The sequence below is a fragment of the Wenxinia marina DSM 24838 genome (assembly GCF_000379485.1).
In the GTDB taxonomy this organism is placed as follows: Bacteria; Pseudomonadota; Alphaproteobacteria; order Rhodobacterales; family Rhodobacteraceae; genus Wenxinia; species Wenxinia marina.
Genome location: NZ_KB902310.1, coordinates 1 through 110,479, shown reverse-complemented (window position 1 = coordinate 110,479; position 110,479 = coordinate 1). Strand labels below are relative to the sequence as shown.

Below are 110,479 nucleotides of genomic sequence, written 5' to 3'. Positions count from 1 at the left end.
CGCTGACGCGGCTGATTCCGGGCGGGTGCTTTTCAGATGGCGTTCGGCCCGATCCGGGGCGACGGCCGGGCGCTCCGCCCGGCCTGATCGTAGCCCCTGACGAGAAACCCCTTGCCGCCTACCAGTTGTCCCGGAACCACCGCACCGCGCGGCGCAGCGAGCGCGACGGGTACCGCTCCGCCGGCACCTCGAAGTCCCACCACTCGTCCTGCGGGTTCGCGGCGAAGAGGCACAGCCCCACCGCCCCCGCGAACGCGGCGCCGGTGGCCGCCTGCGGCAGGCCCTGCACCCGCAGCGGCCGGCCGAGGCGCACCTGCTGGCCGAGGATGCGGCTCGCCAGTCCGTCGAGCCCCGGGATCTGCGAGCCGCCGCCCGTCAGCACGATCTGCTGCGAGGGCAGGCTCTCGAAGCCGGCGGCGTCGAGACGCGCGCGGACCTCCTCGAGGATCTCCTCCACTCGCGGGCGCATGATGCCGATAAGCTCGGCCCGGCTGACGGTGCGGCGATCCTTCTCCCAGTCGCCGGAATCCGCGCCGATCTCGATCATCTCGCGGTCGTCCATGCCGGTCGCGACGACGCCGCCGTAGAAGGTCTTGATCCGCTCGGCGACCGCCAGAGGCACCTGCAGGCCCATCGAGATGTCGCCGGTGACGTGGTCGCCGCCCATCCGCACGCTGTCGGCGAAGATCATGTGCTTGCGCATGAAGATCGAGATGCCGGTCGCGCCGCCGCCCATGTCGATGCAGGCGGCGCCCAGCTCCTGCTCGTCCTCCACGAGGGACGAGATGCCGGACACGTAGGCCGACGAGGCAAGCCCCGCGAGCTCCAGGTCGCAGCGCTTGATGCAGTAGAGCAGGTTCTGCACCGCCGTCTCGTCCACCGTCAGCAGGTGCAGGTCGGTCGTCAGGCGGTTGCCGATCTGGCCCCGCGGGTCGGACAGGCCGGAGCGGTGGTCGAGGGCGAAGTTCACCGGCTGGGCGTGCAGCACCTCGCGCCCGCCGCCGAAGTCCGGCACGTCGCAGGCGGCCAGCACGCGGCCGATGTCGCTGTCGGTCACGACCTGCCCTTCCACGTCCACCGCCCCGTCGAGGCCGTAGCTGCGCGGCCGCGCGCCGGAGAGGCACGCGATCACGTGGTCGACCCGGACGTTCGCCATCTTCTGCGCGGCCTGCAGCGCGGTGCGGATCGCGCGCTCGGTCTCCTGCATGGCGTCGATCTCGCCGAAGCGGACGCCGCGCGACCGGGTGGTCGCCGCGCCGATCACCCGGAACTGGCTCTGCCCGGCCATCGCGCCGACGCCGTCCTCGCGCAGGACCTCGGGCCCGTCGAACCGCAGCACGAGGCACGCGATCTTCGACGTGCCGACGTCGAGGATCGCGACGACGCCCCGCTGCATCGCGGCGCGCCGCATGTTCCGCATCGCTCTCTGGCTCTGGTAGAGGTCCCGCATCGCCCGTATCCGCCTGCCTTTTGTTTTTGTTGGCCTTGTCTTCTTGTCGTCGTGTCGCGTCTCTTACCGCTCGTCCGACGCCCGCAGCGCGTCGGCCGCCATCGGCCCCGCCCGCACCGTGATCCGCTGCTGGTTGCGCAGGTCGATGACGCTGATGTCCCGCTCCAGGAACGGCTGCGCGTCGTCGAGGGCGATCAGCCGCTCCAGCGCCGCCACGGGGTTCTCCTCCGGCAGCAGCACGCGCTGGTCGCGGTCGAGCATCAGATCCCAGCGCCGCTCGCCCATCCGGACGAGGCCGCGCACCCGCTCGGCCAGCGGCGCCGCCGCCTCGATCAGCGCCATCCCCTCGGCCGTCGCCGCCCGCGCGCCGTCCCCGGCGAGGAGCGGCAGGTCCGGCCGGTCGGTGCGCGAGACGATCATGCCGGTCATCACGCCCTCGGCGTCCAGCAGGCGCAGCCCGTCGATGTGGCGCCAGATCGCGACCGGCTGGCGCTGGTTCACCTCGATCGACAGCGTGCCGCCGGGCCGCACCCGCACGACCGCGTCCTTCACCGCGGTGAGGTCGGTGACGCCGGCGCGGATCGCCTCGAGGTCGAGGTCGAAGGACGAGACCGGGAAGGTCACGTCGAGATCGCCGAGCGTGGTCGAGATCGCGGCGGCCAGCGCGATGTCGGCGCCGTCGATGTCGAGGCCCGTGACCATGAATTCCGGCCGGCTCTCCATCTGGTCGCGCACCGCGGCGATCCGGTCGGTCACCAGCGCCCGGTTCGCCTCGTTCGCGAACCACAGGCCGGCGCCGAAGACGACGACGAAGGCCGGCAGGCCGACCCGCACCGTGGCCCGGAACAGCGGCGTCAGCATCAGCCGCTGGTAGCGATAGCCCCAGCGGCTGGGCGCCGGATCGCGCGGGCCCGGGACGGGGTCGGGCCGGCGCCGGAAGGACAGGGCCGGGAACGGCAGGCTCAGCGATCGCACGACGCGTCCTCCACCAGCCAGCGGCAGAGCGCCGGAAAGTCCATGCCCGCCGCCAGCGCCTGCTCCGGCGCGAGGGAGGTGGGCGTCATGCCGGGCTGGGTGTTCGTCTCCAGCACGACCAGCCCGGCGTATCCCTGCGCCTCGTCCCAGCGGAAATCCGTACGGCTGAGGCCGCGGCAGCCCAGCGCCCGGTGCGCCCGCAGCGCGTAGTCGAGGCAGGCGTTGGCGATCTCCTCGGGCAGTTCGGCGGGGCAGACGTGGCGGCTGCCGCCCACGGTGTACTTGGCCGAGTAGTCGTACCAGCCGTCGGTGAGGATGTCGGTCACGGCAAGCGCCCGGTCGCCCAGCACCGCCACGGTCAGCTCGCGCCCCGGCGCGAACGCCTCGACCATCACCACCCCCGGCATCTGCGGGCCGAGGACGGGCGGCCGGTTCGACCCCGCCGCGACGATGTAGACGCCGACCGAGGATCCTTCGTTGAAGGGCTTCACCACGTAGGGCGGCGCCATCACGTGATCGGCCTCGACCTCCTCTCGCGGGGCGAGGATGCTCTCGACCACCGGCAGGCCCTCGCGGCGGTAGACCGCCTTGGTCTTCTCCTTGTCCATCGCGAGGGCGGAGGCGAGGACGCCGGAATGGGTGTAGGGGATGCGCAGCCATTCCAGCAGCCCCTGGACGCAGCCATCCTCGCCCCAGCGGCCGTGCAGCGCGTTGAAGACGACGTCGGGACGCGCCTCGGCCAGGCGATCCGGCAGGTCGACGCCGGCGTCGATCTCCACCGTCTCGAAGCCGGCGGTGCGCAGCGCCTTGGCGCACTCCGTCCCGGACGAGAGCGACACCTCGCGCTCGGCCGACGGACCGCCTTTCAGCACAACGATTCTGGGGCCTGCCCCGCCCGACATGGTCAACCTGCCTCACCGCCCGCGGACGTCTTCGCGTCCGTCGTGGACTCCGATCCCGGGTTCTTGCCGTCGCCCCGGCCTGTCGAGGCGCCGCCCGGCTATCGGAAGGAAATTACGCGAGCGGTTCGCCCACCCGCATGATTTCCCATTCTAGCGTTATGCCGGAGTCCGCGTAAACCTTTTTCCGGACCTCCTCGCCCAGACCTTCGAGGTCGGCGGCCGTTGCGCCACCGGCGTTGGTCAGGAAATTGGCGTGCATCTCGTTCATCACCGCCCCGCCGCGCCGGGCGCCGCGCATCCCGGCATCCTCGATCACCTTCCACGCCTTAAGCTCGTGCGTGTCGTCGGCGCGGCCGGTGGAGGAGAAGCCGGCCGGATTGCGGAAGGTGGAGCCGGCGGTGCGGTCCTTCGTCGGCTGCGTCTCGTCCCGCTTCCGCAGCTGCGCCTCCATCCGGGCGGCCAGATCTTCGGGATCGCCGGATGGGGCGGCGAAGGTCGCCTCGACGACGACCGCGTCCTCGGGCAGGTCGCTCTGGCGATAGCGCAAGGCCAAGGCGTCGGCCGGCAGCGTTTCGACCGTGCCGTTGCGGCGGACGAGGCGCACGCTCTCCAGCACGTCGGCGACGTAGGTGCCGTAGCAGCCGGCGTTCATCCGCACCGCGCCGCCGATGGCCCCGGGGATGGTGCGCAAAAAGGTCAGATCCCGCCCCTGCTCCGCCGCCCGCCGCGCCACATGCGCGTCGAGCGCGGCGGCGCCGGCGATCACCCGGCCCTCCTCCACCCGGATGCCGTTGAAGCCGCGGCCGAGCCTTATGACCACGCCGCGGATCCCGCCGTCGCGGACGATGAGGTTGGAGCCGACGCCCATCGGGAACAGCGGCATTTCCGCCGGCAGCGCGGCGAGGAACGCGGCGAGGTCGTCCTCGTCCGCCGGCTGGACCAGCCACTCGGCCGGGCCGCCGACGCGCATCCAGGTGAGGTCGGCCAGCGGCCGGTCGGGGGTGGCGGTGCCGCGCAGGGGAGGAAGATCGCTCATGGCCCTGTCCTGTCCGCTCGGCCGCGCCGGCGCAAGAGGGCGTGGCCGCCGGGGGCCGTCCACCGCTCGGGACAGCGCCTCCCGCTCACCGGAACCGCATCCGCTCCGCCCTGCGGCGGCGGCGCCAGCCCAGCGCGCCGCCGACGATCAGCCCGAAGAAGACCGGCAGGCAGATCATCCAGGCGAACCCGGCAAGGCCCATCCCGTCCCATCCGGGCTGCAGGCTGCCCCACCAGAGCGCCGCGACGAAGACGAGCAGATCGACGACGAGCGCCGCGCCGAGGACGACGAGCGCCCGGCGCCGCGCGACGAGGGCGCCGCCGGTCAGCCCGAGGGCGAGGGCGAGGATCGGAAGGATGTAGGTCATGCCCGATCAGTCGCAGCGCCGCCGGCCCGGGTCAACGCGGCCGCGCGCGACGATTGCGACGGTGTCACTCGCCGGGAACGCTCTCGGCGCGGTCCGGCGACAGGCCGCGGCGGACCCAGCGGGCGAGGTGCACCAGCGGCCAGCGCAGCACGCTTGCCCCCGCCGCGAGGACCAGGAGGCCGAGTACCGGCCCGCTCGTCGCCGTGACCCAGCCCAGGATCGGGATGCCGACCGCGATCAGGAAATAGGCCCGGCGCCAGTGATGGTCGTTCGACGGGATCAGCGCCAGGACGTGCGCCAGCACGAACCACAGGCACGCCGCCATCAGCGGCGCGTTCATCGCGGCAGCTCCGGCCGTTGCCCGCGCGCCCGCGCGATCAGATAGCCCAGCGGCCTGCGAAACATCGACAGGAAGGCTGCCACGGCGAGTCCTCCGATCCACCACCCATGGGCGACAGATAGCCAGATCAGCAGGATCGGCGCAACCAGAAGGAGAACGCTTCCGGGGATCATCTGCCTGCGGACGGGCAGCAGCGCCGTGACGGTCCCGAGGATGGCCCACAGGCAGGCGAGGAACAGGGGGAGCGACATGGGGACAATCACCTTCGCCGCCCCTCATTGTCGCGGATTACGGCGGAATCGAGGCAGGGGCCGCGCGCCTGCCCTGTCCGTCAACCCTGCAGACGCTCCGGCAGGGCGTTCGCCCAGGCGCTGATCGTCCCCGCGCCGAGGCAGACCACGAGGTCGCCCGGCTTGGCCTGCTCGCGCACCAGCCGTTCCAGATCGTCCTCGGACGTCACCGCGCGGGCGTGCCGGTGGCCGTGGCGGATCAGCCCGGCGACGAGGTCGTCGCGGCTGGCGCCCGGGATCGGGTCTTCGCCCGCGGCGTAGACCTCGGCGATGCCCACCACGTCCGCCTCGTTGAAGCAGGCGCAGAAATCGTCGAACAGGCTGGAGAGGCGCGAGTAGCGGTGCGGCTGGTGCACCGCGATCACGCGGCCCTGCCCGTCCACCGCCTGCCGCGCGGCCTTGAGCACCGCGGCGATCTCGACCGGATGATGGCCGTAATCGTCGATGATGGTGACGCCGTTCACCTCGCCCACACGGGTGAACCGCCGGTTCACGCCGCCGAACCGCGCCAGCGCCTCGCGGATCACGTCCGCCGGCACGCCGAGGTGCCGCGCCACCGCGACGGCGGCGAGCGCATTGCTAACGTTGTGGTCGCCCGGCATCGGCAGGGTGCAGCCCTCGATCAGCGTGCCGTCGCCCTGGCAGGCGATATCGAAGTGCGCGATCCCCTTGGCGTAGCGCAGGTTCACCGCCCGCACGTCCGCCTGCGCGTTGAAGCCGAAGGTGACGACGCGGCGGTCGGTCACGCGGCCGACCAGCGCCTGCACCTCGGGGTGGTCGGTGCAGCAGACGGCGAGACCGTAGAACGGAATGTTGGAGACGAAGTCGAGGAAGCCCTGGCGCAGCCTCTCGATGGAGCCCCAATGCTCCATGTGCTCGGGGTCGATGTTGGTGACGATGGCGATCGTCGCCGGCAGGCGGTTGAAGGTGCCGTCGCTCTCGTCCGCCTCCACCACCATCCAGGTCCCCTGCCCCATCCGGGCGTTGGAGCCGTAGGCGTGGATGATGCCGCCGTTCACCACCGTGGGGTCGATCCCGCCGGCGTCCAGCAGCGTCGCCACCAGCGTCGTCGTCGTGGTCTTGCCGTGGGTCCCGGCGACCGCGACGTTGGACTTCAGGCGCATCAGCTCGGCCAGCATCTCGGCCCGGCGCACGACCGGCAGGCCGCGGCGCCGCGCCTCGTCCAGCTCGGGGTTGCCTTTCTTGATCGCGGACGAGATCACGACGACCTCGGCGCCCTCCAGGTTCTCCGCCGTCTGGCCGACATGGACGCGGGCGCCCATCGCGGCGAGGCGGTCGGTGATCTTCGACGCCTTCAGGTCCGAGCCCTGGACATCGTAGCCGAGGTTCAGCAGCACCTCGGCGATGCCCGACATGCCGATCCCGCCGATCCCGACGAAGTGGATCGGCCCGATATCGAGGGGAAGCATCGTCGCGTTCATCAGCCGCGGATTTCCGTCCATCATTGGTCCGTCTCCTGTCTATCGCCGCCGGCGAGGCCTTCGACAAGGCCGGCCAGCCGTTCCGCCGCATCGGGAATCCCGAGGGATCGTGCCGCGCGGGCCATCTGCGCCGCGCCGTCCGGGTCGCCGAGGATGTCGGCGATCACCCCGGACAGGGGCACCACGTCGAACCGGGCCTCGGGCATCAGCACCGCCGCGCCGGCCTCGACCATGGCGCGGGCGTTGGCCGTCTGCTCGTCCCGGATCGCGGACGCAAGGGGGACCAGGATCGCCGGCCGCCCGATGACTGTCAGATCTGCAACGGTCGACGCGCCGGACCGCGCGATCACCAGCTGCGCCTCGGCGATCCGCCGCGGCATGTCGTGAAAGAACGGCTGCACGTCCGCCTGGACCAGCTGCTCGTCGTAGTAGGTCGCCACCCGCTCCACGTCCTCGGGCCGGGCCTGGTGGCTGACCCGCAGGCGCACGCGCAGCTCGCGCGGCAGCTCGGCGATGGCGGGCGGCACGACGTCGGACAGGACGCGCGCCGCCTGGCTGCCCCCGGTCACGAGGATCTCCATCGGGTAGTCGCCGGGCGGGATGTAGCTGGCGCCCTCCTTGTCGCGGATGGCCGAGCGGACGGGGTTGCCGGTGTGGACCCCCTCGACGCCGTCCGGCAGCTCGGTCGGCCAGGTGCCGCAGGCGACGGCGTCCACGCGCTTGGCGAACAGCTGGTTCACCCGGCCGAGGACGCCGTTCTGCTCGTGGATCATGCGCGGCACCTTCAGCAGCGTCGCCGCCGCCAGGGCCGGGATCGCCGGATAGCCGCCGAAGCCGACGACCGCCGCGGGCCGGTCGCCGCGCATCCGCCGCACCGCCTGCAGCACGCCGCCCGCGATCCGCGGGCCCACCGCCGCCTTGGCGAGGATCCCGCCCCGCGCGAAGGTGGCCGAGGACATCACCTCGACCGCCACCGCCTCCGGAAAGCCGGACGTGTAGCGCGCGCCCCGCGCGTCGGTAGACAGCGCGACCCGCCAGCCCCGGGCCAGCATCGTCTCGGCCAGCGCCTGGGCCGGGAACATGTGTCCGCCGGTGCCGCCGGCCGCGATGACGAGGAGCGGCGCGCTCATGCGGCGCCTCCGCCCTGTCCATTGCATGTCTTCAAATACGCATCGCGACCGCGCCGCCCGCGCGCCGCCGCGGCTTGACGCGCCCGCATCCGGCCGCGCCCTGCGCTGGCCCGGCTCACCGGCCCCGCCGCCCCAGGATGTCGCCGATCTCGCCCTGCGGGCGGGTCCGGGTGAAGGCCAGCAGCATGCCGACGGCGATGCCGCCCGCGATCACCGACGAGCCGCCGTAGCTGACGAACGGCAGGGTCATCCCCTTGGCCGGCAGCAGGCGCACCGCCACGCCCATGTTGATCATCGCCTGCACGCCGAAGGCGCAGGCGAGGCCGGTCCCGGCGAGGCGGATGAACGGATCGCGCTCGCGCATCAGCCGCAGGAGCGAGCGCACAACGATCATCGCGTAGAGGGCGATGATCACGGCGACGCAGATCAGCCCGTATTCCTCGGCCGCGACGGCGATGATGAAGTCGGTATGCGCGTCCGGCAGCGACCACTTCACCTGCCCCTCGCCGACGCCGACGCCGAAGAACCCGCCCTCGCGGATCGCGTTGGTGGCGTAGCCCAGCTGCGTCGTGGGATCGACGTCGGGCGACAGGAAGCCGTCGATGCGGCGGGCGAAGTGTTCGGAATTCTCGTAGGCGACGGTGCCGACGAAGACGACGACCCCGGCGAGGATCATCAGCAGCAGCATCGGCGCCCCGGCGACGAAGTACATCACGCCCCAGGAGAACAGCACCAGCGCGGCCTGCCCGAAGTCCGGCTGAAGCGCCAGCAGCGCGACGAGTATGACCGTCAGCCCGAACGACCAGGTCTTGCCCGGCGGGCCGCCCACCTCCTGGCTGGCGGCCATCAGCCACGCGGCGACGACGACGAAGCCGGGCTTGAGGAACTCCGACGGCTGGAACGAGGCGAAGCCGAGCGAGTACCAGCGCACCGCCCCCTTGCCGAAATCGGTGCCGAGGACCGGCAGCATCGCCAGCGCCGCGAACGAGGCGAGAAAGCCGAGGACGGCAAGGCGGCGCACCAGCACCGGGCTCATCATCGAGACGATCAGCATGATCGCGAGCGCGACGCCGCCGAAGAACGCCTGCCGGCTGACGTAGTAGAACGGGTCGAGGCCGTTGCGCGAGGCGAGCGGCGGCGAGGCGGCCAGCCCCAGCAGCAGCCCGATCGCGAACAGCATCAGGATGCAGGACATCGTCCACTTGTCGACCGTCCGCCACCACCGGGGGAGGACCGGATCGCCGGACGCAAGGGGGGCGACCCCGTGCACCATCTCGGTCATGTCTGGTACCGCTCGTTTGCCACTGACGCCCGGGTTGTCCCCGGATCTGGCCCGAGTCTAACGCGTCGTCACCGGCCGCGCCAGCCCCGCGTTGGGGTGCCGCGCGGCGGCGGTGCGCCGTGCGGCACCTCCCCGGTCACTCGACCGAGACGTTCAGCGTGAACGGCGCCATCGGCGCGCTCTCGTCCATCTGGCCGACGATGACGCGGGTCTGCGTCGGCGTCACCGGCGAGATGCCGAGATGCATCTGCATCGCCAGCTCCTCCTCGGTCATCTCCTCCTCCACCAGCGTCTCCTCCTCCTCCGCCAGCGTCACCGTCAGCGCGGTGTCGTCCGGGAAGGTGATGAGGAAGCAGGCCGCCTCGCTGCCCGAGGCCATGCCTTCCAGCTGCGCCTCGGCGGTCCCGGCCGGCAGGGTCGTCTCCTGGCAGACGAGGTCGTCCGCGGTCACGGAAATCCCGTCGGTCGCCTCCTGGGCGAAGGCGGGACCGGACAGGCTCGCCGCGACGAGCGCGGCAATGGACAGTCGTTGGGGTCGGAACATGGGGTCACCTCGGAAGGATACGGTTGAGGAAGCAGCTAGCGCCGCCACGTCCCCGCGCCCGTGGATCGGCGGAAAAGCGCCCCGCCCACGCAGCGCCCCTTCAGCCGTTGCCCGGCGGCTCGAACCGCACGGTCAGCGTGAACGGCGTCATCGGCGCCCGCATCAGGGGCGCGACGTTCACCTGCAGGGGGTTCGGGCGGCCGGGATAATCGCCGAGGAACATCCGCTGATCCATCGCGTCCCATTGCCCCGGCATGGCATGGACCATGCCCGGACCTTCCACATCGATCGAGATGTTCTGGCCTGGTGGGACGACGAGCAGGAAGCAGGCCGTGACCTCGCTCGACGCCTCGCCCGTGACCTGGCCGGAGGTGAATCCTTCGGGAAACTGCAGCGTCCGGCACTCCTGCGCCGCGGCGGGCGTGGCGAAGAGGGCGAGCAAGGACAGGACGGTGAGGCGCATCGGCAGGCTCCTTTGCTTGAGGATCGCGAGGCTAGCAGCCGACTGCCCCGACGTCACCCTTCAACGGAGCCGGGACGTCACCGCCCGGACGAAATCCTCGCCCCGCTTCTCGAAGTTGTCGTACTGGTCGAAGCTCGCCGCCGCCGGGGCCAGCAGCACCGTCTCGCCGGGCTGCGCCTCCGCCATCGCCTGCGCCACCGCGGCGTCCATCGTGGTGCAGACCTCGGCGTCGATGCCGTCCAGCCGCCGGGCGAACGCCTCGGCCTCGCGGCCGATCACGTAGGCCCGGGCGACCGACGCCTGCGCCGCCGGCAGCAGCGCGTCCAGCCCGCCCTCCTTCTCCAGCCCGCCGCAGATCCAGCGGATGCGCGGGAATGCCTTCAGCGCCATCACCGCGGCGTCCACGTTCGTCGCCTTGCTGTCGTTGACGTAAGCGACGCCACCCGCTTCGGCGATCAGCTGGCTGCGGTGCGGCAGGCCGGGATAGGAATTCAGCCCCGGCTCGATCTCCCGCGGCCCCAGCCCCAGCGCCCGCGCCGCGGCCCACGCGGCGCAGGCGTTCTGGTGGTTGTGGCTGCCCGGCAGCCCCTTCACCCCGCGCAGGTCGACCGACGCGACCTGCCGGCCGTGCCGCCACTCCGCCAGCCATCCCTTGCGCGCGACGACCGACCACGCCGCGTCCTCCAGCCTGCGCGACACCGACACCCGGATCACCCGCGCGTCCGCCGGCCCCTCGGACAGCTGCCCGGCGAGGAACAGGCCCTCCACCTCGTCCACGCCCACCACCGCGCGGTCCGGCCCGCCCTCGGCGAACAGCCGGCGCTTGGCGGCGAAGTAGCCGCCCGGCCCGCCGTGCCGGTCGAGGTGGTCGGGCGAGAGGTTGGTGAAGATCGCAACGTCCGGCGTCAGCGCCCGCGCCAGTTCGGTCTGGTAGGACGACAGCTCCAGCACGATCACCTCGCCGTCCCGCGCGGGGTCGAGGTCGAACACCCCGCGCCCGATGTTCCCGGCCAGCTGCGCCGGGCGCCCCGCCTCGGTCAGGACGTGGTGGATCAGCGCCGACGTGGTGGACTTGCCGTTGGAGCCGGTGACGGCGACCACCCGCGGCACCGTGTCGAACTCCCCGAACGCGGCAGAGCCGAACGAGCGGAAGAACAGGCCGATGTCGTTGTCGACCGGAATCCCCCGCTCCAGCGCCGCCGCGATGGCGGGGTGCGGGCGGGGATGGAGGTGCGGGATGCCGGGGGAGGTGACGAGGCAGGCGACGCCGTGCAGCGCGCCCTGCCGCGACAGATCCCGCAGCTCGATCCCCTCGGCCTCCGCCGCCTCGCGGGCGGGCACGCTGTCGTCCCACGCCACCGGATACGCCCCGCCGGCCTTCAGCGCCCGCGCCGTCGCCCGGCCCGACCGGCCGAGGCCGAGCAGCGCCACGGTCTGCCCCTCGAACCCGCTCACTGGAATCATCGCCGTCCGCTCCCGTCCATGTGCGCGGCCGCAGTTGTCCCGCTTCCGCCCCCGGTTTCAAGCCGCCCGCGGCGGCAGCCGGGGCGACCGCTTGCCCCGCCCCGCCCACCCGGCATAGTGCAGGGCATCCAGAGGGAGGGCGCCACCTTGGCCGACACGTCGCACGACACCACGCGCGAGGCGCTTCGCCAGGCGGCGCTCGACTACCACCGCCACCCGCGGCCCGGAAAGCTCGAGATCCGCGCGACCAAGCCGCTCGCCAACGGCCGCGACCTCGCCCGCGCCTACTCTCCCGGCGTCGCCGAGGCGTGCCTCGAGATCAAGGCCGACCCCGACACCGCCCGCGACTACACGTCCCGCGGCAACCTCGTCGCCGTCGTCACCAACGGCACCGCCGTCCTCGGCCTCGGCAATATCGGCGCGCTGGCCTCCAAGCCGGTGATGGAGGGCAAGGCGGTCCTGTTCAAGAAGTTCGCCGGCATCGACTGCTTCGACATCGAATTGGCCGAGTCCGACCCCGAGCGCCTCGCCGACCTCGTCTGCGCCCTGGAGCCGACCTTCGGCGCGATCAACCTCGAGGACATCAAGGCGCCCGACTGCTTCATCGTCGAGAAGCTCTGCCGCGAGCGGATGAACATCCCCGTGTTCCACGACGACCAGCACGGCACGGCCATCGTCGTCGGCGCCGCCGCGACCAACGCGCTGCGGGTCGCCGGCAAGGACTGGGCCGACATCAAGGTCGTCTCCACCGGCGGCGGCGCGGCCGGCATCGCCTGCCTCGACATGCTGCTGACGCTGGGGGTGCGGCGCGAGAACGTGTTCCTGTGCGACCTGCACGGGCTGGTCCACCAGGGCCGGGCCGAGGACATGACGCCGCAGAAGGCGGCCTACGCGCAAGGGACCGAGCCGAAGGCGCTGATCGACGTGATCGAGGGCGCCGACCTCTTCCTCGGCCTCTCCGGCCCCGGCGTCCTGACGGCCGAGATGGCGGCCCGGATGGCCCCCCGGCCGATCATCTTCGCCCTCGCCAACCCCAACCCCGAGATCATGCCGGACGAGGCCCGCGCCGCGCAGCCAGACGCGATCATCGCCACCGGGCGCAGCGACTATCCCAACCAGGTCAACAACGTCCTGTGCTTTCCCTTCATCTTCCGCGGCGCGCTGGATGCCGGCGCGACCACGATCAACGAGGAGATGAAGGTCGCCTGCGTCGAGGGCATCGCCGCCCTCGCCCGCGCCACCACCAGCGCCGAGGCCGCCGCCGCCTACAAGGGCGAGCAGATGACCTTCGGCGCCGACTACCTGATCCCCAAGCCGTTCGACCCCCGCCTCATGGGGGTCGTCGCCACCGCCGTCGCCCGCGCCGCGATGGAGACCGGCGTCGCCACCCGCCCGATTGAGGACCTCAAGGCCTACAAGGAAAAGCTGGACGGCCAGGTCTTCCGCTCCGCCCTCATCATGCGCCCGGTCTTCGACGCCGCCCGCTCGGCCGAGCGGCGGATCGTCTTCGCGGAAGGCGAGGACGAGCGCGTGCTGCGCGCCGCCCAGGCGATGATGGAGGAGACGACCGACAGCCCGATCCTGATCGGCCGCCCCGAGGTGATCGCCACCCGGTGCGAGCGGGCGGGCCTCAAAATCCGCCCCGGCACCGATTTCCAGCTGGTGAACCCCGAGGACGATCCGCGCTACCGCGAATACTGGTCGACCTACCACCACATCATGGCCCGCCGCGGCGTCACCCCCGACCTTGCCCGCGCGATCATGCGCACCAACACCACGGCCATCGCGGCGGTGATGGTCCACCGGGACGAGGCCGAATCGATGATCTGCGGCACGTTCGGCCAGTATCTGTGGCACCTGAACTACGTCGACGCCGTGCTCGGCACCGGAGGGCTGCACCCGGTCGGCGCCCTCAGCCTGATGATCCACGAGGAGGGCCCCCTCTTCATCGCCGACACCCAGATCCACCCCGAGCCGACGCCGCAGCAGATCGCCGAGACGGTGATCGGCGCCGCCCGCCACGTCCGCCGCTTCGGGCTGGAGCCGCAGATCGCGCTGTGCTCGCACTCGCAGTTCGGCAACCTCGAGCACGGTACCGGCCGGCGCATGCGCGAGGCGCTGGCGATCCTCGACGCCGCCCCCCGCGACTTCACCTACGAGGGCGAGATGCACGTCGACGCCGCCCTCGACGAGGAACTGCGCGAGCGCATCTTCCCCGGCTCGCGCCTCAAGGGCGCCGCCAACGCGCTGATCTTCGCCAACACCGACGCGGCCTCGGGCGTGCGCAACATCCTCAAGATGCGCGGCGGCGGGCTGGAGGTCGGGCCGATCCTGATGGGCATGGGCAACCGCGCCCACATCGTGACGCCCTCGATCACCGCCCGCGGCCTGCTCAACATCAGCGCCCTCGCCGGCACCCCGGTCGCGCATTACGGGTGAGTGGCGGCGCCGAGGCGGCCCGACGCAAGAGGAGCCCGGCGCCGCCCCCCGGGTGTCCCCGTCCCGGGCCTGACCCGGGACCCCGCCCGGCGTGTCCCCGCCGTCAGCGCAAACGGCCGCCCGCCCGCCGTCACGCGTCCAGGAACGCCCGCACCGCCGCCTCGAACTCCCGCGGCCTGTCGGCGTGCAGCCAGTGCCCGGCCCCGGGAATCTTCGCGAACCGCGCGCTCGGGAACAGCGCCTTGATCCGCTCCCGGTGCTCGGGCCGGACGTAGTCCGACTCCGCCCCCGACAGGAACAGCACCGGCCCCTGAAACGAGCCCGTCACTTCGGGAAAGCCCACGATCCCCGGCATCTCGGCCGCCAGAACGTCGAGATTCGGCCGCCAGCGCCGCGCCTTCAGATCCAGCGACTGCAGCAGGAACGCCGACCCGCCCGGGTCTTCCACACCCATCTGCGCCGCCGCCTCCGACCGGCTCTCCACGGTGGCGAGGTCCACCCGCCGCATCGCGTCGATGTTCTGCTGCTGCGTGTGGGTGTAGGCCACCGGCGCGATGTCCGCGACGACCAGCCGACGCACCTTGCCCGGGTGCGCCAAGGCCAGGCACATCGCCGCCTTGCCGCCCATCGAGTGGCCCACCACGTCCCACGTTCCGTCGATCGAGTCGGCAAGATCGCCGCCCATGTCGGGGTAGGACTGGCTGTCCGCCCAGTCGCTGTCGCCGTGATTGCGCATGTCCACCGCGATCACCGGCCCCCGGTTCGACAGCCGCCTGGCGATCACGCCCCAGTTCCGCGCCGACCCCAGCAGCCCGTGCGCGATCAGGACAGGCACCGCGCCACCTTCGCTGTCGTACTCCACCCGGTTCAGCCGCATCCCGCCTCCTTCGCCGCCCATTGAGAAGGCCGGACCCCACCGATAGTGTCCCGCCGCATGGACGCGGGCAAGATCACGGGCTGGGCCGAGGACCTGAGGGCGCTGATCGAGGAGCGTCTGCGCCTGCGTGCGCCCGACCTGACCCGCGCGCTCGCCCGCGCCGGCCGCCGCCTGCCCCGCAAGGTCCGCCGCGCGGCGGCACAGGTCGACGAGGCCGCCCGCCTGACGCAGCATCCGAAGCTGTCGCGCCAGATCGACCTCGCCGGCGTCGAGGCCGCGCACGGGCTTGCCGCCGCGCACCTCAGGGCGATCGACCCGAAGGCCGAGCGCCGCCGCCGCATTCTCGACTGGCTCGCGCTGATCGCGCTGAATCTCCTCCTCATCGGCATCGCCCTCGTCGCCTGGCTGCGCTGGCGGGGCCTCGTCTGATGGACAACGCCGCCCTCGCCGAGGCCGTCCGCCGGGGCGAGCGCCGGGCGCTGGCCCGCGCCATCACGCTGGTCGAGAGCGGCCGCGCCGACCACCGTGCCGCCGCCACCGACCTCCTCGCCCGCCTCGCCGACCCGTCCCGGCAGGCTCTCCGCGTCGGCCTCTCCGGCACCCCCGGCGTCGGCAAGTCCACCTTCATCGACGCGCTCGGCCTGCACCTCACCGCGCAGGGGCTCAAGGTCGCCGTCCTCGCCGTCGACCCCTCCTCCGCCCGCTCCGGCGGCTCGATCCTCGGCGACAAGACCCGGATGGAGCGCCTGTCCCGCGATCCCGCCGCGTTCATCCGCCCCTCCCCCGCCGCATCCCAGCTCGGCGGCGTCGCCCGCCGCACCCGCGAGGCGGTGAGCCTGTGCGAGGCCGCCGGCTTCGACGTGGTGCTGGTCGAGACGGTGGGCGTCGGCCAGTCCGAGACGATGGTGGCGCAGCTGGTGGACGTCTTCGTCCTCCTCCTCGCCCCGGCGGGCGGGGACGAGCTGCAGGGCGTGAAGCGCGGCATCATGGAGAGCGCCGACATCCTCCTCGTGAACAAGGCGGACGGCGACCTAGCGGCCGAGGCACGGCGCACCGCCGCCGACTATGCCGGCGCCCTGCGCCTCCTGCGCAAACGGCCGCAGGACCCGGACGGCTACCCCCTCGCCCTCACCGTCTCCGCCGCCACCGGCGCCGGCATCGACATCGCCTGGGACGCCGTCACCCGCCTAGCGGACCTGCGCCGCGCCGCCGGCATCCTGAACCGCACCCGCGCCGAGCAGGCCCGCCACTGGTTCGCCGAGGAGCTGCGGGCCGAGATGCTCACTCTCCTGACGCGCGATCCGGACCTGAAGGCGCGCCTCGCCCGACTCGAAGAGGACGTGGCAGCGGGCCGAACCACCCCCGCCGCCGCCGCGGCCGAGGCGCTCCGCCCCCTCGCCGCCACGCCGCCCCCGGGCCTTGACGCCTCCCCGGAATCCCCCTAAAGCCCGCGGACCGAATTGCAGGCCCTGCGGGTGCGGGGCCTTTCCAGTTTCGGGCCCCCGCGCCCGACCGAAGACAGATGAAGAGGCCCCAAATGTCGCGCCGCTGCGAACTGACCGGAAAAGGCCCGATGACGGGCAACAACGTGAGCCACGCCAACAACAAGACCCGCCGCCGGTTCCTGCCGAACCTGCAGGACGTGACGCTGCAGTCCGACACGCTCGGCCGCACCTTCAAGTTCCGCATCTCCTCGGCCGCCCTGCGCTCGGTCGACCACCGCGGCGGGCTCGACGCCTACCTCGCGCGGGCCAAGGACGACGAGCTGTCGCCGGCCGCGCAGAAGGTGAAGAAGGAAATCGCGAAGGCCGCCGCCGAGGCCTGAGCCTCCCCGCCACCGACGCATCGAGACGAGGCCCGGGTCCCACGCCCGGGCCTTCGTCGTTTCAGACGGGCAGCCCGGCCACGCCCCGATCCCCGCCGCCATCGGCTCGCGGTCCCGTTCGGCCCGCCGCCGCCTGCGCCGCGCCCCCTCCGGCCCGCCGAGATCGCCCCGCCGCGCCCGGGACCACCCACGTCCCGCACGGCCCCTTCCCGCCCCTGACCCGGCGCGCGCGGCCGCGCTCGCGCAGCCCCTTCCCCCTCTCATCGAGCCATAAATATCCCCAGGGGGAGTCCGCGCCAGCGGACGGGGGCGGGACGCCCCCCCAAGACAAGGGAACGCGCCGCGAGGCGCTCCGCCGGATCCGCCGGCCCTTCCACCCGCTCCCCGCCGCCGTTACATCCGCCCCCATGGCGCAGGACTTCTTCCACGAGGGCGAGCTGGTCGCGGTCCTGACGACCCAGCCGCTGGACCGCCTGCTCGACTACCGCGCGCCCGAGGGCGGCTGCTGGCTGGGCGCGTTTCTGGAGGTCCCCCTCGGCCCCCGCCGCGTGCTCGGCGTCGTCTGGGGACCCGGCCGCGGCGATTTCGACCCCGGCAAGGTCCGCCCCGCCACCCGCGTGCTGGAGGCCGCGCCGCTGCGCGAGGAGATGCGCCTCTTCCTCGGCCGGGCGGCCGACTACACGCTCACCCCGATGCCGGCGATGCTGCGCCTCGCGACCCGCGCCCCCGACCTCGGCGCGCCGCCCGCCGCCCGCCGCGTCTACCGCCTGGGCGAGCGCGCGCCCGACCGGATGACCGACGCCCGGGCCAAGGTCATCGCCGTGCTGGAGGAGTTCGGCGGCGCCGCCTTCCAGCTGGGCGAGCTGGCCGAGATGGCCGGCGTCGGCACCGCCGTCGTGAAGGGCCTCGCGAAACAGGGCGCCGTCGTCGAGGAGGAAGCGCCCCGCGACGCGCCCTACCCGCCGCTGGACCCCGACATCCCGGGCAAGCCGCTGACCGAGGCGCAGGCGGGCGCGGCCGAGACGCTGAAACGGGGCCTCCGCGCCGGCAGCTACGGCGCGACGCTGCTGCGCGGCGTCACCGGCTCCGGCAAGACCGAGGTGTACCTCGAAGCCGTCGCCGAATGCCTGCGCCTGAACCGCCAGGCCCTCGTCCTCCTGCCCGAGATCGCGCTCACCGGCGAGTTCCTCGAGCGGGTCGAGGCGCGCTTCGGCGCCCGCCCCGCCGAATGGCACTCCGGCATCACCCAGACCGAGCGGCGGCGCGCCTGGCACATGGTGGCGAGCGGGGACGCGCGGCTCGTGGTCGGCGCCCGCTCCGCCCTGTTCCTGCCGTTCCGCGAGCTCGGCCTCATCGTCGTGGATGAGGAGCACGACACGTCCTACAAGCAGGACGAGGGCGTCCTCTACAATGCCCGCGACATGGCCGTGCTGCGCGCCTCGATCAACGGTGCGCAGGTGATCCTCGCCTCCGCCACGCCGTCGCTGGAAAGCTGGGCCAACGCCGAGGCCGGCAAGTACGCGCGCCTCGACCTCACCGACCGGTTCGGCCCGGCGGAGCTGCCGACGATGCGTGCCCTCGACATGCGGGTGGAGGACCTGCCGCCGGGCCGCTGGATCGGCGGCACGCTGTCCCGGGCCGTCGAGGAGCGGATCGGCCGTGGCGAGCAGGCGCTGCTCTTCCTCAACCGCCGCGGCTACGCCCCCGTCACGATCTGCCGCGCCTGCGGCCACCAGATCGGCTGCCCGAACTGCGACGCCCGCCTCGTCGAGCACCGCTTCCTGCGCCGCCTGATGTGCCACCAGTGCGGCGAGACCCGGCCGATCCCCGAGGCCTGTCCCGAGTGCAAGGTCGAGGGCAAGCTCGCCCCGGTCGGTCCCGGCGTCGAACGGCTGGCCGAGGAGGCGGCGGCGCGCTTTCCGGACGCCCGGATCGCGGTCCTGTCCTCCGACCTCTACGGCTCCGCGAGGGCGCTCAAGGCGCACGTGGCGCAGATCGCCGAGGGCGGCGCCGACATCGTCATCGGCACCCAGCTGGTGGCGAAGGGCCACAACTTCCCGCTCCTGACGCTGGTGGGCGTGATCGACGCCGACCTCGGCCTCCAGGGCTCGGATCTGCGCGCCGCCGAGCGGACGTTCCAGCTGATGCGCCAGGTCGCCGGCCGCGCCGGCCGGGGCGAGGCGAAGGGCGAGGCGATGCTGCAGACCTACCAGCCCGAGCATCCGGTGATCCGCGCGATCCTCTCCGGCGACGAGGAGGGCTTCTGGCGCGCCGAGGCCGAGGAGCGCCGCGCCGCGGGCGTGCCGCCCTACGGCCGGATGGCCGGGATCGTCCTGTCCTCGCCCAACGCGGCCGAGGTGTTCGACCTCGGCGCCGCGCTCGCCCGCGCGGACCGCCCGCTGCGCCGGATCGGCGCCCAGGTCTTCGGCCCCGCGCCCGCGCCCATCGCCCGCGTCCGCGGCCGTCACCGCGTGCGCCTGCTGGTGAAGGCCGCCAAGAGCGCCCCGATCCAGGCCGCCCTCGCCGAATGGGTCGCGCAGGTGAAGGTGCCGCCGAACGTCCGCCTCGCAATCGACATCGACCCGCAGAGTTTCCTGTAGCGGCGCGACGGCCGATCGGGTGCCGGGACCCTGCCGGGGAGCCGGTCCGGACCGGCCCGCCGCGAGCGGCGGCCCGGACGGCGCGGCCATCCGCCGCCTGCTGCCGGGGCCCCGCGCCCTTCCCCGCCCGCCCCGGCCGGCCTATCAAGGGCAAAAGGAGGCTCCCATGAACGAGACCCGCCCCATCGCCGCCCCGATCGGCCACGGCCCCGACCTCGGCCCCTTCGACTGGTCCGACCCGTTCCGGCTGGAGGACCGTTTGACCGAGGACGAGCGGATGCTGCGCGACGCCGCCCGCGAGTTCGCGCAAGGGCGCCTGCAGCCCCGCGTCACCGACGCCTACCGCGAGGAGACGACGGACCCCGAGATCTTTCCGATGATGGGCGAGGCCGGCCTTCTCGGCGCGACCATCCCCGAGGAGTACGGCGGCCTCGGCGCCGGCTACGTCACCTACGGCCTGATCGCCCGCGAGATCGAGCGCGTCGATTCAGGCTACCGCTCCATGATGTCGGTGCAGTCTTCGCTCGTCATGTACCCGATCCACGCCTACGGCAGCGACGCCCAGCGGGCGAAGTACCTGCCCGGCCTCGCCACCGGCGAACTGATCGGCTGCTTCGGCCTGACCGAGCCCGACGCCGGCAGCGATCCCGGCGGCATGAAGACGACGGCGAAGAAGACCGACGGCGGCTACGTCCTGAACGGCTCCAAGACCTGGATCTCCAACGCGCCCATCGCCGACGTCTTCGTCGTCTGGGCGAAGTCCGAGGCGCACGACGGCAAGGTCCGCGGCTTCGTCCTCGACAAGGGGACGAAGGGCCTGAGCGCGCCGAAGATCACCGGCAAGCTGTCCCTGCGCGCCTCCGTCACCGGCGAGATCGTCCTGAAGGACGTCGAGGTCGGCGAGGAGGCCCTGCTGCCCGGCGTTTCGGGGATGAAGGGGCCGTTCGGCTGCCTCAACCGCGCCCGCTACGGCATCGCCTGGGGCACGATGGGCGCGGCGGAGGCGTGCTGGCACGCCGCGCGCCAGTACGGGCTCGACCGGCGCCAGTTCGGCCGCCCGCTCGCCCAGACGCAGCTGTTCCAGAAGAAGCTGGCCGACATGCAGACCGAGATCGCGCTGGGCCTGAATGCCGCCTTCACCGTCGGCCGGATGATGGAGGACGGCACCGCGGCGCCGGAAACGATCAGTCTCATCAAACGGAACAATTGCGGAAAAGCCTTGGAAATAGCCCGGATGGCCCGCGACATGCATGGCGGCAACGGCATCTCTGAAGACTTCCAAGTCATCAGACACATGATTAACCTCGAAACGGTGAACACCTACGAAGGCACGCACGACGTGCACGCCCTCATTCTGGGGCGCGCACAGACGGGATTGCAGGCCTTCGTCTGAGGTTCGCGACACACGTCACCCGGGGGGGTGCGAAGGCGATGCTGGATGACGGACCGACCCTCGAGGTCGATCTGCGGGGCTTGTCCCCCGACGAGTGGCGTGCGCGTCTCGACGCGATCGGCGACGAGCACGGCTACTTCCTGCCCATCGGGGCGGATCATTCGGCGTTGTTCATCGACGCCGGACCCAAGCTGCTGGTCACGTTCGAGGAGGCGTCGGCGATCCGCCGCGCCCCCGGCGCCCGGCCCCGCGGGTTCGAGATGGCGGCCCGCGAAGGCTGGTCGCTGCTCGCCTTCATCGCCGACGGGCCGACATGGTTCCGCTCGGACGCGATGACGTGGTTCGTCGACCGGCAGGTCGACGACGGCTTCTTCGAGGATTTCGACAGCGTCCTGTTCCACGGCTCGGGCATGGGCGGATACGCCGCAGGCGCCTACTCGGTCGCCGCGCCCGGCTGCCGCGTCCTGCTGCACCGCCCCGTCGCGACGCTTGAGCCGGCAGTCGCCGGCTGGGACCGGCGCGACCTGGGCGCCCGGCGGCTCGACTTCACGACGCGCTACGGCTTCGCGCCCGAGATGGTGGATGCCGCCCTCGCCGCCTGGGTGGTCCACGACCCGCTGCACGCGCCCGACGCGATGCATGCCGCCCTGTTCCGGCGGCCGAACGTCACGCTTCTCCGCGCCCCGCTCGCCGGCGCGCGGCTGGAGCAAATGCTGGAACTGATGGACGCGACCCCGCGCCTGCTGTCCGCCGCGATGGACGGGACCCTCGACCGGGCGGAGTGGGGCCGCATCTGGCGCGGCCGGCGCGAGATCGTGCCCTACGCCCGCCTGCTGCTGCGCCGCGCAGAAGGCGCGGGGCGCGAGGATCTGTCCCGGCGGATCTGCCGCTACGGCCTGCAGACCTCGGACGCCGCGCTCTACGCGCCGCGGGCGCGCGAGCTGGGTCTCGCGGTGGAGCCCCAGCCCGCGGCCTGAGATCACTTCGTCATCGGCTCGAGCGCGACCGCGCTGGTCGAATTGAGCGTATCGCGGTCGAACTGGTTCGACCGGATATAGGCGGTCCCGATCGCCGGCAGATAGATGTAGACGAGGTCGAGCCCGCCATCGGCGCCCCAGTCGTACCGCAGGTCGACCTGCACCGCCTCGTAGTCGCAACCCGACAAGGTGACGTCCGGATGAGCCGAGAAGGTGGCGGTCGTCACCTCGTTCCGGCTGCCGCCTGCCTCGAAGATGTTCACGGTCGGGCCGGTCCAGCTGACCCCCGGATAGGGCTCGGGCAGACGGGTCACGTCGGACTCGAACTCGATGTCGAGCCGGGTGCCGGGGATGGCGTTGCCCATCGCGTCGATCTCGTGCTCGGAGGTGAAGTAGACGCCCTTCCACGCGCGGAACAGGATCGGGTTCGACCCGTCGGAATAATTCTCGGTCACGTCGAGAAAGCCGTCGTTCGTACGCTTGAACGTGGTGTAGTCGCCGTTCTCGAACCGGACCTGAAGACCGCGGGTCAGGTCGGCCGAGGTGTAGCACTGCGCCGCAGCGGAGGCGGCGAAGGCGACCGCGGCGACGGCGGACGCGGAAATGACGCGGATGAATGACATGGAATGAACCCCTCCCCGGGCTCGATAATCTGCATCGGACGTGGCGGCATCTTGCCGGTGACGCGGGCGCCTGACCAGCCCCCGCAACGGCCTGGAGCGGCGATCAGTCGATGCTGCCGCGCGTATCCATCGCCCGCCGGACCGCGGCGACGAGGCGGGTGGCGAAATAGCCGAGGACCGCGCCGAAGGTGAGGCCGACGAGCGCCTCGCTGTCGAAGATCTCGGCGATCAGCGCCGCGGCCAGCAGCGCCGCCATGAAGGAGACCAGCCGGACCTCGTTCGGCTCTACCGGGATCTCTTTCGCGACGCCCCGCGCGAGCGGCCGGGCCACCGGCTCGTCGAGGTGCGGCGTGACGAACCCCGCGATCAGCCCCAGAATGAATGCGAACATGGTCTTAGCTCCCCGTGCCTGTCCCGTACGGTCCTTATCCCCGGAGGGTCCCGCCCGATCAAGAACCCGCTGGAGGCGTAGTCACGCGCCGGCGAGCACGCGGTCGCTATGCCATGCCGGCCGGCCCAACACAGAGCTACCCGCCCCGGCCCCGAGCCGGGTCCCCGCTCGTGGAGGCGCGCCGGTCCGGCACGGCACAGCCGGACGAGCCCTCGCGCGCCCGCCGGGAAGCAGCCGCTCGAGACGTCCGCTCGGTCCCCCGCCGGGCGCCGAGCCGCGGCTCGGCAAGACCGGGCTCGGGGCCGGGACGGACAGGCCGCACGCTCCTTCCTCTGGCCCTCGCCCCTGCCGTTGTGTAAGCGGCAAAAGATGCCCGCCACCGCGCCCACCCGCCTGACGATCCGCCGGCCCGACGACTGGCACCTGCACCTGCGCGACGGGGCGGTTCTGCAGGCCGTCCTGCCGGAAACGGCGCGCGACTTCGCCCGCGCCATCGTCATGCCGAACCTCGTGCCGCCGGTCGTGACCGGCGCCGACGCGGCGGCCTACCGCGACCGCATCCGCGCCGCCCTGCCGCCGGGCGCGGACTTCACGCCGCTGATGACGCTGTACCTCACCGACGACACCGACCCCGAGGACGTCGCCCGCGCCCATGCCGCAGGCATCGCGACGGCGGTGAAGCTGTACCCGGCCGGCGCCACCACGAACTCCGCCTCCGGCGTGACCGACATCGAGAAGGTGCGCCCGGTCCTCGACCGGATGGCCGAGATCGGCATGCCGCTGTGCATCCACGGCGAGGTCACGGACCCGTCCGTCGACATCTTCGACCGCGAGGCCGTCTTCATCGACAAGGTGCTGAAGCCGCTGCGCAAGAAGGTGCCGGACCTCAGGATCGTGATGGAGCACGTGACGACGAGCCACGCCGTCGACTACGTCCGCGACACGCCGGCCCGGCTGGCCGCGACGATCACCACGCACCACCTCATCATCAACCGCAACGCGATCCTCGCGGGCGGGATCCGGCCGCACTACTACTGCCTGCCGGTGGCGAAGCGCGAGCGGCACCGCGTTGCGCTGGTCGAGGCGGCGGTCTCGGGCGACCGGCGGTTCTTCCTCGGCACCGACAGCGCGCCGCACGTGGATTCGCGCAAGCTGATGGAATGCGGCTGCGCCGGCATCTTCACCGCGACCAACACGCTGTCCTGCCTCGCCGAGGTGTTCGAGGCGGCGGGGCGTCTGGACGATCTGGAGGCCTTCACCTCGCTGAACGGCCCCCGCTACTACGGCCTGCCGCCGAACGAGGCGACGGTGACGCTGGTCCGCGAGGACGCGCCCGTCACCTACCCCGGCGCCATCGAGACCGCCGACGGGCCGGTCACCGTCTTCGACCCCGGCTTTCCGCTGCACTGGCGGGTGGAGCGGTGAGGCGCCCCGTCCCGAGCGGAGGGCGCGCGGCGGCCGGTCGCTGGAGTATTTGCCTGCAAGATAGGGGAGCAGCCGGATGATCCCGACGTCGTTTCCGCCCAGGGACGAGATCGCGCGCCTCAGCGCCCGGATGCTGCTGGAGGTCGGCGCGGTCGATTTCAACGCGGCCGAGCCCTTTACCCACGCCTCGGGAAAGAAGGCCCCCACCTACGTCGACTGCCGGCGCCTGATCTCCTACCCGCGCATCCGCTCCACTCTGATGGACTTCCTGACCGTCACGGTGATGCGCGAGGCCGGTTTCGAGGCCTTCACCAACATCGCCGGCGGCGAGACCGCGGGCATTCCCTTCGCCGCCTTCGTGGCCGAACGGATGGCCCTGCCGATGACCTACGTCCGCAAGAAGCCCAAGGGCTACGGCCGCAACGCGCGGATCGAGGGGCGGATGAGCGAGGGCGACCGGGTGCTGCTGGTCGAGGACCTGACGACCGACGGCGGCTCCAAGGTCTCCTTCGTCAACGCCATCCGCGAGACCGGCGCCACCTGCGGCCACACCGCGGTGATCTTCTTCTACGGCATCTACGAGGGCGTCGAGGAGGCGCTCGCGGCCGAGGGCGTGCGCCTGCACCACCTGTGCACCTGGTGGGACGTGCTGGCGGAGGCGCGCGCGACCGCGGCGTTTGACGGCGCGACCCTCGACGGCGTCGAGGCGTTCCTCCGCGACCCGGCCGGCTGGCAGGCCGCCCACGCCTGACCCCGCGCCTTGCGCCGGCTCCGGTAGCGGGCCAGTCTGCCCGCGAATGCGGGGCCGAAGGGACGGACGATGACGAACGACGGGACCGGGGCGCCCCATGTGGTCGCGAGCGAGGCCGCGCTGCGGGCCCTGTACCCTGAAGTCTCCGGGCTGGCGAAGCTGAAGTCGTTGCCCGCGCTCGACGTCCATTCCCGCGCCTTCCTCGCCCGCTCGCCATTCCTGATCCTCGGCACGCAAGGCCCCTCGGGCCGCGCCGACGTCAGCCCGCGCGGCGACGCGCCCGGATTCGTCCTGGTGCTGGACGACCGGACGCTCGCGATCCCGGACCGGCCGGGCAACAACCGGCTCGACTCCCTGAGCAACATCGTCGCCGACCCGTCGGTCGGCCTGCTCTGCCTGATCCCCGGCTACGAGGAGACGCTGCGGATCAACGGCCGGGCGCACCTGTCGACCGACCCGGATCTGCTGGAGCGGATGGCGGTGAACGGGCGGCTGCCGCGACTGGCGGTGGTGGTGCGCATCGAAGAGGTTTTCCTGCACTGCGCCAAGGCATTCCGCCGCTCGCGGCTGTGGGACCCCGAGGCGCGGCAGGACCGGTCCGAGATGCCGAGCCTGTCGAAGATGATCCTCGACCAGACGACCGGTGCGCCGGACGGCGAGGAGATGGCCAGGCTCGATGCCGGGCTCGAGGAGGCCTACGCCAGGTCGATGTACTGAGACCGGCCAACCAGATGTTGACGCGGCCGGCCCCCACATCGCAGGATGTGGGCGACAGTCGCGGCCGGGCAGGTTATCCACACGGGTGTCCCCGACAACATACAATTTGCCCGGCTCGCCGCGGCTCGGGTAACAGGACCGTCACAGGCACCAACATCGAGTCGGGCAGCAGGCGCAGCCGCGCCCCAGGAGGGAGCCCGGGCGAGCGGCGGGCGACGCGCCATGTCCGACCGCCACCGGGACAGGAGCAAGAGCGGGCATGAACGATCTGGCCATCTTCAACGCGACGGGGACCGAGGCGGCGACCGCCGACCGGATGCCGCAATCGGTCGAGGCCGAGCAGCAGCTGCTCGGCGCCATCCTGACCAACAACGACGTCTACGACCGGGTCTCGATGCTGCTGAAGCCGCATCATTTCTACGAGCCGGTCCATTCCCGCATCTACGAGATCGCCGGCCAGCGCATCGCCAAGAACGCGCTCGCCTCGCCGGTGACGCTGAAGGCGTTCCTCGAGGACGACGAGGGGCTGCAATCGCTGGGCGGGCCGGCCTACCTGGTGCGGCTGGCGGGGGCCGCGATCTCGGCCTTCGCGGCGCGAGACTACGCGCAGATGATCTACGACTTCGCGATCCGGCGCGAGCTGATCGCGCTCGGCCAGGACATCAGCGCCAAGGCGGCCAAGGTCGACGTCGCCTCCGAGCCGAAGGAGCAGATTGTCGAGGCCGAGCAGGCCCTCTACAAGCTGGCCGAGCAGGGGCAGAGCGAGAGCGGCTTCCAGTCGTTCCTACAGGCGACGATCCAGGCGGTGCAGGTCGCGAACGCCGCCTACCAGCGCGACGGCGGCCTCGCCGGCGTGTCCACCGGCCTGACCGACCTCGACAAGAAGCTGGGCGGCCTGCACCGGTCGGACCTGCTGATCCTCGCGGGGCGCCCCTCGATGGGCAAGACGTCGCTGGCGACCAACATCGCCTTCAACATCGCCAAGGCCTACAAGCGCGGGCAGCTGCCCGACGGGACCGAAGGCGCGGTGAACGGCGGCGTCGTCGGGTTCTATTCGCTGGAGATGAGCGCCGAGCAGTTGGCCGCCCGTATCCTCTCCGAGGCGTCGGAGGTGCCGTCCGAGCAGATCCGCCGCGGCGACATGACCGAGGCCGAATTCCGCCGCTTCGTCGAGGCGGCGAAGGCGCTGGAATCGTGCCCGCTCTACATCGACGACACGCCGGCCCTGCCGATCAGCCAGCTCGCCGCGCGCGCGCGCCGGCTGAAGCGGACCCACGGTCTGGACGCGCTTTTCGTGGACTACCTGCAGCTGGTCCGCGGCGCCGGCCGGTCGGAGAACCGGGTGAACGAGATCTCGGAGATCACCCAGGGGCTCAAGGCGATCGCCAAGGAGCTGGACATCCCCGTCGTCGCGCTGTCCCAGCTCAGCCGCCAGGTGGAGAGCCGCGAGGACAAGCGGCCGCAGCTGTCGGACCTGCGCGAATCGGGCTCGATCGAGCAGGACGCGGACGTGGTGATGTTCGTGTTCCGCGAGGAATACTACAAGGAGCGCGAGAAGCCGGGCGAGCACGAGCTCGACAAGATGGCCGCCTGGCAGGAGGAGATGGAGCGCCTGCACGGCAAGGCCGAGGTGGTCATCGGCAAGCAGCGCCACGGGCCGATCGGCACGGTCGACCTGTCCTTCGAGGGGCGGTTCACGCGCTTCGGCAACCTGGTGAAGCCGTGGCAGACGGGCGAGGAGTCGTTCTGATCCTTCGGGCGGGTGCGGCCCGCCGCCTCCCGGCGGCGACCCGCGGGGGGCGCTGCCCCCCGGGTCCGCCGGGGCGGACCTCCCCCCGGGATATTTGTGGCTCGATGAGAGGGAGGGACGCGGGCGCGTGATCACCGGCGTGAACCACGTGACGCTGGCCGTTGCGGATCTCGACCGGTCGCTCGGCTTCTGGCAGGGCGTGCTCGGTGGGCGGGTGCGGGCGCGCTGGGCGCGCGGGGCGTATCTCGAGCTGGGGACGCTCTGGCTGTGCCTCGCGGTGGGGCCCGTCTCCGCGCGGGAGGATTACACGCATCTCGCCCTGTCCTGTGCGCCCGGGCATTTCGACAGGCTCGCCGAGCGGCTCCGGGCGGCAGCGCCGGAATGGCAGGAGAACCGCTCCGAAGGGGCGTCGGTCTACGTCCTCGACCCCGACGGGCACCGGGTGGAGCTGCATGCGGGCGACCTGGAGAGCCGGCTCGCCCATTATCGCGCCCATCCGGAGACGGGCGTCACCGTCACCTGACGGCTCGCGCGATCCTGAATGGACAGGGCCGCACCCCCTGCCCCAGGCTTCGTCCATGCGCGCGCTCGCCCTCTGCCTCGCCCTTCTCGCCGGCCCCGCCGCCGCGCAGCAGGAGGAGGTCGACGTCGAACTCCTCCTTCTCGTCGACGTCTCGCGCTCGATGTCGGCGTCCGAGCTGGACCTGCAGCGGCGCGGCTATGCCGAGGCGCTGACCTCGGAGCCGGTGGTCCGCGCCATCGTCGGGGGCATGACGGGCCGGATCGCCGTCGCCTACGTCGAGTGGGCCGGCGCGGGACTGCAGCGCATCGTCGTGGACTGGACGCTGGTGGAGGGCCCGGACGAGCTGGAGGCCATCGCCGACGCCCTGCGGGCCGGACGCGCCTACACCCAGAGCCGGACCTCCATCTCGGGCGCCCTGCGGTTCGGATCGGCCTACCTCGACGGCAACGGCTTCGCCGGCCTTCGGCGGGTCATCGACATCTCGGGCGACGGGCCGAACAACCAGGGCGCGCCGGTGACCGAAGCGCGGGACGCGGCGGTGGCGGACGGCATCGTCGTGAACGGCCTGCCGCTGATGACCCGCGAGCCGGAGGGCGCGGCCTGGCGGATCGACGACCTCGACGTCTACTACGCCGAATGCGTGATCGGCGGCCCCGGCGCCTTCGTCCTGGCGGTCACGGACTGGCCGGACTTCGCCGCCGCGGTGGGCCGCAAGCTGGTGCTGGAACTGGCCGGACGGACGCCCGAGGCGGCGGTGGTCCCGGCCCAGGGCGCCGCGCCCTACGACTGCCTGATCGGCGAGCGGCTGTGGCAGCAGAACCGCTGGTGGGGCGCACCCTGAGATTGCCACGCTCGCCGGCCACCCCTACGCTCATATCGGGCGGGAGGAACGATACATGCGGCTTGGTCGGATCATCTTCATGCTGGCCCTCTTGGCGACGCACCACGCGTCGGCGCAGTCTCTACTCGGCCGCGGCACCGGGTTCGTCCTGAACGACGGAGGCTGGGTGCTCACCAACGCCCACGTCGTCGACGGCTGCGACAGCGTCGCGTTCGCCGGACTGGGCTCGGCGCTGGAGGTGGTACCGGACACCGTCTCGGACCTCGCCGCCCTGCGCTTCGCCGCCGCGCCGGCGGCGCCGCTCGCCCTGCGCGATGCGCCGCCGCGGCTGGCGGAGCCGGTTCACGCCCTCGGCTATCCGCTCACCGACGTGCTGTCGACGGCAATCCGGGTGACCAGCGGCACGGTGAACGCGCGCGAGGGGATGAACGGCGACCGAAGGTTCTTCCAGTTCTCGGCCCCGGTGCAGCCCGGCAATTCCGGCGGGCCGCTGATCGACGCCGAGGGCGCCGTCGTGGGCGTGGTGACCGCTCGATACCTGGGCGACAACGCTCAGAACATCAACTTCGCGCTGGCGATGTCGGAGGTGCGTGCCTTCCTCGACCATGCGGGCATCGACTACGACCGGGCGGAGGCCGGTGCCCCGGCCGATCCGGGACTGGTGGATCGGATCGCGGAGTCGACCCTGCTGCTGGACTGCCTGGGCGCCGCGCCGCCGCTGGCGATCGCCCGGGCGCCCACCCCGGCCCCTGCCCCGGTCGTCACGGCGCCGGTGGCCCAGATGATGCGGGCGCCGGGCTTCGACGTCCTCGGATTCGACTACCGCCACCACGGGGACAGCACGCTCGCCGCGTGCGAGGCGGAATGCCGGGCCGACAGTCAGTGCGCCGCCTATACCTTCAACACCTCGAACGGCTACTGCTTCCTCAAGTCGGACGCCGCCATCCTGATGGCGAACGACGCGGCGGTCGGGGGCTATCTGCCGGCCTACGAGGGGTCGCTGGTGCGCGCCACGCTGAGGGTCTTGGGCAACTCCGACTCGCCCGGCGGGGACTATTCGCGCCTCGACGGTCTCGACTCACCCGCTGCTATCTCGCCTGCGAGATCGACCGCCGCTGCCGCGCCTTCGCCTTCGTCCGGGCCGGAGGCGCATGCTGGCTGAAGGATCGCGTCGGGCAGATCGTGGATCGGCCGGGCGTGGAATTGGGAGTCCGCTAGGCCGCCTCGTGCTTCGTGGCGGAGCGGTGGCCGTCGTCCTCTTCGTCGTCGTCGTCGATGCCGGAGAGGAAGATGCCGAGCGCGTTCATCTTGGGCACGTGGTCCGCGAAGACGCGGATCGCGATCAGGGTCGGCACGGCGATGAACATGCCGATGAAGGACCAGGCCCAGCCCCAGAAGGCGACCGAGACGAAGACGACGACGGGGTTGAGCTTCAGCGAGCGGCCCACGGCGTAGGGCGTGACGAACTGGCCCTCCAGCGAGGTGAGGCCGAGATAGAGGCCGGCGGCGAGGACCGCCTGGCCGATCGTCTCCATCGAGACGATGCCGAGGAAGAAGGTCAGCGCCACGCCGGCGATCGCCCCGAGGTAGGGGATGAAGTTCAGCGCGAAGGCGCCGACGCCGAACAGCAGCGGGTTCGGCATGCCCGCCCACCACAGCGCCGCGCCCACGCAGACGCCGAGGCCGGCATTGATGACGGTGATCGTCAGGAAGTAGCGGCTCAGCTTCTTCTCGATGTCGAAGGCGATGCCGAGCGCGCGGCGCTTGTCCGAGAAGCGCGGCGAGGCCTCGACGATCTTGCGGTAGAACATGTCGCCCGAGGCGGTCAGGAAGAACAGCAGCGCGAGCGTGAAGACCACCTGGCCCACGACGGCGGGAGCCGTCGTGGCAAGTCGGGACAGGATTCCCGGGCCCTGGGTCACCACGACGGTCTGCGTCTGTTCGCCCTTCACGTCGTCCTCGTCGGCGCCGGCCATGGACTGGACGTCCTCGGTCGCCTCGGCGACGGCCTCGATCGCCTCGTTGACGCCGCGCAGCTTGCTTTCGACCTCGCGGGCGATCGTCTCGGAATGACGCGCGTACTCCTGCACCGGACCGGACAGGGCATAGGCGAGCGCCACGACGCCGAAGAGCAGGCCGGCGACGACCACCGCCGCGGTGACGACGGACGGGATGCCGCGCTTTGCCAGCGCCCGGCGGATCGGCGAGACGGTGATCGACAGCAGGAACGCCAGGAACACCGGCATCAGGAAACTGCGGGCGATCACGATCACGCCGAAGATGGCGAGGATCGCGAGGATCAGCATGGGGATGGACCCCGGGCTGCGGCGCGGGCGGGGCTTGGGGGCTGCGGGTTCGGCGGTGTCTGAGGCTGGCATTTCTCGCGAACGCGTGAGGTGGCCGGCGGTTGCATCTGACGTGACGCCGAGCGCCGGAGAGACTCGCATTGCTCTGCCGATCGCGTAAGTTCGTCAAGAACGCCGGTGGGGCGGGAGGGAACGGATGAGCGAGGACGGCCTCAGCCGGACCGAGGCGCGGGGCCTTCGGCAGGCGCGCGAGATCGAGGGGCACCTCGGCTGGCTCGATTCCATCACCGGGGCGGCCCTGGCCGTGCTGGCCGTCGCGTCGGGCATCTACACCTATCTCGGCGTGTCGTCGCTCCTCGACGATACCGGTGCGCTGTCGGTCTTCGCGGCGATGGCCTACTCGGTCGCCGTGTCGGTCGGAATCTTCGTCTTCTGGTCCTACATGATGCGCCTTCTGCCGGCGATGCGGTCGATGGCGTCGGTCCTCGGCCTTCTGGCCTCGATGGCGCTGGGCTCGGTGGCGATCATCGCGATGTCGTCCTGGCTGAACGCGGCCGCGCTCGCCGGGGCGGCGGCGGTGGAGCAGCATCTCGCCACCACGGTGCAGAACTACCAGCAGGCGCTGGAGCGGGCCAACACCATCGCCGTCTCGGCGCAGGGCCTGCAGCGCGACGTGGCCCGCGTGCGGTCCAGCTTCACCGACCTGGCCGAGCAGGAGGCGTCGGGGGATCTCTCGGGCTTCGCCGGGCGCGGCGCCGTGTTCCGCCTGCTGCGGCAGAAGGCGGACGAACTGGCCGCGCTCGAGGCGCAGATCGCCGCGCAGGAGCCGGCCGTCGCCGCCGCCTTCGCCGACGGCAACGCGATCCTCAGTCGGATGCGCGCCCTGACGGTGGAGCCGGGGCCGGTCGAGGCCCGCTCCGTCACCTTCAGCGAAGAGGCGGTGCGCCTCGCCAACGTCATCACCCAGCTGCGGCAGCTGTCGGTCGCGCCGCTGGTGGTTCGGGCGGCTCAGGACCTGTCGGCCTCGGTCGTCCTGCCGCAGCTCGACGGGACCAGCGCGGACACCCGCGCCGGGCAGCAGGCGACCATCGACAGCGTCCTCGGCGTCCTCGTCCAGCGGGCCGAGACGCTGCGCCTCGCGGCCGAGCAGGTGATGGCGATGGAGGCGCCGGTCGAGACGATCTACACGCCGATCTCCACCGCCGACGCGGTGATCCTCTATGCCGGCAACTTCATCCCCTCCTGGGCGGGGGCGATCGCGATCGACCTGCTGCCGGCGGTCCTCGTCTTCATCGTCATGGTGGCGCAGGCCGCGGTGCGCGCGGGGCGCGAGCCGGCGGCGGCCGAGGACCAGATGACGCTGGCCGAGTTGCGGGCCGCCCTGCACGCCATGCGCGACGTCGAACTCGCGCTGAACCGCGTCGAGGAGGCGGACGACGAGGGCGACGCGCGGCGGGCCGCGCCGCGGCCGGGCGGCGTGACGGTTGTCTCGCGGGGGCCGGCGGAATGAGCGGGCACGACATGATCACGGGCACCGGCGGCGCGGGGGGCCACAGCGAGAACGAGATCTCGATCGCCGCCTCGCCCCAGAAGGTCTTCGAGGCGCTGACGACCCCCGACCTCGCCCTGCGCTGGCTGCCTCCGCCGCCGATGACCTGCGAGATGCACGCCTTCGACGCCCGCCCCGGCGGCGCCATCCACTACGTGCTGACGATGCCGCCCGAGCGCGCGGACGAGGCCAAGACGCCGGCTGGCGACGTCTGCCGGGGCCGCTTCGTCGAGGTCGAGCCGCCGTCGCGGCTGGTCGAGGTCTTCACCTTCGACGGCGACGATCCCGGCCTGCGCGGCGAGATGGAGGTGGAGATCACGCTGGAGGAGACGACCTTCGGCACGCGCCTGCGGGCGGTCTGCCGCAACATCCCGCCGGCCATCGACCCCGTCGCCAACCGGCACGGCTGGGACCACAGCCTTCACCAGCTGCGGGAGTTGGTGGAGGGATGAGGTGGCGCCGCAGGCGCGCCGCCGGCGCCAGCAGCGCGGCCGGGACGGACGCCGAGGCGGCGCCGGAGCCGCGCCAGGCCAGCGGCGAGACGCGCAAGTGGCTCTACGCCATCCTCGGCGTGCAGGTCATGTTCGCGCTGATCCTGTTCGGCTCGGACCTTGCCCGCGTCCTGCCGCTGGCGCTGTCCCCCTCGTCCGCCCCCTCCCTCACCCAGCCGGCCCGGCCCGGCGATCAGACCCGCCGCTATTCCCCCGCCCGCATCTCCCCGCGGGAGGCGCCGCCGGGGTCGCGCCCGCTGCCCGCGACCGACACGATGCCGACCCGCCTCCTCGCCGAGTTCACGACGTGGCAGGACGCCCCCGCCCTCGTCCTGACCGGCCAGATCGCCCCCGGAGACGCCGCGCGCCTCGCCGAGGAGCTGACGCTGGAGCCGCCGCTTCGCGTCTTCCTGAACTCGCCCGGCGGATCGGTGGCGGACGCGCTGGCGATCGGGGACTGGCTGCGCGAGGCGGGCGTCGACACCGCGATGACGCAAAGCGACATCTGCCTCTCCGCCTGTCCCTACATCCTTGCCGCCGGGACCGAGCGGACGGTCGAGGAAGGTGCCTGGGTCGGCGTGCACCAGCATTATTTCGACGAGAACACCGCCCTGCCCGCCTTCCTCGCCGTGTCGGACATCCAGCGCGGCCAGGGCGAGGTGATGGCCTACCTGATCGAGATGGGCGTCGATCCGGGCCTGATGCAGCCGGCCCTGATGACGCCGCCGGAGGAGATCTACCTCCTGCTGCCGGAGGAACTGGACCGCTACGACCTCGTCACCACGCCCGACGACCTGCCCGAGGCGCCGGACGTGCCGGACGACGCCACCTAATCGCAGGACCAGAAGCCCCGGTAGCCCACCGTAGGCACGTCCTGCAGCGCAAAGACCAGCTCCGCGTCGGAGCGCCAGTCGGCGTCCGCGCCGAGCGGCGTCACGGTCATCGACACCCCGTCCGCCGCGAAGGCCAGATCGCCCTGCCCCTCCAGCGGCACCAGCACGCCGTTCAGCAGCATCGCCGCCGCCGTCCCGTCCACACCGGCCCAGAGGATGGGGTCGGTCTCGGGGCTGCGGTTGAAGGTGCAGGCGGGCCGGTCATCGCCTCGGCGGCCTGCGATGCGGTCAGCGACGCGGGGTCGAGCCGCGCCGGCAGCATGTTCGAGTGGGCCGCATCGACGCCGCCCACCTGCGGCTCGGGGTCCTGATATACTTCGGCCGCCCGATCCTCGGGCACATGAGCCACGAGGTAGCGCATCTCGGCGATCTCGCGCCGCTGTGCGCCGATGATCTCGTCCGCCAGCTTGCGGACCCGAGCGTCCTCGATCCCCGCCCGCTCGGACGTCATGACCGCGATCGAATGGTGCGGGATCATCGCCCGCATGTAGCTGATGCCCGACACCGTGACCTGGCTGCGCACCAGCCACAGCGACAGCGCGAAGACGGTCACCGCGCCGACGAAGATCGCGGCGTTCGCCGCGCGGTTCGTGTACATCCCCGGCATGTAGGCCAGCATGATGACCGCCATGACGGCACCCATCAGGATCGCCGTGCAGACCCGCGTCTCGGAGAAGGACACATGCTCCCAGGCGTAGGTGTTGAGGTACATCAGGACGAACATCACCAGGGTCGAGGTAAGGATCATCAGTCCGAAGCGGATGTAGGACATGGGGTGCGCCTCTCTCCTTGGTAGGGAAGGCCAACCGGGGCGGCGCGTCCCGGGTCCCGGGCGCGGCCGGGAGCGTACGGACTTGCCCGCCTCCCCCGCCCCTGCCAGAAGGGGCGCCATGGCCAGCGGGCAGCTCACCATCGACCTCTCGGCAATCGCCGCCAACTGGCAGGCGCTCGACGCCCTGACCGCGTGCGAGACCGGCGCGGTGGTCAAGGCCGACGGCTACGGCCTCGGCGCCGACCGGGTGGCGCGGACGCTGGCGCATGCCGGCTGCCGACGGTTCTTCGTGGCGATGGCCTCCGAAGGCGCGAAGGTGCGCCAGGCGGTGGGCCCGGGCCCCGAGATCGGCGTCTTTTCCGGCCACATGCGCGGCGACACCGACATGATCGGCGATCTGATGCTGACGCCGATGCTGAACTCGCTCGACCAGCTCACCCGGCACTTCGAGGCGCTGCCGGGCCACCCGTTCGGCATCCAGCTGGACACCGGCATGAACCGGCTGGGAATGGAGTGGGACGAATGGGTCGCGGTGGCCGAGATCGCCCTGCAGCAGCGCCCGATCCTGCTGATGAGCCACCTCGCCTGCGCGGACGAGCCCGACCACCCGATGAACGCCTACCAGCTCGACCTCTTCCGGCAGATGACCGACGGCCTCGGCGTGCCGCGCTCGCTGGCCGCGACGGGCGGCATCCAGCTGGGCGCCGACTACCAGTTCGACCTGACCCGCCCCGGCGTCGGCCTTTACGGCGGCCTGCCGTTCGACGGCGCGCACCCCGTCGTCCGCCTCGATCTGCCCGTCGTGCAGGTGCGCGAGCTCGGTGAGGGTGAGGTCGTGGGCTACGGCAATTCCTGGCAGGCGGCGCGCCCCTCCCGGATCGCCACCGTCGCCGCCGGCTACGCCGACGGCCTGCCCCGCGCGCTGCAGGGCGGACTGCGCCTGTGGCACGGCCGGACGCCCTGCCCGGCGGTGGGGCGGATCTCGATGGACCTGATCACAGTCGACATCACCGACCTGCCCGAGATCCCGGAGACGCTCGCGGTGCTGGACGAGCACCAGCGCGTCGACGATCTCGCCGCCGCCTGCGGCACGATCGGCTACGAGGTGCTGACCTCCCTCGGCGCCCGCTACGAGCGGCGCTACACGGGGTGAGCGCGCGGCCCGCCCCAGCGCCCGTCCGCGGCCGCGCCGCCCCCGCTCCCGCCCCCGCCCCCGATCCCGGCTCTCAGCCGGTCATCCACGGCCGCGCCGACGGCCCGATCTGCGCGCGAGCCTGAGATGGATTTCCTGCGCCCCGACCCGGTCCTGCTCGTCTTCTTCGCCGTGAAGCAGACCGCGTGGCTGCCGTTCGTGCTGGTCCTGGCGCTGGTCCGCGTCGCCTTCGCCCGCCGCGCCGCGCGCTGGCTGGCGCTGCTGGCGGCAGTCATCGCCACCCTCGGCATCGCGGTGCAGATCGTCCCCGGCTGGCTGAACGTCTACGACAGCCCGCTGGTGGCCTGGGGCAGCCGCTGGCGCAACGCCTGGGGCGGCCTCCTCGCCCTCGCCTCGGCCTCGCTGCCGCTGCTGCTGTCCAGCTACGCAACCGGCCGCCGCTTCTGGGGCATCGACGTCCTGCACATCCTCGCCCTCCTCGCCCTGCTCGGCCTCTGGGCCTACAGCCTCTACGGCTGAGCCCGCGCCCCTTCCGCGATTCGGCGGAGGGTCAAGGACGCGCGTCAGCGCGCCGGCGACAGCCGGGTATCCTTGACGCTCCGGCGAATCGCATCACGCTGACGGGAGGCGCGTTCAGGGGCACACCTGCCCCTGAACCGCTTCCCAAGCAAAGGCGCAACCATCCGCCACGCCCGACGCCATCGGCAGGAGCCCCCACGACGGGACGGCGGGCGGGGCGATGCGCGCAGCGCGAGCGCCGGACGCCGGCCCCATTGCCCGCGCCCCCCGCATCGGCGATGTAGCGCGCCATGGCCAGGGATGCCCTCTACGTCTGCCAGTCCTGCGGCGCGACCCACGGCAAGTGGTCCGGCCGCTGCGACGCCTGTGGCGAGTGGAACACGATCCGCGAGGAGGCGCCCCTCGCCCCCGGCCCCGCCGGCAAACGGCAGGCCCGCGGCGCCGCGCTGGACCTCACCGACCTCGGCAGCGCCGAGCCCGAGCCGCCGCGCACGAGGGCCGGCGTCGAGGAGCTGGACCGCGTCCTCGGCGGCGGCCTCGTCAAGGCCTCCGCCCTCCTCGTCGGCGGCGATCCCGGCATCGGCAAGTCGACGCTGCTGCTGCAGGCCTCCGCTCGCTTCGCGCGACAGGGGCTGAAGGTGATCTACGTCACCGGCGAGGAATCGGTCGGGCAGGTGCAGATGCGGGCCCGCCGCCTCGGGCTCGAAGGCAGCCCCGTCATGCTCGCCGCCGAAACGTCGCTGGGCCGCATCCTGGCCACGCTCGAGGCCGAGCAGCCGGACCTCGCCATCATCGACTCGATCCAGACCATGTGGTCCGACAGCGTCGACGCCGCCCCCGGCTCGGTCTCCCAGGTCCGCGCCGCCGCGCACGAGCTGACCCAGGCGGCCAAGCGGCGCGGCATCTCGGTCGTCATGGTCGGCCACGTCACCAAGGAGGGCGCCCTCGCCGGCCCTCGGGTGGTCGAGCACATGGTCGACTGCGTCCTCTACTTCGAGGGCGATCGCGGCGGCTCCTGGCGGATCCTGCGCGCCCACAAGAACCGCTTCGGCCCGGCGGACGAGATCGGCGTCTTCGAGATGACCGGCAAGGGCCTGATCGAGGTGCGCAACCCCTCGGCCCTGTTCCTGGGCGAGCGCGGCGCGCCGGTGCCGGGCGCCGCCGTCTTCGCCGGGATCGAGGGCACGCGCCCGATCCTGTGCGAGATCCAGGCCCTCGTCGCCCCCGCCCCCGGCGGCAGCCCGCGGCGCAGCGTCGTCGGCTGGGACGGCTCGCGCCTGGCGATGATCCTGGCCGTCCTCGAGGCCCGGGCCGGCCTGTCCTTCGCCGGGACGGACGTCTACCTCAACGTCGCCGGCGGCCTGCGGGTGACCGAACCCGCAGCCGACCTCGCCGTCGCCGCGGCGCTCGTCTCCGCGCGCGAGGACGCGGCCCTGCCACAGGAGTGTGTCATTTTCGGCGAACTTGCCCTGTCCGGTGGAGTCCGTGACGTCGCGCAGACGGAGAATCGCTTGAAGGAAGCAGCCAAACTTGGTTTCTCCACGGCCATCCTGCCCGCCCGGACGCGGCGGGGCGCGTCCCACGGGCTGGCGCTCAGGGAGGTCCGGGACGTGCCGGGCTTCGTGACGGACACCTTCGGGGACGCAACCCCGGGACGAGGATAGAGGGCAGATGGAAGGCTTCACCCTGATCGACGGCGCGGTCGCGCTCATCATCGTGGTTTCCGCGCTGCTCGCCTATTCGCGCGGCTTCGTGCGCGAGGCGCTGGCGATCGCCGGCTGGATCGGCGCCACCATCCTCGCCTTCATCTTCGCCGACCAGGTGCAGCCGCTGATCAACCAGCTGCCGGTCGTGGGCGACTTCATCGGCGACTCGTGCGAATTGTCGATCATCGCCGCCTTCGCCGCGGTCTTCGCCGTGGCGCTGGTGATCTTCTCGATCTTCACGCCGCTCTTCTCGGGCGTGATCCAGCGCTCCGCCCTCGGCGGCGTCGACCAGGGCCTCGGCTTCCTGTTCGGCGTGCTGCGGGGCATCCTCCTCGTCGCGGTCGGCTTCTTCGTCTACGACACGGTCCTTGCCGCGCAGTCGATCGACATGGTCGAGAACAGCCGCTCGGCCGCGATCTTCGCCGACTGGACCGGCCAGATCGAGAACCAGCGCCCCGAAGAGGCGTTGGGCTGGATCACCCGTCAGTACGAGCAGCTGGTCGGCGAGTGCGGCGCCCCGGTCGAGGCCGCCACCCCCGTCGCCCCCGGGGCCGCACCGGACGCCGACGCCGGCAACTGAGGAGAGACGCCGATGCGCCGCGCAATCTACGCCCTTCTCGGCTTCGTCCTGCTCTTCGGCATCTATCCGTTCCTCGCGCCGCTGGCCGGGACGCTCGCCAGCGACGGCTGGACTGCCGCGACGGCGGCGCTGGCCGGCGGCATCCTGCTGATGGTGCTGGCCGGCCTCACCCTGCTGATGGCGGCGGCGCGCGGCCCCAAGGGCGTGCCGCGCGACCCCGACGCCGCGCGCGTCCTCGGCCCCCAGGGCCGGCGCGGCAGCTGATCCGGCGCCGCATCGCCGCACCGCGGCACCTTCTCGTGATCCTTTCGTGACACTCCGGACCCGAGCGACTATGTCAGGCGCGACCTCCCCGGAATCGGAGCTGCCCCGTTGTCCGACCCGCGTCCGTCCCGCACCGCCCCCCTGCCAGACGTCGCCCTGCCCGCCCATCCCTTCGACCGCGAGGCGTGGGACCCCGACGGAGACAAGCTGCGCGAGGAATGCGGCGTCTTCGGCGTCATCGGCGTCGCGGACGCGGCCAGCTTCGTCGCCCTCGGCCTGCACGCCCTGCAGCACCGCGGGCAGGAGGCGGGCGGCATCGTCACCCACGATGCCGGGACCGGCTTCCACTCCGACCGGCGCATGGGCTACGTGCGCGACAACTTCACCTCGCCCGAGGTGATCGCGGGCCTGCCCGGTTCGCTCGGGATCGGGCACGTCCGCTACTCCACCGCCGGCCACAAGGGCCAGACGGCGATCCGCGACGTGCAGCCGTTCTTCGGCGAGTTCTCGATGGGCGGCGCGGCGGTGGCCCACAACGGCAACATCACCAACGCCAACGCGCTCCGGAAGGAGCTGATCGCCCGCGGCTCGATCTTCCAGTCCTCGTCCGACACCGAGTGCATCATCCACCTGATGGCCCGCTCGATGGGCGCCACCATCCCCGACCGCATGGAAGAGGCGCTGCGCAAGGTCGAGGGCGCGTTCAGCGTGGTGGCGATGACCCGGACGAAGCTGATCGGCGTGCGCGATCCCCTGGGCGTGCGCCCCCTGGTCCTCGGCCGGATCGACACCGGCGGCGGCGCGCCCGGCTGGGCGCTGGCGTCCGAGACCTGCGCGCTGGACATCATCGGCGCCACGTATCTGCGCGAGATCGCCCCCGGCGAGATGGTCGTGATCTCGGACGAGGGCGTCGAGAGCCACTTCCCCTTCCGCCAGAAGCGCCAGCGCTTCTGCATCTTCGAGCACGTCTATTTCAGCCGCCCCGATTCCATCCAGGGCGGCCGCTCGGTCTACGAGACGCGCGAGGCGATCGGGGTGGAACTGGCGAAGGAAGCCCCGGTCGAGGCCGATCTCGTCTGCCCGGTCCCCGACAGCGGCACGCCCGCCGCCATCGGCTATGCCCGGCAGTCCGGCATCCCCTACGGCATGGGCATCGTGCGCAACCAGTACATGGGCCGCACCTTCATCGAACCGACCGAGCAGATCCGCAACATGGGCGTCCGGCTGAAGCTGAACGTCAACCGCGCGCTGATCCGCGGCAAGCGGGTGATCCTCGTCGACGACAGCGTGGTGCGCGGCACCACCTCCCGCAAGATCAAGGAGATGATCCTCGACGCCGGCGCGGCCGAGGTGCATTTCCGCATCGCCAGCCCGCCGACCGCCTGGCCCTGCTTCTACGGCGTCGACACGCCCGAGCGGTCCAAGCTGCTGGCCGCGACGATGTCCGAGGACGAGATGCGCGACCATCTCGGCGTGGACAGCTTGCGCTTCATCTCCCTCGACGGCCTCTACCGCGCCGTGGGCGAGGCCGGCGGCCGCGACCCCGCCCGCCCCGCCTACTGCGACGCCTGCTTCTCGGGCGACTACCCCGTCGCCCCGTCGGACATGATCGACCGGGGCTTCGAACTCCGCGCCGCCGAGTAGCGCCCCCGTCCGCGATTCGGCGGAGGGTCAAGGACGCCGCAGGCGCCGGCGAAGCCGGGTATCCTTGACGCTCCGGCGAATCGCGAGAACCATCGATGAGGCGCGTTCAGGGCAGACCTGCCCCTGAACCGCCTCCCCAGCACGATCCCGACCTCTCCCCACTTCCCGACCTCACCACCTTGTCACCGAGACGGGACGGCGGGCGGGGCGATGCGCGGCCGCAGGCCTGCGCGAGCGCCGGACGCCGGCAGAAACCCGCCACGCGACATGCGCGCCCCTTCCATGCCGCGGTGCGGCGTCATACGTCCCGCGCCGCTGACGGGCACGGCACCCGCAACGCCGGCCCGCAAGGAGGCTTACCCATGACCGAGACCACGACCCCCGAGACCGCCGCGGCGGCCTCTCACGAAGGTATCCTGCCGATGGACGAGACCGCGCTGATCGGCGTGTTCCTCGGCCAGACGCCGACCGCGCTCCTGCGCCTCTCCGACGGCCAGATCGTGAAGGTCGGCGTCGGCACCCGCGTCGGCGAGGCCGAGATCGTCGCGATCGACGAGAGCGGCCTGCAGCTGGACGAGGGCGGCCGCGCCACCGCGCTGACCCTGCCGGGCTGAGCGCTCCGCCTTGCCCTCGCCCGCGGGGCGCGGATATGGGAAGGCAATGAAGGACGCCCGCCACATGCCCGACTTCGACGCGTGCCCGCCGTCCCGCGCGCCGGCGACGGATCCGGGGACGGCGGGGGCGTGAGCTTTCCGGCCAACGTCTTCGTTCTCAACACCGGGCGCTGCGGCTCGATGACGCTGGCGCGCGCCTGCGGGCACCTGTCGAACTGGACCGCGGCGCACGAGAGCCGGACGCACCTGACGGGTGCCGCCCGGCTCGCCTACCCGGACCGGCACATCGAGATCGACAACCGGCTCAGCTGGTTCCTCGGACGGCTCGACGCGGCCTTCGGCAACGACGCCGCCTACGTCCACCTGACCCGCGACCCCGAGGCGGTGGCCGAGAGCTTCGCCGCCCGCGCCCGCCAGGGCATCCTGCGGGCCTACCGGACCGACATCCTCGCCCGCTCGCGCCGACGGGCGACGGGCCGGCCGCTGATCGACGAGTGCCGCGACTACGTCGACACGGTCACGCAGAACATCCGCCACTTCCTCAAGGACAAGTCCCACGTCATGCCGATGCGGCTCGAGACGCTGGCGGCGGATTTCGACGCCTTCCTCGGCTGGACCGGTGCGGCGGGCGACCTCGCCGCCGCCCGCGCCGAGATCGCGGTCGTCCACAACGCCACGGAGCCCCGCGCATGACGCTTCCCGCCCTCATCACCGGCGCCTCCCGCGGTCTCGGCGCCGCCTTCGCCGAGACGCTTGCCGGCGACCGCCCGGTGATCGCCGTGGCCCGCACGCAAGGGGCGCTGGAAGAGCTCGACGACCGCATCAAGCCCGCCGGCGGCGAGGCGGTGCTGGCGCCGATGGACGTCACCAACGACGGCGCGATGCAGACCCTGTGCCGGACGATCCACGACCGCTGGGGCGGGCTTTCGCTGTGGCTGCACTGCGCGATCTACGCGGCGCCCCTCTCCCCCGCCGACCACGTGGCGGAGAAGGAGATGGACCGCTCGCTCGCCACCAACGTCGCCGCGACCGCGCGGCTGATCCGCTACGTCTCGCCCCTGCTGAAGGAGGGCGGCCGGGCGGTGTTCTTCGACGACCCGCGCGGCGGCGAGAAGTTCTTCGCCGCCTACGGCGCCACCAAGCGCGCCCAGATCGGCCTCGCCGAGCACTGGCGCGCCGAGTCGATGCGCGTCGGGCCGACCGTCCTGATCCTGCGCCCCCGTCCCATGGCCACCGCCGTCCGCGCCCGCTTCCATCCCGGCGAGGACCGCACCGCACTGGCGGACCCGCGGGAGGAGGCCGCCCGCCTGCTGGCGGAGATCACCGGCTGACGTCCCGCCGGTGCCCGGCCCCGACCGGCAGTTAGGCGGCCGGACCCAGCCCAAACGACACGCCCCGGCCCTGAGCCGGGGCCTCGCCGGGATCCAGCGCCCGGCTGCGCGAGGCCCAGCTCGAGGCCGGGGCGAGCGCCACCCTTCCCGTAGCCTCCGCCCTTCCCTTCCGCTAGCGTGCCGCCTGCCGCAACGGAAGGACCACCTATGCGACTGCTCATCACCGGCGCCACCGGCAAGGTCGGGCACCACGTCCTGGACGCGCTCGCCATCGACCCGCGCTACCGCGGGGCCGCAATCCGCGCCCTGGTTCACAGCCGCCCCCTCGATCGGCCGGGGATCGAGACCGTCACCGGCTCGCTCTCCGACGCGGCCGGCGTGGCGCGGGCGATGGAGGGGGTGACCCATGTCCTGCATATGGCGGCGGTCAAGGAATCCCCCGACCTCGCCATGGAGGTCGGCGTGAAGGGCATGTTCCACCTTCTCGAGGCGTTCCGCCACGAGGGCGCGCCGGGCCGGTTCCTCCTCCTCGGCGGCGACTGCAGCGTCGGACACATGTTCCACGCCTATCCCGGCCCGATCACCGAGGACAGCCCGCGCCGCGCCTACCCGGGTTGCTACGCCCTGACCAAGGTGCTCGAGGAGGTGATGCTGGAGCAGGCGCGGATCCAGTACGGCCTCGACACCTGCTGCCTGCGGGCGCCCTGGATCGTGGAGAAGGACGACTTCCGCCACGCGCTGTCCTTCACCGACCAGTTCGGCGGCCCGGCGTGGGAGGAGGTGATGGACGCGGACGCCCTCGCCGCGGCGCGGGCGCGGCCGTCGGTGCCGGTCCTCCTCGACCATCAGGGCGCGCCGCTGAAGCGCAACTTCGTCCACGTCTCGGACCTCGTCGCCGCGATCCTGACGGCGCTCGTCCATCCCGCGGCGGAAGGCGAGCTGTTCAACATCGCGATGGACGAGCCGGTGGACTACGCCGCGGTCGGCGACATCCTGGCAGAGCAGAACTTCGTCCCGGTGGAGGTCCGGGGCCCCTGGCACTCCAACTGGCTGTCGAACGCCAAGGCGCGGCTGCGCCTCGGCTGGCGGCCGCGGGTGGACCTGCGGGAGATGATCGAACGCGCCTTCGCCTACGAGCGGGCGGCGGACGATCCGCGCAAGGTCTGGTATCCCGGCTGAAGCGCCCCCTCGACATCTGCGAGCGTGACCCTCCGGCCACGGCCCGGGCCGGCCGGTGCGCGGCCCTTCCGTCCGGCGGCGCCCCGGCTTAGGAAGAACCGTGGGCCGAGGGGGCGAGATGCGCATACTCATCACCAACGACGACGGGATCAACGCCCCCGGCCTCGAGGTGATGGAGAGGATCGCGGCCGAGGTCGCGGGCCCCGGCGGCGAGGTCTGGACCGTCGCCCCGGCGTTCGAGCAGTCGGGCGTCGCCCACGCCATCAGCTACACCCACCCCACCATGATCGCCGAGCTGGCCCCGCGCCGCTGGGTCGCCGAGGGCAGCCCAGCGGACTGCGTCCTCGCCGCCGTGGGCGACATCATGGCGGACGCGCTGCCCGACCTCGTCCTGTCGGGCGTGAACCGGGGCAACAACGCCGGCGAGAACGTCCTCTATTCCGGCACCGTGGGCGGCGCGATGGAGGCGGCGCTCAAGGGCCTGCCCGCCATTGCGCTGTCGCAGTACTACGGCCCCGGCAACTCGGCCCTCGACGACCCGTTCGAGGCCGCGGCCGCGCATGGGGCGGCCGTGGTCCGGGACATCCTCGCCGCCGGCCTCGCCGCCGACGGCCCCTACGGCATCTTCTACAACGTCAACTTCCCGCCCGTCCGCGCCGCCGAGGTCGCCGGCCGGCGCGTCGCCCCGCAGGGCGCGCGGGCCGGCGGCGGCATGCAGACCGAGCCGCACATGTCGCCCTCGGGCCGACGATTCCTCTGGGTCAGGAGCGGCCGGCAGGATGTGACCGCGGGCGAGGACAGCGACGTCACCGCCGCGCTCGACCGCTATATCGCGGTCACGCCGATGCGCTGCGACCTGACCGCCCACGACCTTCTCGCCCCGCTGGCCGAGAGGCTGACGTGACCGACGAGGCCGAGCGCAAGATGCAGTTCCTCTACGCGCTGCGCTCGCGCGGGGTGACGGACGCGCGCGTCCTGTCGGCGATGGAGAAGATCGACCGCCGGGCCTTCGTGAAGGGCCTCTTCGCCGAGCGCGCCTACGAGGACATGCCGCTGCCGATCGCCTGCGGCCAGACGATCAGCCAGCCGTCCATCGTGGGGCTGATGACCCAGGCGCTGCAGATCAATCCGCGGGACAAGGTCCTCGAGGTCGGCACCGGCGCGGGCTACCAGGCGGTGATCCTCGCGCAGCTGGCGCGGCGGGTCTACACGCTGGACCGCTACCGCCGCCTCGTCGTGGCCGCCCGCGCGGTGATCGAGGAGTTGGGTATCCCCAACGTGACGGCGATCACCGCCGACGGCAGCTTCGGCCTGCCCGAGCAGGCACCGTTCGACCGTATCCTCGTGACCGCGGCGGCCGAGGACGCGCCGTCGCCTCTCTTGGCCCAGCTGCGCGTCGGGGGTATCATGGTGCTGCCGGTGGGCCAGTCCGACGCGGTGCAGAGCCTGATCCGCGTGACCCGTCACGAGACGGGGTACGAGTACGAGGAGCTGCGCGCCGTCCGGTTCGTGCCCCTGGTCGAGGGCGTGGGCGAGGACTGACCCCGCGCGGGAACGGACGACAGACAGGCCGGCGCCAAGACCGGCCGACAGGCGAGTGGTGACATCGATGCGGCAACTTCCGGCCTTCGGCCCCCGGATTACCCTTGGTACGGCGCGGCTGGCGATCCCGCTCGCGGCGCTGACCCTGTCGGCCTGCAACGGCGGTCCCATGGACCTCGACCTGCGGTCGCGCGCGGACGGGTTCACCACCGCGACCGCGGCGGCCGAGGCGGCGAACCGGCCGCGGCCGGACGAACGCGGCGTCATCACCTACCCGAACTACCAGGTCGTCGTCGCCCGCCGCGACGACACCGTCACCTCCATCGCCGGCCGGCTCGGCCTCGATCCCCAGCGGGTGGCCGAATACAACGGCGTGCAGCCGGACACGGTGCTGCGCCGGGACGAGATCATCGCCCTGCCCGACCGGGTGCCCGGCGCCGTCACGCCGGTCGCGGCGCCCGCCCCGGCGACCGCCCCCACCGCCGCGCCGGCGGTCAACGTGACCGAACTCGCCTCGGCCGCGATCGACCGCGCCGCACCGGCGCAGCCGGCGGCCGCCGCGCCCGCCGCCTCGGGGCAGCCCTTCGCGCCGCCCGCGGGGGCCGAGCCGATCCGCCACCAGGTCCAGCGCGGCGAGACCGCCTACATCCTCGCGCGGCGGTACGGCGTCCCGGTGCGCACCATCGCCGAATGGAACGGCCTCGGCCCGGACCTCGCGATCCGCGAGGGGCAGCAACTGCTGATTCCCCGTGGCGGCACCCCGGCGGCCGACCTGCCGGTCGAGGTGGCCCAGCCCGAGCCCGGCGCCGGATCGGTCACGCCGGTCCCGCCCTCGGCCGTGGTCCCGCTGCCGGACGAACGGGTGGAACCCGCCGCCGCGCCCGCCCCCTCCGGCACCGCGACGACCCCCGCGCCCGCCGCCGAGCCGCCGGCGCCTGCCGTCCCCTCTCCCGATCTCGGCGCGCAGCAGACCGAGACGCGCGAGGCGCAGATGGTGATGCCGGCCGCCGGCTCGATCATCCGCGACTACGCCGCCGGGCGGAACGAGGGCATCGACATCGGCGCGTCGGCCGGAGCGCCGGTCCGGGCCGCCGATGCCGGCACGGTCGCCGCGATCACCACCAACACCGAGGGGATCGACATCGTCGTGATCCGTCACGACGGCGACCTGCTGACGGTCTACACCCACCTCGACAACCTGAGCGTCGCCCGCGGCGACCGCGTCAGCCGCGGCCAGCAGATCGGCGCGGTGCGGGCGGGCAACCCGGCCTTCCTCCACTTCGAGGTGCGCCGCGGAATGGAGAGCCGCGACCCGACCGAGTACCTGCCCTGATGCGTCGCACCGCGTTCCCTCCCGCCGGCCGGGATCTGCCGTCCCGGTGAGCGAGTCTCCGCGCCTGGAGGTCCATGGCCTCGTCCGGTCCTTCGCCGGGCGGCGCGTCGTGGACGACGTGTCGCTGCAGGTCCCGGCCGGGCAGGTGACGTGCCTTCTCGGCCCCTCCGGCTGCGGCAAGTCCACGACGCTGCGGATGATCGCCGGCGTCGAGACGCCGGAGGCCGGCGAGATCCGCGCCGACGGCCGCGTCCTGCACGGCGCGGACGGGCACGTCCCGCCGGAAGGCCGCGGCATCGGCCTGATGTTCCAGGATTTCGCGCTGTTCCCCCACCTCGACGTCGCCCGCAACGTCGGCTTCGGCCTCGCCGGCGGCCGGTCCGAGGTGGCGGCGCGGGTGGACGAGATGCTCGCCCGCGTCGGCATGACCCGCTTCGCGGCGAAGTATCCGCACGAACTGTCGGGGGGAGAGCAGCAGCGCGTCGCGCTGGCGCGCGCGCTGGCGCCGCGGCCGCGGATCATGCTGATGGACGAGCCCTTCTCGGGCCTCGACGAGCGCCTGCGCGACGGCATCCGGGACGAGACGCTGGCGGTGCTGAAGGAGGCCGGCGCCGCCGTCGTCCTCGTCACCCACGAGCCGGCCGAGGCGATGCGCATGGCCGACGAGATCGCGTTGATGCGCGACGGCCGGATCGTCCAGCGCGGCGCGCCCTACAACATCTACAACGCCCCCGTGGACCGCGAGGCGGCGGCGTTCTTCAGCGACATCAACGTGATCCGCGGCACCGTGCGCGGTGCGCTGACCGAGACGCCGTTCGGCCAGTTCCTCGCCCCCGGCGTGCCCGACGGCACCGAGGTCGAGATCGTCATCAGGCCCCAGCACCTGCGGATCGACTTCGACCGCCAGGGCCGCGGCCCCAACCCCACCGCCATCGAGGGCACCCCCGCCCGCGGCGTGGTGGAGCGGGCACGGTTCATGGGCTCTGTCAGCCTGGTGGAGTTCCGCATGGAGTTCGACGGCTCGATCCTGAAGGCCGAGGTGCCGTCGGTGTTCCTGCCGCGCGTGGGCACGCCGCTGTGGCTGATGATCCGCCGCGACCGGTGCTTCGTGTTCCCGGTGCGGCGGTAGCCGGGTCCGCCCCCGCCGGTGCCGTTGCAGCGGCGGACGGCCGGTGCCCGGGCCTTCCGCGCGGCCCGTAGACGCAAGGGCATCCCGTCCCGGGCTCGACCCGGGACCTCGCCGGCCCCGGCGGCGCCCTCTCTCCGCGAGGCCCAAGGGCGAGCTCGGGGGTGGGGATCCCGCGGACACTCTCACGCCGGCCGCGACAGGTACGCCTCCAGCCCCTTGTCCGCCTCCTCCGCGAACAGCCGCGGCAGCGGCGCCAGCGCCTCGACCCGATGCAGCGGCACCTCCGTGAAATCCCCCGCCGTCTCGCTCCACGCGATCAGCGCCCAGAGGCCGCCCCAGTAGTCGAGCCGGAGCGGCCGCACCTCGGCCGTCTCCCCGTCCAGCGTCACCCGCAGCACCTGCCGCGCCCGAATCGCGGCCCGTGCCGGGGCGAGGTGCGGCAGGGCGCCCGCCTCGCGGGCCAGCGGCGCCGCCCCCAGGCCCCGCGCCTCGGCCCCCTCGGCGCCGATCCGCGCCAGCAGACCCGACGCCGCTGCGCCCAGCTCTCCCCCGGTATCGGCGAGCGAGGCGAGGGCAGTCGACAGCGCCTCCATCTCCAGCGCCGTCAGGTGCATCGCCGGCAGCGCCACCTCGGCCGTCGCGACGTAGCCGAGGCCGCGGACGCCGGCGACCGGCAGCCCGGCCGCCGTCAGCCGCTCCATGTCGCGCCAGATCGTCCGCTCGCTGACGCCGAGCCGCCGGGCGAGGTCGGCGGCGCGCCACAGGCGTCCGTCGCGCATGAGGCGCAGGATCGCCTCGCGGCGGGCGGCGGTGTCGGACCGGCTGGCCATGCCGGAGCCTATCACGGCGCTCCTGTCCGATAAATGGCAGTTGGCCTTCCACATTCCGAAATCGCCTCCCGACGCCTCCGCGGGCGGCCCGGACGCCCGATCCGCCCTTTCGCCCCGCCCCCCGCGTCGGCTATCACCGTCCCGACCCGGCGCCCCGCGCCACGTGAAGCCGTCCGAAAGGGAGCCAAGGACATGCTGAACAACATCGGCCTTCCCGGCCTTCTCCTCATCGCCGTCGTGGTGCTGGTCCTGTTCGGCCGCGGCAAGATTTCGTCGCTGATGGGCGAGGTCGGCAAGGGCATCACCGCCTTCAAGCGCGGCGTCGAGGACGGCAAGAACGAGATCGAGGAAGCGTCGGCGACCAACGCCCGCGACGTCACCCCCGAGGAACAGCGCGACCGCGCCTGACGCCGTCCCCGCGAGGCAATCATGTTCGACCTCGGCTGGAGCGAGCTGCTCCTGATCGGCATCGTGGCCCTGATCGTCGTCGGGCCCAAGGACCTGCCCGGCCTGTTCCGCACGGCCGGCCAGTTCATGGGCAAGGCGCGCGGCATGGCGCGCGAGTTCACCCGCGCGATGGAGGCGGCGGCCGACGAGTCGGGCGTCAAGGACGTGCAGAAGACGCTGCGCGCGGCGGCCAACCCGAAATCCTTCGGCGTGCAGAAGCTGCGCGAGGCGAGCGACTTCTCCTCCGGGCTGAAGCCCGGCGGCGCCACCGAGCGGATGACCAAGGAGCGGGCCGAGGCGTCGGCCAAGATCCGCGACAACGCCGCCCGCGTCGCCGCCGAACGCCGCGCCCGCGAGGCCGAGGCGGCGCAGCCCGATCCCGGCCCCGCGACGGCGGACGGACCGGTGGTCGACCCGGCGGCCCCCGCCCCGGACAGCGCGCCCGCGCCGCAGCCCGCGTCCGAGGAGACGACGAAGTCGGGTAGCCAGCCGTGAGCACCGTGCAGGACGACATCGAGGACAGCTCGGCCCCGCTGATCGAGCATCTGGCCGAGCTTCGGACCCGGCTGATCTACTCCCTGCTCGCCTTCGTGGTGGGGATGGTGATCTGCTTCACCGTCTGGAACCCGATCTTCGACTTCCTGACCCGTCCGCTCTGCCAGGCGCTGGCCGAGGAGGGGCGCGAGGATTGCGGCCTGATCCTGATCGCGCTGCAGGAAGGCTTCTTCGTCGCGATCAACATCTCGCTTCTGGGCGGGCTGGTCCTGTCGTTCCCGATCATCTCCTACCAGATGTGGCGTTTCGTGGCGCCGGGGCTGTACCGGCAGGAGAAGAACGCGTTCCTGCCGTTCCTGATCGCCTCGCCGGTGATGTTCTTTCTCGGCGCGGCGTTCGCCTACTACGTCATCACGCCGCTGGCCTTCGACTTCTTCCTGGGCTTCCAGCAGCCGGGCAGTCTCCTGGAGGGCCCCGAGGCCGAGACGGCCGTGGCGGGCATCGCCTTCCAGGGATCGGCGCAGGCCTACCTGGGTCTCACGATCAAGTTCATCGTCGCCTTCGGCCTGTGCTTCCAGCTGCCTGTCCTGCTGACGCTCATGGGCAAGGCGGGGCTGGTCAGCGCCGCGGGCCTGCGGTCGGTGCGCAAGTACGCCGTCGTCGGCATCCTCGTCGTCGCCGCCCTCGCGACGCCGCCCGACATCATCAGCCAGGTGATCCTCTTCACCGTCGTCTACGGCCTCTACGAGGTGTCGATCTTCCTGGTCGCCCGGGTAGAGCGCAAGCGCGAGGCCGAGCTGCGCGAACAGGGCCTGTGGGTCGACGACGAGGAAGAAGCGGACCTCGCCGAGGACGAGCCGCGTACGTGAGCGAGCCGCTCGAGAGGATTGCCGCCGCGCTCGAGCGGATGAGCCCGCCCGAAGGGGCGGCGCCGGACTTCACCTCGGCCCCCGCCTTCGTCTGGCACCCCGAGCCGGACCGGCTGGCTCCGGTGCGGCGCGTGAACCGGATCGACGTCGACCTCCTCGTCGGCGTCGATCGGGCGCGGGACACGCTGCTCGCCAACACCCGCCGCTTCGCCGAGGGGCTGCCCGCGAACAACGCCCTCCTCTGGGGGGCGCGGGGAATGGGAAAGTCCAGTCTCGTCAAGGCGGTGCACGGCGCGGTGAATGTCGAGCACGAAGAGCTGAAGATCATCGAGATCCAGCGCGAGGATCTCGCCAGCATCGGCCGCTGCCTCGCCCTGCTGCGGCCGGCGCCGCAGCGCTTCGTCCTGTTCTGCGACGACCTGTCGTTCAGTCACGACGACGCGCACTACAAGAGCCTCAAGGCCGTCCTCGACGGCGGGATCGAGGGGCGGCCGGACAACGTCATCCTCTACGCCACCTCGAACCGGCGGCACCTGATGCCGCGGGACATGATCGAGAACGAACGCTCCACCGCGATCTCGCCGAGCGAGGCGGTGGAGGAGAAGGTCTCGCTCTCCGACCGGTTCGGCCTGTGGCTGGGCTTCCACCCGTGCGACCAGGACGACTACCTCGCGATGATCCGCGGCTACTGCGACGCCTACGGCGTCGACGTGGGCGAGGAGGAGATGCGGGCCGAGGCGATCGAGTGGCAGGCCACCCGCGGCGCCCGGTCGGGGCGCGTCGCGTGGCAGTTCTTCACCGACCTCGCGGGGCGCAAGGGCGTCCGGCTGGGCTGACCGGCTGGCAGCCGGCCGGGCGGGTGCCGGCTCAGTCCAGCGCCTCCACCGGCCGCCAGGGATGGAGGGGCCGCCATCCGCCCTGGTCCCCTTCGGCCATCCAGACGCAGCCGCCGCGCGGCTGGTCCTCGGCCCGGGCGATCGGCCGCCCCGAGACGTGGCACCACAGGAGCGTGCCGACGGCGCCGTGACCGACGAACAGAAGGTCGCCCCCTGCCCCGTGCCGCGCCAGCGCGGCGACCATGCGGGCCTGCGCGTCCACCGCCCGCTCCCACCCGTTCGCGCTGTCCTGCGGATGCGCGAACAACAGGTCGGCCTGCCGCTCGTGCTCGGCCGCGGGCAGGTAGCCGGTGGAGGAGCGGTCGATCTCGCCGGTCTCCGGATCGGTCACGAACGGCCGGCCGAGCGCCGCCGCAGTCTCCTGCGCCTTGCGCTCGGGGCTGGCGACGATCCTCACGCCGTCGCCGGGCCAGCCCAGGGCCACCAGCGGCGCGAGCCGCGCCCGACCGGGCGCGGTCAGGGACCAGTCGGGCACCGGCACCGCCGGGTCGATCACTACCTCGGGGTGGCTGAAATAGATCAGCCTCACAGCGTGACGTTCGTGGCGCCGCCGTCGATCAGGATGTTCTGGGCGACGATGAAGCCGGAATGCTCCGAGCAGAGAAAGGCGCACATCGCGCCGAACTCCGCCGCGCTGCCGTAGCGGCGGGCGGGAATCGTCTGCATCCGCTTCTCGCGGGCCTCGTTGATCGGGATGCCCTCGGATTCCGAGACGCCCTTGTCGAGCGAATCCGCACGGTCGGTGGCGTGGATGCCGGGCAGCATGTTGTTGATGCACACGCCGTGCGGCGCGACCTGCCGTGCCGTCCCGGCGACATAGCCGGTCAGCCCCGCGCGGGCCGAGTTCGACAGGCCGAGGACCGGCACCGGCGCCTTCACCGACTGCGATGTGATGTTCACGACCCGGCCCCAGCCCCGGTCGATCATCCCCGGCAGGCACGCCTTCATCAGCGCGATGGGCGTCAGCATGTTGGCGTCGAGGGCGCGGATGAAATCATCCCGGTCCCAGTCCGACCACATGCCGGGCGGCGGGCCGCCGGCGTTGGTGACCAGGATGTCGATGTCGCCCGCCGCGTCCAGCACCCGCTTGCGGCCGTCCTCGGTCGTGATGTCGGCGGCGACCGCCGTCACGTCGACACCGCGGGTCCGCAGCGACTCGGCCGCCTCCATCAGCGGGCCTTCGGTCCGGGCGTTGATCGTCAGCGCCACACCGGCGTCCGCCAGCGCCTCGGCGCAGCCGCGGCCCAGCCCCTTCGACGCCGCCGTGACCAGCGCGCGCCGGCCCTTGATCCCGAGGTCCATCCGTCGTCTCCTTTCCGTCCATGCCGAACTCAGGCCGCATTCAGGAGTCATCCCGGGGCCCATGACCGATCCGAGCGAGACACTGGCCGAACAGGCCTTCGCAGTCCATCCCGGCGAGGACGTGGTCGTCACCGAAGGCGTCGCCCTGGGCGAACCCGTCTCGTTCGCGGACGAGCTGGTGATGGACGACGTCTACCAGCTGCGGGCGGACTCGCCGACGGGCACGCTGGTTCTGAGGGGGACCGAGGCGCCGGGCTGCTTGGTGATCGCCGCGGCCTCGAAACGGGGAGAGCCGGGGCGGATCGTCCATCTCGATTCCTGCCTGACCTTCATGGCCCGCGACGGCTCCACCCTCGAGGCGCTCGTGCTGGTCGAGGTGGAGGATGGCGCGGTCGCGGACATCCACCTCCTGCCGCTGGCGCCGCTGACCGAGAAGCACGACTACCGTCTGGTCGGCATCGACCGCGGCGCCGCGACGACGCGGATGGCCGAGATCGCCTGCGGCTCCTTCACCCGGGGCACCCGCATTGCGCTCGCCTCGGGCGAGCTGCGGCCGGTGGAGGAGTTGCGGGCGGGCGACCGCATCCTCACCCGCGACGACGGGGCGCAGCCGGTGCGGTGGGTCGGGCAGCAGACCCTGCGCGCGGTGGGCGAGTTCGCGCCCGTGGTCATCGCCGCCGGCGCCCTGCACAACGAAGGCGACCTGGTGGTCGCACCGGATCACCGGATATTCGTCTGGCAGCGCGAGGACCGGCTGGGCGCCGGCCGCTCCGAAGTCCTCGTGAAGGCGCGGCACCTCGTGAACGGGACCAGCGTGTACCAGCGGACGGGCGGGTTCGTGGATTACTTCCAGCTGCTCTTCGACGAGCACCAGATCGTTTATGCCGAGGGAATCGCGGCCGAGAGCCTGCTGGTCGATCCCCGCACGCGCGTCGCTCTGCCCCCTGAGTCCCAACGCGCGCACCGCTTTCGCGCGCACATGGGCTACGAGGTGGCGGAACAGCTGCTGTCGAGAGGGGACGCGGCGGCGCTCCTGCGGAGGGCGTCGGCCAGTTAGGCGCAGACGGGTAAGAAACCCATCCTGCGCAGACAGGGGCGCGGACCCTCCGCCGCGGCCTATTTCCGCAGCGCCTCGATCAGCTCGTCCTTCGTCATGTCCGACCGCCCCTCGATGTCGAGCTCCTGCGCCCGCCCGTAGAGGTCGTCCTTCGACCATTCCTCGTAGGACGGCGCCTTGCCGCCCTTTTGGCCGGGATGCTGGTCGGGGTTGGCCTGCGCGTTGGCGATGCGGGCGGCCTTCTCCTTGGGCATGCCGTCGTCGCGCATCGACTCGTAGGCCTCGTCGTTCTTGATCTGCGGACCGTGGTTCTTGGCCATGGCTCTCACCTCCGGGCTGTGACGTCCGGAAAACGTCCCGGCCGGGCGCATGTTCCCCGCGCACCCGGCCCGTCGCTTCGGAAGAGGTTAGTCGGCGACGACGAGAATCGAGGAGTCGAGGCTGTCGGTGCCGACGCCGACGACCCCGTCGCCGGACATGACGACGCTGCGCGGGTCGGGATTCCCGAAGAACACGCCCTCGACCGTCTGGTTGAATCGGTAGCTGTCGCCGCCGGCGACGAGGACCCCGGTGACGAGGTTGTCGCTTCCCAGACCCCGGGCCATTCCGGGCCCCCGCGGGACAGAGACGATGGCGCCTGGGCCGACCGTCAGGTTGCCCGCGGCCGGGATGACGGGGCCGGCCGCGCCGGTGTCGTCGGTGTCGGCCGCGAAGAGGAAGTCGGTCATCACCCCGCTGACGGTCGACGTCGCGAAGTCGGCGCGGATCTCGGCCGATCCCGCGAAGGCCGGCTCGCGCGCGCCGTCATTCATCGTGATCAGCGCCGGTCCCTCGAAGACCGCCGCGCCGGTGTCCGGCCGGTTCGACGCGAAGGTCGGCATGCCGAGGGAGGCAGGATCGGCCATGTCGGCGGCCTGCCGGACGGCCGCGTCGAAGGCTTCGCCGGGGGTCGGCGGGGTCGGTGCGTCCGAGGAGCCGCTGCTGCCGCAGGCCGCAAGGGCGAGGACGGAGGAAAGAAGGAGAGAACCGCGCAACATCATGACCATCCGTTGAGAATCAGGGACAGGTCGTTCATCTGCGTAAGGGTCGGCGCATGATCCGCGCACCTGCCGCGATGCAGCCGGCCGCGAATGTCGAGGCCTGCGTCCATTCCGCCACGTGCCGGCGAGGGCGCGGCCGCGATTGCGCCCCGCCGCGCCCCCTCTTATGTCCGCACCCATGAGCCAGACCGCCGCCCCGACCAACCGCCCCGCCCTGCCGCTCGAGATCGCGCGCCGCCGGACCTTCGCGATCATCAGTCACCCGGACGCGGGCAAGACCACGCTGACCGAGAAGTTCCTGCTGTTCGGCGGCGCGATCCAGATGGCCGGCCAGGTCCGCGCCAAGGGCGAGGCGCGGCGCACCCGGTCGGACTTCATGCAGATGGAGAAGGACCGCGGCATCTCGGTCTCGGCCTCCGCCATGTCGTTCGACTTCAAGGGCGCGGGCAACACCTTCCGCTTCAACCTCGTGGACACGCCCGGCCACTCGGACTTCTCCGAGGACACCTACCGCACGCTGACCGCCGTGGACGCCGCCGTGATGGTGATCGACGGCGCCAAGGGGGTGGAGAGCCAGACGCAGAAGCTGTTCGAGGTCTGCCGCCTGCGCGACCTGCCGATCCTGACCTTCTGCAACAAGATGGACCGCGAGAGCCGGGACACGTTCGAGATCATCGACGAGATCCAGGAGAACCTCGCCATCGACGTGACGCCCGCCAGCTGGCCGATCGGCGTCGGGCGCGACTTCCTCGGCTGCTACGACCTGCTGCACGACCGGCTGGAGCTGATGGACCGCGCCGACCGCAACCGCGTGGCCGAGACGGTACGGATCGCCGGGCTGGACGATCCGAAGATGGAGCAGCACGTGCCGCCCGCTCTGCTGGAGAAGCTGCGCGAGGAGGTCGAGATGGCGCGCGAGCTCCTGCCGCCCCTCGACCCCGCCCGGGTGCTGGAGGGGACGATGACGCCGATCTGGTTCGGCAGCGCGATCAACTCCTTCGGCGTGAAGGAGCTGATGGAGGGGATCGGCGCCTACGCCCCCGAGCCGCAGCCCCAATCGGCCGAGCCGCGGCAGATCGCGCCCGAGGAGGAGACGGTCGCCGGCTTCGTCTTCAAGGTGCAGGCCAACATGGACCCCAAGCACCGCGACCGCGTCGCCTTCGTGCGGCTGGCCTCCGGCCATTTCGAGCGCGGGATGAAGCTGACCCACGTCCGCGCCAAGAAGCAGCTTGCCGTGACGAATCCCGTCCTCTTCCTCGCCGCCGACCGCGAGCTGGCGGAGGAGGCGTGGGCCGGCGACATCATCGGCATCCCGAACCACGGCCAGCTGCGCATCGGCGACACCCTGACCGAGGGCGAGGCGATCCGCGTCACCGGCATACCGTCCTTCGCGCCCGAGCTGCTGCAGACGGCTCGCGCGGGGGACCCGATGAAGGCCAAGCACCTGGAGAAGGCGCTGATGCAGTTCGCCGAGGAGGGCGCGGCGAAGGTATTCAAGCCCGCCATCGGCTCGGGCTTCGTGGTCGGCGTCGTGGGGCAGCTGCAGTTCGAGGTGCTGGCGAGCCGGATCGAGCTGGAATACGGCCTGCCGGTCCGGCTGGAGCCCTCGCAGTTCAAGTCGGCCCGCTGGGTTGCCGGGCCGAAGGACAAGGTCGAAGCCTTCGCCGCCGCCAACAAGCAGCACATCGCCCACGACAACGACGGCGACCTCGTCTACCTCACGCGCCTGCAATGGGACATCGACCGGATCGAGCGCGACCATCCCGAGATCCGCCTGACGGCGACGAAGGAGATGATGACGTGAGTTCGATCCCGCGCGAGCTGGTCGCCGAGGCAACGCAGCTGCCGCCCCATGCCCTGCCCGACGGAGACTTGCCGATGGCGCGGTTCGCCGAGCGGCACGCGGAGTTCGTCGCCGCCGCGGCAAGGGACGAGGGCGCGGGGCATGCCGAATTCTGGACCTGGCTCGTCATGGAGGAGCTGGTGCGCGAACGCCCCGCGCAGGCGCTGGAGGCGATCCGCGCCGTGCTGGCGCTGCTGACCACGCCGGAGGAGGTGGCGTCGCTGGCGGCCGGACCGCTGGAGGACCTGCTGACGCACCACGGGGTCGTGGCGCTGGACGCGATGGAGGCCGACGCCACCCCGCGCCTGCGCTACGCGCTCACCGGCGTGTGGAAGGGCGACCTGCCGAAGGATGTCTGGCACCGGGTGGAGGCCCTGCGAGCCGGGTCGCCGGAGCTGGACGAAGGCGCGCCGCTGCCGGCGGCGTGACGCGGCGGGCGTGGGGCCCCGACCCCGTCCGATCTGAAAGAACCCGCCCCGGCCTTGAGCCGGGGCCCCGCGGGAACGGAGTGCCACATTTGCGTCGAGGTCCCGGGGCAGGCCCGGGACGGGCGTTCGATAAGGCGCCGCATCGCTTGCTCCGGCGAGCGGGGTCGCCCGAACTGGACCCGGGCAGACGCCGCCCTCCCTTGCGCCCCCGCCCCGGCCTTGAGCCGGGGCCCCGATGAAACGGAGCGGCGCGGTCGATCGAGGTCCCGGGACAGGCCCGGGACGGGCGTTCGATAAGGCGCCGCATCGCCTTGCTCCGGCGAGCGGGGTCGCCCGAACTGGACCCGGGCAGACGCCGCCCTCCCTTGCGCCCCCGCCCCGGCCTTGAGCCGGGGCCCCGATGAAACGGAGCGGCGCGGTCAATCGAGGTCCCGGGGCAGGCCCGGGACGGGCGTTCGATAGGGCGCCGCATCGCCCTGGTCCTGCGAGCGGGGTCGTCCGAACTGAAACCGGCTGAAACGCCGCCCCCACTTGCGCTCCCGCCCCGGCCTTGAGCCGGGGCCCCGATGAAACGGAGCGGCTCGGTCGATCGAGGTCCCGGGGCAGGCCCGGGACGGGCCTTCGATGAGGCGCCGCATCGCCTTGGTCCTGCGAGCGGGGTCGTCCGAACTGGACCCGGCTGAAACGCCGCCCACCCTTGTGTCCCCGCCCCGGCCTTGAGCCGGGGCCCCGATGAAACGGAGCGGCTCGGTCGATCGGGGTCCCGGGGCAGGCCCGGGACGGGCATTCCAGGGGCCGAGGGCCCTAGTACGGCAGCCCCACGTAGTTCCGCGCCATCGCCTCCTGCGCGGCGCGGTCGTCGCGCAGGAACGCGAGCTCCGCCTGCTGCATGCGGCGGTCGAAGGCGCTCTGCCCCGGGAAGTGGTGCAGCAGCGTCGTCATCCACCAGGAAAAGCGCTCGGCCTTCCAGACGCGCAGCAGCGCCTGTGCGGAATAGCCTTCGATCCCGGCATCGTCGCCGTCCCGGTAGTGCCGCACCAGCGCGTGATACAGGTAGTGCACGTCCGACGCCGCGGTGTTCAGCCCCTTTGCCCCGGTGGGCGGGACGATGTGGGCGGCGTCGCCGCACAGGAACAGGCGGCCCCAGCGCATCGGCTCGCAGACGAAGGACCGGAGCGGCGCGATCGACTTCTCGATCGACGGGCCGGTCACCAGCCGCTCGGCGACGGGCGCGGGGATGCGGCGGCGCAGCTCGTCCCAGAAGGCGTCGTCGGACCAGTTCTCGACCCGGTCCTCCATCGGCACCTGCACGTAGTAGCGCGACAGATGCGCGTTGCGCATCGAGCAGAGGGCGAAGCCGCTGTCGGAGGTGGCGTAGATCAGCTCGTCATGGACCGGCGGCGTCTCGCTGAGGATGCCGAGCCAGCCGAACGGATAGACCTTCTCGAACTCCCGCCGCTTCTCCTCGGGGATCGCCTTGCGCGACACGCCGTGGAAGCCGTCGCAGCCGGCGACGAAGTCGCAATCGATCCGCACTTCGCCGGCCGGCGTGCGAAGCGTGACGTAGGGCGCCTCGCCGTCCGCGTCGTGGATCGTCACATCCTCGGCCTCGTAGAGGATCGCCCCGCCCGCCGCCTCGCGCGCGGCGTAGAGGTCGCGGGTCACCTCGGTCTGGCCATAGACCACCACCGTCCGCCCCGTCAGCTCGCGAAAGTCGACGCGGATCTCCTCGTCGCCGGTGGAGATGACCGTGCCATCGTGGACGTAGCCCTCGGCGTCCAGCCGGTCCGCGACGCCCGCCTCGCGCATCAGGTCGACGAGGCCGCTCTCCAGCACGCCGGCGCGGATGCGCGACAGGACGTAGTCCTTCGTCTTGCGCTCCAGCACGACGCTGTCGATCCCCTGCCGGTGCAGGAGCTGGGACAGCAGAAGGCCCGACGGGCCGCCGCCGATGATGCAGACCTGCGTGCGCATGGAAGGGCCCCCCTTGTTTCCCCGGAAACTAAATGCCCCGGCCGCGGCCCCATGTCCACATGGCGCGGCGCGGCGCCGCATTCTCCGGGCCCGCCCGCCCCTTAACTATGCTAAGGGAAGCGGAAGGGGAGCGGACGACATGCTCGCAGGCTACAGCGCGGAAATCCTGGCGCGGGTGCAGTTCGCCTTCACCGTGTCGTTCCACATCATCTTTCCCGCCTTCTCGATCGGGCTGGCCAGCTTCCTCGCCGTCCTCAACGCGCTGTGGCTGCGAACGAGGGACCGGACCTACCTGCACCTGTTCGACTACTGGAAGAAGATCTTCGCCGTCGCCTTCGGCATGGGCGTCGTCTCGGGCCTCGTCATGTCCTACCAGTTCGGCACCAACTGGTCGGTCTTCTCGGACCGGGCGGGGCCGGTGATCGGCCCGCTCATGGCCTACGAGGTGCTGTCGGCCTTCTTCCTCGAGGCCGGGTTCCTCGGCATCATGCTGTTCGGCCGCACGCGGGTCGGCGACGGGCTGCACATGGTCGCGACCGCGATGGTGGCGTTCGGCACGCTGGCGTCGGCCACGTGGATCCTGGCGGTGAATTCGTGGATGCACACGCCCGCGGGCTACGCGATCAACGAGGTCGGGCAGTTCGTGCCTCAGGACTGGTGGGCGATCATCTTCAACCCGTCCTTCCCCTACCGCCTCGTCCACATGGTCCTCGCCGCGTACCTCACGACCGCCTTCGTGGTGGGCGCGGTGGGGGCGCTGCACCTGATCCGCAACCGCACGGACGGCGAGGCGCGGCGGATGTTCTCGATGGCGATGTGGATGGCGGCGCTGGTGACCCCCTTGCAGATCGTCGCGGGCGACATGCACGGGCTGAACACGCTGGAGCATCAGCCGCAGAAGGTGATGGCGATGGAGGGCCACTACGACAGCCACCCGGACGGCGCGCCGCTGATCCTCTTCGGCATCCCCAACCCCGAGGAGAAGCGCATCGACTACGCCGTCGAGATCCCGGGCCTCTCCTCGCTGATCCTCGAACATTCCTGGGACGCCCCCCTCGCCGGGCTCGACACGATCCCGGACGACGAGGAGCCGCCGGTCACCATCGTCTTCTTCTCGTTCCGCGTCATGGTGGGCCTCGGCTTCCTGATGCTGGGCGTCGGCGCGTGGAGCCTGCTGAGCCGCTGGCGCGGCCGCCTCTATGACGACCGCCTGCTGCACCGGGTCGCGGTGGCGATGGGGCCGGCCGGATTCGTCGCCGTCCTCGCCGGCTGGATCACGACCGAGGTGGGGCGGCAGCCCTACACCGTCTACGGCCTGATGCGGACGTCCGAGTCGCTGTCGCCGATCGACGCGCCGGCGGTCGGCGCCTCGCTCGCGGCATTCGTCATCGTCTACTTCTTCGTCTTCGGGGCCGGCACGCTGTTCATCCTGCGGATGATGAACAAGCCTGCCGCCACGGCGAAGCTGGGCCTGCGGGACGGGCCGATCCGGACCGCCGGCATCACGCCGGGACCGACGGAAGAGCGGCTCGACGCGCCGCAGGAGGGTTGAGGACATGGAGCACGAGCTTCTCGCCTTCATCTGGGCCGGGCTGATCGCCTTCGCCGTGCTGGTCTACGTGATCCTGGACGGGTTCGACCTCGGCCTCGGCATCCTCTTCCCCTTCGCAGAGGACGACCGCGAGCGGGACGTGATGATGAACTCCGTCGCGCCGGTCTGGGACGGCAACGAGACGTGGCTGATCCTCGGCGGCGGGGGCCTCTTCGCGGTGTTCCCGCTGGCCTACGCCGTGGTCATGCCGGCGCTCTACATGCCGATCCTGCTCATGCTCCTCGGCCTCGTCTTTCGTGGCGTGGCGTTCGAGTACCGCTGGCGGGCGCCGGTCCACCGGCGGCACATCTGGGACGCGGCGTTCTTCGGCGGCTCGCTGGTGGCGACGCTGTGCCAGGGCATCGCGCTGGGGGCGCTGGTGCGCGGGATCGAGATCGAGGGCCGCGGCTACGCGGGCGGCTGGTGGGATTGGCTGTCGTGGTTCTCGGTCCTGACCGGAGTGGCGCTGGTGACGGGCTACGCCCTCCTCGGCGCGACGTGGCTGGTGATGAAGACGGACGGCCCGCTGAACGACCGGATGCGGCGCTATGCCTGGCCGCTGGCGGTCGGGACGCTCGGCTTCATCGGCCTCGTCAGCCTCGCCACGCCGTTCCAGGAGCCGGAGTATTTCCGCCGCTGGTTCTCGCTCCCCGGGAGCCTGTTCACGGTGCTGGTGCCCGTGCTGCTTCTCGGCTGCGCGCTGGCGCTGTTCCGGGGGCTGTCGGGCGGGCGGGACGGGACGCCGTTCCTGGCGTCGCTGGGGCTATTCGTGATCAGCTTCATCGGGATCGGGATCAGCTTCTATCCGATGATCGTCCCGCCCTCGCTCACCATCGAGGAGGCGGCGGCGCCCGAATCCTCGCTGTGGTTCGCGCTGGTCGGGGCGGCGGTCCTGATCCCCATCATCCTCGCCTACACCGCCTACGCCTACTGGGTGTTCCGCGGCAAGGTGGACCCCGAGGAGGGCTACCATTGAGGACGGGTGTCCGGCGCGTCCTGTGGTTCGCGGCGATCTGGGCCGCGAGCGTGGCGGCGCTGGGACTGGTGGCGCTGGCGATCCGGGCGGCGCTGCCGGGGTGAACTCCCTTGCCTCGCGCGCCTCATGTATACATTCTGCCCCCATGGACCCCGCCCACGGCAGCACCCAGACCCAGCGCGCGGCCTACGCGCTGCGCCGGCGCATCGTCTCCGGCGAGCTGCCGGGAGGCACCCGGCTGACGGAGGTGGCGCTGGCCGACGATCTCGCCATCTCGCGCACGCCGGTGCGCGAGGCGATGTCGCGGCTGGCCGAGGAGGGGCTGCTCGTCCGCGCCCGCGGCGGCGGATTCGAGGTGCGGTCCTTCACCCTGCGCGATGCGCTCGACGCGGTGGAGCTGCGCGGCGTGCTGGAGGGCACCGCCGCCCGCCGCGCGGCAGAGCGCGGGGCGCCGGAGGACGAGCTGGCGCGGCTGCGCGACGGGCTCGCCCGGATCGACGCCGCGTTCGCCGACGGCATGACCGCGCAGACATTCGGCATCTACAGCGAACAGAACCACGCCTTCCACGAGGCGCTGGGCCGCCTCGCAGGCAGCGACGTCATCGCCCGCGAACTCGCCCGCGTCCGCTCCCTGCCCTTCGCCTCGCCCTCGGCCTTCGTGTTCCGCACCGGCGACCGCGCGACCGAGGCGCGCTCCCTCATCGTCGGGCAGGCGCAGCACTGGGCGCTGGTGAGCGCGATCGCCGGGCGCGAGGGCACGCGCGCCGAGGCGATCGCACGCGAGCATGCGCAGATCGCCCGCGGCAACCTCGAGGCGGCGCTGGACGCCGGCTGGCAGCCCGGCGCGCCGCTGCCGGGCATGGCGATGATCGTCGGCTGACGGCTGCCGATTGCGCCTTGCGCAATCCGCCTCCCGCCCTATGAATGTATACATTCACCCCAAGGGAGGAGACGACGAGCGATGGCCCCCACAAGCCTTCAGGACAAGATCGACGCGCACGGCAACACCGTCGAGATGCTGCGCAATTCGCAGATCGGGATGTACGTGTACCCGGTCGTGGCGCCCGAATTCCAGAACTGGCGCAACGAGCAGGCCGCCTGGCGCGAGAGCGCGGTGCTGTTCGACCAGTCGCACCACATGGACGAGCTGATCGTCGAGGGTCCGCAGGCGACCGAGTTCCTCAGCTACCACGGCATCAACAGCTTCTCGAACTTCGAGCTGAACCGGGCGAAGCACTTCGTGCCCGTCACCCCCGCCGGCCACGTGATCGGCGACCACATCATCTTTCGCGAGAGCGAGCAGAAGTACATCCTCGTCGGCCGCGCGCCGACGTCGAACTGGCTGATGTTCTGCGCCGCCTGGGGCAAGTGGAACGTGCGCATCCGCCACGACCCCCGCTCCCCCAGCCGTCCCGAGGGCGAGCGCGTCCTGCGCGAGCACTACCGCTACCAGATCCAGGGGCCGGAAGCGCCGAAGATCTTCGAAAAGATGAACGGCGGCCCGATCCCGGACATCAAGTTCTTCCACGTCGACTGGATCAACGTCGGCTCCAAGAAGGTGCAGGCGCTGCGCCACGGCATGTCCGGCGCGCCGGGCCTGGAGATCTGGGGCCCCTACGCCGACAAGCACTACGTCCACAGCGTCATCATGCAGGCGGCCAAGGATGCCGGCGTGAACCTCGTCCAGTGCGGCAGCCGCGCCTACTCGACCAACACGCTGGAATCGGGCTGGATTCCCTCGCCGCTGCCCGGCATCTACACCGGCGACGGCATGCTCGCCGACTACCGCCAGTGGCTGGGCGCCGACAGCTACGAGGCTGCGGGCGCGATCGGCGGCTCCTACGTCAGCGAGAACATCGAGGACTACTACGTCAACCCGTTCGAGCTGGGCTACGACTTCTACATCGGCTGGAAGAAGGACGACTTCGTCGGCAAGGCCGCGCTGGAGAAGATCAAGGCCGAGGGCGCCAAGCGCAAGAAGGTCACCTTCGAGTGGAACCGCGACGATGTCCTCAAGGTCATCGCCTCCGGCTTCGAGAAGGGCACGCCGTTCAAGTGGATCGACTTCCCGCAGCCGAACTACGCCTCGTCCTCCGCCGACCGGGTGGAGACCGAGGACGGCACGATGGTCGGCATGTCGATGTTCAACGGCTATTCCTGGAACGAGCGCTGCATGCTGTCCCTCGGCGTGGTCGATACCTCGGTCAACGAGGGCGACGTCCTGACGATGAAGTGGGGCGAGCCCGAGACCACCAAGAAGACCTCGACCGAGCCGCACGAGCAGACGACGATCCGCGTGCGCGTGTCGCCGACGCCCTACGCGGCCGAGGCGCGGACCAGCTACGCCGACAGCTGGCGCACCCGCCGCTGAGGTCGCCATAGCCCGGGCTTATGGCCCGGGCCGCACAAATGAATTGAACGGCAGGCCCTTCGGGGCCTACCGTCACCAGCAATGTCCGGCAACGACCGGGCGCCCACGGGAGGAAATTGTCATGACACCGATGCTCCGCCGCCTGGCGGCGACCGCGACCGCTGCCGCCCTTCTGGCCGGCCCCGCGATGGCCGAGACGCTGAAGCTGGCCCACTGGGTGCCGCCGCAGCACGTCCTCACCTCGTCCACGATCGAGCCGCTGCAGGCGGCCGTCGAAGGCTCCGGCCTCGAGATCGAGGTCTATCCCGGCGGCGAGCTGGGCGCCGGCCCGCTGGAGCAGTACATCCGCGCCGTGCAGGGCGTCGCCGACATCACCTGGGGCCTGCAGGGCTATACTTCCTCGCAGTTCCCGCGGACCATGCTGTCCGAGCTGCCGGGCGCCCTGCCCGAGGGGATGAACGGCTACGACCTGATCTGGAACGCCTACGAGGCGGGCCAGCTGGCCGACGAGTTCCCGGGCACCGTGCCGCTGGCGCTGTGGCTGTCCGAGCCGAACATCTTCATCATGAAGGACATCGACGTCCGCACGCCCGAGGACCTGCAGGGCCTGAAGATCCGCGTCTCCGGCTCGGCCGCCGCCGCCACGATCGAGGCGCTGGGCGCGACGCCGGTGCAGATGCCCGCGGGCGAGATCTACAACGCGCTGCAGACCGGGCTGATCGACGGCGTCGTCACCGGCGCCTCGGCCGTCGCGGACTTCCGCCTCGACGAGGTGGCGAACAGCTACACCATCGGCGCGCCGCTGGGCCGCATCAGCTTCTACCTCGTGATGAACGAGGCGCGGTACAACGCGCTTCCCGAGGCCGAGCGGACCGCGCTCGACTCCATCGCCGGCCGCGCGCTGTCGCAGAGCGCCGAGGAAGGCTGGAACGCCCGCGCGCTGGAGACGCTCGACGCGCTCGAGGCGACCGGCGACAACGACGTCTACTACCTGTCCGACGAGGAGGCCGCGGCCTTCGGCGAACTGACCCTGCCGGTGACCGAGCAGATCGTCGGTTCGGTCGATGAAGGGCAGATGGTCCTCGACACGATGCAGGGCATGTAAGTGCTCGCACGGCTCGACCGTGTGGCGGAGAGGCTGATCGCCCTCTCCGCCCTCATCGGCACGCTCGGGCTCATCGTCGAGGTGATCGTGATCCTGATCGACGTGACGGGGCGCTACTTCGGCGCCCCGCTCCGCGGTGCGCAGGACCTCTCGACCATGACGCTCGTCCTCATCGTGTTCGGCGGCATGGCGCTGTGCGACCGCGTCGGCGGGCACATCTCGGTCGATATCCTGGAGCGGTCGTTCCCCGCCTGGCTGAACCGGGCCGGCGACGTGTTCTCGGCGCTGCTGGGGGCGGCCGTGTTCCTCGGGATCGCCTGGACGATGTGGGACAGCGCGGCCCTCAGTCGGATGCTCAACCTGTCGACGAACATCATCCGCCTGCCGAAGGCCTGGTTCCAGTATGCGGTCATCGTGATGTCGCTGATCACCGCCCTCGGCATGCTGATCCGCGCCGCCTCTCTCATCGCCGGCCGCGGCTGGCCCGGCCGCCACGGACTGGAGGACGACCCGCTGTGACCCCCTTCGCGCTCGGCCTCTGGGGCATGGCGGCCTTGTTCCTGCTGCTCGCGTTCCGGGTGCCGGTGGCCCTGTCGATGTTCGCCGTCGGCTTCGTCGGTCAGTCGCTGCTGAACTCGCCGGCCGCAGCCCTGTCGAACCTCGCCGCGGACAGCTTCACCCTCGCCTCGATGGGCGAGCTGGTGGTGGTGCCGCTCTTCATCCTGATGGGCAACGTCGCGACCGAGACGGGCATGTCCCGCCGCCTCTACGACGCCGCCTACGCGCTGATCGGCCGGGTCCGCGGCGGCCTTGCCTCGGCGACCGTCATCGGCTGCGGCGGCTTCGCGGCCCTGTCGGGCTCGTCCGTTGCCTCCGCCCTGACGATGGGCAAGGTCAGCCTCGCGCAGATGGACCGGTTCGGCTACGACCCCCGCCTCAGCACCGGGGTCGTCGCCGCGGGCGGCACGCTCGGCATCCTGATCCCGCCCTCCACCGGCTTCGTCATCTACGCCATCCTCGCGCAGGAGAGCATCGGCCGCCTGTTCCTCGCCGGCGTGCTGCCGGGCCTGCTGCTCCTGACGATGTTCTGCCTGACCGTCTGGGTGCAGTGCCGCCTCAACCCCGCCCTCGGCCCCGCCGGCCCGGAGACGACCTGGGCCGAGAAGCGGCGCGCGATCTTCGGCGCCGCGCCGATCGTGGGCATCATCCTGCTGACCATCGGCGGCATCTACGGCGGCTTCTTCTCGCCGGTCGAGGCGTCGGCGGTCGGCGCCGGCTTCGTCATCATCCTCGGCCTGATCAGCCGCACCCTCAGCCTGCGCGCCTTCTGGGAAGCGACGAAGTCGTCGGTCGTCACCACCGCGACCGTCATGCTGATCCTGATCGGCGCCTACATGCTGATCCCGTTCCTCGCGCTCAGCCGCATCCCGACCGAGCTGGGGATGTTCCTCGCCGGGCTGGACCTGCCGACCGTCGGCATCCTCCTGCTGATGCTGGCCGCATACCTCGTAATGGGGTGCTTCCTCGAAGGCTTCGCGATGCTCGTCCTGTCGATGCCGATCTTCTTTCCGATCGTGCAGCAGCTGGGCATCGACCCGATCTGGTTCGGCGTCCTCGTCGTGCTGACGCTGGAGATGGGGCTGATATCGCCACCCGTGGGGGTGAACGTCTTCATCGTGAAGTCGGTCGCGCCGAAGGTGCCGCTGGGCACCATCTTCCGCGGAGTCGCGCCGTTCTGGCTGGCGATGCTGCTGACGCTGCTGATCCTCGTCGCCTTCCCGGCAATCACGCTGATCCTGCCCAACTCCATGATCGGATAGGAGACCTCCCATGCCCTCCCTGTCGGACAAGCTCGCCGGGTACCCCTCGGCGGTGACGATGCTGCGCACCGCGCCCACGGGCCGCTACCAGTTCCCCATCGCGCCCGAGTTCTCCACCTGGATCGAGGAGGTGCGCGCCTGGCGCGAGGCGGCGGTGCTGTTCGACCAGTCGGTGCACATGACCGACCTCTACGTCTCCGGCCCCGACACGATCCGGCTGATCTCGGATCTGGGGATCAACTCCTTCAAGGGCTTCGGCCGCAACAAGGCCAAGCAGATCGTCTGCTGCACCGAGGACGGTTTCCTCGTCGGCGACGCGATCCTCTTCGGGCTGGAAGACGACGCGGTCAACATCGTCGGCCGCCCCTGCGTGCCGAACTGGGTGCAGTTTCACGCCGAGACCGGCGACTACGACGTGACGGTGGAGCGGGACGAGCGGCGGCTGGACGCGCCGGACGCGGCGCGGAAGACCTATCGGTTCGAAGTGCAGGGCCCCGCCGCGATGGCGGTGCTGGAGGCGGCGAACGAGGGCGGGCCGCTCGTCACGAAGTTCTTCAACATGGGCGAGATCACCATCGCCGGCCGCACCGCGCGGACGCTCGCCCACGGCATGGGCGGGGCGCAGGGGCTGGAGATCTGGGGTCCCGCCGAGGACGGCCCCGCGGTGCGCGAGGCGCTGCTGGGGGCCGGCCGCGCCCACGGCCTGCGGCCGGCCGGCGGGCGGGCCTACTCGACGGCGAACACCGAGTCGGGCTGGATCAGCTCTCCTTTGCCGGCGGTCTATTCAGGCGGGTCGACCGCGGCCTACCGCGACTGGCTGACCGACCGCAGCTTCGAGGCGGCGTGCTCGCTGGGCGGGTCATTCCTGTCGGACGACATCGCGGACTACTACATGACGCCGTGGGACCTGGAGTACGACCGGGTGATGAAGTTCGACCACGACTTCACCGGCCGCGCCGCGCTGGAGGCGATGGCGGCGGACCAGCCGAGGCGGCACAAGGTGACGCTGGTCTGGGACGAGGAGAGCGTGCTGGAGGTGGTGCGCGGCGCGATGCGCGACGGGCTGGCGCCGAAGTTCCTGGAATGGCCGACGGCGCATTACGCCACGCACCCCTACGACGAGGTCCGGGACGGCGACCGGCTGGTCGGCCTGTCCACCTCCGCCTCCTACTCGGCCAACGAACGGGCGTGGCTGTCGCTGGCGACGGTCGAGGCGGCACAGGCGGAGCCGGGGACGCGGCTGACCCTGGTCTGGGGCGAGCCGGAGGGCGGCGGCACCCGCCCGGCGGTGGAGCCGCACCGGCAGGTGGAGATCGGCGTGACGGTCCAGCCCTGGCCGATCCACGAGGCGTCGCGGCGGGAGTACCGGCGGCAGAGGTGAGGGCGGAGGGCCTTCGGGGGGACCTGCCCCGGGGGGCCTGCGGATACGGTGCGCCCCCGCCCCACGAGGCCCCGGCTCAAGGCCGGGGCGCGAAGTTCTGACCACGCCGCCGATCGGCTCAAGGCCGGGGGCGCGAAGTTCTGACCACCGCCGCCGTTCGCAAGCCCGCCCCGGGCTCGACCCGGGGCCTCGCGGGCCCGGCGCCCTGCCGATCATCGGGCCCCCGGCTCGGGGCCGGGGCGGGTCAGTAGAACCGGCGTCGGCTTCTCCCGTCCGGATCAGCCGCTGGCCGCACCACGGCCGCGCGCTGCCCTCTTTCGCGCCGAGTGGCGGGGGGCTGAGCTACCGGACTCGCGGTGGTGGGTTTCACCCACCCTAGGCCGCCGGCTCAAGGCCGGGGCGCGAAGTTCTGACCACGGCCGCCGTTCGCAAACCCGCCCCGGGCTCGACCCGGGGCCTCTTGGGCCCGGCGCCCTGCCGATCATCGGCCCCCGGCTCGGGCCGGGGCGGGTCGGTGGAACCGGCGTCGGCTTCTCCGGCCCGAAACAGCCGCTGGCCCCCCAGCAGGACGCTGCCCTCCGTCGCGCCGAGGGGTGGGGGGCTGAGCCACCGGGATCGCGTCTGTGGGTTTCACCCACCCGACGCCGCCGTCGCAGGGGCCCCTGTCAGTAGTGGTTGCCCTCGCTCTGGAACGACGAGACATCGTCCGCCGCTCCGGCCTTGCCCGCGGCGGCCCAGAGCAGCCCGCGCTTGAGCATTTCGAACGCCGGCCCGTCCTCGATCACCGACGCCTTGTGACCGAGCGCATTGTAGTAGACGCGCCCGTGCCCCCAGCCGCGGGTCCACGCCACCGGCATCTCCACCGGGCCGTTCACCGAATGGTACCACGGCACGGTCGGAAAGCGGGTGATCGCCAGCACCTTGTTCGCCGGGTCGGTGTGCAGGTAGTACTGCTCGCTCTCGACCTCGAATTCGCCGATCCCGGCGACGAGCGGATCGTCGGAGACGATCTCGACCGTATAGGGCACGCCGTCGCCGCCGGGATGGGCGACCCAGTTGGCGCCGGTCATGAACTGCCAAAGCACGTTCTCGCGGAAGGCGTCGCACATGCCGCCGTGGCACCCGGCGAGGCCGGTGCCTCGTGCCACAGCCTCGGAGACGTTGGTCGCCGCTTCCTTGGACAGCTTGGACATCGTCCAGACCGGCACGATCAGCGACAGCTCCGTCAGCCGGTCCGCCTCGTCGAAGCAGTCGAGGCTGTCGGTCACCTCGACCTCCATCCCCTCGCCCCGCAGCAGACCGGCGAAGAGGTCCGCGACCTTGTCCGGCTCGTGCCCCGGCCAGCCGCCCCAGGTGATCAGTGCGCGTTCGGCCATCTCGTCCTCCCTGCCCTTTGCCGGCGCATCTGAAGGCGACGGCCCGGCCAGGTCAAGGGGTCGGGTTTTCCGGACCACATGTTAAGTATACTTTACACAAGGTCGGCTCGGGCGTACCTGAGGTCCACCAGACAAGACATGGACCTCCTCCGATGACCTACGAAGAACGCAACGTGATCGCCGCCATCCTCGTCAACCTCGCCGTGGTGGCCTGGTTCGGCAGCCGCATCTGGACCGGCTGGGACGGCTACGCCGGCGAGGACGGCCTCGTCCACTGGGCGCGGCTGGTCCTGTGGGTGATCCCGGTGTCGGCCGTCGCCACCGCCGTCGCGGCGATCCTGGTGAACATCCTCTACGGCATCGCCACCGGCGACGGCTCGCCCGACACCGGCTTCGACGAGCGCGACCGGGCGATCCGGCTGCGGGGCATGGTGGCGACGGTGATCGTCGCCTCGGCCGGCTTCATCCTCGGCCTCGGGGCGCTCGCGGTCGGCTGGGGGGCGCTGGCGGCGTTCACGATCGTGCTGGCCGGCTTCGCCCTGTCCGACCTCGTCGGCAACGTGCTGCGGCTCGCGCTCTACCGGCGGGCGGCGTGATGGCGCTGCCGATCCGCAACACGATCCGCCGGCACCGCTTCGACGCCGGCGAGATGACGCAGAAGGCGCTGGCCGAAGCGGTCGGCGTGACCCGGCAGACCATCGTCGCGATCGAGAACGCCAAGTACGCGCCCACGCTGGAGCTGGCGTTCCGCATCGCGGCCGCCTTCGACAAGCCGCTGGAGGAGATTTTCATCTACGAGCCGTGAGAGCGGCACGGAAATCGCGCGATTTCCGTGCCCGATTTCCGCGTGGAAATCGCGGCCTCAGCGCCCGGCGTAGATCCCGGCGACCCTCTCCACCGCCTGCGCCGGCGTCAGTTCCTCGCTGTCGCCGGTCCGCCGCGAGGTCAGCTCGACCTTGCCTTCCTTCAGGCCACGAGGGCCGACGGTGATCCGCCACGGCAGGCCGATCAGGTCCATCGTCGCGAACTTCTCGCCCGCCCGCGCGTCGCGGTCGTCGTAGAGCGGGTCGAGGCCCTTCCCCTGCAGATCGCGGTAGAGCGCCTCGCAGGCCGCGTCGGTCTCGGCGTCGCCCTGGCGCAGGTTCACGATGCCGCAATGGAACGGCGTCACGCCCTCGGGCCAGATGATGCCCCTGTCGTCGTGGCTCGCCTCAATGATCGCGCCGACGAGGCGGCTGACGCCGATCCCGTGGGAGCCCATGTGCACCGGCACCGTGGCGCCGTCGGCGGTCTGCACGGTGGCGCCCATTGGTTCGGAATACTTGGTGCCGAAGTAGAAGATCTGTCCCACTTCGATGCCGCGTCCGACCTTGCGGTGCTCTTCGGGGACCTCGGCCTCCCAGATGCCGGAATCGTGGGTCTCGTCCGTGCGGGCGTAGAGCTGCGTGAACTCCTCGCACACCGCCGCCACCTGGGCGCGGTCGTCGTAGTCGATGTCCCGCTTGCCGAGCTCGCGGTTCGTCACCCGGTCGTCGTAGAAGACCTCGCTCTCGCCGGTCTCGGCCAGCACCAGGAACTCGTGCGTGTCGTCGCCGCCGATCGGCCCCGAGTCGGCGCGCATCGGGATCGCGGTCAGGCCCATCCGCTCGTAGGTGCGCAGGTAGCTGACCATGTGGCGGTTGTAGGCGTGGAGGGCGTCCTCCTTCGTGACGTCGAAGTTGTAGCCGTCCTTCATCAGGAACTCGCGCCCCCGCATCACGCCGAAGCGGGGGCGCATCTCGTCCCGGAACTTCCACTGGATGTGGTACAAGGTCAGCGGCAGGTCCTTGTAGGACGACACGTGGCTGCGGAAGATGTCGGTAATCATCTCCTCGTTCGTCGGCCCGAACAGCATGTCGCGGTCCTGCCGGTCGCGGATGCGAAGCATCTCGGGCCCGTAGGCGTCGTAGCGGCCGGACTCGCGCCACAGCTCGGCCGGCTGCAGCGTCGGCATCAGCAGCGGGATGTGTCCGGCGCGCTGCTGCTCCTCGTGCACGATCCGCTCGATGTTCTTCAGCACGCGGAAGCCGAGCGGCAGCCAGGAATAGATGCCCGCCTGCTGCTGCTTGATCATTCCCGCGCGCAGCATCAGCCGGTGGCTGGCGATCTGCGCCTCGGCGGGGGTCTCCCTCAGGACGGGCAGGAAGTAGCGGCTGAGGCGCATGGGAGGAGGCTCCGGATCAGGGTCCGGAGACGTCTAGGACATCGCCCCCGGACCGGCAAGCGGCGGTCAGGGGAGCCTGGGCTGCGCCGGCCGCGGCGGCGGATCGTCGAAGCCCCAGCCGCCGGTGGGCGTGCCGAAGAAGCCGGCGGCGGCGGCAGTGGCGAGGGTGGCGGCAACGGCCGCGGCGAGATTAATGCGCATGGGTCAAATCCGTCGAGGTCGATCAATGACCGAAGGATAGGCCGGCGCGGCCGGTCCGGGCAAGGCGGGATCGCCCGACCCGGACCTGTCGTCACTCCGCCGGCACGCCGCCCGGAAGGCTCCGCCCCTGCCCGGCACCGGCGCCGAGGCCGTGGCGGAACACCGCGAACAGGAAGATCAGCATCGATGCGAACGTCAGCAGGCTGCCGATGCTGCTCCACAGCTCGGTCCCGCCGTGGGTGACGATGGCGATGCCGGGCACGATGGTGACCACGCCGAGGAGCGCCACGGCGAAGTGCACCCGGGCCAGCGTCGTGCGCGCCGCCTGGGGCGTCAGCTGATAGTAGACGCCGAACAGCGCCATCGTGACCCAGCCGATGAGGTTGAGGTGCGCGTGGGTGTCGGCGTAACTGTGATCGCCGCTGGCGCCCATGAAGATGCCGAGGCCCATGCCGCAGGTGACCGCGATCACCGCGGCCGCGAAGAAAGCGAAGGGGAGACCTTTCACGTCCTGTTCCTTTCCCGATGTGCGGCCGGCCCTCCCCGGCCGCTGCGGCGCAGGGTCCGGGAGGCCGGCCGGGTCTGTCTGTCCCGTTTCCGTCAGTCGACGTCGCCAAGCGGCGGGCCGGTGAAGGCGAGGTTGTGCCGCGTAGCGGACTCCACGATCGCGTCCATGTCGGCCGGGATTTGATAGGCGTTCTGCGCCATCTCGGCGAAGAAGCCCTCGAACCCGCCGGGCGTCAGGATGACGAGGTGGCGCGAGGGGACGTCGCTGGCGGTGCGGTAGGTGTGCTCCCTCCCGCGGAGGATGTAGGCGGTCTCGCCGGGGCCGCGGACGAAGCGCTCGCCTTCCAGCCAGAACTCGACCTCGCCGGTCAGGACGACGAAGGTCTCGTCCTCGGCGTGGTGGACATGGCGTGGCGGGCCGGAACGTGGCGGCGAGACACTGTCGGTGACCGACATCGCGCCGCCGGTGTCGGCGGTGGACAGGATGGTGCGGTAGAGGGTGCCGTTCCAGTCGAGCGAGCCGGGGCCGAGGCGGGAATCGAGCATGGGATGTCTCCGTATCAATGGCCCGGGGGGCGGCGGACGCGCCGCACGCACCCCCGGACAGAGGCTTGAAAATGGTTTGGGTCTGCTCGCCCCGGCGGCTGCCGGAGGCGATGGACGAGGATATATCCGCCGGCCTATCGTCCTGACCAATCGAACGTTGATATAAGGTTCATCCGTCCGATGGATGGAGCCGTCCGATGAATCTGGCCGGGTTCGACCTCAACCTGCTGAAGGTGATGGACGCCCTCCTGCGCGAGGGATCCGTCACCCGCGCCGGCCAGCGCCTCGGCCTGTCGCAGCCCGCCGTCTCGGCCGCGCTCGGCCGCCTGCGCCTGTCCTTCGGGGACGAGCTGTTCGTGCGCGCGGGCCAGGGCCTGGCGCCGACGGAGTTCGCGCTCGGGCTGGAGCGCCCCCTGCGCCACATCCTCGACGGGATCGAGGCGATGGCCGGCGCGACCGGCAGCTGGCAGCCGGAGGAGGCGGACGAGGCGCTGAAGATCTCGGGCATCGATTTCTTCGCCGAGATGCTGATGCCGCAGCTCGCCGCCCGCCTGTTCGCCGAGGCGCCGGAGATGAAGGTGCAGTTCCTCGACCTCATCCCCGGCCTGTCGTTCGAGCACCTGGACCAGCACCGGATCGACATCGTGCTCATGCCGCAGCTGGAGACGCCGGCCTGGGTCGCCAGCCGGCCGGTCTTCCGCTCGCCCTTCGTGCTGATCGCGCGCCGGGGCAACCCGCGCCTCGGGCGCCTCGCGGAGGGCGACACCGTCCCGCTCGACCTGTTCTGCGACCTGACGCAGATCCTGTGCTCGCCCTCCGGGCAGCTCAAGGCGATGGGCGATGCCGCGCTGGAGGCGCTGGGGCGGCAGCGGCGGGTGCGGATGACGACGCCGTTCTTCTCGGGCATCGTCCGGACCGTCGCGACCACGGACGCGGTGGCGCTGGTCCCGGCGCAGCTGGCCCGCGCCGCGGCGGCCCGCGAAGGCCTCGCCCTCTACGCCCCGCCGATGGAGGTGCCGGCGCCGGTCATCACGATGTACTGGCACCGCCGGACCGACGCGCACCCGGCGCACCGCTGGCTGCGCGGCCTGGTGGCCGAGGTGCTGGCGCCGCTCAACGACGGCCTCGCCCCCCTGCCCCCTTGATCCAAGGCCACTTCGCGCCCAAGAGTGCCGGCATGACCCTGACGATCCAGCAGCAGCTGAAATACTGGGGGATCGCCGCCGCGATCTTCGTCCTGCTGCTGTGGTTCCTCGGGAACGTGATCCTGCCCTTCATCCTCGGCGGGGCGATTGCCTACCTCCTCGACCCGCTCGCCGACCGGCTGGAGCGGATCGGCCTCAGCCGGGGCCTGTCGGTCGCGGTCATCACGATTCTCAGCGTGATGCTGTTCGTCCTCCTCGTCGTCGCCGTGATCCCGACGCTGGTCGACCAGGCGACGCGCCTCGTCGCGACGGCGCCCGAGATGGCGTCGCGGCTGCAGACCTGGCTGAACCAGCGCTTTCCCGAGATGATGGACGAGGGCAGCGCGATCCGCCGCCAGCTCGTCACCATCGGCGAGGCGATCCAGGCGCGGGGCGGCGAGCTGCTGCAGACCGTCCTCGCCTCGGCGGCGTCGGTGGTGAACGTGGTGTTCCTCGTCATCATCGTGCCCGTGGTCAGCGTGTACCTCCTGCTCGACTGGGACCGGATGGTGGCGCGGATCGACGACATGCTCCCGCGCGAGCATGCGCCGACGATCCGCGCCCTCGCCGCCGACATCGACGAGACACTGGCCAGCTTCATCCGCGGCCAGGGGACGGTCTGCCTGATCCTCGGCGTCTTCTACGCCGTCGCGCTGGCGCTGGTGGGCCTCAACTTCGGCCTCGTGATCGGCGCGGTCGCGGGCTTCCTGACCTTCATCCCGTACGTCGGCGCGCTGGTCGGCGGGGCGCTGGCCATCGGCATGGCGCTGTTCCAGTTCTGGGGCGAGTGGTGGTGGATCCTCGCCGTCTGGGCGATCTTCCAGGGCGGCCAGTTCGTCGAGGGCAACATCCTGACACCGTGGCTGGTCGGCTCCTCCGTCGGTCTGCACCCCGTCTGGCTGCTGTTCGCGCTCGCCGTGTTCGGCGCGCTCTTCGGCTTCGTCGGCCTGCTGGTCGCGGTGCCGGTGGCGGCCGTCATCGGCGTCATCGCCCGCTTCCTGATCGACCGCTACAAGGACAGCGCCCTCTACCGCGGACCCGGAGAGGTCTGAGTCATGGCGCGGCAGCTGACGTTCGAACTGCCGGCCCGGGTCCGGCAGGGGCCTGCCGATTTCTTCGTGTCCGACTCGAACCGCGCCGCCTACGTCATGGTCACCGGCGCCGAGGGCCCCTGGCCCGACGGCAAGCTGGCGCTGGTCGGCCCGCCGGGCTCGGGCAAGAGCCACCTGGTCCGGGTCTGGCAGGAGCAGAGCGGCGGCGCCGTCGTCGCGGCCGAGGACCTGGGCGACGACTTCCGGCCCGGCGCGGCGCTGGCGGTCGAGAACGTCCAGCGCCTGCCCCGCCGCGCCGAGGAGACGCTGTTCCACGTCCACAACGCGATCCGCGCCCGCGGCGGGCGGCTGCTGCTGACCGCCGACCGGCCGCCCTCGGCCTGGCCGATCCTGCTGCCCGACCTCGCCAGCCGGATGCAGGCGACGAACGTGGTTCGGATCGTCGATCCCGACGACGCGCTCCTCTCCGCGCTGCTGGCCAAGCTGTTCTACGACCGCCAGATCGCCGCCCCGCCGTCCCTGATCCGCTGGCTGGTGCCGCGGATCGAGCGCAGCCACGCCGCCGCGGCCGGGATCGTCGACCGCCTCGACCGCGCCGCGCTGGCGAGCGGCGAGCGGATCGGCACCGGCCTCGCCCGGCGGCTTCTGGACAACGGGGACGCCGCCGCGTGATAGTCGGTCCGGCCCGCGGGAGCGCTGCCATGAACCTGTCATCTGCCGACGATATCCGGCCCGACGTGCCGACCGCAGACTTCCTCTCCGCCGACTTCCCGGCGCCCCAGGCGCTGGACGATCTCGACCCCGCGGGGCCGGGCCGCTTCTTCAACCGCGAGCTCAGCTGGATCGGTTTCAACTGGCGCGTCCTCGAAGAGGCCGAGAACCCCCGCGTTCCGCTGCTGGAGCGGCTGCGCTTCCTGTCGATCTCGGCCAGCAACCTCGACGAGTTCTACACCGTCCGCGTCGCCGGCCTGCGTGAACTGGCGATGGCCGGCAACACCACGCCCTCGATCGACGGCCTGACCCCGGCCGAGCAGCTGCGCCAGATCGACGCCGAGGCGCGCGACCTGATGTTCCGCCAGCAGTCGGTGCTGAAGTGCCTGCTGGACGAGATGGCCGCGCAGGACATCCACGTCCTCACGCGTGCCGCGATCACCGACGAGGCCGACCTCGACTACCTGCGCGAGACGTTCCTCAACGACGTCTTCCCGGTCCTGTCGCCGCTCGCCATCGACCCCGCGCACCCGTTCCCGTTCATCCCGAACGAGGGGCTGGCGCTGGCGCTGCAGCTGGAGCGGACGTCGGACAAGCGCGCGCTGCGCGCCCTCCTCCCCGTGCCGTCCCAGGTCGACCGCTTCGTCGCGCTGCCGACCGACGGCGGCGCCCGCCGCTGGGTGCCGCTGGAGGAGCTGTGCCTGCTCTTCCTCGACCGACTCTTTCCCGGCTACCGCCTGAAGGCCAGCTGCATCTTCCGCGTCCTGCGCGACAGCGACCTCGAGGTCGAGGAAGAGGCCGAGGACCTGGTGCGCGAGTTCGAGGTCGCCCTGAAGCGCCGCCGCCGGGGCGAGGTGGTGCGGATGAAGCTGTCCGCCGGCGCGCCGGAGAAGCTGAAGACCCTCATCACCGAGGAACTCCACATCACCGAGCGCGAGGTGGTCGAGGTCGACGGCCTGATCGGCATCGGCGACCTCAAGACCCTCGTCACCGACGACCGCCCCGACCTCCTCTGGCCCGCCTTCGCCCCGCGCATCCCCGAGCGGGTGCAGGACCATGACGGCGACATGTTCGCCGCGATCCGGCAGAAGGACATGCTGCTGCACCACCCCTACGAGACGTTCGACATGGTGGTGCGCTTCCTCAAGCAGGCGGCGACGGACCCCGACGTGGTGGCGATCAAGCAGACGCTCTACCGCACCTCCAAGAACTCCCCCATCGTCGACGCCCTCTGCGAGGCGGCCGAGGACGGCAAGTCGGTGACCGCGCTGGTGGAGCTGAAGGCGCGGTTCGACGAGGCCGCCAACATCCGCCAGAGCAGACGGCTGGAGCGGGCGGGCGCCCATGTCGTCTACGGCTTCACCACGCTCAAGACCCACGCCAAGGTCAGCGTCGTGGTGCGGCGCGAGGGCCAGCGCCTCGTCACCTACAGCCACTTCGGCACCGGCAACTACCACCCGGTCACCGCACGCATCTACACCGACCTGTCGCTCTTCACCTGCAACCCGGCGCTGGGGCGCGACGCCTCCAAGCTCTTCAACTACGTCGGCGGCTATGCCGAGCCGCTGGGGCTGGAGAACCTCGCTTTGTCGCCCGACGGGCTGAAGACGCGCCTGCTGGAGCTGATCGCCGCCGAGGCGGCGCACGCCCGCGCCGGCCGGCCGGGCGAGATCTGGGCCAAGATGAACTCGCTGATCGAGGAGGACGTGATCGACGCCCTCTACGCCGCCAGCCGCGACGGGGTGCGGATCAGCCTCGTCATCCGCGGAATCTGCGGCCTGCGCCCCGGCGTCGCGGGCCTCAGCGAGAACATCCGCGTGAAATCCATCGTCGGCCGCTTCCTCGAACATTCCCGCATCGTCTGCTTCGGCAACGGCCATGCCCTGCCCTGGCGCGGCGCGCGCGTGTTCTTCTCGTCCGCCGACTGGATGGGCCGCAACCTGACCCGCCGGGTCGAGACGCTGGTCGAGGCGGTGAACCCCACGGTCAAGGCGCAGATCATGGAGCAGATCATGGCCGCCAACCTCGCCGACGTCGCGTCGAGCTGGACCATGGGGCCCGACGGCCGCTTCACCCGCGCCGCCCTGCCCGAGGACGGGCGGGCCTTCTCGTGCCACCGGTTCTTCATGGAGAACCCGTCCCTGTCGGGCCGCGGCTCCGCCGGTGCCGACGACGTGCCCCAGCTGACCCACTCCGACGACTGACGCCCGCCGGTCCGGCACGCCGCCGTCCCCCAATGTTGACACCCCGCCGCCCGGCTTACATGGTCGGACCGATCCAGCCTGAGGGGGCCCATGGACGGACAGACCGAAGGCGCCGCGGCGCCGGACTGGGGCCCCTTCGGACGGCCCCTCTTCGCCGACCCCGAGGCGCAGGACCTCAGCCGCGTGGGCGTGGTCGACGTCGGATCGAACTCGGTCCGGATGGTCGTGTTCGACGGCGCCGCCCGCTCGCCCGCCTATTTCTACAACGAGAAGATCATGTGCGCCCTCGGCAGCGGCCTCTCCGAGACCGGCCGCCTGAACCCCGAGGGGCGCACCCGCGCCAAGGGCGCGCTCGCCCGCTTCGCCAAGCTGGGCGAGGGCATGAACGTCTCGTCCCTTACCGTGGTCGCCACCGCCGCCGTGCGCGAGGCCGAGGACGGCGCCGACTTCTGCGACGAGATCGAGCGCAAGACCGGCCTGACCGTCCACGTCATCGACGGCAACGAGGAGGCGCGCCTCTCCGCGCAGGGGGTGCTGCTCGGATGGCCGGGGTCCTACGGCCTCGTCTGCGACATCGGCGGCTCGTCGATGGAACTCGCCGACCTCGCCGACGGACAGGTCGGCCGCCGCCTCACCTCGCCCCTCGGCCCGCTCAAGCTCAAGACCGTCTCCGGCGGCAAGAAGGGGCTGAAGGCGCACATCAAGGGCATCGTCTCGACCCTGCACGCCAACATGGCCGAGGAGACGGGGATGCGCCTGTTCCTCGTCGGCGGCAGCTGGCGCGCCATCGCCCGCGTCGACATGGAGCGGCGCGGCTACCCGCTCACGGTGCTGCACGAATACCGGATGACGACCCGGCAGGTCGCCGAGACCCGCGAATACATCGAGACCGCCGACATCGAGGCGCTGCGCGGCAAGCTGTCGATCTCGGCCGAACGGATGAGCCTCGTCCCGCTTGCGGTCCTTGTTCTCGACCAGGTCGTGAAGACCTTCAAGCCGAAGGACATCACCGTCAGCAGCTACGGCATCCGCGAGGGCATGCTGTACGAACAGATGCCCGAGGCGATGCGCCTGCGCGACCCGCTGATCGAGGCCTGCCGCTTCGCCGAGAACAAGGATGCGCGCCTGCCCGGCTTCGGCGCCAAGCTGTACGACTTCGTCGCGCCGCTGTTTCCGCGCGCCGACTGGCAGAAGAAGCGGATCATCCGCGCCGCCTGCCTGCTGCACGACGTCAGCTGGCGCGCGCATCCCGACTACCGGCCCGAGGTCTGCTTCGACAACGCCACCCGCGCCAACCTCGGCGGGCTGAAGCACTGGGAGCGGGTCTATCTCGGCCTCGCCCTCCTGCACCGCTACACCAACAAGCGCGAAGGCTCGCGCTACGAGCCGCTGTTCTCGCTGCTGGAGGACCGCGAGCTGAAGGAGGCCGAGGTGCTGGGCAAGGCGATGCGCCTCGGCGCGATGCTGTGGCTCGCGGGCGGCGGCGTGCCGGCGGCGCTGACCTGGCGCTCGCAGAAGAAGGTGCTGGAGATCAAGGTCGCGCCCGAGGGCCGGCAGTTGTTCGGCGAGGTCGCCGAGAAACGCTTCGCCGCCCTCGTCTCGTCCCTCGGCGCCGAGGGCAAGGTGATCCGCCCCAGGGATTGAGCGCCCCTTCGCGATTCGGCGGAGGGTCAAGGACGCGCGAAGCGCGCCGGCGCAGCCGGGCATCCTTGACGCTCCGGCGAATCGCAGCACGCTAACAAGAGGCGCGTTCAGGGCATACCTGCCCCTGAACCGCTTCCCCAGCAAAGGCGACCCCGGCTCGGCCCCCCTAGAACGCCGATATGGGAAGCGCCCCATCGCCGGGGACGGCGGGCGGGGCGATGCGCCGCCAAAGGCGCGCGCGAGCGCCGGACGCCGTCCTGCTAGAGGTCGATCTCCTCGCCCGGCTCGACCTCGCCGTCGCGCAGCGCCGGTGGCACCCAGTCCGGCGCGTCCGGGCGGCGGCGGATGATGATGTCGCCGTTGGGCAGGAATTCCGGCCCCTCGTAGTTCGACAGGTCGTCCACGGTGGCGATCACGGTGCGGAAGTCGTCGCCCATCTCGTCGATGAAGGTCCGCAGGGCCGGCCCCGCCTGTTCGGCGAAGTCGCGGAAATCCTCCACGGCCGGCGACATCTCGGACATCAGGCCGCGGAAGAACATGTCGGCCCCCTGCTGCATCAGGCCGGGGCCGTCGTCTTCGGGCGTCTCCTGCGCCAGCGCGGGCGGGGCGAGCAGGAGGGCGGTGAGGGCAAGCGCATGTCTCATGGGGCAGATATAGGGCGCGGACGCGCGCCGGCCACGTCACAGCGCGATGTCCAGCGTCACCGGGAAATGGTCCGAGGCATGCAGCAGCGCCTGCCGCAGGGCCGCGTCCTCGTAGCAGGGGCGGTGGTCGAACGGGTGCCAGATGGTCCAGACCGGCGCCAGCGCCGCCAGATCCTCGGACACCATCAGGTAGTCCAGCATCGCCGACAGCCAGCGCGCCCCGCCGGGCAGGGCGAAGCGGGCCGAGGCGGGCTGCGCCGTCGTCGGGTTGCCGCGCACCTCCCGCGCGTGCGGGTCGAACAGGCGCAGCGCATCGCCCTCGCCCGCCACGATCTCGAGGCTGGAGCGGCCGAACAGCCGCTCGTAGGCGTCGAGGCCCGGGCCGTCGTTGAAGTCCCCCGCGACGATCAGGCTGTCGCCCGCGCTCAGATGCTCCTCCACCCGCGCCCGCAGCCAGACGGCCTGCGCCATCTGCTTGCGCCGGTTCTCGATCGCGAGACGCATGACGGTGTCGCGGCCCCGCGCGCCCGTCGGCGCCTTCGACTTGGCGTGCACGCCGATCAGGCGCACGACGCGGCCAGAGGCGCGCACCGTCAGCTCCGCCTCCAGCGGCGGCTTGGACCAGCGGACGGCGTCGGGACGGCCGTCAATGTCGAGATCCACGTCGAGGGTGCCGTCGAAGCGCGGGCTGCCGGCGCCGGGACGGCCCGGTGGCCAGCCGCGCGGATCGTGCCGCGCCGACAGGACGTCCGGGTCGTAGAGCAGCATCAGCTCCTGCTGGGTGTCGTTCGCGAACCCTGCCAGCACCCGCCGCGCCCGCAGCCCCGCGTGCGCGGCGAAGCCCTCCAGCGCCGCGCGGCCGTCGCGGCGGCGGCCGATGTCGGGTGCCTCGACGACGAGGATCGCGTCGGCGTCCAGCGCGCCGAACACCGCCGCCAGCCCCTCGGCCTGCTCGGCCCGCGTCACCCCCTCGCGCCCCGACCGCCCGCCGTCCGCCAGCAGACGGCCGGACTCGTCGAACAGATGGTCGAACCATTCGACGTTGTAGGTGGCGAGGCGCATTCAGGCGCGCTCGGCCTCGATCTGCTCCCAGGCGCGGTTGACCGCGGCGAGACGCTTCTCCGCCAGCTTCACCGCCTCTTCCGGCACGCCGCGGGCCAGCATGCGGTCGGGGTGGCTGTCGCGCACCAGCCGCCGCCAGGCCGCCCGCACCTCGGCCGTCGGCGCGTCCGGCGCGACGCCCAGCACCTCGTAGGGGTCGGGCTCCGAATCGGGGACGAAGCGGGCGCGCATGGAGGCGAAGGGCCGCTCGCCGATGCCGAAAATCCGCGCCACCTCAGCCAGGAACGCGTCTTCGGCCGGGTGATACGCGCCGTCGGCGACCGCGATGTGGAAGAGGCCCTCCAGCAGATCGGACAGCGGCCCGTCCGGCCCGCGGAACATCGTCGCGATCCGGCGGGCGTAGTCGTCGAACCCCGCCACGTCCTGCCGGGCGAGGTTGAACACCCGCGCGGCGTTCGCCTCCTCCTGCGGCGGGATGCTGAACACCTCGCGGAAGGCCGTCACCTCGTCGCGTGTGACGAGGCCGTCGGCCTTGGCCATCTTGGCGCCGAGGGCGATCACCGCGATCGCGAAGCCGACCGACCGCTCGGGCGGCGTGCGCAGCCGATCGAACACGGACGCCAGGCTCTCGCCGTTCGCGAGGGCGGCCAGGGCGTCGGCGATGCGGGTCCAGATCGACATGGGGGGCAGCTTACCGCCCGGCGCGGCCACGCGGAACCGCCGCACCGCGGCATTCACAGGAATTTCTGCATCAGCACGAGGTCGATCCAGCGGCCGAACTTGCGGCCGACCTCGGGCAGCCGCGCCACCTCGGCAAAGCCGATCCGCGCGTGGAATGCGACGGCGCCCGGGTTCTCGGCCGAGACGCCCGCGAACAGCGCATGCACCCCGCCCGCCCGCGCATGGTCCTCCACCGCCGCCATCAGCGCGCGGCCGGCCCCCTGTCCGCCCGTTCCCGGCGCCAGCAGCACCGTATGCTCGCAGGTATGGCGATAGCCGGCGCCGCCGCGGAACTGGAAGTAGCGGGCGAACCCGTCCACCCCGTCCGGCCCCTCGTGCACGAACAGGCCGCGGTCCGCGGCGAGGGTCGCGCGGATGTCGGCATCGGTCTTCTCGTCCGGCAGGAAGGTGACGGTCGTCTCGCGGATGTAGTGGTTCCAGATGGCGGCGATGGCGGCGGCGTCGGCCGGGGTCGCGGGGCGGATCACAGGACGACCTCGCCGGCCGGTGTCGACAGGCGCGCGGACAGCGACGGGGCGGGCGCGACGATGAACCGCACCCTGGGATCCGCGAGCCGTCCCGCGAGGCGGTCGGCCAGCGCGCGCGCCTCCGGATGGCGGACTTCCAGTGCGGCGAGGGACAGCCCGTCGTCCGGCAGCCGCTCGGCCGGGTGGGTGCCGGACTGCCACTCGATCAGCGTCGGCAGCCCGCCCTCCGCGGGCAGCGACCCGTCCTCCGGCACGCCGATCCGCCAGCGCAGATCGTCCCGTGCAAGGTCGAGTGCCGGACCCGCCTCGGGCAAGGGAACAAGGGCCTCCGCGATGTCGGGCACGGCGCATATCCAGTTGCCGAGACGAGGGGCGGCGGGCGGTGCGGACAGCCCGAACCACCGCGGCCGGCCGGGGTCCGGCGCCTCCGGATCGGGGGCGATGATTTCGAGGTATTCGCCCGGCCCCAGCCGCACGAGACGGTTCCAGGTGGCGAACCGCGCATGCCGCCCGCCGGGCCGCAGCGGCACCCCGAGGCGCGCCTCCGCCCAGGCGGCGGCGTCGGCAAGGTCCGCCCCCACGATCGCCAGGTGATCCAGCCGCATCACGCCTCCTTGAACGGGTTGCCCGATTTCCTAGGTCGACACACAATTCCAACGGAAAAGGGACGGGAACAAGCGGATGGACAGCACTCAAAGGTACCACCGGACGGCGATCGGCCGCCTCCTCGAGCACGAGGCCGCAGGCGGGGTCCTTCTGATGCTGTCGGCCGCCGCGGCGATGATGGTCGCGAACTCGGCCCTCGCTCCCTACTACCAGGGCGCCCTCGCCTCGTACTTCGCTGTCACGCTCAACGGCGAGGGGCTGGAGAAGCCGCTGCTCCTGTGGATCAACGACGGTCTGATGGCGATCTTCTTCTTCCTCGTGGGGATGGAGCTGAAGCGCGAGATCCTGATCGGCAAGCTCAAGAACCCCCGCGACATTGTCCTGCCCGGCATGGCGGCGGTGGGCGGCATGGCGTTGCCGGCCGCGATCTTCGTCTGGCTGAACTGGGATCTGCCGTCGATTCAGGGCTGGGCGATCCCGGCCGCGACCGACATCGCCTTCGCCCTCGGCATCCTCGCGCTCGTCGGCAGCCGCGCGCCGGCGTCGCTGAAGGTGTTCCTGCTGACCCTGGCGATCCTCGACGACATCGGCGCCATCCTGATCATCGCCTTCTTCTACACGGCGAACCTGCAGGTCGATTACCTGATGCTGGCGGTGCTGCCGCTGCTCGGCCTCGTCTGGTACAACATCCGCGGCACGCACGCGCTCGCGCCGGCGATCATCCTCGGCACGATCATGTGGTTCTTCGTCCTGAAGTCGGGCGTGCACGCCACCATCGCGGGCGTGGTCACCGCCTTCTTCATTCCGCTGAAGGACCGGTACGGCAAGTCGCCGCTGCATTCGGTCGAACACGGGCTGACGCCGTGGGTCAACTTCATGATCCTGCCGATCTTCGCCTTCGCGAACGCCGGCGTCGTGCTTGCGGGCATCGCGCCGGCGGACCTGCTGCTGCCCCTTCCCCTCGGCATCGCGGGCGGGCTGATCGTGGGCAAGCTGGTGGGCGTCTTCGGGATCACCTGGCTCATCGTGAAGCTGGGGCTGGCGCGCCTGCCGCACGGAGCGCAATGGTCGCACATCCTCGGCGTCGCCTGCCTCGCCGGCATCGGCTTCACCATGTCGCTGTTCATCGGCGGGCTCAGCTTTCCGGAGGCCGACCTGATGAACGAGGTGCGTCTGGGGGTTCTGGCCGGATCCATCGTGTCGGCGATTCTCGGCTACACGATCCTGATGCTCGCCCCGCGCCCCGCGCCGGAGCTGGCGCAGCCCGAGCACCCGAAGGGCGATCCGATGATCGCGGAGTAAACGAGAGTCAGGGCGGCGGGCGGACGGTCCGCCGCTCCAGACTACCCGCCCCGGCCTCGAGCCGGGGCCTCGCCGAGGGGGAGAACGCCACGGCGAAGAGGCCCCGGCTCGAGGCCGGGGCGGGTGGATTCTGAGAGGGGCGCTCCGCTACTCCCGCTGCGCCCGGATCAGCGCCAGGATCTCCTGCGCCGCCTTCGGGATGTTCGTCCCCGGGCCGAAGATCGCCTTCACGCCGGCCTCCTTCAGGAACGCGTAGTCCTGCTGCGGGATCACGCCGCCGCAGATGACGAGGATCTCGCCCGCTCCGGCCGCCTCCAGCGCCTTCACCAGCTTCGGCGCGAGGGTCTTGTGCCCGGCGGCCTGCGAGGAGATGCCGACCACGTGGACGTCGTTGTCGATGGCATCCTGCGCGGCCTCCTCGGGCGTCTGGAACAGCGGCCCCACGTCCACGTCGAAGCCGATATCGGCGAAGGCGGTCGCGATCACCTTGGCGCCGCGGTCGTGGCCGTCCTGGCCCATCTTCACGACGAGCATGCGGGGCCGGCGCCCCTCTTCCTCGGCGAAGGCCTCGACGTCCCTCTGGATCGCCTCGAAGTCCGCGTCGCCCTCGTAGGCCGCGCCGTAGACGCCGGCGAGCGTCTTCACCTCGGCCCGGTGGCGGCCGAACACCTTCTCCATTGCTAGGCTGATCTCCCCGACCGTCGCCCGCGCCCGCGCCGCCTCCACCGCGGCGGCGAGGAGGTTGCCGTCCCCCCGGGCCGCCTCTTCCAGCGCTGCGAGCGCGGCGTCGCAGGCGGCCCGGTCTCGCTCGGCCCGTATCCGTTCCAGCCGGGCGACCTGGTTCTCGCGGACCTTCACGTTGTCGACGTCGAGGATGTCGATCGGGTCCTCCCGGTCCTTGCGGTACTTGTTGACGCCGACGATCACGTCCTCGCCGCGGTCGATCAGCGCCTGCCGCCGCGCCGCCGTCTCCTCGATCCGAAGCTTCGGCATGCCGGAGGCAACCGCCTTCGTCATGCCGCCCAGCGCCTCCACCTCCTCGATCAGCGCCCACGCCTTGTCCGCCAGCTCCGCCGTCAGGCTCTCCACGTAGTAGGAGCCGGCGAGCGGGTCGACGACGTGGGTGATCCCGGTCTCCTCCTGCAGAATCAGCTGGGTGTTCCGCGCGATCCGCGCCGAGAAGTCGGTCGGCAGGGCGATCGCCTCGTCCAGCGCGTTGGTGTGCAGCGACTGGGTGCCACCGAGGACCGCGGACAGCGCCTCGTAGGCGGTGCGCACGACGTTGTTGTAGGGGTCCTGCTCCTGCAGGGAGACGCCCGAGGTCTGGCAATGGGTGCGCAGCATCAGGGACTGCGGCTTCTTGGCCCCGAACTCCGACATGATGCGGTGCCACAGCAGCCGCGCGGCCCGCAGCTTCGCCGCCTCCATGAAGAAGTTCATGCCGATGGCGAAGAAGAAGGACAGCCGCCCGGCGAAGGCGTCCACGTCCATGCCGCGGGCGATGGCGGCGCGGACGTATTCGCGCCCGTCGGCGAGGGTGAAGGCCAGCTCCTGCACCAGGTTCGCGCCGGCCTCCTGCATGTGGTAGCCGCTGATCGAGATCGAGTTGAAGCGCGGCATTTCGGCCGACGTGTATTCGATGATGTCGGCGACGATCCGCATCGAGGGCTCGGGCGGGTACACGTAGGTGTTCCGCACCATGAACTCCTTGAGGATGTCGTTCTGGATCGTCCCCGACAGGGCGGCGCGGTCCACGCCCTGCTCCTCCCCCGCGACGATGAAGCTCGCGAGGATCGGGATCACCGCGCCGTTCATCGTCATCGAGACGCTGACGTCGGCCAGCGGGATGCCGTCGAACAGGATCTTCATGTCCTCGACGCTGTCGATGGCGACGCCGGCCTTGCCGACGTCCCCCTCCACCCGCGGATGATCGCTGTCGTAGCCGCGGTGGGTGGCGAGGTCGAAGGCCACCGACACCCCTTGCTGCCCGCCGGCGAGGGCGCGGCGGTAGAAGGCGTTGCTCTCCTCCGCGGTGGAGAATCCGGCATACTGCCGGATCGTCCAGGGCCGGCCGGCATACATCGTCGCCCGAGGACCGCGGACGTAGGGGGCGGCGCCGGGGATGGAGCCGAGGTGCGACAGTCCCTCGAGGTCCGCTGCCGTGTAGAGCGGCCTGACGGCGATGCCCTCCAGCGTCTCCCACGTCAGCTCTGCCGGGTCGCGGCCCTTCAGCTCCTTGCGGGCGAGGTCGTCCCAGTCGGGCGTGTCGGTCATCGGGTCCTCCTGCGGGCGGCGGGCGCCCCTCTTCTACAGCGTCCCAGCGGGTTGCGCACCGGTGACAGCCCGGATCCGGCCGGTCGACCGGCGCGACCGCCGGGTAAACTTGTCGTCGGCCCGGCGCCCCGAGGCTTCGCAAGTCCCCGCGCCGCCCCTATATCTGGGGAGATGAAGAGCCTCGCCCTGTCCCTCGCCCTCTCCCTCTCCGCTCTGCCGCTCGCCGCGCAGGAGGTCGCCTCGACCGAGACGCCCGCCGCGACGGTCGGGCAGGAACTGACGGCGGTCGAGCGCTGGCAGGCCGATCCGGCGCAGGTGTTCGACGCCGCCGACATCGAGCTCGACGACTTCCTGTTCCTCGCCCGCCCCGTGGTGGTGTTCGCCGATACGCCGAACGATCCGCGGTACATCCGGCAGATGGAGTACCTGCTCGAGCGGGTGGACGACCTCGTGTACCGCGACGTGGTCATCGTCGCCGACACCGACCCGGGCGGCGGTTCGGACGCGCGGACGCGGCTGCGCCCCCGGGGCTTCATGCTCGTCGTGATGTCCGAGGACGGCCGCGTCGCCCAGCGCAAGCCGGAGCCGTGGGACGTGCGCGAGATCGGCCGCGCCATCGACAAGATGCCGCTGCGCCAGCGCGAACTGCGCGAAGGCCGCTGACCGGGCATTGAACGCGACGTCCCTCGGACGTATCTTTGGCGCATGAGCAGCGCCAAGAGCCCAGCCCCCGCCCCGGACATCCCGTATCGGCCCCAGCCGGTCATGGGACGGACCGGCCCGCGCTCGGGCTACTGAGCCGGGTCGCCTCGGCCTCGGCCGCCGCCTTGCCGTCCGCGGCGAAGACGCGGATCAGGTGGTTCGCCACGCGCCCGTATTCCAGCGCCTGCACCTTCATCTGGATGTAATCCTCGTACATCGGGATCCGCCGCGCCTGCGGCAGCGCACGGAACCCCTCGCCCCGCATGTCCTCGGCGATCGCGGCGATGGAGCCGACCTGCGCGTAGTACTTCACGATCGGGTCGATGGTCACGCGCGGCAGCACCGAGAGGTCTGCGACGATGGTGTCGAACAGGCGGTCGTGCCGCTCGCGCGGGATGAAGGGCACGAAGGTCTCGTCCGCCTCCATCCGCGCCCGCATCTCGGCGCCGTAGGCATTCAGCGCGTCGACGTCCCACAGGTTCGCGAGGTTGGTCTCGATCTCGGCGAAGATGGCGCGGTGCAGGTCGCGCAGACGCTCGGCCTTGGCGCGGGCGGCTGCCCGACGATTCTGCCAGCCGTTGACGATCCAGCCCATGGCGAGGAACAGGCCGGCGATCACAGCCTGCCAGATGCGGGGGTCGATCTCCCCCAGCCATGCGCGGGCGCCGTCCACCCTATTCGAACTCCAGGATCACCTCGTCCACGGCGAGGCTGTCGCCCGGCGCGGCGTTGACCCTGGCCACCACGGCCTGCCGCTCGGCGCGCAGGATGTTCTCCATCTTCATCGCCTCGACGGTGCACAGAGCCTGCCCCTCCTGCACCTCCTGCCCCGCCTCGACGTTCATCTTCACCAAGAGGCCCGGCATCGGGCAGAGCAGCACCTTCGACGTGTCGGGGGGCAGCTTCACGGGCATCAGCGCCGCCAGCTCCGCCTGGCGCGGGCTGTAGACATGCACCCGCAGGTCCGCGCCGCGGGTGCGCAGGCGGAAGCCGCCCGTCGCCTTGTCGACCTTCAGCGTCAGGGGCCGCCCGCCAACCGTCAGCCGCGCCAGCGGCTCGCCCGGCCGCCAGTCGCCGGTGACCTCGGTCGTCTCGCCGTCCGCGAAGGTGACGCTCGCCGCGCCCGGCCGGGCGGCAATCGTCAGCGCGAGCTCGGTCCCGCCCACATTCACCACCCAGTCGGTGCCGACCCGCCGCTCGTGGTTGCCCATCCGCCCCGAGATGCGGGTGCGCCTGATCTCGGCCACGCGGTTCATCGCCGCCGCCGCGGCGGCGATCCGGCGAAGCTCGGCCTCGGCCAGGTCCACGCCGGCAAAGCCCTCGGGCCATTCCTCCGCGATGAAGGCGGTCGTCATCTCGCCTGCGACGAACTTCGGATGATCCATCACCGCCGACAGGAACGGCAGGTTGTGCCCGATCCCCTCCACCTCGAACGCGTCCAGCGCCCCGCGCATCGCCTCGATCGCGGCCTCGCGCGTCGGCGCCCAGGTGCACAGCTTGGCGATCATCGGGTCGTAGAACATGGATATCTCGCCGCCCTCGAAGACGCCGGTATCGTTGCGGATTGCGGTCTCCCCCGCCTCGGCGTCGCCGTGCCAGCTGCCGTTCGACAGGAGCGGTCCCGCCGCCCTCTCCGCCGGCGGGCGGTAGCGGGTGAGCCGGCCGATGGAGGGCAGGAAGTTGCGATAGGGGTCCTCGGCATAGAGGCGATTCTCGATGGCCCAGCCGGTGAGCGTGACGTCCGCTTGCGAGACGGGCAGCCGCTCGCCCGCCGCGACGCGGATCATCTGCTCCACCAGGTCGATCCCGGTGATCAGCTCGGTCACCGGATGCTCCACCTGCAGACGGGTGTTCATCTCCAGGAAGTAGAAGTTCCGGTCGCCGTCGACGATGAACTCCACCGTGCCGGCGCTGGCGTAGCCCACCGCCTGCGCCAGCGCGACCGCCTGCTCGCCCATCGCGGCACGCGTCGCCTCGTCCAGGAACGGCGACGGCGCCTCCTCCACCACCTTCTGGTTCCGCCGCTGGATCGAGCATTCCCGCTCGCCCAGGTACACCGCGTTGCCGTGGGTGTCGGCGAGGACCTGGATCTCGATATGCCGCGGCTGCGTCACGAACTTCTCGATGAAGATGCGGTCGTCGCCGAAGCTGCTCGCCGCCTCGTTCTTCGACGACTGGAAGCCCTCGCGCGCCTCCTCGTCCGTCCAGGCGATCCGCATCCCCTTGCCGCCGCCGCCGGCGCTGGCCTTGATCATGACCGGATAGCCGATCTCGCGGCTGATCTTCACCGCCTCGTCGGCATCGGCGATCAGGCCCATGTAGCCGGGCACCGTCGAGACGCCCGCACCCTGGGCGATCTTCTTCGACGTGATCTTGTCGCCCATCGCCTCGATCGCCCTCACCGGCGGGCCGATGAAGGCGACCCCCTCCCGCTCCAGCGCCTCGGCGAACTTCGGGTTCTCCGACAGGAATCCGTAGCCGGGATGGACCGCCTCGGCCCCCGTCGCGCGGATCGCCTCCATGATCCGGTCGATCACGATGTAAGACTGGTTCGCCGGCGGCGGACCGATCCGCACCGCCTCGTCCGCCATCCGGACGTGCAGGGCGTGGCGGTCGGCGTCGGAATGGACCGCCACGGTCGCGATGCCCATCTTGCGCGCCGTCTTGATCACCCGGCAGGCGATCTCGCCGCGGTTGGCGATCAGGATCTTCTTGAACATCTGACGAGGGGTCCTTCCGAGACACGAAAAAGGCCGCCGGGGCGCAGCCCGGCGGCCTTTGCAGGTTGGGTCCGCTCCCGCAGGCGCGGGAGAGCGGCGTCAGCCGTTGTAGCACTCCGGCACGTTCGGCGTGACGTTGCAGTAGATCGCGCCGGCCGCGCCGCCGATGAGGGCGCCGTTGACGACGTTCTCGCCGGTCGCGGCAGCCGCCGCGCCGCCGATGAGGGCGCCGGTCGCGCCGCGCTCGGCATCGGTGGCGCCGCAGGCGGTGAGGCCGCTGCCGGCGAGGACGAGGACGCTGAGAATCTTGAGGGTGCGCATGAAAGGTCTCCTGTAGTGCCTGCCCCAGATGGTGCATGTGCTGACATGCCAAGGGGTCCGATACAATGACCACCGAGCGCCAGTACGGGTTCCCTTACCCGGCTCAGGCGATGCGTCGCCGATGCGAGGATGTCACGGTGCCAAGAAACAGGTGACCCGCCTCGCGAGGAGACGGGCCACCCGTTAGGGGAAGGGTAACGGTCTTGACAGTCTGCGGTCCGGGGCTTGCTGGACCCCCTCGCCGCACGTCCACGCTGCCACAGATTTCCGAGTCGGCAACGGACCTTTTTCCGGCACCCGCCAGAGTCGGCCGATTCCCGCCCAGATTGTATTTCACCGCGCGAAGTCCCGCCCATCGACGTGCCCGTCACTCGAACGCCTCGGGGAAGGCCGCCTGCGCCCGCGCCACGTCGAGCTGCAGGAGCGCATCGTAGGATTCGGGATCGAACGGGTCCTCGGCCGGCACAACCTCGCGCCCGAACAGCCAGGACAGGCGCCCGGCATCGAGGTTGCCGCGCACGAACGGCTCGTCCCCGAACTGCTCCCACAGCGCCGCGACGAAGGCGGTGTCGGCGGCGCGGTCGGCCGGGCGCCGGTCGCGGTACCGCTCGCGCGCGATGATCCGGGTCGCGCCCTTGGCGTTGGCGCGGCGGATGGTGAACTGGAAATCCGTGCCCGGCAGACGGCCGGGAAATCCGCGGTGCTTCTCCATCAGAACGGCTCCCACTGGCAGGTGCCGTCCGCGGTCACCGAATAGCCCTCGAAGAACTGCACCGCGTCGGCGTCGATGGTGCCGAACGGCACCGCCCGGTCGGCGATCGAGATGATGACCTCGCTCGCCTCGATGCCGTTGCGCTCCAGCGCGGGCACCCCTTGCGTCTCGCACAGCCAGGCGAAGTCGCCCGCGACCTCCGAGAAGGCCATCGCCTCCTCCCCGCCCAGCCCGTCGGCGACGAAGCGGATGCGGACGATCCCCGTCTCCTGCTCCCAGATCACGTCCTGCAGCGACAGGACCAGCCCCGACGGCGCCTCGAAGACGGGCGCGGCCGGCGCCTCGGGCGCGGGTGCTTCGGGCGCGGGGGCCTCCTCCTGCGCCGCGGCCCCCGTCGCCGCAAGCGCCAGCGCCAGCAGCGCCGCCCTCACAGCTCCACCCCCTCGCCGGCGGCGATGCACCGGCCGCCGGCCACCTCGAAGTCCATCCGGACGGACCGCGACAGGCGGATCACCCCGCCGGTGCTGGCGGCGGCCTCGATCCGGATCCTCTCCGGCGCCGCGGCCCCGCCGGCCGCCTCGATCCGCCCGAACAGGTCCGCGATGAGGTCGCAGGCGCCGGCGAAGTCGAAGGTGGTGAGATCCCCCGCCCCCTCGCCGGCCCAGAGGAACCGCGCCACCCGCTCCCCCCCCCGTTCGGGACGGTCCAGCTCCAGCGTTCCGCCCCGCCCAGCCCAGCCGACCCCGGCGAGCTCCCAGCCCGTCAGCGACTGCGCCGCCGCGGCGAAGGGGGCGACGGCGAGGCCCAGAACGACCATGATGGCTCCTATCTTGCTCAAAATACCTCCGGGGGTCCGGGGGCAGCGCCCCCGGCGCTCTCGTCAAAGCGGAATGTTGTCGTGCTTCTTCCACGGGTTCTGCAGCTTCTTGCCCCGCAGCGAGGCGAACGCCCGGCAGACCCGCCGCCGGGTGGACCGCGGCTGGATCACCTCGTCGATGAACCCCCGCTCGGCCGCGACGAAGGGGTTGGCGAACCGGTCCTCGTAGTCGCGCGTCCGGGCCGCGATCTTCTCGGGATCGCCCAGTTCGCTGCGGTAGAGGATCTCCGTCGCTCCCTTGGCCCCCATCACCGCGATCTCGGCCGTCGGCCAGGCGTAGTTGAAGTCGCCCCGCAGGTGCTTGGACGCCATGACGTCGTAGGCGCCGCCATAGGCCTTGCGGGTGATGACCGTCACCTTCGGCACCGTCGCCTCGCCGTAGGCGAAGAGCAGCTTGGCCCCGTGCTTTATGACGCCGCCATATTCCTGCCCCGTCCCGGGCAGGAAGCCCGGCACGTCCACCAGCGTCAGGATCGGGATCTCGAACGCGTCGCAGAACCGGACGAACCGCGCCGCCTTGCGGCTGGAATCGATGTCGAGGCAGCCGGCGAGCACCATCGGCTGGTTCGCCACCACGCCGACCGTCTGCCCCTCCAGCCGGATGAAGCCGGTGACGATGTTCTTCGCGAAATCGGCCTGGATCTCGTAGAAGTCCGCCTCGTCCGCGACCTTCAGGATCAGCTCCTTCATGTCGTAGGGCGTGTTGGCGTTGTCGGGGATCAGCGTGTCCAGCGACGGCTCGATCCGGTCCACGTCGTCGAAGAACGGCCGCACCGGCGCCGGCTGCCGGTTCGACGCCGGCAGCAGGTCGACGAGGCGGCGCACCTCGATCAGCGCCTCGACGTCGTTCTCGAACGCCCCGTCGGCCACGGAGGAGCGGCGGGTGTGCGTCGTGGCCCCGCCCAGCTCCTCGGCCGTCACGACCTCGTTGGTGACGGTCTTCACCACGTCGGGGCCGGTGACGAACATGTAGGACGTGTCGCGCACCATGAAGATGAAGTCCGTCATCGCCGGCGAATAGACCGCGCCGCCCGCGCAGGGGCCCATGATGACGCTGATCTGCGGCACCACGCCGGACGCCATGATGTTGCGCTGGAACACCTCGGCATAGCCGGCGAGGCTGGCCACGCCCTCCTGGATGCGGGCGCCGCCGGAATCGTTCAGCCCGATCACAGGCGCCCCGTTCTGCATCGCCATGTCCATGATCTTGCAGATCTTCTGCGCGTGGGTCTCGGACAGCGATCCGCCGAACACGGTGAAGTCCTGGGAGAAGACATAGACCATGCGCCCGTTGACCGTGCCCCAGCCGGTCACCACGCCGTCGCCCGCGGGCCGATCCTCGGCCATGCCGAAGTCGGTCGCGCGGTGGCGGACGAACATGTCGAACTCCTCGAACGAGTCCTCGTCCAGCAGCAGCTCGATCCGCTCGCGCGCCGTCAGCTTGCCCTTGCCGTGCTGCGCCTCGACCCGGCGCGCCCCGCCGCCGGCGCGCGCGGCGGCGCGGCGCTCCTCCAGCTCTTGCAGCACGTCGGTCATCGGCTATCTCCCTCGCGGATCCCGCGCCGCCCGACCATAGCCACGAAGCCGGGGGCGGGCAAAGACGGTTGCGCTAACTTGCCGGGTCGTCGTCCCTTTCGGCGCCGGACGCAAGCCGCGCCTCCGCCCCCGGGACCGCCGGCCGGAGGCGCTCCGGCGCCTCAGGAGCCTGACCGCCCCATGCCCGCCCTTCCCGTCGCCCTCACCACGATCGGCCTTCTCGCCCAGTCGAACCTCTTCATGACCTTCGCCTGGTACGGGCACCTCAGGTTCAAGGCCGCGCCCCTCTACCTCGTCATCCTGATCAGCTGGGGCATCGCCTTCTTCGAGTACTGCCTGCAGGTCCCGGCGAACCGGATCGGCCACGGCCAGTTCTCGGCGGCCGAGCTGAAGACGATGCAGGAGGTCATCACCCTCGTCATCTTCGCCGGATTCTCCTGGGCCTGGCTGGGAGAGCCGCTGCGCTGGCAGCACGGCGTCGGCTTCCTGCTAATCGCGGCGGGGGCGGCGTTCGTCTTCGCCGGCCGGGCGTGACGCGGGCGATGGACACCGCCCCGGGGCGGGCGTAGGTCCCGATACATGACAACAGCACCTAATGTCCGGTTCCTCGACCGGAACACCCCGCCGCACGTGTCGACGCTGATCCTGCTGGCCGGGGTCTCGGCGCTGAACATGTCGATCTTCCTGCCGTCGCTGAACAACATGGCGCTGTACTACGACGCCGATTACGGCGTGATGCAGCTGGCCGTGTCGGCCTACCTCGCCGCGACGGCGATCCTGCAGGTCGGCGTCGGGCCGCTGTCCGACCGCTACGGCCGCCGCCCCGTCGTGATGGCCGGCCTCGCGATCTTCACCCTCGCCTCGATCGGCTGTCTCTTCGCGCCCACCGTCGGCATCTTCCTCGCCTTCCGGATGCTGCAGGCGGTGGTGGCGAGCGGGATGGTCCTGTCCCGGGCGATCGTGCGCGACATCTTCCCCCCGGCCGAGAGCGCGTCGATGCTGGGCTGGGTCACGATGGGCATCGCCCTCGTCCCGATGGTGGGGCCGATGGCGGGCGGCATCCTCGACCAGGCGTTCGGCTGGCAGGCCTCGTTCGCGTTCCTCGTCTTCGCCGGCCTCGCCGTCATGGCGCTGTGCTGGGTCGACCTCGGCGAAACCGTCTCAGGCGAGGGGGTCAGCTTCGCCCGCCAGCTGCGCACCTACCCCGAACTTCTGTCCTCGCCCCGCTTCTGGGGCTACGCCGGCTGCGCCGCGCTGGGGTCGGGGGCCTTCTTCGCCCTGCTCGGCGGGGCCTCGTTCGTCTCGGACAAGGTCTACGGCCTGTCGCCGCTCTGGACCGGGATCGCGCTCGGCTCTCCCGCCGTCGGCTACGCGCTGGGGAACGGGCTGTCGGGACGCTATTCCACCTCGGTCGGGATCAACCGCATGGCGCTGGCCGGCACGCTGACGGCCGCGGCCGGGATGGCGGTCTCGCTGGTGGTGACGCTGGCGGGGGTCGACCATCCGATCGCCTTCTTCGGCTTCTGCACCTTCCTCGGCCTCGGCAACGGGCTGATGCTGCCGAACGCCACCGCCGGCTCGCTGTCGGTCCGGCCCGAGCTCGCCGGCACCGCCTCGGGCCTCGGCGGCGCGATCATGATCGGCGGCGGCGCGGTCCTGTCGGCCCTCGCCGGCGCGCTGCTGACCGAGCAGACGGGGACGATCCCGCTGCAGATCATCATGCTGATGACCTCGGTCGGGGCGGCGATCTGCATCCTCCTGGTGATCCGGCGCGAGCGGCGGCTGGGCCTCTGACGGCCCGCCGCGCGCTACTCCGCCGCGTCCGCCATCCGCGCCCCGTCGCCGACCCGCTGCGCGGTGCGCCAGTTTGGCGCCTCCCAGGGCGCCCGCTCGTCCCGCGGCAGCGCCGCCCGGCCGAGGATGTGATCGGCCGCCTTCTCGCCCACCATGATCGACGGCGCGTTGAGGTTGCCGTTGGTGATCCGCGGGAAGACCGAGCTGTCGGCGACGCGCAGCCCCTCCACCCCGATCACCCGGCATTCGGGATCCACCACCGCGCCCGGATCGTCCGCCGATCCCATCCGGCAGGTGCCGCAGGGATGGTACGCGCTTTCGACATGCTCGCGGATGGCGGCGTCCAGCTCCTCGTCCGACTGGACGTGCGCCCCCGGCAGCAACTCGGTCCCGCGGAAGCGGTCGAAGGCCGGCTGCGCCACGATCTCTCGCGTCAGGCGGATCGCGGTGCGGAAGTCGGCCCAGTCCTTCGGGTCGGACATGTAGTTGAACAGGATGCGCGGCGGATCGGCCGGATCGGCCGAGCGCAGCCAGACCCGCCCCCGGCTGGGCGAGCGCATCGGCCCCACATGGATCTGGAACCCGTGCCCCTTCACCGCCGCCCGGCCGTCGTAGCGGACCGCGATGGGCAGGAAGTGGAACTGGATGTCCGGATACTCCACCCCCGCCGCGCTGCGGATGAAGCCCGCGCTCTCGAACTGGTTCGACGCGCCGGGGCCGGTCCGCGTCAGCAGCCAGCGCGCGCCGACCCACGCCTTCCCGGCGAGGTTCCAGTAGCGGTAGAGGCTCACCGGCTCGGGGCAGGAATACTGGACGTAGATCTCGAGGTGATCCTGCAGGTTCGCGCCCACGCCCGGACGGTCGGCGCGGACCTCGATCCCGTGCTCGGCCAGGTCGTCGGCCGGCCCGATGCCCGACAGCATCAGCAGCTTGGGCGAATTGATAGCCGAGGCCGCGACGATCACCTCGCGCGCCGCGCGGATCACCTCCACCCGGCCCGCGCGCTCGATCTCGACCCCGCAGGCCCGTCCGTCCTCGAACACGACCCGCCGCGCGAGCGCCCGCACCAGCCGCGCGTTGCCTAACCGCAGCGCCGGGCGCAGGTAGGCCACCGCCGCCGACTGCCGCTGGCCGCGCCAGATGGTGGCGTCCTTGGCGCCGAACCCTTCCTGCCGCTCGCCGTTGTAGTCGGCGGTCGCGCCGTAGCCGGCCTCGACCCCCGCCTGCACGAAGGCCCGCGTCAGCGGGTTGGTCCGCGTCCCGCGCGTCACCTTCAGCGGCCCGCCCTGCCCCCGCCACTCCGGGTCGCCGCCATGCACGCCGGCATGCCAGTCCTCCATCCGGCGGAAGTAGGGTGCGACGTCCGCGAAGGACCAGCCCCGCGCCCCGGACTGCGCCCAGGTGTCGAAGTCGCGCGGGTGCCCGCGCACATAGACCATGCCGTTGATCGAGGACGAGCCGCCGATCACCTTGCCCCGCGGCGTCGCCAGCCGCCGCCCGTCCAGGTGCGGCTCCGGCTCGGTCTTGAAGCCCCAGTCGTAGCGCGGCATGTTCATCGGGTAGGACAGCGCGCCCGGCATGCCGATGAACGGCCCCGCGTCCGAGCCGCCGTATTCGATCACGATCACCGACCGCCCGGCCTCGGCCAGGCGGAACGCCATCGCGCATCCCGCGCTGCCCGCGCCGACGATGATGTACTCAGCTTCCATCACGCGCCCCCTTCCGCGATTCGGCGGAGGGTCAAGGACGCCGAAGGCGCCGGCGCAGCCGGGAATCCTTGAGGCTCCGGCGAATCGTAAGACACTGGAACAGGCGCGTTCAGGGCACACCTGCCCCTGAACCGCCTCTCAGCAGACAGCCCGCACTTCGCCCCATGCACCCCGCCCGAGCCAAAGGCGCCGCGCGCGACCGCGCGCGCAGGAGCCGGACCCGGCTCCTGCCGAAATCCGCCTCCGGATTTCGCCCCCTCAGAACGGCGCATCGCTCGCCCCCATCGCGACGTAGACCGACTTCAGCTGCGAATAGTGCTCGATCGCCGCGCGCCCGTTCTCGCGCCCCACGCCCGAGGATTTCACCCCGCCGAACGGCATCTCCACCGGCGTCAGGTTGTAGGCGTTGATCCAGCAGGTCCCGGCCCGCAGCGCCGCGACCACCCGGTGCCCGCGGGCGAGGTCGGACGTGTAGACCCCGGCCGCAAGGCCGAACTCGGTGGCGTTGGCGCGGGCGACCGCGTCGGCCTCGTCCTCGAAGTCGAGGACGGACAGCACGGGCCCGAAGATCTCCTCCCGCGCGATGGTCATGTCGTCGGTGACATCCGCGAACACCGTCGGCGCGACGAAGAAGCCCGGCCGGTCCACCCGGCCGCCGCCGGCGATCAGGCGCGCGCCCTCCTCGCGGCCTTTCTCGATGTAGCCGAGCACGATCTCCATCTGCCGCTCGCTGACCATGGGCCCGTAATTCGTCGCCTCGTCCAGCGGATCGCCCATGACGACGCCGCTCTCCAGCCGCTCCGCCAGCCGCTCCAGGAACCGCTCCTTGATGCCGGACTGCACGAAGACGCGGGTGCCGTTGGAGCAGATCTGCCCCGAGGAGTAGAAGTTGCCGAGGATCGCGCCCGTCACCGCGTTCTCCACGTCCGCGTCGTCGAAGACGAGGATCGGGGACTTGCCCCCCAGCTCCATCGTGACGTGCTTCATGCCGGCCGCGGCGGCGGCGTAGACGCGCTTGCCCGTCGGGACCGAGCCGGTCAGCGACACCTTCGCCACCCGCGCATCCGCGATCAGCGCCGCGCCGACCTCGCCCGCGCCCTGCACGACGTTGAAGAGGCCGGGAGGCGCCCCCGCCTCCACCAGGATTTCCGCCAGCTTCAGCGCGCCCAGCGGCGTCGTCTCGCTCGGCTTGAAGACCATCGCGTTGCCGCAGGCGAGCGCGGGCGCGGCTTTCCAGCAGGCGATCTGGGTCGGGTAGTTCCAGGCGCCGATGCCGACGCAGACGCCGAGCGGTTCGCGGATCGTGTAGGCCCAGTCGCCGCCCAGCGGGATGTGCTCTCCCGTCAGCGTCGCGGCGAGGCCGCCGAAAAAGTCCAGCGCGTCCGCGCCGGAGGTCGCGTCGGCCACCAGCGTCTCGCTCAGCGGCTTGCCGGTGTCGCGGCTTTCCAGCACCGACAGTTCCCGGTTGCGCTCGCGGATGATCGCGGCGGCGCGCTTCAGCACGGCCCCGCGCTCGCGCGGCATCATTGCAGCCCAGTCCTTCTGCGCCGCCTCCGCCGAGGCCAGTGCATCCTCGATGACGGCGGGCGTCGCGGCGTGGACGCGGGCGATCTCGTCCCCCGTGACCGGGCAGATCACCGGGATCGGCGTCCCGGCCTCGTCCTCGACCGGCTGGCCGTTCACGAAGTGACTGGCGGCGGGGCGGATGTCGAAGGCCATGTCTATTCTCCCCGCGGAAAGCGCTGGTTCTCTTCCAGCACGTTGAGGTCCATGTGGTTGCGCATGTACCGGTCGGACGCGCGCTGGATCGGCTGCCAGTCCCACGGGTAGTAGCCGCCCTGCCTGAGCGCCGGGTAAACCACCCACCGGCCCGCCTGGCTGTGGCGCACCTCGGCGTCCACACGCTCCAGATCCCACCGCTCCGCCGCCATGTCGCGGAAATGCTTGAGCCGGCCCTCGTAGCCCGGCTCGCCGGCGAGGTTCGTCTGCTCCCACGGGTCGGAGTCCAGGTCGAACAGCTGCTCGGGATCGGCCGGGCAGGCGGTGTACTTCCAGCGCCCCTCGATCAGGCAGACCATCGGCGCGATGGACCCTTCGGCGGCGTATTCCACCGCCACGGGTTTCCGCTCGCCGCCCGCCGCCACGGGCAGCAGGCTCACCCCGTCGGTCCAGGGCGCGACGCCGCCGAGGTCCGCGCCGGCGAGGTCGGCCAGCGTCGGCGTCAGGTCCACGGTGGAAACCGGCGTCTCCACCCGCCCGGGCGCGACGCCGTCGGCGCACAGCATGAACGGCACCCGGGACGATCCCTCGCGGAAGCTCATCTTGAACCACTGCCCGCCCTCGCCCAGCATCTCGCCGTGGTCGGACAGGAAGACGATCGCGGCCTCCTGGCGGCTGGACTCCAGCACGTCGAGGATCTGGCCGATCTTGTCGTCGATGTAGCTGATGTTGGCGAAATACGCGCGGCGCGAGCGGCGGACGTCCTCAAGCGTGATGTCGAAGTTGCGCCGGTCGGAGGCGTCCATCAGCCGCTGCGAATGCGGGTCCAGCTCGGCATAGGGCACCGGCTTCAGCTCGGGGTCGAGCGGGCCGTCCTCGTAGAGGTCCCAGAACCGGCGGCGGGCGACGAACGGGTCGTGCGGGTGGGTGAAGCTGACGGTGAGGCACCAGGGCCGGCCGTCGTGGCCGCGCGACAGGTCGTAGAGCTTCGCCATCGCGTTGTAGGCGACCTCGTCGTCGTACTCCATCTGGTTGGTGATCTCGGCGACGCCCGCCCCGGTGACCGAGCCGAAATTGTGATACCACCAGTCGATCCGCTCGCCCGGCTTGCGCCAGTCCGGGGTCCAGCCGAAGTCGGCGGGGTAGACGTCGGTCGTCAGACGCTCTTCGAACCCGTGCAGCTGGTCGGGGCCGACGAAGTGCATCTTTCCCGACAGGACGGTATGATAGCCGACGTTCCTCAGGTGGTGCGCGAAGGTCGGGATGCTGCTCTGGAACTCCGCCGCGTTGTCGTAGACGCGGGTGCGGAACGGCATCTGCCCAGCCATCACCGCCGCCCGGGCGGGGGCGCAGAGCGGCGAGGGCGTGTAGGCGTGGGCGAAGCGGGCCGACCGTTCGGCGAGGCGGCGCAGGTTCGGCACGTGCAGCCAGTCGGCCGGGCCGTCCGGGAACAGCGTCCCGTTCAGTTGGTCGACCATGAGGATGAGGATGTTCGGCTGGCTCACGAAGAGAGCTCCTTGTCGAGGGCGGCGAGAACCTGGGCAGTGGCGGCGGCGCCGTCGGGCGTCTGCCGGGCCAGCGCCTCGCGCAGGTAGAGACCGTCGATCAGCGCCGCGATCCGCTCGGCCACCGGCGCAGGCTCCGCGGAAAGCGGGCGCAGCGCGTGGCGCAGGTTCGCCCGCAGCCGGCCCTGATAGATCTTCAGAAGCCGCGCGGCGGTCGGCGAGGTCAGCGCCAGGACGTAGAAATTCAGCCACGCCGCAACGGTTTCCGTCCGGAAGTTCGAGCTGGAGAAGCCCGCCCGCACCACCGCCTCCAGCCGCTCGCGCGGCCCGGACGCCATCGCCAGAGCGCCCCGCACCTCGGCCCCGTAGACGGTGAGCGTATGGCGCATCGCGGCGAGGAAGATGTCCTCCTTGCCGCCGAAATAGTGGTGCGCGAGCGCCGCGCTCATGCCCGCGCGGCGGGCGATCTGCGCGACGGTGACGTCCAGCGACCCGCGCTCCCCGATCTCGGTGATCGTGGCTTTCACCAGGGCGGCGCGGCGTATAGGCTCCATTCCGAGCTTGGGCACGGGGGATCAGACCTTATGTCCGGGTTGGCTTTACGAACCAATAATCGGTCGTTTATTGACTCGTCAATCAATGACCGGACGTTGAACAGTCAGGGAGACATCACGATGACCCTTCGGACCACCCTCTCCGCGCTCGCCCTCGCCTGCGCCGGCGGCGCTGTCGCCGCCCAGGAGGCCTGCGACCAGGTCACCTTCTCGGACGTCGGCTGGACGGACATCACGGCGACCACCGCCACGGCGACGGTGCTGCTGGAGGCGCTCGGCTACGAGACCGAGACGCTCGTGCTGTCGGTGCCCGTCACCTACACCTCGCTCGCCGAGGGCGACGTGGACGTGTTCCTCGGCAACTGGATGCCGACGATGGAGGCCGACATCGCGCCCTACCGCGAGGCCGGGACCGTCGATACGGTCGGCATGAACCTCGACGGCGCGAAGTACACGCTGGCGACCAACGCCGCCGGCGCCGCCCTCGGCATCGCCAGCTTCGAGGACATCGCGGCCAACGCGGACGCCCTGAACGGCGAGATCTACGGCATCGAGCCGGGCAACGACGGCAACCGCCTGATCCTCGACATGATCGACGCCGACGCCTTCGGCCTCGGCGAGTTCGAACTGGTCGAAAGCTCCGAGCAGGGGATGCTGGCGCAGGTGGACCGCGCGAGCGGCGGCGACGAGCCGGTCGTGTTCCTCGGCTGGGAGCCCCACCCGATGAACGCCAACTTCGAGCTGACTTATCTCGAGGGCGGCGACGACTACTTCGGCCCCAACCTCGGCGGCGCGCAGGTCTACACCAACACCCGCGCCGGCTATGTCGAGGAGTGCCCGAACGTCGGCGCCCTGCTCGAGAACCTCACCTTCTCGCTCCAGATGGAGAACGAGATCATGGGCGCGATCCTCGACGAGGGGATGGACCCCGAGGAGGCCGCGACCGAGTGGCTCGCCGCGAATCCGGACGCCTGGAAGGGCTGGCTCGACGGCGTGACGACCCTCGACGGCGGCGACGCGGTCGCGGCGGTCGAGAGCGCGATCTCGATGTGATGAACGCGGGCGGGGCGGCCCGGCCGCCCTGCCCCTTCCCTCCGGAATGACCTTTCTCCGCGCCATCGCCGACGCCCTGCTGTCGCTGCTCTACGCGGTCGGCTGGTGCGTGCAGGCCGTCCTCGACTTCCTCGCCTGGCTGGGGCCGGCGATCCTGTGGTTCGTCCAGTGGCTCCCCGCCCGCCTCCTCGGCCGCACGGACCAGGAGCTGCCGGTCGGCGACGCGGCCAGCCGCGGCTTCGAATACATCCGCGACGGCGCGTCCGGCTTCCTCGACGGCTTCTCCGACGTGACGCGGAGCATCATCGACGTGATCCTCGCCATCCTGATGCGCCCGCCGGGCGAGAACTGGCTGAGCGGGCGGCGGTTCGAGCCCTGGATCGGCTGGTGGGACGAGGACACGCACCGGCTGGTCGTCGTGGCGGCGTTCGTGCTGCTGACCTGGGCGCTGCAGCGCAACTGGAAGGTCTGCCTGCTGGTCCTCGTCGGCTTCCTCTTCATCCTCGACCAGGGCTACTGGGACGAGACGGCGGAGAGCCTGACGCTGGTCCTGTCGGCCTGCCTCGTCTGCATGGGGATCGGCGTTCCGGTCGGCATCTGGGCCGCGCACCGGCCGAAGGTCTACGCCTGGCTCGCCCCCGTCCTCGACCTGATGCAGACGCTGCCGACCTTCGTCTACCTCATCCCGGCGATCGTGTTCTTCGGCATCGGCATGGTGCCGGGCATGATCGCGACGGTGATCTTCGTCCTGCCCGCGCCGATCCGCCTGACGCATCTCGGCATCAGCCGCACCCCCGTCGCCCTGACCGAGGCGGCGCAGGCCTTCGGCGCGACCCGGCGGCAGCTGCTGTGGAAGGTCGAGCTGCCGAGCGCGTATCCGCAGATCATGGCCGGCCTCAACCAGACCATCATGCTGTCGCTGTCGATGGTGGTGATCGCCGCCCTCGTCGGCGCCCGCGGCCTCGGCGTGCCGGTGGTGCGGGCGCTGAACAGCGTCAACACCTCCCTCGGCTTCGAGAGCGGGATCGTCATCGTCGTCGTCGCGATCATGCTCGACCGTATGCTGCGGGTGAGCCGCAAATGACCGCCGTCGAGTTCGACAACGTCTCCATCGTCTTCGGCGGCAAGCCGGAGCGCGCCCTGCCGCTGATGGACCGCGGCCAGACGCGGGGCGAGGTGCAGAAGGCGACGGACCAAATCCTCGGCGTGCACGACTGCTCGCTCACCGTCGAGGAGGGCGAGATCGTCGTGCTGATGGGCCTCTCCGGGTCCGGCAAGTCGACGCTGCTGCGCGCGGTGAACGGCCTCAACCCCGTGGTGCGGGGCGAGGTGCGGGTGAAGACCGCGGACGGGATGACCTCCGTCACCCACGCCGACCTCGCGACGCTGCGGCGGCTGCGCCTGCGCACCGTCGCGATGGTGTTCCAGCAGTTCGGCCTGCTGCCCTGGCGGACCGTGCGCGACAATGTCGGCCTGGGGCTGGAGCTGGGCGGGCAGTCCCGCGCGAAACGCGCCGCGCGGGTTGAGGAGGAGCTGAAGCTCGTCGGCCTCGCCGACCGCGCGGACGCTCTGGTGGGCGAACTGTCGGGCGGCATGCAGCAGCGCGTCGGCCTCGCCCGCGCCTTCGCCACCGACGCGCCGATCCTGCTGATGGACGAACCCTTCAGCGCGCTCGACCCGCTGATCCGCACCCGCCTGCAGGACGAGTTGCTGGAGCTGCAACGCGAGCGGAACCGCACCATCGTCTTCGTCAGCCACGACCTCGACGAGGCGTTCAAGCTGGGCAACCGGATCGCGATCATGGAGGGCGGGCGGATCGTCCAGTGCGGCACCCCGCGGCAGATCTTCACCGGCCCGGCGAACGAGTACGTGGCCGACTTCGTGGCCCACATGAACCCGCTCGGCGTGCTGTGCGCCCGCGACGTGATGGGGCCGGTGCGCGACGACATGGACGGCGATCCGGTCGGACCCGACACCGACATCCGCGAGGTGATGGCCCGCCTCGACGCCACCGGCTGGCCGGTGGCGGTGGCCGAGGACGGACGTGTCGTCGGCGCGGTCACCCGTAACAGCGTGCTGTCGCGGCTGATCGACCCCCGCCGCAGGGCCTGACGGAACAAGCGCCCCGGGACGGCCGTTGCCCGCGATAGCGACGGGAGGGCGATCATGGCCGAACAGCGCGCGGCGGAAGAGATCCTCGACGACATCGACGACGCCTCCGGCGACAGCGGGAAGACCGAGGTCGGCGAGCTGAAGGACAGCTTCGGCAACCGCGGCGCGGCGGCGTTCCTGATCGTGCCCGCGCTCATCGGCATCTCGCCCGTCGCAGGCATCCCCTCGGTCCCGACGATCATCGCGGCCGTGATCCTGCTCTTCGCCGTGCAGATCGCGATGGGGCGGGACGGCTACTGGATGCCCGGCTTCCTCGAGAAGCGGAAGATCAGCGGCGACAAGCTGTCGGGCTTCGCGGACAAGATGCGCGGCGTGGCGCACTGGATCGACGAGCACATGGGCAACCGCCTGACCGTCCTGTCCGGGCCGACCGCGACGCGTGTCGCGGGGGGCGCCGTCGTCCTGCTCTGCCTCGCCGTGCCGCCGCTGGAGTTCCTGCCCTTCGCCGCCGCCCTGCCCTTCGCCGCGATCGCGCTGATCGGGCTGGCGCTGCTGCTGAAGGACGGGCTGGTGATGCTGCTGGCGATGGTGGCGACCGTGGGCGCGGTCGTCGGCGGCCTCTGGATGTGGCTTGGCGGCTAGACCCCGACGCCCGCCGCCAGCAGCCGCTCGCGCCGGCGGAGGCGCGCCTCGCGCCAGGTCAGCAGGCTGATCGCCGCCACGATGATGAGGCCGCCGAGGACCACCCAGCCGTCCACCGGCTCGCCGAAGGCGACGGCGCCGAGCGTCGCGGCCCAGACCAGCTGCAGGAACGTGACCGGCTGGGTCACCGTCAGCGGCGCCGAGGCGAAGGCGAAGGTCATGAACGTGTGGCCCAGCGTCGCGAAGAGCGCGGCCAGCGCGTAGAAGCCCAGCTCGCCCAGGGTCGGCGTGACCCAGACCGCCAGCGCGAACGGCAGCAGGCCGACCGTCACCGTCGCCTGCAGCATGCCGACCACCACCGTCGCCGAGACCTCGTCCGAGACGACCTTGGCGATCAGATAGCTGGCGGCGAGGCAGAGCGCGGTGCCCAGCATCGCGACGTGGCCCGGATCGATCTCGCGCAGGCCCGGCCGCAGGATGATGAGCGCGCCGGTGAAGGCGGCGATCACGGTCAGCAGGCGCCGCAGCGGCAGCCCCTCGCGGAACAGGAACGCCGCGCCGAGGGAGACGTAGACCGGGTTGAGGTAATTGAGCGCCGTCACCTCGGCGATGGCGATGCGGGTCATCGCGTAGAACCACAGGATCACGCCGCCGGTATGGGCGAGGCCGCGCAAGGCGAACAGCGTCAGCTGGCGGCGGGTGAGGTGCGCACGCAGGATCGCGCCGGCGGCGGGGATCAGGATCGGCAGCGCCAGGGCATAGCGCAGGAAGGCGGATTCCGCGGCGGGCACGCGGGTGCCCGCGGCCTTCACCGTCGCGGTCAGGGCCACGAAACAGGCCCCAGTCGCCACCATCCAGAGGACGCCCCTCAGGGGGTTCTGCTCGCGCTCCGCCATGCCGCCTGCCCTATCCACCGAGGATCAGCCCGGCCGCGATCAGCCACATGAGGCCGCCGACGAGGGCGTCAAGCGCCCGCCACGTCCCCGGCCGCGCGAAGGCCGGCGCCAGCGCCCGCGCGCCGTAGCCGAGGGCGAAGAAGAACACGAACGACGCGGTGACGGCGCCGCCGCCGAAGGCCAGCCGCGACTCCTGCGTCGCCGCGACCGAGCCGACGAGGACGACCGTGTCGAGGTAGACATGCGGGTTCAGCCAGGTGAGCGCGAGGCAGGTGAGAACCGCCTGCGCCCGGCTCTGCGTCCCCGGCCCCGCGGCCGTCAGCGTCTCCGCCCCGCGCCAGGCGCTGCGGAACGCCAGCGCGCCGTAGACGATCAGGAACGCCGCCCCGCCCCAGCGCATCAGGACCGGCAGTCCCGGCGCCGCCTCGCTGAGCGCACCGAAGCCCGCGACGCCGGCCGCGATCAGCACCGCATCCGACAGCGCGCAGGTCAGCACCACCGGCAGGACATGCGCCCTGCGCAGCCCCTGGCGCAGCACGAACGCGTTCTGCGCGCCGATCGCGAGGATCAGCGACAGGCCGAGCGTGAAGCCGGCGAGCGCGGCGCCCATGCGGTCCCCCCTGATGGAGATGTCGGACAGGAGGGGCGCTGCCCCTCTGCGCCTGACGGCGCATTCACCCCGGAGGTATTTGAAGCAAGATAGGGGAGCAAGGGCCCGGCGCCCCGGGGGGCGCGCGCGCCTTGCCTCCGGCCGGGGGCGGCGCTAGCAGGGCGGAATGCGCATCCTCTACCTTGGCGACGTGATGGGACGGGCCGGCCGGCGGGCCGTGGCCGAGCGGCTGCCCTCCCTGCGCGAGCGGTGGCGGCTGGAGTTCGTCGTGGTGAACGGCGAGAACGCGACCTCGGGTCACGGCCTGTCGGCGGCGCACGCCAGGGGCCTGTTCGAGGCGGGGGCGGACGTGGTGACGCTGGGCGACCACGCCTTCGACCAGAAGGACATGATGCAGGCGGTCGAGGCCGACCCGCGCATCCTGCGACCCGTAAATTATTCCAAGGCCGCGCCGGGCAAGGGGGCGCGGATGTTCGAGGCGCCCGGCGGGCGCAAGGTGCTGGTGGCGCAGGTGCTGGGCCAGGTCTTCATGAAGCGGCCGTTCGACGATCCCTTCTCGGCGATCGAGGGCGTCCTGAAGGCGCACCCGCTGGGCGGTCTCGTCAGCGCCAGCGTGATCGACGTCCATTGCGAGGCGACGAGCGAGAAGATGGCGATGGGCCATTACTGCGATGGCCGGGCGAGCCTGGTGGTCGGCAGCCACACCCACGTGCCGACGGGGGATGCGCAGATCCTTCCGGGCGGGACGGCCTACCTGACCGACGCCGGCATGTGCGGCGACTATCTCAGCGTGATCGGCATGGACAAGGCGGAACCGCTGCGCCGCTTCGTCACCGGCATGGGCAAGGAGCGCTTCACGCCGGCGGACGGCGAGGCGTCGCTGTGCGGCCTGTATGTCGAGACCGACGACCGGACGGGCAAGGCGCTGCGGGCCGTCCCGGTGCGGCAGGGCGGACGGCTGGCGGAGAGCGGGCCGGAATGACCGCACGCGCGGGCGGGGGGCGCGGGCGCCTGCCCCTGATCGCGGCGCTGGTCGGGATCGGCGCCCTGTGGGGCGCGACGACGCCGCTGATCAAGATCTCCGTCTCCACCGGCTACCGGCCCTTCGGGCTGATGTTCTGGCAGCTGGCGATCATGTGCGTGCTGCTGGGGGCCGTCGCGGTGACGCGGGGCGGCGGGGTGCCGCGGGGGCGGCGGGCGTGGGCGGCGTGCCTGTTCGTCGCGCTCGCCGGGACGGTGCTGCCGAACGCGGTCTCGTACCGCGCGGCGACGGTGCTGCCGGCCGGGATCATGGCGATCGTGATCGCCACGGTGCCCCTGTTCGCGCTGCCGATGGCGGTGGCGCTGCGGATCGACCGGTTCGCGCCCACGCGGCTCGCCGGCCTCGCGCTCGGCCTTTCCGGCGTCGTCCTGATCGCGCTGCCCGAGGCGGCCCTGCCCACGCCGGCGATGGCGGCGATGCTGCCGCTCGCGCTGGTCGCGCCGCTGCTCTACGCGGTCGAGGGCAACGGCGTGGCGCTCCTGCAGGACCAGGTGCCGGGGCCGCTGCCCCTCCTCCTCGGCGCGTCCCTGATCGGGCTGGTCCTGGTGACGCCGGTCGCGCTGGCGACGGGGCAGTTCATCCGGCCCCGAGGCGGCCTCGGCGCGGCCGAGGGCGCGATCGCCGGGATCGGTCTCTTCAACGCCGTCGCCTATGCCGGATACCTGTGGATGATCCGCACCGGCGGCGCGGTATGGGCGGCGCAGGTCGGCTATCTGGTCACGGGCTTCGGCGTCGTGTGGTCGATGCTCTTCCTCGGCGAGCGCTACTCGGGCTATGTCTGGACCGCGCTGGCGCTGATGCTTGCGGGGCTCGCCCTCGTCTCGCCGCGCGAGGAGACCGCGCCGCACATCGCGGCACAGACGGGGACGGACGCCTAGCCTTGTTCGGGATCGAGCTTTCCGCCGGCGCGCAGCCGATCGCTGCCGGCCTCATCATCCTCGCCATGCTCGTGGCCTTCGTGCGCGAGGTCTACCCGGTCGAGGTGGTGGCCATCCTCGGCGCCATCGCGATGATCGTCCTCGGCCTTCTGCCGCAGGCCGACGCGCTGGAGGTGTTCGCCAACCCCGCGCCCTGGACCATCGCCGCGCTGTTCATCGTGGTGGGGGCGCTGGTGCGCACCGGGGCGCTCGACTGGATCTCGGGCCAGGCGGCGAGCCACGTGGAGGTCCGGCCGCGGACGACGCTGGCCGTCCTCGTCATGACCGTCCTCGCGATGTCGGCCTTCGTGAACAACACGCCCATCGTCGTGGTGATGATCCCGATCTTCGTGCGCCTGGCCGCGCAGCTGAAGATGGCGCCGTCGCGCCTTCTGATCCCGCTCAGCTACTTCGCGATCTTCGGCGGGATGATCACGCTGATCGGCACCTCGACCAACCTCCTGGTGGACGGCATCGTGCGCGAGGCGGGCGAGCGGCCGTTCGGCATCTTCGAGATCACCGGCGCGGGCCTCGTCATGGCCGCGGTCGCGGTCGCCTATCTCGGCCTGTTCGGGCGGCACCTGCTGCCCGAGCGCGATTCGATGGCGGGCCTGTTGTCCGACCGCAGCCGGATGCGGTTCTTCACCGAGGCCGTCATCCCGCCCGACAGCAACCTGATCGGCCGCGAGGCGACCGACGTGCAGCTCTTCAAGCGCGACGGCGTGCGCCTCGTCGACGTGATCCGCGGCGACGCCTCGCTGCGGCGCAACCTCGCCGGCGTCACGCTGGAGGTGGGGGACCGGGTGGTCCTGCGGACCGCGATGACGGAACTGCTGTCGCTGCAGCGGAACAAGGCGCTGCGCCGGGTCGACCAGGTCTCGGCGGTGGAGACGACCACGGTGGAGTGCCTGATCACGCCCGACTGCAAGATGGTCGGCCGGCGGATGGGCGACCTGCGCCTGCGGCGGAGGTTCGGGGTCTATCCCCTCGCCGTGCACCGGCGTGACCGCAACATCGGCCGGCAGATCGACGACCTCGTGGTGCGGGTCGGCGACACGCTGCTGCTGGAGGGGGCGCCGGCGGACATCCAGCGCCTGGCGACCGAGATGAACCTCGTCGACGTCTCGCACCCGACGGCGCGGGCCTACCGGCGCCAGCACGCGCCGATCGTCCTGGCCGTGCTGGCCGGGATCGTGATCCTGTCGGCGGTGGGCGTCGCGCCGATCGGCACGCTCGCCTTCATCGGCGTGGCCATCGTGCTGGTGACCCGCTGCATCGATGCCGAGGAGGCGTTCGGCTACATCGAGGGCCGGCTCCTCGCGCTGATCTTCGCGATGCTGGCGGTGGGCGCCGGGCTCGAGCGGTCGGGCGCGGTGCAGATCGCGGTCGACTGGCTCGCGCCCTGGCTGTCCGACCTGCCGCCGTACCTGCTGGTGCTGTGCGTCTACCTCATCGCCTCGACGCTGACCGAGGTGGTGTCGAACAACGCGGTGGCGGTGATCCTGACGCCGGTGGCGCTGGGGCTGGCGCAGACGCTGGGGGTCGATCCGCGGCCGCTGATCGTGGCGGTGATGTTCGGCGCCTCGGCCGCCTTCGCGACGCCCATCGGCTACCAGACGAACACGCTGGTCTACGGGCCGGGCGGGTACAAGTTCGTGGATTTCCTGAAGGTGGGTGTGCCGCTGAACCTGCTGACCGCGCTGACGGCCGCGGCGGTCATCCCGTGGTTCTTTCCGCTATAGCCTGACACGCGCTCTGCGGGAGGCGGCGGCCTCCGCTCGCGCTCCCGCCCCGGCCTTGAGCCGGCAACTGTAACCTCAGGGGTTGGCTGTCGCGTAGTCCTTGGCGTCGCGGAGCATGGCGTTGAGGACGGTGAGGAGCTTGCGTGCGACGGCGATGATGGCCTGCTTGGGACGCTTTCCGGCGGCCTCGAGGCGGGCGCGGAAGGCGGCGAAGGCAGGGTCCCGGCGCGAGGCCTGCAGGCCGGCGAGGTAGAGCAGCGAGCGGATCACCGGTCGGCCGCCGGCGATCCTGCGGGGCGGGCTGCGCATCCCGGAGTCGCGCGCGACCGGCGCCAGTCCCGCCAG

General features: G+C 71.5%; 115 protein-coding genes and 1 pseudogene. 66 read left to right on the top strand and 50 right to left on the bottom strand.

Features of this window, described 5'->3' with window-relative positions:
* Positions 1–118: 118 nt before the first annotated feature.
* The 13 genes from ftsA to murD form a co-directional block, all read right to left on the bottom strand.
* Positions 119–1,450 (bottom strand): cell division protein FtsA, encoded by a 1,332-nt coding sequence (ftsA, locus tag A37W_RS0115275; RefSeq protein ID WP_018303908.1) that lies wholly within the window; start codon positions 1,448–1,450, stop codon positions 119–121.
* Positions 1,451–1,513: 63 nt separating this feature from the next.
* Positions 1,514–2,425 (bottom strand): cell division protein FtsQ/DivIB, encoded by a 912-nt coding sequence (locus A37W_RS0115270; RefSeq protein WP_018303907.1) that lies wholly within the window; start codon positions 2,423–2,425, stop codon positions 1,514–1,516.
* Positions 2,413–3,327 (bottom strand): D-alanine--D-alanine ligase, encoded by a 915-nt coding sequence (locus A37W_RS0115265; RefSeq protein ID WP_188754173.1) that lies wholly within the window; start codon positions 3,325–3,327, stop codon positions 2,413–2,415. Before A37W_RS0115265 ends, A37W_RS0115270 begins: the two co-directional genes overlap by 13 nt.
* 112 nt (positions 3,328–3,439) lie before the next feature.
* The gene (murB, locus tag A37W_RS0115260; RefSeq protein ID WP_018303905.1) at positions 3,440–4,363 is read right to left on the bottom strand and encodes a UDP-N-acetylmuramate dehydrogenase; all 924 of its coding nucleotides are present in this window, start codon (positions 4,361–4,363) and stop codon (positions 3,440–3,442) included.
* 85 nt (positions 4,364–4,448) lie between these two features.
* Positions 4,449–4,730, bottom strand: a complete 282-nt coding sequence (locus tag A37W_RS0115255) for a hypothetical protein (protein ID WP_018303904.1) — start codon at positions 4,728–4,730, stop codon at positions 4,449–4,451.
* Positions 4,731–4,794: 64 nt separating this feature from the next.
* The gene (locus A37W_RS0115250) at positions 4,795–5,070 is read right to left on the bottom strand and encodes a DUF2484 family protein (RefSeq protein WP_018303903.1); all 276 of its coding nucleotides are present in this window, start codon (positions 5,068–5,070) and stop codon (positions 4,795–4,797) included.
* Positions 5,067–5,321 carry a DUF2484 family protein gene (locus A37W_RS0115245; RefSeq protein ID WP_018303902.1) on the bottom strand — a complete coding sequence of 85 codons (255 nt, stop codon included), beginning with the start codon at positions 5,319–5,321 and terminating at the stop codon, positions 5,067–5,069. Before A37W_RS0115245 ends, A37W_RS0115250 begins: the two co-directional genes overlap by 4 nt.
* Positions 5,322–5,401: 80 nt before the next feature.
* Positions 5,402–6,802, bottom strand: coding sequence for a UDP-N-acetylmuramate--L-alanine ligase (gene murC, locus A37W_RS0115240; RefSeq protein WP_026198533.1), 1,401 nt, complete (start codon positions 6,800–6,802; stop codon positions 5,402–5,404).
* Between the two features lie 20 nt (positions 6,803–6,822).
* A complete protein-coding gene (locus A37W_RS0115235) occupies positions 6,823–7,932 on the bottom strand; it encodes a UDP-N-acetylglucosamine--N-acetylmuramyl-(pentapeptide) pyrophosphoryl-undecaprenol N-acetylglucosamine transferase (RefSeq protein WP_018303900.1) in 1,110 nt (369 codons plus the stop codon).
* Between the two features lie 115 nt (positions 7,933–8,047).
* The gene (gene ftsW / locus A37W_RS0115230; RefSeq protein WP_018303899.1) at positions 8,048–9,214 is read right to left on the bottom strand and encodes a putative lipid II flippase FtsW; all 1,167 of its coding nucleotides are present in this window, start codon (positions 9,212–9,214) and stop codon (positions 8,048–8,050) included.
* Positions 9,215–9,350: 136 nt separating this feature from the next.
* Positions 9,351–9,758: a hypothetical protein gene (locus A37W_RS0115225; RefSeq protein ID WP_018303898.1), complete on the bottom strand. Its 408-nt coding sequence runs from the start codon at positions 9,756–9,758 to the stop codon at positions 9,351–9,353.
* Between the two features lie 100 nt (positions 9,759–9,858).
* Positions 9,859–10,221, bottom strand: a complete 363-nt coding sequence (locus A37W_RS0115220; protein ID WP_018303897.1) for a hypothetical protein — start codon at positions 10,219–10,221, stop codon at positions 9,859–9,861.
* A 60-nt stretch (positions 10,222–10,281) separates the two neighbouring features.
* The gene (gene murD, locus A37W_RS0115215) at positions 10,282–11,685 is read right to left on the bottom strand and encodes a UDP-N-acetylmuramoyl-L-alanine--D-glutamate ligase (RefSeq protein WP_026198532.1); all 1,404 of its coding nucleotides are present in this window, start codon (positions 11,683–11,685) and stop codon (positions 10,282–10,284) included.
* A 147-nt stretch (positions 11,686–11,832) separates the two neighbouring features.
* Here murD and A37W_RS0115210 point away from each other — a divergent pair, with 147 nt between their 5' ends.
* Positions 11,833–14,124, top strand: coding sequence for an NADP-dependent malic enzyme (locus A37W_RS0115210; RefSeq protein ID WP_018303895.1), 2,292 nt, complete (start codon positions 11,833–11,835; stop codon positions 14,122–14,124).
* A 130-nt stretch (positions 14,125–14,254) separates the two neighbouring features.
* Here the strand turns inward: A37W_RS0115210 and A37W_RS0115205 are convergent, their stop codons facing one another.
* Positions 14,255–15,001, bottom strand: a complete 747-nt coding sequence (locus A37W_RS0115205; protein ID WP_018303894.1) for an alpha/beta fold hydrolase — start codon at positions 14,999–15,001, stop codon at positions 14,255–14,257.
* 57 nt (positions 15,002–15,058) lie between these two features.
* On the opposite strand from A37W_RS0115205, the gene A37W_RS22175 reads away from it, so the two are divergent.
* The 6 genes from A37W_RS22175 to A37W_RS0115175 all read left to right on the top strand — a co-directional run bounded on the left by A37W_RS22175 (position 15,059) and on the right by A37W_RS0115175 (position 21,796).
* Positions 15,059–15,430 carry a hypothetical protein gene (locus A37W_RS22175; RefSeq protein WP_018303893.1) on the top strand — a complete coding sequence of 124 codons (372 nt, stop codon included), beginning with the start codon at positions 15,059–15,061 and terminating at the stop codon, positions 15,428–15,430.
* Positions 15,430–16,446, top strand: coding sequence for a methylmalonyl Co-A mutase-associated GTPase MeaB (gene meaB / locus A37W_RS0115195; protein WP_018303892.1), 1,017 nt, complete (start codon positions 15,430–15,432; stop codon positions 16,444–16,446). The genes A37W_RS22175 and meaB overlap by 1 nt, the downstream gene beginning before the upstream one ends.
* A gap of 92 nt (positions 16,447–16,538) precedes the next feature.
* Positions 16,539–16,826 (top strand): 50S ribosomal protein L28, encoded by a 288-nt coding sequence (gene rpmB, locus A37W_RS0115190; RefSeq protein ID WP_018303891.1) that lies wholly within the window; start codon positions 16,539–16,541, stop codon positions 16,824–16,826.
* 407 nt (positions 16,827–17,233) lie between these two features.
* Positions 17,234–19,426: a primosomal protein N' gene (locus A37W_RS0115185; RefSeq protein WP_018303890.1), complete on the top strand. Its 2,193-nt coding sequence runs from the start codon at positions 17,234–17,236 to the stop codon at positions 19,424–19,426.
* 166 nt (positions 19,427–19,592) lie between these two features.
* Complete coding sequence (locus tag A37W_RS0115180; RefSeq protein WP_018303889.1) at positions 19,593–20,819, top strand: acyl-CoA dehydrogenase; 1,227 nt, start codon at positions 19,593–19,595, stop codon at positions 20,817–20,819.
* A gap of 38 nt (positions 20,820–20,857) precedes the next feature.
* Positions 20,858–21,796, top strand: coding sequence for a hypothetical protein (locus A37W_RS0115175; protein ID WP_018303888.1), 939 nt, complete (start codon positions 20,858–20,860; stop codon positions 21,794–21,796).
* Positions 21,797–21,798: 2 nt separating this feature from the next.
* Here the strand turns inward: A37W_RS0115175 and A37W_RS0115170 are convergent, their stop codons facing one another.
* Positions 21,799–22,419 carry a hypothetical protein gene (locus A37W_RS0115170; protein ID WP_018303887.1) on the bottom strand — a complete coding sequence of 207 codons (621 nt, stop codon included), beginning with the start codon at positions 22,417–22,419 and terminating at the stop codon, positions 21,799–21,801.
* 103 nt (positions 22,420–22,522) lie between these two features.
* Entirely contained in the window at positions 22,523–22,810 is a 288-nt protein-coding gene (locus A37W_RS0115165) for a hypothetical protein (protein WP_018303886.1), read from the bottom strand.
* Positions 22,811–23,179: 369 nt separating this feature from the next.
* Here A37W_RS0115165 and pyrC point away from each other — a divergent pair, with 369 nt between their 5' ends.
* From pyrC to A37W_RS24670, 8 genes and pseudogenes are all read left to right on the top strand, one after another.
* Entirely contained in the window at positions 23,180–24,235 is a 1,056-nt protein-coding gene (gene pyrC, locus A37W_RS0115160) for a dihydroorotase (RefSeq protein ID WP_018303885.1), read from the top strand.
* A gap of 76 nt (positions 24,236–24,311) precedes the next feature.
* Positions 24,312–24,986, top strand: coding sequence for an orotate phosphoribosyltransferase (locus A37W_RS0115155; RefSeq protein ID WP_018303884.1), 675 nt, complete (start codon positions 24,312–24,314; stop codon positions 24,984–24,986).
* A gap of 69 nt (positions 24,987–25,055) precedes the next feature.
* Positions 25,056–25,703: a pyridoxamine 5'-phosphate oxidase family protein gene (locus A37W_RS0115150; protein WP_018303883.1), complete on the top strand. Its 648-nt coding sequence runs from the start codon at positions 25,056–25,058 to the stop codon at positions 25,701–25,703.
* A gap of 259 nt (positions 25,704–25,962) precedes the next feature.
* The gene (locus A37W_RS0115145; protein ID WP_018303882.1) at positions 25,963–27,453 is read left to right on the top strand and encodes a replicative DNA helicase; all 1,491 of its coding nucleotides are present in this window, start codon (positions 25,963–25,965) and stop codon (positions 27,451–27,453) included.
* 127 nt (positions 27,454–27,580) lie between these two features.
* Positions 27,581–27,976 carry a VOC family protein gene (locus tag A37W_RS0115140; protein ID WP_018303881.1) on the top strand — a complete coding sequence of 132 codons (396 nt, stop codon included), beginning with the start codon at positions 27,581–27,583 and terminating at the stop codon, positions 27,974–27,976.
* A gap of 55 nt (positions 27,977–28,031) precedes the next feature.
* Positions 28,032–28,817, top strand: a complete 786-nt coding sequence (locus tag A37W_RS0115135) for a DUF1194 domain-containing protein (protein WP_018303880.1) — start codon at positions 28,032–28,034, stop codon at positions 28,815–28,817.
* Positions 28,818–28,872: 55 nt separating this feature from the next.
* Positions 28,873–29,748 (top strand): annotated as a pseudogene (locus A37W_RS22950) (trypsin-like peptidase domain-containing protein); the annotation flags it as partial.
* Positions 29,682–30,035 (top strand): PAN domain-containing protein, encoded by a 354-nt coding sequence (locus A37W_RS24670; protein WP_367834146.1) that lies wholly within the window; start codon positions 29,682–29,684, stop codon positions 30,033–30,035. The pseudogene A37W_RS22950 and the gene A37W_RS24670, both read left to right, overlap by 67 nt.
* Here the strand turns inward: A37W_RS24670 and A37W_RS0115125 are convergent.
* Positions 30,032–31,123 (bottom strand): AI-2E family transporter, encoded by a 1,092-nt coding sequence (locus tag A37W_RS0115125; protein WP_018303879.1) that lies wholly within the window; start codon positions 31,121–31,123, stop codon positions 30,032–30,034. The two genes, A37W_RS24670 and A37W_RS0115125, sit on opposite strands and share 4 nt — an antisense overlap.
* 196 nt (positions 31,124–31,319) lie before the next feature.
* Between A37W_RS0115125 and A37W_RS0115120 the strand changes: the two genes are divergently transcribed.
* Genes A37W_RS0115120 through A37W_RS22165 form a run of 3 tightly spaced genes read left to right on the top strand, consistent with a single transcriptional unit; the run spans position 31,320 to position 33,996 of the window.
* Positions 31,320–32,633 carry a hypothetical protein gene (locus A37W_RS0115120; protein WP_018303878.1) on the top strand — a complete coding sequence of 438 codons (1,314 nt, stop codon included), beginning with the start codon at positions 31,320–31,322 and terminating at the stop codon, positions 32,631–32,633.
* A complete protein-coding gene (locus tag A37W_RS0115115; RefSeq protein ID WP_018303877.1) occupies positions 32,630–33,124 on the top strand; it encodes an SRPBCC domain-containing protein in 495 nt (164 codons plus the stop codon). Before A37W_RS0115120 ends, A37W_RS0115115 begins: the two co-directional genes overlap by 4 nt.
* Positions 33,121–33,996, top strand: a complete 876-nt coding sequence (locus tag A37W_RS22165; RefSeq protein WP_018303876.1) for a COG3904 family protein — start codon at positions 33,121–33,123, stop codon at positions 33,994–33,996. The genes A37W_RS0115115 and A37W_RS22165 overlap by 4 nt, the downstream gene beginning before the upstream one ends.
* Here the strand turns inward: A37W_RS22165 and A37W_RS24665 are convergent.
* Positions 33,993–34,199, bottom strand: coding sequence for a DUF6692 family protein (locus tag A37W_RS24665; RefSeq protein ID WP_496543874.1), 207 nt, complete (start codon positions 34,197–34,199; stop codon positions 33,993–33,995). The two genes, A37W_RS22165 and A37W_RS24665, sit on opposite strands and share 4 nt — an antisense overlap.
* Complete coding sequence (locus A37W_RS22160; RefSeq protein ID WP_308419882.1) at positions 34,169–34,828, bottom strand: DUF305 domain-containing protein; 660 nt, start codon at positions 34,826–34,828, stop codon at positions 34,169–34,171. Before A37W_RS22160 ends, A37W_RS24665 begins: the two co-directional genes overlap by 31 nt.
* A 118-nt stretch (positions 34,829–34,946) precedes the next feature.
* Here A37W_RS22160 and alr point away from each other — a divergent pair, with 118 nt between their 5' ends.
* From alr to A37W_RS0115035, 14 genes are all read left to right on the top strand, one after another.
* Positions 34,947–35,981: an alanine racemase gene (gene alr / locus A37W_RS0115100; RefSeq protein WP_018303875.1), complete on the top strand. Its 1,035-nt coding sequence runs from the start codon at positions 34,947–34,949 to the stop codon at positions 35,979–35,981.
* 126 nt (positions 35,982–36,107) lie between these two features.
* The gene (locus tag A37W_RS0115095) at positions 36,108–36,500 is read left to right on the top strand and encodes a hypothetical protein (RefSeq protein WP_018303874.1); all 393 of its coding nucleotides are present in this window, start codon (positions 36,108–36,110) and stop codon (positions 36,498–36,500) included.
* A 290-nt stretch (positions 36,501–36,790) separates the two neighbouring features.
* Positions 36,791–38,164: a DNA repair protein RadA gene (gene radA, locus A37W_RS0115090; RefSeq protein ID WP_018303873.1), complete on the top strand. Its 1,374-nt coding sequence runs from the start codon at positions 36,791–36,793 to the stop codon at positions 38,162–38,164.
* A 7-nt stretch (positions 38,165–38,171) separates the two neighbouring features.
* A complete protein-coding gene (locus tag A37W_RS0115085; RefSeq protein ID WP_018303872.1) occupies positions 38,172–38,786 on the top strand; it encodes a CvpA family protein in 615 nt (204 codons plus the stop codon).
* A gap of 12 nt (positions 38,787–38,798) precedes the next feature.
* A complete protein-coding gene (locus A37W_RS0115080) occupies positions 38,799–39,050 on the top strand; it encodes a hypothetical protein (RefSeq protein ID WP_018303871.1) in 252 nt (83 codons plus the stop codon).
* Between the two features lie 108 nt (positions 39,051–39,158).
* Positions 39,159–40,694 carry an amidophosphoribosyltransferase gene (gene purF / locus A37W_RS0115075; protein ID WP_018303870.1) on the top strand — a complete coding sequence of 512 codons (1,536 nt, stop codon included), beginning with the start codon at positions 39,159–39,161 and terminating at the stop codon, positions 40,692–40,694.
* A gap of 362 nt (positions 40,695–41,056) precedes the next feature.
* Positions 41,057–41,308: a hypothetical protein gene (locus A37W_RS22155; protein ID WP_018303869.1), complete on the top strand. Its 252-nt coding sequence runs from the start codon at positions 41,057–41,059 to the stop codon at positions 41,306–41,308.
* A gap of 81 nt (positions 41,309–41,389) precedes the next feature.
* Positions 41,390–42,001 (top strand): hypothetical protein, encoded by a 612-nt coding sequence (locus A37W_RS0115065; RefSeq protein ID WP_018303868.1) that lies wholly within the window; start codon positions 41,390–41,392, stop codon positions 41,999–42,001.
* Entirely contained in the window at positions 41,998–42,639 is a 642-nt protein-coding gene (locus A37W_RS0115060) for an SDR family NAD(P)-dependent oxidoreductase (protein ID WP_018303867.1), read from the top strand. Before A37W_RS0115065 ends, A37W_RS0115060 begins: the two co-directional genes overlap by 4 nt.
* A gap of 207 nt (positions 42,640–42,846) precedes the next feature.
* Positions 42,847–43,818 carry an NAD-dependent epimerase/dehydratase family protein gene (locus tag A37W_RS0115055; protein WP_018303866.1) on the top strand — a complete coding sequence of 324 codons (972 nt, stop codon included), beginning with the start codon at positions 42,847–42,849 and terminating at the stop codon, positions 43,816–43,818.
* A 118-nt stretch (positions 43,819–43,936) separates the two neighbouring features.
* Complete coding sequence (gene surE / locus A37W_RS0115050) at positions 43,937–44,722, top strand: 5'/3'-nucleotidase SurE (RefSeq protein WP_018303865.1); 786 nt, start codon at positions 43,937–43,939, stop codon at positions 44,720–44,722.
* On the top strand, positions 44,719–45,360 hold the full coding sequence (locus A37W_RS0115045; RefSeq protein ID WP_018303864.1) for a protein-L-isoaspartate(D-aspartate) O-methyltransferase: 642 nt from the start codon (positions 44,719–44,721) through the stop codon (positions 45,358–45,360). The genes surE and A37W_RS0115045 overlap by 4 nt, the downstream gene beginning before the upstream one ends.
* 67 nt (positions 45,361–45,427) lie before the next feature.
* Positions 45,428–46,693, top strand: coding sequence for a M23 family metallopeptidase (locus tag A37W_RS0115040; protein ID WP_018303863.1), 1,266 nt, complete (start codon positions 45,428–45,430; stop codon positions 46,691–46,693).
* Positions 46,694–46,739: 46 nt separating this feature from the next.
* Positions 46,740–47,822, top strand: coding sequence for an ABC transporter ATP-binding protein (locus A37W_RS0115035; RefSeq protein ID WP_018303862.1), 1,083 nt, complete (start codon positions 46,740–46,742; stop codon positions 47,820–47,822).
* Positions 47,823–48,004: 182 nt separating this feature from the next.
* Here A37W_RS0115035 and A37W_RS0115030 read toward each other — a convergent pair whose 3' ends face one another.
* Entirely contained in the window at positions 48,005–48,652 is a 648-nt protein-coding gene (locus A37W_RS0115030; RefSeq protein WP_018303861.1) for a helix-turn-helix transcriptional regulator, read from the bottom strand.
* A 192-nt stretch (positions 48,653–48,844) separates the two neighbouring features.
* Here A37W_RS0115030 and A37W_RS0115025 point away from each other — a divergent pair, with 192 nt between their 5' ends.
* The 4 genes from A37W_RS0115025 to A37W_RS0115010 are packed head-to-tail and all read left to right on the top strand — an operon-like array spanning position 48,845 to position 51,299.
* A complete protein-coding gene (locus tag A37W_RS0115025; RefSeq protein ID WP_018303860.1) occupies positions 48,845–49,060 on the top strand; it encodes a twin-arginine translocase TatA/TatE family subunit in 216 nt (71 codons plus the stop codon).
* 21 nt (positions 49,061–49,081) lie between these two features.
* Positions 49,082–49,594 (top strand): Sec-independent protein translocase protein TatB, encoded by a 513-nt coding sequence (gene tatB / locus A37W_RS0115020; protein WP_018303859.1) that lies wholly within the window; start codon positions 49,082–49,084, stop codon positions 49,592–49,594.
* A complete protein-coding gene (gene tatC, locus A37W_RS0115015; protein WP_018303858.1) occupies positions 49,591–50,463 on the top strand; it encodes a twin-arginine translocase subunit TatC in 873 nt (290 codons plus the stop codon). Before tatB ends, tatC begins: the two co-directional genes overlap by 4 nt.
* Positions 50,460–51,299, top strand: a complete 840-nt coding sequence (locus A37W_RS0115010) for an ATP-binding protein (protein WP_018303857.1) — start codon at positions 50,460–50,462, stop codon at positions 51,297–51,299. The genes tatC and A37W_RS0115010 overlap by 4 nt, the downstream gene beginning before the upstream one ends.
* Positions 51,300–51,330: 31 nt before the next feature.
* Here A37W_RS0115010 and A37W_RS0115005 read toward each other — a convergent pair whose 3' ends face one another.
* Together A37W_RS0115005 and A37W_RS0115000 are read right to left on the bottom strand one after the other, a co-directional pair.
* Positions 51,331–51,888: a histidine phosphatase family protein gene (locus A37W_RS0115005; protein ID WP_018303856.1), complete on the bottom strand. Its 558-nt coding sequence runs from the start codon at positions 51,886–51,888 to the stop codon at positions 51,331–51,333.
* Positions 51,885–52,661: an SDR family oxidoreductase gene (locus tag A37W_RS0115000; RefSeq protein WP_018303855.1), complete on the bottom strand. Its 777-nt coding sequence runs from the start codon at positions 52,659–52,661 to the stop codon at positions 51,885–51,887. Before A37W_RS0115000 ends, A37W_RS0115005 begins: the two co-directional genes overlap by 4 nt.
* 61 nt (positions 52,662–52,722) lie before the next feature.
* On the opposite strand from A37W_RS0115000, the gene A37W_RS0114995 reads away from it, so the two are divergent.
* On the top strand, positions 52,723–53,718 hold the full coding sequence (locus A37W_RS0114995; protein ID WP_018303854.1) for a Hint domain-containing protein: 996 nt from the start codon (positions 52,723–52,725) through the stop codon (positions 53,716–53,718).
* A 59-nt stretch (positions 53,719–53,777) separates the two neighbouring features.
* On the opposite strand, the gene A37W_RS0114990 is transcribed toward A37W_RS0114995, so the two are convergent.
* Complete coding sequence (locus tag A37W_RS0114990; protein WP_018303853.1) at positions 53,778–54,038, bottom strand: DUF7218 family protein; 261 nt, start codon at positions 54,036–54,038, stop codon at positions 53,778–53,780.
* A gap of 87 nt (positions 54,039–54,125) precedes the next feature.
* Positions 54,126–54,758, bottom strand: coding sequence for a hypothetical protein (locus tag A37W_RS0114985; protein ID WP_156169410.1), 633 nt, complete (start codon positions 54,756–54,758; stop codon positions 54,126–54,128).
* Between the two features lie 178 nt (positions 54,759–54,936).
* Between A37W_RS0114985 and A37W_RS0114980 the strand changes: the two genes are divergently transcribed.
* Both A37W_RS0114980 and A37W_RS0114975 read left to right on the top strand, forming a co-directional pair.
* On the top strand, positions 54,937–56,562 hold the full coding sequence (locus A37W_RS0114980; protein ID WP_026198524.1) for a peptide chain release factor 3: 1,626 nt from the start codon (positions 54,937–54,939) through the stop codon (positions 56,560–56,562).
* Entirely contained in the window at positions 56,559–57,029 is a 471-nt protein-coding gene (locus tag A37W_RS0114975) for a DUF6869 domain-containing protein (protein ID WP_018303850.1), read from the top strand. Before A37W_RS0114980 ends, A37W_RS0114975 begins: the two co-directional genes overlap by 4 nt.
* Positions 57,030–57,833: 804 nt before the next feature.
* Here the strand turns inward: A37W_RS0114975 and pobA are convergent.
* Entirely contained in the window at positions 57,834–59,003 is a 1,170-nt protein-coding gene (gene pobA / locus A37W_RS0114970; protein ID WP_018303849.1) for a 4-hydroxybenzoate 3-monooxygenase, read from the bottom strand.
* A gap of 139 nt (positions 59,004–59,142) precedes the next feature.
* Here pobA and A37W_RS0114965 point away from each other — a divergent pair, with 139 nt between their 5' ends.
* The 9 genes from A37W_RS0114965 (at position 59,143) to A37W_RS0114925 (ending at position 68,247) form a co-directional block, all read left to right on the top strand.
* Entirely contained in the window at positions 59,143–60,555 is a 1,413-nt protein-coding gene (locus A37W_RS0114965; RefSeq protein WP_018303848.1) for a cytochrome ubiquinol oxidase subunit I, read from the top strand.
* A 4-nt stretch (positions 60,556–60,559) separates the two neighbouring features.
* Complete coding sequence (cydB, locus tag A37W_RS0114960) at positions 60,560–61,570, top strand: cytochrome d ubiquinol oxidase subunit II (protein WP_018303847.1); 1,011 nt, start codon at positions 60,560–60,562, stop codon at positions 61,568–61,570.
* Positions 61,567–61,674: a DUF2474 family protein gene (locus tag A37W_RS23440; protein ID WP_018303846.1), complete on the top strand. Its 108-nt coding sequence runs from the start codon at positions 61,567–61,569 to the stop codon at positions 61,672–61,674. Before cydB ends, A37W_RS23440 begins: the two co-directional genes overlap by 4 nt.
* Positions 61,675–61,715: 41 nt before the next feature.
* Positions 61,716–62,450: a GntR family transcriptional regulator gene (locus tag A37W_RS0114950; protein WP_018303845.1), complete on the top strand. Its 735-nt coding sequence runs from the start codon at positions 61,716–61,718 to the stop codon at positions 62,448–62,450.
* An 81-nt stretch (positions 62,451–62,531) separates the two neighbouring features.
* Entirely contained in the window at positions 62,532–63,941 is a 1,410-nt protein-coding gene (gene ligM, locus A37W_RS0114945) for a vanillate/3-O-methylgallate O-demethylase (protein WP_018303844.1), read from the top strand.
* A gap of 121 nt (positions 63,942–64,062) precedes the next feature.
* The gene (locus A37W_RS0114940; RefSeq protein WP_018303843.1) at positions 64,063–65,046 is read left to right on the top strand and encodes a TRAP transporter substrate-binding protein; all 984 of its coding nucleotides are present in this window, start codon (positions 64,063–64,065) and stop codon (positions 65,044–65,046) included.
* On the top strand, positions 65,047–65,565 hold the full coding sequence (locus A37W_RS0114935; protein WP_018303842.1) for a TRAP transporter small permease: 519 nt from the start codon (positions 65,047–65,049) through the stop codon (positions 65,563–65,565). It abuts the gene before it with no gap.
* Complete coding sequence (locus A37W_RS0114930) at positions 65,562–66,866, top strand: TRAP transporter large permease (RefSeq protein WP_018303841.1); 1,305 nt, start codon at positions 65,562–65,564, stop codon at positions 66,864–66,866. The genes A37W_RS0114935 and A37W_RS0114930 overlap by 4 nt, the downstream gene beginning before the upstream one ends.
* A 10-nt stretch (positions 66,867–66,876) precedes the next feature.
* Entirely contained in the window at positions 66,877–68,247 is a 1,371-nt protein-coding gene (locus A37W_RS0114925) for an aminomethyltransferase family protein (protein ID WP_018303840.1), read from the top strand.
* Between the two features lie 665 nt (positions 68,248–68,912).
* Here A37W_RS0114925 and A37W_RS0114920 read toward each other — a convergent pair.
* A complete protein-coding gene (locus A37W_RS0114920) occupies positions 68,913–69,623 on the bottom strand; it encodes a ThuA domain-containing protein (RefSeq protein WP_018303839.1) in 711 nt (236 codons plus the stop codon).
* A gap of 152 nt (positions 69,624–69,775) precedes the next feature.
* Here A37W_RS0114920 and A37W_RS0114915 point away from each other — a divergent pair, with 152 nt between their 5' ends.
* Together A37W_RS0114915 and A37W_RS0114910 are read left to right on the top strand one after the other, a co-directional pair.
* Positions 69,776–70,219, top strand: coding sequence for a hypothetical protein (locus tag A37W_RS0114915; RefSeq protein WP_018303838.1), 444 nt, complete (start codon positions 69,776–69,778; stop codon positions 70,217–70,219).
* Positions 70,219–70,428 (top strand): helix-turn-helix transcriptional regulator, encoded by a 210-nt coding sequence (locus tag A37W_RS0114910; protein ID WP_018303837.1) that lies wholly within the window; start codon positions 70,219–70,221, stop codon positions 70,426–70,428. Before A37W_RS0114915 ends, A37W_RS0114910 begins: the two co-directional genes overlap by 1 nt.
* A 57-nt stretch (positions 70,429–70,485) precedes the next feature.
* On the opposite strand, the gene proS is transcribed toward A37W_RS0114910, so the two are convergent.
* From proS to A37W_RS0114890, 4 genes are all read right to left on the bottom strand, one after another.
* On the bottom strand, positions 70,486–71,826 hold the full coding sequence (proS, locus tag A37W_RS0114905) for a proline--tRNA ligase (RefSeq protein WP_018303836.1): 1,341 nt from the start codon (positions 71,824–71,826) through the stop codon (positions 70,486–70,488).
* Between the two features lie 66 nt (positions 71,827–71,892).
* A complete protein-coding gene (locus A37W_RS24590; RefSeq protein WP_018303835.1) occupies positions 71,893–72,027 on the bottom strand; it encodes a hypothetical protein in 135 nt (44 codons plus the stop codon).
* Positions 72,028–72,118: 91 nt separating this feature from the next.
* Positions 72,119–72,535 (bottom strand): hypothetical protein, encoded by a 417-nt coding sequence (locus A37W_RS0114895; protein ID WP_018303834.1) that lies wholly within the window; start codon positions 72,533–72,535, stop codon positions 72,119–72,121.
* 92 nt (positions 72,536–72,627) lie between these two features.
* Positions 72,628–73,080, bottom strand: coding sequence for a cupin domain-containing protein (locus A37W_RS0114890; RefSeq protein WP_018303833.1), 453 nt, complete (start codon positions 73,078–73,080; stop codon positions 72,628–72,630).
* A 197-nt stretch (positions 73,081–73,277) separates the two neighbouring features.
* Between A37W_RS0114890 and A37W_RS0114885 the strand changes: the two genes are divergently transcribed.
* The 5 genes from A37W_RS0114885 to A37W_RS0114865 all read left to right on the top strand — a co-directional run bounded on the left by A37W_RS0114885 (position 73,278) and on the right by A37W_RS0114865 (position 79,875).
* Positions 73,278–74,225 carry a LysR family transcriptional regulator gene (locus tag A37W_RS0114885; protein WP_018303832.1) on the top strand — a complete coding sequence of 316 codons (948 nt, stop codon included), beginning with the start codon at positions 73,278–73,280 and terminating at the stop codon, positions 74,223–74,225.
* A gap of 32 nt (positions 74,226–74,257) precedes the next feature.
* Complete coding sequence (locus tag A37W_RS0114880) at positions 74,258–75,316, top strand: AI-2E family transporter (protein ID WP_018303831.1); 1,059 nt, start codon at positions 74,258–74,260, stop codon at positions 75,314–75,316.
* A gap of 3 nt (positions 75,317–75,319) precedes the next feature.
* Positions 75,320–75,988, top strand: a complete 669-nt coding sequence (locus A37W_RS0114875; protein ID WP_018303830.1) for a P-loop NTPase family protein — start codon at positions 75,320–75,322, stop codon at positions 75,986–75,988.
* A gap of 29 nt (positions 75,989–76,017) precedes the next feature.
* Positions 76,018–78,231 (top strand): RNA degradosome polyphosphate kinase, encoded by a 2,214-nt coding sequence (locus tag A37W_RS0114870; protein WP_018303829.1) that lies wholly within the window; start codon positions 76,018–76,020, stop codon positions 78,229–78,231.
* 90 nt (positions 78,232–78,321) lie between these two features.
* A complete protein-coding gene (locus tag A37W_RS0114865) occupies positions 78,322–79,875 on the top strand; it encodes a Ppx/GppA family phosphatase (RefSeq protein WP_018303828.1) in 1,554 nt (517 codons plus the stop codon).
* A gap of 260 nt (positions 79,876–80,135) precedes the next feature.
* Here A37W_RS0114865 and A37W_RS0114860 read toward each other — a convergent pair whose 3' ends face one another.
* Genes A37W_RS0114860 through A37W_RS0114840 form a run of 5 tightly spaced genes read right to left on the bottom strand, consistent with a single transcriptional unit; the run spans position 80,136 to position 83,394 of the window.
* On the bottom strand, positions 80,136–80,519 hold the full coding sequence (locus A37W_RS0114860) for a hypothetical protein (RefSeq protein ID WP_018303827.1): 384 nt from the start codon (positions 80,517–80,519) through the stop codon (positions 80,136–80,138).
* 36 nt (positions 80,520–80,555) lie between these two features.
* Entirely contained in the window at positions 80,556–81,581 is a 1,026-nt protein-coding gene (locus tag A37W_RS0114855; RefSeq protein ID WP_018303826.1) for an endonuclease/exonuclease/phosphatase family protein, read from the bottom strand.
* Positions 81,582–82,262 (bottom strand): molecular chaperone DjiA, encoded by a 681-nt coding sequence (locus A37W_RS0114850; RefSeq protein ID WP_026198521.1) that lies wholly within the window; start codon positions 82,260–82,262, stop codon positions 81,582–81,584.
* Positions 82,263–82,315: 53 nt separating this feature from the next.
* The gene (locus A37W_RS0114845; protein WP_018303824.1) at positions 82,316–82,789 is read right to left on the bottom strand and encodes a GNAT family N-acetyltransferase; all 474 of its coding nucleotides are present in this window, start codon (positions 82,787–82,789) and stop codon (positions 82,316–82,318) included.
* The gene (locus A37W_RS0114840) at positions 82,786–83,394 is read right to left on the bottom strand and encodes a VOC family protein (RefSeq protein WP_018303823.1); all 609 of its coding nucleotides are present in this window, start codon (positions 83,392–83,394) and stop codon (positions 82,786–82,788) included. The genes A37W_RS0114845 and A37W_RS0114840 overlap by 4 nt, the downstream gene beginning before the upstream one ends.
* A gap of 76 nt (positions 83,395–83,470) precedes the next feature.
* Here A37W_RS0114840 and nhaA point away from each other — a divergent pair, with 76 nt between their 5' ends.
* Positions 83,471–84,697: a Na+/H+ antiporter NhaA gene (gene nhaA / locus A37W_RS0114835; RefSeq protein WP_018303822.1), complete on the top strand. Its 1,227-nt coding sequence runs from the start codon at positions 83,471–83,473 to the stop codon at positions 84,695–84,697.
* Between the two features lie 147 nt (positions 84,698–84,844).
* Here nhaA and scpA read toward each other — a convergent pair whose 3' ends face one another.
* Complete coding sequence (gene scpA / locus A37W_RS0114830; RefSeq protein WP_018303821.1) at positions 84,845–86,971, bottom strand: methylmalonyl-CoA mutase; 2,127 nt, start codon at positions 86,969–86,971, stop codon at positions 84,845–84,847.
* 171 nt (positions 86,972–87,142) lie between these two features.
* Between scpA and A37W_RS0114825 the strand changes: the two genes are divergently transcribed.
* A complete protein-coding gene (locus A37W_RS0114825) occupies positions 87,143–87,634 on the top strand; it encodes a DUF4174 domain-containing protein (protein WP_018303820.1) in 492 nt (163 codons plus the stop codon).
* A gap of 100 nt (positions 87,635–87,734) precedes the next feature.
* On the opposite strand, the gene A37W_RS22150 is transcribed toward A37W_RS0114825, so the two are convergent.
* The 7 genes from A37W_RS22150 to A37W_RS0114790 all read right to left on the bottom strand — a co-directional run bounded on the left by A37W_RS22150 (position 87,735) and on the right by A37W_RS0114790 (position 93,839).
* The gene (locus A37W_RS22150) at positions 87,735–88,346 is read right to left on the bottom strand and encodes a hypothetical protein (protein WP_018303819.1); all 612 of its coding nucleotides are present in this window, start codon (positions 88,344–88,346) and stop codon (positions 87,735–87,737) included.
* A 1-nt stretch (position 88,347) separates the two neighbouring features.
* Positions 88,348–90,393, bottom strand: coding sequence for an acetyl-CoA carboxylase biotin carboxylase subunit (locus A37W_RS0114815; RefSeq protein ID WP_018303818.1), 2,046 nt, complete (start codon positions 90,391–90,393; stop codon positions 88,348–88,350).
* 99 nt (positions 90,394–90,492) lie between these two features.
* Complete coding sequence (locus A37W_RS0114810; RefSeq protein WP_018303817.1) at positions 90,493–90,714, bottom strand: hypothetical protein; 222 nt, start codon at positions 90,712–90,714, stop codon at positions 90,493–90,495.
* Between the two features lie 367 nt (positions 90,715–91,081).
* Positions 91,082–91,426: a hypothetical protein gene (locus tag A37W_RS0114805; RefSeq protein ID WP_018303816.1), complete on the bottom strand. Its 345-nt coding sequence runs from the start codon at positions 91,424–91,426 to the stop codon at positions 91,082–91,084.
* Complete coding sequence (locus A37W_RS22145) at positions 91,426–91,857, bottom strand: DUF6497 family protein (RefSeq protein ID WP_018303815.1); 432 nt, start codon at positions 91,855–91,857, stop codon at positions 91,426–91,428. Before A37W_RS22145 ends, A37W_RS0114805 begins: the two co-directional genes overlap by 1 nt.
* Positions 91,854–92,243: a hypothetical protein gene (locus A37W_RS0114795; protein WP_018303814.1), complete on the bottom strand. Its 390-nt coding sequence runs from the start codon at positions 92,241–92,243 to the stop codon at positions 91,854–91,856. Before A37W_RS0114795 ends, A37W_RS22145 begins: the two co-directional genes overlap by 4 nt.
* Before the next feature lie 63 nt (positions 92,244–92,306).
* Complete coding sequence (locus A37W_RS0114790; RefSeq protein WP_018303813.1) at positions 92,307–93,839, bottom strand: acyl-CoA carboxylase subunit beta; 1,533 nt, start codon at positions 93,837–93,839, stop codon at positions 92,307–92,309.
* Between the two features lie 180 nt (positions 93,840–94,019).
* On the opposite strand from A37W_RS0114790, the gene A37W_RS0114785 reads away from it, so the two are divergent.
* Positions 94,020–94,373 carry a DMT family protein gene (locus tag A37W_RS0114785; RefSeq protein WP_018303812.1) on the top strand — a complete coding sequence of 118 codons (354 nt, stop codon included), beginning with the start codon at positions 94,020–94,022 and terminating at the stop codon, positions 94,371–94,373.
* 45 nt (positions 94,374–94,418) lie between these two features.
* Entirely contained in the window at positions 94,419–95,633 is a 1,215-nt protein-coding gene (locus A37W_RS0114780; RefSeq protein ID WP_026198519.1) for a multidrug effflux MFS transporter, read from the top strand.
* A gap of 14 nt (positions 95,634–95,647) precedes the next feature.
* Here A37W_RS0114780 and betA read toward each other — a convergent pair whose 3' ends face one another.
* The 4 genes from betA to betI form a co-directional block, all read right to left on the bottom strand.
* Positions 95,648–97,342, bottom strand: coding sequence for a choline dehydrogenase (gene betA / locus A37W_RS22140; protein WP_018303810.1), 1,695 nt, complete (start codon positions 97,340–97,342; stop codon positions 95,648–95,650).
* 258 nt (positions 97,343–97,600) lie between these two features.
* Entirely contained in the window at positions 97,601–99,061 is a 1,461-nt protein-coding gene (betB, locus tag A37W_RS0114770; RefSeq protein ID WP_018303809.1) for a betaine-aldehyde dehydrogenase, read from the bottom strand.
* Positions 99,062–99,063: 2 nt separating this feature from the next.
* Positions 99,064–100,566, bottom strand: a complete 1,503-nt coding sequence (gene betC / locus A37W_RS0114765) for a choline-sulfatase (RefSeq protein WP_018303808.1) — start codon at positions 100,564–100,566, stop codon at positions 99,064–99,066.
* On the bottom strand, positions 100,563–101,120 hold the full coding sequence (betI, locus tag A37W_RS0114760) for a choline-binding transcriptional repressor BetI (RefSeq protein ID WP_026198518.1): 558 nt from the start codon (positions 101,118–101,120) through the stop codon (positions 100,563–100,565). Before betI ends, betC begins: the two co-directional genes overlap by 4 nt.
* A gap of 120 nt (positions 101,121–101,240) precedes the next feature.
* Between betI and choX the strand changes: the two genes are divergently transcribed.
* The 4 genes from choX to A37W_RS0114740 are packed head-to-tail and all read left to right on the top strand — an operon-like array spanning position 101,241 to position 104,927.
* A complete protein-coding gene (gene choX, locus A37W_RS0114755) occupies positions 101,241–102,173 on the top strand; it encodes a choline ABC transporter substrate-binding protein (RefSeq protein WP_018303806.1) in 933 nt (310 codons plus the stop codon).
* A 46-nt stretch (positions 102,174–102,219) separates the two neighbouring features.
* Positions 102,220–103,257 (top strand): choline ABC transporter permease subunit, encoded by a 1,038-nt coding sequence (gene choW / locus A37W_RS0114750; protein WP_018303805.1) that lies wholly within the window; start codon positions 102,220–102,222, stop codon positions 103,255–103,257.
* Positions 103,254–104,285, top strand: a complete 1,032-nt coding sequence (choV, locus tag A37W_RS0114745; protein WP_018303804.1) for a choline ABC transporter ATP-binding protein — start codon at positions 103,254–103,256, stop codon at positions 104,283–104,285. The genes choW and choV overlap by 4 nt, the downstream gene beginning before the upstream one ends.
* 54 nt (positions 104,286–104,339) lie before the next feature.
* Positions 104,340–104,927: an exopolysaccharide biosynthesis protein gene (locus A37W_RS0114740; RefSeq protein ID WP_018303803.1), complete on the top strand. Its 588-nt coding sequence runs from the start codon at positions 104,340–104,342 to the stop codon at positions 104,925–104,927.
* Here A37W_RS0114740 and A37W_RS0114735 read toward each other — a convergent pair.
* Together A37W_RS0114735 and A37W_RS0114730 are read right to left on the bottom strand one after the other, a co-directional pair.
* Positions 104,924–105,823, bottom strand: coding sequence for a DMT family transporter (locus A37W_RS0114735; RefSeq protein WP_018303802.1), 900 nt, complete (start codon positions 105,821–105,823; stop codon positions 104,924–104,926). The two genes, A37W_RS0114740 and A37W_RS0114735, sit on opposite strands and share 4 nt — an antisense overlap.
* Before the next feature lie 10 nt (positions 105,824–105,833).
* On the bottom strand, positions 105,834–106,433 hold the full coding sequence (locus tag A37W_RS0114730; RefSeq protein WP_018303801.1) for a LysE/ArgO family amino acid transporter: 600 nt from the start codon (positions 106,431–106,433) through the stop codon (positions 105,834–105,836).
* 166 nt (positions 106,434–106,599) lie between these two features.
* Here A37W_RS0114730 and A37W_RS0114725 point away from each other — a divergent pair, with 166 nt between their 5' ends.
* The 3 genes from A37W_RS0114725 to A37W_RS0114715 are packed head-to-tail and all read left to right on the top strand — an operon-like array spanning position 106,600 to position 110,134.
* Complete coding sequence (locus A37W_RS0114725; protein ID WP_018303800.1) at positions 106,600–107,415, top strand: TIGR00282 family metallophosphoesterase; 816 nt, start codon at positions 106,600–106,602, stop codon at positions 107,413–107,415.
* Complete coding sequence (locus A37W_RS0114720) at positions 107,412–108,353, top strand: DMT family transporter (RefSeq protein ID WP_018303799.1); 942 nt, start codon at positions 107,412–107,414, stop codon at positions 108,351–108,353. The genes A37W_RS0114725 and A37W_RS0114720 overlap by 4 nt, the downstream gene beginning before the upstream one ends.
* 2 nt (positions 108,354–108,355) lie before the next feature.
* On the top strand, positions 108,356–110,134 hold the full coding sequence (locus A37W_RS0114715) for an SLC13 family permease (RefSeq protein ID WP_018303798.1): 1,779 nt from the start codon (positions 108,356–108,358) through the stop codon (positions 110,132–110,134).
* 75 nt (positions 110,135–110,209) lie between these two features.
* Here A37W_RS0114715 and A37W_RS22135 read toward each other — a convergent pair.
* A partial coding sequence (locus tag A37W_RS22135) for a transposase (RefSeq protein WP_018300961.1) occupies positions 110,210–110,479 on the bottom strand: 270 nt, incomplete at its 5' end.

What these genes read in the sequence shown, in the direction of transcription:
- A37W_RS0114880 (WP_018303831.1), top strand. Translation starts at nt 74,258, where the DNA reads ATGACCCTGACGATCCAGCAGCAGCTGAAATACTGGGGGATCGCCGCC.
- betI (WP_026198518.1), bottom strand. Translation starts at nt 101,120, where the DNA reads ATGGAGCCTATACGCCGCGCCGCCCTGGTGAAAGCCACGATCACCGAG.
- A37W_RS0114790 (WP_018303813.1), bottom strand. Translation starts at nt 93,839, where the DNA reads ATGACCGACGTGCTGCAAGAGCTGGAGGAGCGCCGCGCCGCCGCGCGC.
- A37W_RS0114825 (WP_018303820.1), top strand. Translation starts at nt 87,143, where the DNA reads ATGAAGAGCCTCGCCCTGTCCCTCGCCCTCTCCCTCTCCGCTCTGCCG.
- meaB (WP_018303892.1), top strand. Translation starts at nt 15,430, where the DNA reads ATGGACAACGCCGCCCTCGCCGAGGCCGTCCGCCGGGGCGAGCGCCGG.
- A37W_RS0115165 (WP_018303886.1), bottom strand. Translation starts at nt 22,810, where the DNA reads ATGTTCGCATTCATTCTGGGGCTGATCGCGGGGTTCGTCACGCCGCAC.
- A37W_RS0114780 (WP_026198519.1), top strand. Translation starts at nt 94,419, where the DNA reads ATGACAACAGCACCTAATGTCCGGTTCCTCGACCGGAACACCCCGCCG.
- A37W_RS0115155 (WP_018303884.1), top strand. Translation starts at nt 24,312, where the DNA reads ATGATCCCGACGTCGTTTCCGCCCAGGGACGAGATCGCGCGCCTCAGC.
- A37W_RS22175 (WP_018303893.1), top strand. Translation starts at nt 15,059, where the DNA reads ATGGACGCGGGCAAGATCACGGGCTGGGCCGAGGACCTGAGGGCGCTG.
- A37W_RS0115060 (WP_018303867.1), top strand. Translation starts at nt 41,998, where the DNA reads ATGACGCTTCCCGCCCTCATCACCGGCGCCTCCCGCGGTCTCGGCGCC.
- pyrC (WP_018303885.1), top strand. Translation starts at nt 23,180, where the DNA reads ATGCCCGCCACCGCGCCCACCCGCCTGACGATCCGCCGGCCCGACGAC.
- ligM (WP_018303844.1), top strand. Translation starts at nt 62,532, where the DNA reads ATGGCCCCCACAAGCCTTCAGGACAAGATCGACGCGCACGGCAACACC.
- A37W_RS0114860 (WP_018303827.1), bottom strand. Translation starts at nt 80,519, where the DNA reads ATGAGACATGCGCTTGCCCTCACCGCCCTCCTGCTCGCCCCGCCCGCG.
- A37W_RS0114910 (WP_018303837.1), top strand. Translation starts at nt 70,219, where the DNA reads ATGGCGCTGCCGATCCGCAACACGATCCGCCGGCACCGCTTCGACGCC.
- A37W_RS0115185 (WP_018303890.1), top strand. Translation starts at nt 17,234, where the DNA reads ATGGCGCAGGACTTCTTCCACGAGGGCGAGCTGGTCGCGGTCCTGACG.
- A37W_RS0115245 (WP_018303902.1), bottom strand. Translation starts at nt 5,321, where the DNA reads ATGTCGCTCCCCCTGTTCCTCGCCTGCCTGTGGGCCATCCTCGGGACC.
- A37W_RS0114805 (WP_018303816.1), bottom strand. Translation starts at nt 91,426, where the DNA reads ATGGAGAAGCACCGCGGATTTCCCGGCCGTCTGCCGGGCACGGATTTC.
- A37W_RS0114795 (WP_018303814.1), bottom strand. Translation starts at nt 92,243, where the DNA reads ATGGTCGTTCTGGGCCTCGCCGTCGCCCCCTTCGCCGCGGCGGCGCAG.
- A37W_RS0115175 (WP_018303888.1), top strand. Translation starts at nt 20,858, where the DNA reads ATGCTGGATGACGGACCGACCCTCGAGGTCGATCTGCGGGGCTTGTCC.
- A37W_RS0115225 (WP_018303898.1), bottom strand. Translation starts at nt 9,758, where the DNA reads ATGTTCCGACCCCAACGACTGTCCATTGCCGCGCTCGTCGCGGCGAGC.
- A37W_RS0114980 (WP_026198524.1), top strand. Translation starts at nt 54,937, where the DNA reads ATGAGCCAGACCGCCGCCCCGACCAACCGCCCCGCCCTGCCGCTCGAG.
- choW (WP_018303805.1), top strand. Translation starts at nt 102,220, where the DNA reads ATGACCTTTCTCCGCGCCATCGCCGACGCCCTGCTGTCGCTGCTCTAC.
- A37W_RS0114725 (WP_018303800.1), top strand. Translation starts at nt 106,600, where the DNA reads ATGCGCATCCTCTACCTTGGCGACGTGATGGGACGGGCCGGCCGGCGG.
- A37W_RS0115115 (WP_018303877.1), top strand. Translation starts at nt 32,630, where the DNA reads ATGAGCGGGCACGACATGATCACGGGCACCGGCGGCGCGGGGGGCCAC.
- A37W_RS0114855 (WP_018303826.1), bottom strand. Translation starts at nt 81,581, where the DNA reads ATGCGCCTCGCCACCTACAACGTCGAATGGTTCGACCATCTGTTCGAC.
- A37W_RS0115120 (WP_018303878.1), top strand. Translation starts at nt 31,320, where the DNA reads ATGAGCGAGGACGGCCTCAGCCGGACCGAGGCGCGGGGCCTTCGGCAG.
- A37W_RS24590 (WP_018303835.1), bottom strand. Translation starts at nt 72,027, where the DNA reads ATGCGCATTAATCTCGCCGCGGCCGTTGCCGCCACCCTCGCCACTGCC.
- betA (WP_018303810.1), bottom strand. Translation starts at nt 97,342, where the DNA reads ATGGAAGCTGAGTACATCATCGTCGGCGCGGGCAGCGCGGGATGCGCG.
- alr (WP_018303875.1), top strand. Translation starts at nt 34,947, where the DNA reads ATGGCCAGCGGGCAGCTCACCATCGACCTCTCGGCAATCGCCGCCAAC.
- A37W_RS0115040 (WP_018303863.1), top strand. Translation starts at nt 45,428, where the DNA reads ATGCGGCAACTTCCGGCCTTCGGCCCCCGGATTACCCTTGGTACGGCG.
- choX (WP_018303806.1), top strand. Translation starts at nt 101,241, where the DNA reads ATGACCCTTCGGACCACCCTCTCCGCGCTCGCCCTCGCCTGCGCCGGC.
- A37W_RS24670 (WP_367834146.1), top strand. Translation starts at nt 29,682, where the DNA reads ATGCCGGGCCGACAGTCAGTGCGCCGCCTATACCTTCAACACCTCGAA.
- A37W_RS0115205 (WP_018303894.1), bottom strand. Translation starts at nt 15,001, where the DNA reads ATGCGGCTGAACCGGGTGGAGTACGACAGCGAAGGTGGCGCGGTGCCT.
- pobA (WP_018303849.1), bottom strand. Translation starts at nt 59,003, where the DNA reads ATGCGCACGCAGGTCTGCATCATCGGCGGCGGCCCGTCGGGCCTTCTG.
- murB (WP_018303905.1), bottom strand. Translation starts at nt 4,363, where the DNA reads ATGAGCGATCTTCCTCCCCTGCGCGGCACCGCCACCCCCGACCGGCCG.
- A37W_RS0114890 (WP_018303833.1), bottom strand. Translation starts at nt 73,080, where the DNA reads ATGCTCGATTCCCGCCTCGGCCCCGGCTCGCTCGACTGGAACGGCACC.
- A37W_RS0114850 (WP_026198521.1), bottom strand. Translation starts at nt 82,262, where the DNA reads ATGTCGATCTGGACCCGCATCGCCGACGCCCTGGCCGCCCTCGCGAAC.
- A37W_RS0115150 (WP_018303883.1), top strand. Translation starts at nt 25,056, where the DNA reads ATGACGAACGACGGGACCGGGGCGCCCCATGTGGTCGCGAGCGAGGCC.
- A37W_RS0114815 (WP_018303818.1), bottom strand. Translation starts at nt 90,393, where the DNA reads ATGTTCAAGAAGATCCTGATCGCCAACCGCGGCGAGATCGCCTGCCGG.
- A37W_RS0114810 (WP_018303817.1), bottom strand. Translation starts at nt 90,714, where the DNA reads ATGCGCACCCTCAAGATTCTCAGCGTCCTCGTCCTCGCCGGCAGCGGC.
- A37W_RS0115055 (WP_018303866.1), top strand. Translation starts at nt 42,847, where the DNA reads ATGCGACTGCTCATCACCGGCGCCACCGGCAAGGTCGGGCACCACGTC.
- A37W_RS0115000 (WP_018303855.1), bottom strand. Translation starts at nt 52,661, where the DNA reads ATGGACCTCGGGATCAAGGGCCGGCGCGCGCTGGTCACGGCGGCGTCG.
- nhaA (WP_018303822.1), top strand. Translation starts at nt 83,471, where the DNA reads ATGGACAGCACTCAAAGGTACCACCGGACGGCGATCGGCCGCCTCCTC.
- A37W_RS0115250 (WP_018303903.1), bottom strand. Translation starts at nt 5,070, where the DNA reads ATGAACGCGCCGCTGATGGCGGCGTGCCTGTGGTTCGTGCTGGCGCAC.
- A37W_RS0114875 (WP_018303830.1), top strand. Translation starts at nt 75,320, where the DNA reads ATGGCGCGGCAGCTGACGTTCGAACTGCCGGCCCGGGTCCGGCAGGGG.
- A37W_RS0114940 (WP_018303843.1), top strand. Translation starts at nt 64,063, where the DNA reads ATGACACCGATGCTCCGCCGCCTGGCGGCGACCGCGACCGCTGCCGCC.
- A37W_RS0114740 (WP_018303803.1), top strand. Translation starts at nt 104,340, where the DNA reads ATGGCCGAACAGCGCGCGGCGGAAGAGATCCTCGACGACATCGACGAC.
- A37W_RS0115125 (WP_018303879.1), bottom strand. Translation starts at nt 31,123, where the DNA reads ATGCTGATCCTCGCGATCCTCGCCATCTTCGGCGTGATCGTGATCGCC.
- A37W_RS0115085 (WP_018303872.1), top strand. Translation starts at nt 38,172, where the DNA reads ATGGAAGGCTTCACCCTGATCGACGGCGCGGTCGCGCTCATCATCGTG.
- A37W_RS0115180 (WP_018303889.1), top strand. Translation starts at nt 19,593, where the DNA reads ATGAACGAGACCCGCCCCATCGCCGCCCCGATCGGCCACGGCCCCGAC.
- A37W_RS0114785 (WP_018303812.1), top strand. Translation starts at nt 94,020, where the DNA reads ATGCCCGCCCTTCCCGTCGCCCTCACCACGATCGGCCTTCTCGCCCAG.
- A37W_RS0114730 (WP_018303801.1), bottom strand. Translation starts at nt 106,433, where the DNA reads ATGGGCGCCGCGCTCGCCGGCTTCACGCTCGGCCTGTCGCTGATCCTC.
- A37W_RS0115170 (WP_018303887.1), bottom strand. Translation starts at nt 22,419, where the DNA reads ATGTCATTCATCCGCGTCATTTCCGCGTCCGCCGTCGCCGCGGTCGCC.
- A37W_RS0115220 (WP_018303897.1), bottom strand. Translation starts at nt 10,221, where the DNA reads ATGCGCCTCACCGTCCTGTCCTTGCTCGCCCTCTTCGCCACGCCCGCC.
- rpmB (WP_018303891.1), top strand. Translation starts at nt 16,539, where the DNA reads ATGTCGCGCCGCTGCGAACTGACCGGAAAAGGCCCGATGACGGGCAAC.
- betB (WP_018303809.1), bottom strand. Translation starts at nt 99,061, where the DNA reads ATGGCCTTCGACATCCGCCCCGCCGCCAGTCACTTCGTGAACGGCCAG.
- A37W_RS0115095 (WP_018303874.1), top strand. Translation starts at nt 36,108, where the DNA reads ATGGATTTCCTGCGCCCCGACCCGGTCCTGCTCGTCTTCTTCGCCGTG.
- A37W_RS0115145 (WP_018303882.1), top strand. Translation starts at nt 25,963, where the DNA reads ATGAACGATCTGGCCATCTTCAACGCGACGGGGACCGAGGCGGCGACC.
- ftsA (WP_018303908.1), bottom strand. Translation starts at nt 1,450, where the DNA reads ATGCGGGACCTCTACCAGAGCCAGAGAGCGATGCGGAACATGCGGCGC.
- A37W_RS0115135 (WP_018303880.1), top strand. Translation starts at nt 28,032, where the DNA reads ATGCGCGCGCTCGCCCTCTGCCTCGCCCTTCTCGCCGGCCCCGCCGCC.
- A37W_RS0115030 (WP_018303861.1), bottom strand. Translation starts at nt 48,652, where the DNA reads ATGGCCAGCCGGTCCGACACCGCCGCCCGCCGCGAGGCGATCCTGCGC.
- A37W_RS0114915 (WP_018303838.1), top strand. Translation starts at nt 69,776, where the DNA reads ATGACCTACGAAGAACGCAACGTGATCGCCGCCATCCTCGTCAACCTC.
- A37W_RS0115080 (WP_018303871.1), top strand. Translation starts at nt 38,799, where the DNA reads ATGCGCCGCGCAATCTACGCCCTTCTCGGCTTCGTCCTGCTCTTCGGC.
- A37W_RS0114735 (WP_018303802.1), bottom strand. Translation starts at nt 105,823, where the DNA reads ATGGCGGAGCGCGAGCAGAACCCCCTGAGGGGCGTCCTCTGGATGGTG.
- A37W_RS22155 (WP_018303869.1), top strand. Translation starts at nt 41,057, where the DNA reads ATGACCGAGACCACGACCCCCGAGACCGCCGCGGCGGCCTCTCACGAA.
- A37W_RS0115235 (WP_018303900.1), bottom strand. Translation starts at nt 7,932, where the DNA reads ATGAGCGCGCCGCTCCTCGTCATCGCGGCCGGCGGCACCGGCGGACAC.
- radA (WP_018303873.1), top strand. Translation starts at nt 36,791, where the DNA reads ATGGCCAGGGATGCCCTCTACGTCTGCCAGTCCTGCGGCGCGACCCAC.
- ftsW (WP_018303899.1), bottom strand. Translation starts at nt 9,214, where the DNA reads ATGACCGAGATGGTGCACGGGGTCGCCCCCCTTGCGTCCGGCGATCCG.
- choV (WP_018303804.1), top strand. Translation starts at nt 103,254, where the DNA reads ATGACCGCCGTCGAGTTCGACAACGTCTCCATCGTCTTCGGCGGCAAG.
- A37W_RS0114865 (WP_018303828.1), top strand. Translation starts at nt 78,322, where the DNA reads ATGGACGGACAGACCGAAGGCGCCGCGGCGCCGGACTGGGGCCCCTTC.
- A37W_RS0114995 (WP_018303854.1), top strand. Translation starts at nt 52,723, where the DNA reads ATGACCGATCCGAGCGAGACACTGGCCGAACAGGCCTTCGCAGTCCAT.
- proS (WP_018303836.1), bottom strand. Translation starts at nt 71,826, where the DNA reads ATGCGCCTCAGCCGCTACTTCCTGCCCGTCCTGAGGGAGACCCCCGCC.
- tatB (WP_018303859.1), top strand. Translation starts at nt 49,082, where the DNA reads ATGTTCGACCTCGGCTGGAGCGAGCTGCTCCTGATCGGCATCGTGGCC.
- A37W_RS0114870 (WP_018303829.1), top strand. Translation starts at nt 76,018, where the DNA reads ATGAACCTGTCATCTGCCGACGATATCCGGCCCGACGTGCCGACCGCA.
- A37W_RS22165 (WP_018303876.1), top strand. Translation starts at nt 33,121, where the DNA reads ATGAGGTGGCGCCGCAGGCGCGCCGCCGGCGCCAGCAGCGCGGCCGGG.
- A37W_RS0114920 (WP_018303839.1), bottom strand. Translation starts at nt 69,623, where the DNA reads ATGGCCGAACGCGCACTGATCACCTGGGGCGGCTGGCCGGGGCACGAG.
- A37W_RS0114965 (WP_018303848.1), top strand. Translation starts at nt 59,143, where the DNA reads ATGCTCGCAGGCTACAGCGCGGAAATCCTGGCGCGGGTGCAGTTCGCC.
- A37W_RS0114720 (WP_018303799.1), top strand. Translation starts at nt 107,412, where the DNA reads ATGACCGCACGCGCGGGCGGGGGGCGCGGGCGCCTGCCCCTGATCGCG.
- A37W_RS0114925 (WP_018303840.1), top strand. Translation starts at nt 66,877, where the DNA reads ATGCCCTCCCTGTCGGACAAGCTCGCCGGGTACCCCTCGGCGGTGACG.
- A37W_RS0115255 (WP_018303904.1), bottom strand. Translation starts at nt 4,730, where the DNA reads ATGACCTACATCCTTCCGATCCTCGCCCTCGCCCTCGGGCTGACCGGC.
- scpA (WP_018303821.1), bottom strand. Translation starts at nt 86,971, where the DNA reads ATGACCGACACGCCCGACTGGGACGACCTCGCCCGCAAGGAGCTGAAG.
- A37W_RS0114840 (WP_018303823.1), bottom strand. Translation starts at nt 83,394, where the DNA reads ATGCGGCTGGATCACCTGGCGATCGTGGGGGCGGACCTTGCCGACGCC.
- A37W_RS22160 (WP_308419882.1), bottom strand. Translation starts at nt 34,828, where the DNA reads ATGTCCTACATCCGCTTCGGACTGATGATCCTTACCTCGACCCTGGTG.
- A37W_RS0114990 (WP_018303853.1), bottom strand. Translation starts at nt 54,038, where the DNA reads ATGGCCAAGAACCACGGTCCGCAGATCAAGAACGACGAGGCCTACGAG.
- A37W_RS0114885 (WP_018303832.1), top strand. Translation starts at nt 73,278, where the DNA reads ATGAATCTGGCCGGGTTCGACCTCAACCTGCTGAAGGTGATGGACGCC.
- A37W_RS0115025 (WP_018303860.1), top strand. Translation starts at nt 48,845, where the DNA reads ATGCTGAACAACATCGGCCTTCCCGGCCTTCTCCTCATCGCCGTCGTG.
- murC (WP_026198533.1), bottom strand. Translation starts at nt 6,802, where the DNA reads ATGAACGCGACGATGCTTCCCCTCGATATCGGGCCGATCCACTTCGTC.
- A37W_RS0115265 (WP_188754173.1), bottom strand. Translation starts at nt 3,327, where the DNA reads ATGTCGGGCGGGGCAGGCCCCAGAATCGTTGTGCTGAAAGGCGGTCCG.
- A37W_RS0114985 (WP_156169410.1), bottom strand. Translation starts at nt 54,758, where the DNA reads ATGATGTTGCGCGGTTCTCTCCTTCTTTCCTCCGTCCTCGCCCTTGCG.
- A37W_RS0114950 (WP_018303845.1), top strand. Translation starts at nt 61,716, where the DNA reads ATGGACCCCGCCCACGGCAGCACCCAGACCCAGCGCGCGGCCTACGCG.
- murD (WP_026198532.1), bottom strand. Translation starts at nt 11,685, where the DNA reads ATGATTCCAGTGAGCGGGTTCGAGGGGCAGACCGTGGCGCTGCTCGGC.
- cydB (WP_018303847.1), top strand. Translation starts at nt 60,560, where the DNA reads ATGGAGCACGAGCTTCTCGCCTTCATCTGGGCCGGGCTGATCGCCTTC.
- surE (WP_018303865.1), top strand. Translation starts at nt 43,937, where the DNA reads ATGCGCATACTCATCACCAACGACGACGGGATCAACGCCCCCGGCCTC.